Here is a 101,892-nt window from a genome sequence, read left to right as displayed (position 1 = left end):
CTGTTAAAGAAAAAAGACGTAGCTTTGCGCACGCTTGATCCTTATTATATGGGACGGGTAGGCATTTTTATGAAAGAAGTTGGTAAGCAACTGGCTCCGTTGCAAGTGGATAAAGGAGGAAACATTATCATGGTTCAGGTGGAGAACGAGTATGGCTCTTACGGAACCGATAAACCATACGTTTCTGCCGTGCGTGATTTGGTTCGTGAATCCGGTTTTACCGATGTGCCTCTGTTTCAATGTGACTGGAGCAGTAACTTTACCAATAACGCACTTGACGATTTGATTTGGACTGTAAATTTCGGAACTGGGGCTAATATCGACCAGCAGTTTAAGAAACTGAAAGAGCTTCGTCCCGAAACTCCATTGATGTGTAGTGAGTTCTGGAGCGGATGGTTCGACCATTGGGGACGGAAACACGAAACACGTCCTGCGAAAGACATGGTACAGGGCATCAAGGATATGCTCGACCGGAATATTTCTTTCAGTCTCTATATGACTCACGGAGGGACGACTTTCGGTCATTGGGGAGGTGCAAACAACCCGGCTTATTCCGCTATGTGCAGTTCGTATGATTATGACGCTCCGATCAGTGAAGCCGGATGGACCACCGAAAAGTTTTTCTTGCTTCGCGATTTATTGAAAAACTATCTTCCGGCCGGTGAATCATTGCCTGAAGTCCCCGCTGCTTTGCCTGTTATTGAGATTCCCGAAATTCATTTCAATAAAGTGGCTCCACTATTCTCGAATTTGCCGGAAGCCAAACAAACAGTGGATATTCAACCGATGGAACAATTCAATCAGGGATGGGGAACTATTCTGTATCGGACCACACTGCCTGAAGCAACCCCCGTAGGAACCGTTTTGAAGATTACGGAAGTGCACGACTGGGCGCAAATCTATGCCGACGGCAAACTTCTGGCGCGTTTGGACCGTCGCAAAGGAGAATTTACAACGACTTTGCCCGCACTGAAGAAAGGTACGCAACTGGATATTCTGGTGGAAGCAATGGGACGTGTCAACTTTGACAAATCCATCCACGACCGCAAAGGTATTACAGAAAAGGTGGAACTAGTTTCGGGTAATCAGGCTAAGGAATTGAAAAACTGGACTGTGTATAACTTCCCGGTAGATTATTCTTTTATTAAAGACAAGAAATATAACGATACAAAAATACTACCGGCTATGCCTGCTTACTACAAGAGCACCTTTAAACTGGATAAAGTAGGAGATACATTTCTGGATATGAGCACATGGGGTAAAGGTATGGTTTGGGTGAATGGTCATGCAATGGGGCGTTTCTGGGAAATCGGTCCGCAACAGACCCTCTTTATGCCGGGTTGCTGGCTCAAAGAAGGAGAGAATGAAATTCTCGTATTAGATTTGAAAGGTCCTGCCAAGGCTTCTATCAAAGGCTTGAAGAAACCTATTCTTGATGTGCTTCGTGAAAAAGCTCCCGAAACACACCGCAAGGATGGAGAAAAACTGAAACTGGCAGGTGAGAAAGTAACACACGAAGGTGCTTTCACTCCGGGCAACGGCTGGCAGGAAGTACGATTTGCTGCTCCGGCGAAAGGACGTTATTTCTGTTTGGAAGCGCTTTCTCCGCAAGCAAATGATAACATCGCAGCAGTGGCAGAGTTCGATGTCCTGGGAGCTGATGGCAAACCGGTATCTCGTGAACATTGGAAGATTCGTTATGCCGATAGTGAAGAAACACGTAGCGGCAACCGTACAGCCGACAAAATATTCGATTTGCAGGAATCTACTTTCTGGATGACCGTGGATAATGTTCCTTATCCTCATCAACTGGTGATTGACTTGAGTAAAGTGGAAATAGTGACCGGCTTCCGCTATCTGCCCCGTGCCGAAAAAGAATATCCGGGCATGATTAAAGAATATAGAATATTCATTAAAAAAGAGGATTTTTAATTTTCTAAGGTGTATATTTCTACATTTGCTTCTAGTCAAAGATTTACTAAAGGAGATTCTGACTATTGGAAAGTTTATTATAGCAGCAGAGAACTGTAAGCGATATCTTTGAACAGAAGAAGGTGGAGTTGGACGGGAAATCTGTTGAGCAGCCTAATTTCTACGGGATGGAGAAAGCATGGGCTGAAAAGAGTAAGACACAGGCATTGAAAAACTAATTAAAAGATCAATGATATAGCCCGGTATGAAACGTTACTCGGCTATCTATAAAAAGAGTATCTATAAAAATAATCGGAAGCAACAGGAAATACCCTGTTTGCTTCCGATTCTCTTTATATAATGATTTCGGATATTTATATTAATCCTGAACGAACTCTATCCTAAAAATGCTGTATATTATTTTTCCAACAACTCTTTTAAGAACTCGTCCAATTCCTTATCCAACCCTTTCAGCAATTCATCGTTCACCAGGATCGTATCATCGTCCACCAGTAACAATTCCGCTATGGTTTCTTTCTCTTCATCCACCAGAACGAAAGAGTAAGGCTTCAGGATAGTCACCTTGTCGAAGTCTCCGGCATCTTTCATTCTGCAAAGAATGTTGCGTAGAGAAGGTTCCACACTTTCAAGGAAATCATCCCCTTCATACGTAGCCCATTCTTCGACCATGATGTTCGCCAGTTCTTCATCATCATCATTGTAAATATTAAGTTGTCCCGATGTCTGGTCCGGTTGGAGATGGATATCGGTTACAACTGTTTGTTCACAGTTACATACGTATTTGGCGACTGCCTTTTGGATAGCCGATTCGATAATGGATAGTGATTGTTGGCTTAGTTTCATGGGTTCCTTCTTTTTATAAGTTCAAAGGTATAAAAAAAATAAGATTTGATACACAATTTCCTTAAAAATCATCATTAAATCGGCTCATTTGTAATTTTAACTTAGGTAATTGAGCGTTTCTCTCCTTCAATTCGGCTAAATACAAGGACGTAAGATAATAATTCGGCACATCGTCAATGCTGGCCTGAACACTATCTGTGATATTCTTTTTATCAATTTTCTTGGCTAGTTGCTGTGCCTTTTCCGCCCATTCTTCCGCTTTAGCGAGACTATCCTTCATTTCATAATAAACAGCTATGTTGAGAGCTGCCCGCATCTTCTTCTTTTGGTTCTTGGTACCTTCGAAAGCCTGGTTCCAAAGTTCGTATGCGTCGTCCCATGAATTTTCGCGTACATAGATGGCAGCATCACGCATGGGAACCGAACCTCCGGTATACAGATACCGTGTTCCTTTTTTCCACATAGGGACGAGATATTTCACCGGAACTGTCCCTGCAAATACCGCCGCTTCCTCCAGCATTTGTTTGTCGCGAATCATGCGGGTGGCAGCTTCTACGGCAGTACCTCCAAACTCTTCCCAAAAGATGCTGTCGTTAGGATGGAGTGTAGTCATCGGCCGGCTACGTTCGGGAAGATACACTTTCACCGTGGGATATACTTTAACGTCTACTGCTCCTTGAAAACAGTTGAACTCATTCAGAAAACGGACAGATTTAGTTGCTTTGAGTTGCAGATTTTCCAGTGCAATGATAAAATCCACTCCCAAACTAGAGGCTAACTGACGGACTTCCTCCTGGCTCAATGTACTTTCGCGGGCCAGTTTATCATTTGCCCGCAAAGCAGAGTCACAGATGACTACTTCTTCAAAATAATTCTGATGTGCGATTTCTTCAGCCAGTGATTCGGTGGCAATCTTAGGATCTCCGTTGGCGTATGCCGTTGCACGACTTACGAGCGGTGTACCTTCTTTGATCTTTTCAGTCGTTGTTATTAGTTTGTTATCCGGTGTGTTGCTGGTGTTATTCACGATAGCTACTTTCCGGAGTTGCGGAGGAAAGCTCAAGTCGGCAGGTTGCAGATAATCAATGGAAATCTGTTCCAAACTCTGACAGCTGCCCAGTGTCAGCAGGAAGATAGTGACGAAAGCCAGTGAATAAGATTTTGCCATAGTTTTGTTCTATTTAGTAATTTGAACAAAAGTACAATTTTGGAGGAATAAAAGAAAGTCTCAAACAGTTTTTAACCGTTTGAGACTTTCTTTTGTGTATTGAAACTTGAGATTATACCTTAATGTTAAAAATTAAATAAGGCTTTTGAGCGAAGCTGATTCAAAAATGAGCACAAAGAAATAGAAACTCCTACTTACTCAACTTTTAACTCTCAACTCTCAACTCTCCCTTCTCAACTTCTTAAAGGTTTTTACCGTGACAGTTCTTATACTTCTTGCCGCTTCCGCATGGGCAAGGATCGTTACGTCCTACAGTCTTTTCTGCACGGATGGGTTCACGTTTCTGCTGTTCACGAGTATCCTGGCTGGCAGCAGCCTGCTGATTAGGATCACTCAAGTCCTGCTTGTTTTCGCGATACTTGCTCATATCCTGACGTTGTTCAGGAGCGGCCTGACGCACTTCCACACGACGGGCAGCCTGTTCGTCCGGAGCTTCCTGTACAGGAATTTGTCCGCGCATCAAGATAGATATAGTCTGGTTGTTGATCTTGTTCACCATGGCGTCGAACAAAGTCACAGATTCCAGTTTATAAATCAACAGCGGGTCTTTCTGTTCGTAGCTTGCGTTCTGTACGGAATGTTTCAGTTCGTCCAGTTCGCGGAGGTTTTCTTTCCATGCTTCGTCGATAACGTGGAGCAGGATTGATTTCTCGAACGATTTCACCACTTCTTTAGATTCCGATTCGTAAGCCGCTTTCAGGTTACAAGAGATGTTATACATTCGTTTACCGTCTGTAATAGGAATCAGGATGTTTTCATACATGTGTCCCTGATTTTCATATACCTGTTTGATAACCGGATTAGCGATCTGTGCCAGACGTTCAGTTTTGCGTTTGAAGTTATCCATCGCAATGTTGAAAGTCTTTTCGGCCAACTTTTCTTTCTTCTCGTTACGGAATTCTTCTTCAGTGAACGGAGTTTCCATCGCCAATGTCTGAAGCAGTTCCATCTGGCAGCCTTCATAATCATTGTTTTCGATAGCATTGGCACAACGGTCCCAAATCATGTTCACGATGTCCATACCGATACGTTCCCCCATCAAAGCGTGGCGGCGTTTGGTGTAAACTACTGTACGCTGCTTGTTCATCACGTCGTCATATTCCAACAGACGTTTACGAATACCGAAGTTATTTTCTTCCACCTTCTTCTGGGCACGTTCGATAGAGTTGGAAATCATCTTGTGCTCGATCATTTCGCCTTCCTGGAAACCAAGTTTGTCCATTACGCTGGCGATACGGTCGGAGGAGAACAGACGCATCAAATCATCTTCCAGTGACACAAAGAATACAGAAGAACCCGGGTCACCCTGACGTCCTGCACGACCACGCAACTGGCGGTCTACACGACGGGATTCGTGACGTTCCGTACCGATAATTGCCAAACCTCCCGCAGCTTTCACTTCCGGACTTAACTTGATGTCGGTACCACGACCAGCCATGTTGGTAGCAATGGTTACTGTTCCGCTCAAACCGGCAGTAGCAACGATGTCCGCTTCTTTCTGGTGCAGTTTGGCGTTCAATACCTTGTGCTCAATCTTACGCATGGCAAGCATCTTGCTCAACATTTCGGAGATTTCTACCGAAGTAGTACCCACCAATACCGGACGTCCTGCCTGAACCAATTTTTCGATTTCCTCGATAACAGCTTTATACTTTTCGCGTTTCGTCTTGTAAACGCGGTCGTTCATATCCTTTCTTGCAATCGGACGGTTGGTCGGGATCACGACTACGTCCAATTTGTAGATGTCCCAAAGTTCGCCTGCTTCCGTTTCAGCAGTACCGGTCATACCGGACAGTTTGTGATACATACGGAAGTAGTTCTGCAAAGTAATCGTTGCAAAGGTCTGCGTAGCAGCTTCCACTTTCACACGTTCCTTGGCTTCGATAGCCTGGTGCAATCCGTCAGAGTAGCGGCGACCTTCCATGATACGGCCTGTCTGCTCGTCTACGATCTTCACCTGTCCGTCGATCACTACATATTCATCATCTTTCTCGAACATGGTGTAAGCCTTCAACAATTGGTTGATGGTGTGTACACGTTCCGATTTGATGGCATAGTTTGTCAGAAGCTCATCTTTCTTTTCAAGCAGTTGCTCGTTGGTCAGATGTTGGTTTTCCAGTTCCGAAAGTTGTCCGGCGATGTCCGGAAGAACGAACAATGTCGGGTCTTCAGAGTTACCGGTAATCAGGTCTACACCCTTGTCTGTCAGGTCTACACTATTCAGTTTCTCGTCGATTACGAAATACAGCGGATCAGTAACTTCATGCATACGCTTGTTGTTCTGTTCCATGTAGATTTCTTCCGTCTTGAGCATACCTGCCTTGATACCCTGTTCACTAAGGAACTTAATCAAAGCCTTGTTTTTCGGCAATGCCTTGTGGCTGCGGTATAAAGCGAGGAATCCTTCTTCCACCTCTTTCTTATCGTTGGATGCGATCAGTTTCTTAGCTTCGGAGAGATATTTGGTAGCCAATACTTTCTGTGCTTCTACCAGACGTTCTACTAACGGACGGAGTTGCTCGAACAATTGGTCGTCGCCTTTCGGTACAGGACCGGAGATAATCAACGGAGTACGGGCGTCGTCAATCAATACCGAGTCGACCTCATCGACGATGGCATAGTTGTGCTGACGTTGTACAAGGTCTTTCGGGCTGATAGCCATGTTGTCACGCAGGTAGTCGAAACCGAATTCGTTGTTCGTACCGAACGTGATGTCTGCCAGGTATGCCTGACGGCGTGCGTCGGAGTTCGGTTGATGGCGGTCGATACAATCCACGCTCAATCCGTGGAACATATAAAGAGGTCCCATCCATTCGGAGTCACGTTTGGCGAGGTAATCATTCACGGTAACCACGTGCACACCGTTTCCGGTCAGTGCGTTAAGGAATACCGGGAGGGTAGCCACCAATGTTTTACCTTCACCGGTTGCCATTTCCGCAATCTTACCTTTATGCAGAACGACACCACCAAAGAGCTGTACATCGTAGTGAACCATGTTCCATACCGTGTCGTTACCGCCGGCTATCCAGTGGTTCTGATAGATGGCCTTGTCGCCTTCGATGCGTACAAAGTCTTTTGTTGCAGCCAGGTGACGGTCAAAATCCGTAGCGGTAACAACGATTTCTTCATTTTCTGTGAAACGTTTGGCAGTAGCTTTCACGATAGAGAAAGCAACGGGCAGCACTTCGTCCAGTGCTTTTTCATATTTCTCCAGAATTTCTTTTTCTGTCTTATCGATTTGTGCGAAGACTTCTTCGCGGTCTTCCAGTTCCAGTGTCTCGATGCTTGCCTTCAACTCTTCCACTTTCGCACGTTCGGCAGTAGCCGATTCATGGATATATTTTTTGAGTTCTTCCGTTTTGGCACGGAGGGCGTCGTTGTCCAGTTTCTCAACCTCCGGGTAGGCAGCTTTGATCTTTTCCACCCAGGGCTTGATTTCTTTCATGTCTCGTGTGGATTTGTTTCCGAAAATCGAGCTTAAAAATTCATTAAATCCCATGTTATATTATTTAGTTTATTATTTATCTTTTTCTGCACCACAGATTTCACGGATTTACACAGATTTTTTCATATAGAACACGGATCTTTCTTTTTAATCAGTGTGAATCTGTGGAATTTGTGGCGAATAATCTCCGCAAAGTTACATTAAAATGCTGATTTATTTATGTTTTGCTCCCTGTTTTTGTGAGTAAATTTTTACCGTAGGTCGGTAATAGGAGCAGAAGTACAGGCATTGGGAGCCCGGATGCGCATGAAATGTGCCAGTGTGGGCGCAATATGTTCAATGGTTACAGGTGTCTGGATAATGGCCGGTTTTACGGAATGTCCCATGAAAATCAGCGGTGAAGGGATATAAGAATGACGTACCACTTTGTTTTCGCCGCCGTTCTCGTTGACGATAGTCCATCCGGGAAGGACGTCGATTACGAGGTCGCCCGAACGTTTGCGGTGGTAGCCGTTGCGTATTTTATGAATTTCCGGCGTCCATGAACCCAGCAACAGCCGGTTGGCTGAATATGCTTCGTTCACTCCGCTGAACTGCATCAGGAATTCTGCTGACTTTTGTTGGATCTCTGCCAGATTCAGTTCCTTCTTTTCCAGCAATTTATGATTCAGATAAATCTGCTGGTTGTGGTGAGCTTCCACATACTTTCCTTCGCCATACGTAGCCATCAGGTACATATTCAATAGGGCGGCACAACGGTTGAGATAAAACTCTCCGCTGGGAATCTTGTACAATCCCGAGTCAGCCGATTCGCTGTCCGTATATCCGGTGGAAGTGACGAAAATAAGCACGTTTTGTAGTCCTACTTTCTTGTCGAGCGCTTCGAGCAGGTTTTCGATACTGCGGTCGAGACGCACATAGGTGTCTTGTATTTCCATGGCACATTCCTGTACGGATTTATGTGCGTAGTTTCCTGCATAATAAGTGAGTGCCAATAAGTCAGTAATGTCATCCATGCCGATGGAGCTTTTGTTCAATGCCTCTTCGGCAAGTGCGTTCACTTCATCATTCACAAAAGGGCTGGCGATGAAGCGTCTGTACTTATTGTTACGGTCGTCGTCAAATTTATATTTGAAGAGTATATCCCGCCAATCTGGCAGAAAAGTGTACATGCCACGGGGGAATACCGGTTCCCATGTCATACCCGCAATACGGAAATCAATCGCCTGCCGGTCATTGTATTGGCTTGCCCACCACGGAAACTCTCCATAATAGGTCGTTCCACTCCATTTTCCGGTGTTGGGATTGAGCCAGAAAGCACCGTTTCCGGCATGTCCGGCTGCGAAAAGCGCGGCGTCGCAATCGGGGGCGATGGCATATACGAGTCCTTTGCCTTGGGTCGCTATTTTAAGCTCGTCGGCAATGGTGGAAGTCAGTAATTTGGTGGGTGCGGCCGTTTGGTCGGTGTAATATCCCATGAATTCGGTATCGTCCGTACTGTTGACGGGGCGAAGGGTAGAGGCGTCCATCCATCGTTGGGAGATGATTCCGTTCATGGAAGGCGTCGTGCCGCTGTAAATAGCTGCGATGGCAGAAGCACGGTCTACGCCGCAGAAGGTATATTCGGCGTTATGGAACACTCTTCCCTCTTTCCAAAGACGTTTGAAGCCTTTCTCGCCGTAGAGTGACGAAAACGCTTCCAGATAGTCCGTACGCAGTTGGTCGATAGTCAGCCCTACCACTAATTTAGGGGCGGAAGGCAGTGACTGGGCTTGTAGCCCGGTGAAAGTCAGTACGGTGATGAGGGAAGTTAGTAGTCCTTTCATTATTTCTTTTTAGATGTCACAATCAGATTGCTTGCTGAACGTATCAGCAAAACGAGTGCCAAAGGTACAACAGCAAAGTCAAATCTTTGCGGAATTGCAGGAAAAAGCACTATAAAAAGTGTTAAAACGACCAGATTCAAGGTCAAGTACCAGCATTTCTTCCCTTTTCGGACACAATATACGATGTAGGGAAGGAAAAGAAGTTGCCCCGGATGGAAAACCAATAACAGGAAATTGGAGCTGACTGCCGGGTGTTGGGAGAAGAGGGCGAGGAAGGCGAGGACGCATCCCACGATACCTGCCATGCCAAAAAGAACAAGGTCGATCCCCCATAATCCGGTTCTCCGGCGGATGCCATAGATCGTGGCGGCGGCTGTCAGTATAAATAAGAGTAACGAGCATTGGAGCGGAGTGGGCATCCAGCCGCTTTCATCCGGTTCGGGAGTGACGTCGATTACCAGTTCGTTGGCCTTGACAAGCGGACGGGAATAGGTATCTGTGGAGATCTGTGCGCCGTCGAAAGCATCCATCAGATAGAAGGGGGCAAACATCATTTGCCGTTGTGTGATGGGCTGGTCGGCTTCGCTTCCGATGCAGAGGTCGATGCCGAAACGCGCCCACGGATGTCCTTTGCAATATTGATGTACGATGTCGCGGAAAGTGCGCGAACCATCCTGCGGTTCCGTCGGATAAACCACCTTTCCTGCAATGCTTTCTTCTATCTTGTCCCGGGGACGGGTGGCGCAATTGTCGTAAAAGAAATTATAACGATACACCCGGTTTTCCGGGTGGTAATTTTCTTGTAATAACTGGATTAGTTTTGTTTTCTCTTCATCAGTCAGGTTTAGTGTTTGCTGCCACACGCTGCGTCCGTAGAATGCGTATTCAGCCGCAAAATGCTCATAATCCGTTACTCCCAGTTGGTAATCGGTTTCTCCGAGCGAGAAGCGGAAGATGAAGTTGGGAGTGTTGAAACTGAATAATCCGTAATTGAACACAACGTCAATCCCTTGTGACGGGTTTTCATAGCGGATGGCAGTGTGTCCGAACAGGGAATATATTTCTTCTCCGGGAGCGCAAGTCAACAAGCTCAAGCGAATGGAGTCGTTGCTGTTGGCAGGTGCTTGTCCGGCGGACGGAAGCAACAGGAAGAAGGAGAGGATTGTATATAAGAAAAACCGTTTCATTAGCAGGCTCGTTTTATTTTGGTGGCAAATATAGGAAGAATTGTTGGATTCGGGAAAACGGTGGTTCTGTTTTATCGGAATAGAGTCTCTATTTCATACAAACAGAGGCTCTATATGGCTTAAACAGAGGCTCTGTTTCCCTCAAATAGAGCCTCTATTTTGGGGCTAAAAAATCGAACAGCCAAACGAACACCCCCTGAAGGTGGTTCAACTGCTTGTCTGTCATGCGTTTGCAACGCTCGAAAAAAAGTAGGCGAACCACCAACCGAACATATATAAATACTAAAATATAATAATCTATATAATATAGTTCGCTCAACACACTTTTTCTGTGTTTTGTGAATGAAAAAATGAAGATGATTCAGGAAATTTGCCTTTAGATGAGATAAAACGGAGCCTCTGTTTGGGTGAAATAATGTTTCTGCTGGAACGGAAAATTGATTACAAAATAGTGGAACGCTTTGTGGAACGCTGTTTTTCTCTTGTAATCTATTGCTTATTAGTTGTTTATGATGTAATGAAAAAGGACTGCCGAACGCAAAGTGGAATACATAATAAACAATAAAAGATAATTGTTCTATTTAAAAATAGATAGTTCGATTTTTTGTTTGGGGGGATTTCTAAAATGAAAAAAGAAGATAATTCCTCTTCTATGCTTCAACTTTTCTTTTTTTACTTTACCTTTGCGCCCGCTAAAGAACCAAAAGATTTGAATTTAATAATCGACATAGGAAATACAAAGGCAAAGATTGCTTTCTTCGACGGCGGAGAAATGGTGGATGTAGTAGCTGAATCCAATCAGTCTCTAGGTTGCTTGAAAGCTCTTTGTTCTCAATATCCGGTTGAACAGGGGATTGTGGCTACTGTCATTGATCTAAACGAAAAGGTTTTAGCTGATTTGGCCGCTTTGCCGTTTCCTTTGCTCTGGCTCAATCATCAGACTCCGCTGCCGGTTGTCAACCTGTACGAAACTCCCGAAACATTAGGATATGATCGTATGGCTGCCGTAGTGGGTGCTAATGAGCAGTTTCCTCATCGGGATATATTGGTGATTGATGCGGGAACTTGCATTACTTACGAGTTTATCGACTCAAAAGGCCAGTATCATGGCGGTAATATTTCTCCCGGTATGCAGATGCGTTTCAAGGCACTGCATCAGTTTACAGGACGTTTGCCTCTGGTAGACACCAACGGGCGCAAACTCCCGATGGGACGGGATACCGAAACGGCTATACGCGCCGGAGTGATGAAAGGGATGGAATACGAAATTTCAGGTTATATTGAGTCTATGAAGCATAAATATCCTGAACTTTTGGTTTTTTTAACGGGCGGAGATGATTTTTCTTTTGATAGCAGCGTAAAAAGTATCATCTTTGCAGATAGATTTTTAGTGTTGAAAGGATTAAATAGAATTTTAAACTATAATAATGGTAGGATTTAAACACACACTTTGTGCGCTTTTGCTCACGATGGTTACCGGAATGGCAATCGCTCAAAATAATACAAACTCTCCTTATACACGATATGGCTATGGCGACTTGTCCGATCAGAGTTTCGGGAATAGCAAGGCGATGGGGGGAATTGCTTTTGGACTTCGGGATGGAGCACAGATCAATCCGCTGAATCCTGCTTCGTATACAGCCATTGACTCGTTGACGTTTATTTTTGAAGGAGGCGTTAGTCTGCAAAATATGAATATTAGTGGTGGCGGTGTGAAACTGAACGCTAAAAACTCTAGCTTTGACTATCTGGCTATGCAATTTCGTTTGCATCCGAGGATAGCGATGAGTATCGGATTGTTGCCGTTCTCCAATGTGGGATATTCTGTATCGGATACACAGACTGCAACTGATCCGGGGACTGGTGCTACGGCTGATTATGCAAGAAATTATACCGGGGATGGAGGCTTGCATCAATTATATGCCGGATTGGGTGTGAAGGTGCTCAAAAACTTTTCGGTAGGTGTGAACGCTTCTTATTTTTGGGGAGATATAAACCGTACACGTGTAGTTTATTATCCAAGTGTATCAGGTGCTTATAATTATAATCACCAGTCGATTGCATCAGTTTCGAGTTATAAACTAGATTTTGGAGCACAATATACATTGGATATTGACAAAAAGCATTCAGTAACAATTGGAGCTGTGTATTCTCCGGAATTGAAACTGGGTAATGATTATAGTGTAACGACGCAAATGGTATCAAACTCTACGGGTACAGCTGTTTCTACTACCACCTTGAACCCGGATGCTACACTTAAAGTGCCTAATACTTTTGGCGTCGGCTTTACATATAACTATGACAAACGTTTGACTGTCGGTCTGGATTATAGTTTGCAACAGTGGTCAAAAGCTAAGTTTGGCGTAAATACATCGGATGATGCTGTACGTGAAGATTTTGATGAAACATACACGTATTGCGACCGTCATAAAATATCAGTGGGTGCGGAATATATTCCCAATTTGATTGGACGTTCCTATTTATCCCACATCAAATATCGTTTGGGAGCTTATTATACGACTCCGTATTATAAGATTGGCGGTAAAGACGCAGCCCGCGAATATGGCGTAACAGCCGGTTTCGGTCTGCCTGTGCCTCGTTCCCGTTCCATCCTTAGCATCAGCGGACAGTTTGTTCGTGTAAGTGGACAGGAATCGACCTTTGTAAACGAAAATATCTTCCGCGTTAGCATCGGATTGACGTTCAACGAACGTTGGTTCTTCAAACGCAGAGTAGAGTAATTGAAATGAATGTAAGAAGAGAAAGAATAGACGACTATAATAATAACAACTAAAATTTAGATACAATGAAAATTAAAACGCTTGTGGCTATGTTGTTCCTTTCGGCAGGGGCAACCACTGTGGTAGCACAGGATGCGACTAACTGTAACTCGAACAGTAGTATCTCGCATGAAGCTGTGCGTGCAGGTAACTTTAAAGATGCGTATACTCCTTGGAAAGCTGTGTTGGAAAACTGCCCGACGCTTCGTTTCTATACTTTTACTGACGGATATAAAATTCTGAAAGGCTTGATGGGACAAATCAAGGATAGGAATAATCCGGAATATCAGAAATATTTTGATGAACTGATGAATACGCATGATTTGCGTATCAAATACACAGATGAGTTCTTGGCTAAAGGTACAAAAGTGTCTTCTGCTGATGAAGCTCTGGGTATCAAAGCAGTAGATTACATCGCTTTCGCTCCGAAAATTGATGTTAATCAGGCTTATCAATGGTTGAGCCAGTCGGTAAATGCAGTAAAAGCTGAATCTGCTGCCGCTACTATCTTCTATTTCCTGCAAATGTCTTTGGATAAACTGAAAACAGATCCTAACCATAAGGAACAATTCATTCAGGATTATCTGGCTGCTTCTGAATATGCTGATGCTGCTATTGCTGCTGAAACGAACGAAGCAAAGAAGAAAAACTTGCAAGGTATCAAAGATAATCTGGTTGCTTTGTTTGTAAACAGCGGAACAGCTGATTGCGAATCACTGCAAAACATCTATGGACCGAAAGTAGAAGCTAACCAAACAGACCTGGCTTACTTGAAGAAAGTAATTGACATCATGAAAATGATGAGATGTACGGAAAGCGAAGCTTATCAACAGGCTGCTTTCTATGTGTACAAAATAGAACCTAGTGCAGATGCCGCTACCGGATGTGCTTACCAGGCATTTAAGAAAGGTGACATCGACGGTGCTGTCAAATTCTTCGACGAAGCCATTGGATTGGAAACTGACAACGTGAAGAAAGCTGAAAAAGCATACGCTGCCGCAGCAGTATTGGCTTCTGCTAAAAAACTGTCTCAAGCAAGAGCATATTGCCAGAAAGCTATCGGGTTCAACGAAAACTATGGTGCTCCATATATCCTGATTGCCAATCTGTATGCAATGAGTCCTAACTGGAGCGACGAGTCAGCTTTGAACAAGTGTACTTACTTTGCAGTAATCGACAAACTGCAACGTGCAAAACAAGTAGATCCGAGCGTAGCTGAAGAAGCTAACAGCTTGATCGGTAGATATTCTGGTCATACTCCACAAGCTAAAGACCTGTTTATGTTAGGTTACAAGCAAGGCGACCGCATCACTATCGGCGGTTGGATAGGAGAGACTACAACGATTAGATAACCGTATGTTGCGAAAACGAAGAAACCGTTTGTTGCATAAAAGCATGAGCATAACAATCACCTTCGGGGTGGTTGTTATGCTTCTTTTATTATCTTCCTGTGGCGGAAAACAGAAAGCTATGGGAGAGGCTATCACAGAACGTGATTCTCTTCCGGTGATGACCACATTAGGAGTCACTACCCTTATTTCCGATTCCGGAGTGACACGTTATAGGGTGAACACGGAAGAGTGGATGATGTACGACCGTAAAAAGCCTTCGTATTGGGCGTTTGAAAAAGGTGTGTATATGGAGCAGTTCGACTCTATCTTTAATGTAGAAGCCAGTATTAAGGCAGATACTGCCTATTATTATGACAAAGAAAGGCTTTGGAAGCTGATAGGAAATGTGGATATACAGAACCGCAAAGGAGAGCGTTTTAATACCGAACTGCTCTACTGGAATGAGGCCACTCAAAAAGTGTATTCCGACAAGTTTATACGTATTCAGCAACCGGACAGAATTATCACAGGACACGGCTTCGACTCGAACCAGCAAATGACTATATATACCATTCGTAATATTGAAGGTATTTTCTATGTGGACGAGGAAGCGAGTAGCGGTCCGCCCCAACCGGAAACAAAAGCACTGCCGGATTCAGTGAATAAAGATGCTGCGAAATAGGCGAAGTCATATCATTGTACCGTACCTCGTAAATCGTCTGATCGTAAATCAAAACTTATGAATATTTATATCTCTCTAATTATCACCATGGTCTTTTCCGCTTTCTTTTCAGGAGTGGAGATTGCCTTTGTGTCGGTAGACAAACTGCGTTTTGAGATGGAACGCAAGGGGGGAATTACGTCCCGCATCCTTTCTATCTTCTTCAAGAACCCGAATGAATTTATCTCTACCATGTTGGTGGGGAATAATATCGCACTAGTCATCTATGGTATTCTGATGGCACAGATTATCGGCGACAATCTGCTGGCGGGATTCATTGACAATCATTTCCTGATGGTGTTGGCGCAGACCGTTATTTCTACCCTGATTATCCTGGTGACTGGAGAGTTTTTGCCGAAAACAATCTTCAAAATCAATCCCAATCTGGTCTTGAATGTTTTTGCCATTCCGCTTATTGTTTGTTATGTGGTTCTCTATCCCATCTCCAAATTAGCCTCCGGCTTGTCTTGTATCTTCCTTCGCCTCTTTGGAATGAAGGTTAATAAGGATGCGTCCGACAGAGCTTTTGGAAAAGTCGACCTCGATTACTTCGTACAAAGCAGCATTGATAATGCCGAAAATGAAGAAGAGCTGGACACGGAAGTGAAAATCTTCCAGAACGCCCTCGACTTCTCGAACATAAAAATCCGCGACTGCATCGTTCCCCGTACCGAAGTGGTGGCTGTCGATCTGACTACTTCGCTGGACGAGCTGAAAAGCCGCTTCATAGAATCCGGAATCTCCAAGATAATCGTATATGACGGGAATATCGATAACGTAGTCGGTTATATCCATTCGTCGGAAATGTTCCGTGCCCCGAAAAACTGGCATGAGAATGTGAAACAAGTGCCGATTGTGCCCGAAACCATGTCCGCCCATAAACTGATGAAACTTTTCATGCAGCAAAAGAAAACGATTGCCGTAGTGGTGGATGAATTTGGCGGTACGTCCGGCATCGTGTCTCTGGAAGACCTCGTTGAAGAAATCTTTGGAGATATAGAAGACGAACACGATAACACTTCCTATATCAGCAAGCAAATCGACGAACGCGAGTATGTGTTGTCCGCCCGCCTGGAGATAGAAAAAGTCAATGAGACGTACGGACTCGACTTGCCCGAATCGGATGATTATCTGACAGTAGGAGGGTTGATCCTGAACCAATATCAGAGCTTCCCGAAGTTGCATGAAGTGGTCCGGGTAGGACGTTATCAATTCAAGATAATTAAGGTCACAGCGACAAAAATAGAACTCGTGCGATTAAAAGTCTTGGAATAATGACGATAATCAAGAAATTTTTAGCCAATAAATAGATGCATATTAGCATTTTTTGTATCTTCGTGCGCTAAAACGACAAAAGAAAGAAATAATAATAAACATAAATCGTATTAATCAAAATGGCAACGTTACAAAACATTAGGTCGAAAGGACCTCTATTGGTGATTGTTATCGGCTTGGCGCTGTTTGCTTTCATTGCGGGTGACGCATGGAAGGTGATGCAGCCGCATCAGGCACATGACGTAGGTGAGGTGAACGGAGACGCTCTTTCCGCTCAAGAGTATCAGAATTTGGTAGAAGAATATACCGAAGTGGTGAAACTCATGCGTGGGGTGACCGCCTTGAATGACGAACAAACCAATCAGGTGCGCGATGAAGTATGGCGTTCCTACGTAAACAATAAACTGATTGAAAAAGAAGCAAAAGCATTGGGACTGACTGTTTCTGCTGCTGAAATCCAGGACATCCTGAAAGCTGGCGTTCATCCTTTGTTGAGACAAACTCCTTTCCAGAATCCGCAAACAGGAAACTTCGACAAGGATATGTTGAACAAGTTCCTCGTGGAATATGCCAAGATGAGCGAATCACAAATGCCGGCACAGTATGCTGAACAATACAATAACATGTATAAATACTGGTCTTTCATTCAGAAAACACTGATCGAGAGCCGTCTGGCAGAAAAGTATCAGGCATTGGTGTCTAAAGCTCTTCTTTCTAATCCGGTGGAAGCACAGGACGCTTTCGATGCAAGAGTGAACCAGTACAACGTGTTGATGGCTGGTATTCCTTACTCTTCTGTAGTGGACTCTACAATCGTAGTGAAAGAATCGGAACTGAAAGACTTGTATAACAAGAAGAAAGAACAATTCAAGCAATATCAGGAAACTCGTGACATCAAGTACATTGATGTACAAGTGACTGCAAGTGCTGAAGACAGAGCTGCTATCCAGAAAGAAGTGGACGAAGCTACTGAACAGTTGGCTACTACTACGGAAGATTATACTTCTTTCATCCGCTCGACTGGCTCGGAAGCTCCTTATGTAGACTTGTTCTATAACAAAACAGCTTTCCCGTCAGATGTAGTTGCCCGTTTGGACTCTGCTTCGGTAGGTACTATTTATGGTCCTTACTATAACGGTGCCGACAATACAATCAACTCTTTCAAAATTGTAGCTAAAGCTGCTGCTGCCGACTCTGTCGAATTCCGTCAGATTCAGGTATACGCAGAAGATGCTGTGAAGACAAAGACATTGGCTGACAGTATCTACAACGCGATCAAAGGTGGTGCTAACTTTGCTGACCTGGCAAAGAAATATGGTCAGACTGGTGATGCAAACTGGCTAACTTCTGCACAGTACGAAGGTGCACAGATAGACGGTGATAACCTGAAATTTATCTCTGCTATCAACAATGCAGGTGTAAACGAACTGGTGAACTTGCCGATGGGACAAGCAAACGTAATTCTTCAGGTGACTAACAAGAAATCTGTAAAAGACAAATATAAAGTAGCTGTTATCAAACGTGAAGTAGAGTTCAGCAAAGAAACTTACAACCGTGCTTATAATGATTTCAGCCAGTTTATCGCAGCTAATCCGAGTGTAGAAAAGATGGTAGCTAACGCTGAAGAAGCCGGTTACAGACTGCTCGACAGAATGGATTTGAGTAGCTCTGAACACAATATCGGTGGTGTAAGAGGCACAAAAGAAGCGTTGAGATGGGCGTTTGATAAAGCAAAACCGGGTGATGTTTCCGGCTTGTACGAATGTGGCGAAAGCGATCACATGATGGTAGTAGGTCTGGTAGGCATTAAGCCGGAAGGATATCGTCCGTTGAAAGCAGTACAGGATCAGTTGAGAGCTGAAATCGTAAAAGATAAGAAAGCTGAAAAGATTATGGCTGACATGAAAGCTGCCAATGCAACTTCATTCAACCAGTACAAAGAGATGACTAATGCAGTCAGCGACTCTTTGAAGATGGTTACTTTTGCAGCTCCTGCATACGTATCAGCATTGCGCAGCAGCGAACCGCTGGTAGGTGCTTATGCTTCTGCAGCTGAAGTAAATCAGTTGAGCGCTCCTATCAAAGGTAATGCCGGAGTATTTGTATTGCAGGTATACGGCAAGGATAAACTGAACGAAACATTCGACGCAAAAGCAGAAGAAGCTACGCTGACTAACATGCACGCACGTTTTGCCAGCCGTCTGATGAATGATTTGTATCTGAAAGCAAACGTAAAAGATACACGCTTCTTGTTCTTCTAAACAAGTAGCAAGTAATAGATATTAGGCACGGATTACACGGATTTACGCGGTTTAAACTTTTGAGGGAACCGCGAACCCCGTGTAATCCGTGCCTTTTTTGTGCTCGTTTTTTTTGTTTATGGCCTTTGTTATCTGATTAAATTTCCATATCTTGCCAATCTTTATCAATTGGCTTTGCGAAATACTTCATTAACTAATACGAATCTATATTATGACTAAACAACTAGCCCAGTATTCAGTTCCCGCTGAAAATTCACGTGTTATCCGTGTTTTCCTTTCTTCAACGTTCAGAGACATGGAGATGGAACGTTCTGCATTAGTCAAACTCTTTAAGGGTTTGCAAGTGAAGGCTGCCAGCCGTGGTGCCACCATTTCATTGGTTGATTTGCGTTGGGGAATCACAGAAGAAGATGCTAAAAGCGGCAAGGTTGTTGAAATATGCCTGAAAGAGATCGTTAACTCCCGGCCTTTCTTCATTGGTATGGTAGGCGACCGCTATGGATGGTGTCCCAGTTATGAAGATTTATCTCAAACTCTCAATGACAGCTTGGAATATCGTTGGATAGAAGATGACTTGAATCACCATTTGAGTGTGACGGAAATTGAAATGCAGTTTGGTGTACTGCGCAATCCCAATCCGTTACATGCCTATTTTTATATAAAACAGTCGGCAGATGATGAACGGTCTTGCCCTGAAGAGGAGTCTCTTAAACTGAAACGTCTGAAAGAGAGTATTTTGCAACAGGATCGTTATCCTGTGCAGGAGTATGATTCGCCCGATCAGTTGTGTAACCTTGTGGAAGCTGCTTTCACGGAATTGCTTGAACGGGAGTTTCCGGATGTACTGACCGTTGAAGATAATCAAGCATTGCAAGAACAACTGACGCGCAATGAACTTTTATTCAATTATCACCCAATACCTGAAGCAGATCAGGCGTTTGCTGATTTTTTGGCGGCGGATGAACAGCGGTGTCTGGTGGTAACGGGCGGTTGCGGTCTTGGCAAGAGTGCTTTGTTGGCTCATTGGAGCGATTTGGTGAACAATGATATGCCGATGATTCCTATCTATCATCGCTTGGATAGTACTACATTGTCTTCTTATCCGGAAACGTTGGCGAGAATGTTAGCTTCCAAATGCCAGAACGCACTCAAGCATCAATCTTTGGGTGAGGAAAATTTGTTCGCGGCGGAAGTTTCAAAAGAACTGGACTCGACCCAAAGCACTGCCAAATCCCTCATGGACGCCGTGAAAAACTCGGTTTTGATGGGAGATGCTGGCTTGAACACTTTTTCAGGGAACACACTTCGAAACCTCAAGGAGATTGAAGAAGATTTGAATTCTATCCAAAAGTTCAGTCAGTTGTGGAGTGCGCTGGGTGCATCAAGATACCCTATCATTCTGTTGATTGATGACATCAGTTATCTGAATCCGACTGAAGCATCCCTGTTTTCTTTATTTGCATCTATTCCCCCGAACGTGAAAGTCGTGTTGAGCTTTTCTGCGTCATCCACTGCCTACCTGCCCTTTGTTCAGAATGGCTACGCTCATTTCCAGTTGAATGGCTTTTCGCAGGCGGATGCCAAGTCGTTCTCAAAGCAATATTTGTCTACTTACTCCAAGGCTTTGTCCGCACAACAGGAAGATATTCTTGCTTCGTGGGTGCTGGCTAAACAACCGCGCTGTTTAAGTGTATTGCTCAACGAGCTGGTTTCGTTCGGTCAGTACGATGCTCTCAATGAATATATGAGTGGATATTGCCGGCTCAATGAGGTTGGGCAATTCTATGACAGTGTGTTACGGCGTTTGTCGGCTGATTATGGTTTCGAAGAGATTGGAAGAACGCTTCTGATGCTTTCACTTACTTTAGAAGGATTTACCGAAGATGAAGTGAAGAGCATGGCAGACATTAATCAGATACTTTGGTCGCAGTTGAGAGTGGAAATGAGCAGCTGGCTCACCAACAAAGGAGGACGATATTGCATTGGTGACACACAAATGGTAGAGGCGATCGAACGCTATTTCGCTCAAGATGACGAATGTATAGATGATAGTCGCCATGAAATTATTTCCGCTCTGCTGGATGAGGAAGAGATCCTTTCCCATCCGTTGACTTTTGCCGATTATAACTATCGCATGAAACAGTTCTGCTACCATGATTCGTATCGCTATAAAGTGGAGATTACCTATCAATGCTATAAGATGCAAGAATGGGATATATTGAAGGATTGGATTTGTGATGTGGAGATTTTCGAGATTCTGTATCGCACGAATCGTTCTCTGTTGGAAGATAGCTGGAAGGCGATCATGAACGACAATCCTGAAGTTACGCCTGAAGTCTATGCCGAATTGGACTTTGATGAGATCGATTCTTTTTTAATTCCTGTCATTGCTAATGATATGGCTACTTTCTTGAGCAGTTCTTTCCATCTGACGAAGGCGGCGGCTGCTGTGAGTGAGAAGAGTATGGAAGGTGCTGCCATGCCACTCATTGCCAAGTCGGTATTGAAGATGAATGAGGGATGCCGCTATGCCCGTAATGAAGAGTACGAAACGGCATGCGACTGTTTCCTGAAAGCATTGGTGATGCAGGAAAACATAGTACCGACTCCGGAACTGGAGATTGCCAACACCTGCCGAAATCTAGCTCTGGCATATTACTACAATGAGCAATACAATGAAGCAGTGACCTATCTGAATAGGGCGCTTGATTATCATGCGGCTTCTGCTGATGAGAAGAGTCAGGCAGAAGTCATTGAACTTTCCGAATATCTGGCTTATTGTGATTACTATAAGGATGAGGAAGAGAGTGCTGCCGAGAAATTCCGGAAAGTAGCTGAAATGCACGAGTCGTTGAATGGCAGGCTGTCCGGTGGAGTGGCTAAATGTTTGCGTATGCAGGGTAAATGTCTTTATTATATCAAACGATACGATGAAGCATGGATGCTGATGAATCAGGCGTTGGACATTGCTATACAGATAGATAGTAAAAAACAGATCGTCGCTTGTCATAAACAGTTGTATTATCTGTGCAGGGAATTCAAACGGATGATGAATGAACGTGGCGATGAGCAGGCATCTACTTTATTCTTCCGTGAGTCTCTTCTGCATGAAATGTATTTCAGCGAAAAACCGCGTCTGGCGGAACTGACTGTCCGCTACGAGGCATTGAGATGTGATATTATGCAGCAGTATTACATGAATAAAGACTATGATAACGTGATTCGTATTGCAACGTCTTTGGATTTTCACGATGATGCTGACCCTAATGCTTCCTGTCTGGTATATTATTACAAAGCACAGGCTTATGTGAAGTTGGAGAATTATCCAATGGCGAAAGAGGCTTTCTTCAGAGAGCTTGAACTGCGAAAGAAGTATTTGGGATGGGAGGAAGAAGATACGATTCTGGCTTGTCAGAACTTAGGGGTTTTGCACAGCTTTTGTAATGAACGGGAAGAGGCGCTGGCTTGTTTCCGTGAGGCGTACGGTCATGAAGTGAAAAAGAATGGCGAGGATTCTGAAATGGCGCAAAAGCTACTTCAATATATCAGCGTGGTTGAATCATAACGGAGGCATACTTCCCTTTTTTGTTAACTTTTACATTCCTGCTATACGGAAATCGACTTTATTTCCTTACATTTGCAGATATAAACTATCAACAGAAAGAAGAATGTCTAAATATCCCCTTTTAGGAATGACTCTTGTAGAGCTTCAATCATTGACAAAAAGACTGGGTATGCCCGGCTTTGCTGCCAAGCAGATTGCATCCTGGCTTTACGAAAAGAAGGTAGCCTCGATTGATGATATGACTAATTTGTCATTGAAACACCGGGAGTTGCTCAAGCAGAACTATGAGGTGGGAGCGGAAGCTCCGGTAGATGAAATGCGCTCTGTAGATGGTACGGTGAAGTATCTTTATAAAGTGGGTGAGAACCATTTTGTAGAGTCGGTTTATATACCGGATGATGACCGGGCAACGTTGTGCGTGTCGTCACAAGTAGGTTGCAAGATGAACTGTAAGTTCTGTATGACCGGCAAACAGGGGTATACGGCTAACCTGACCGCCAGCCAGATCATGAACCAGATTCATTCGCTGCCGGAACGGGACAAACTGACTAATGTCGTAATGATGGGAATGGGCGAGCCGCTCGATAACCTGGATGAGGTATTGAAGGCATTGGAACTACTGACCGCTACCTACGGTTACGCATGGAGTCCGAAGCGTATCACGCTTTCTACTGTCGGGCTACGGAAAGGATTGCAGCGTTTTATCGAAGAAAATGACTGTCACCTTGCCATCAGCCTTCACTCGCCGCTGACCGTTCAGCGTGCTGAATTAATGCCGGCGGAAAAGGCGTTTTCAATCACCGAAATGGTGGAACTGTTAAAAAACTATGATTTTAGTAAACAACGTCGACTTTCGTTTGAATATATTGTTTTTAAAGGGCTCAATGATTCGCAGGTCTATGCCAAAGAGTTGCTGAAACTTCTTCGCGGGCTGGATTGCAGGGTGAATCTGATTCGTTTTCATGCCATACCGGGGGTAGACCTCGAGGGAGCGGACATGGATACGATGACCCGTTTTCGTGATTATCTGACGTCACACGGACTTTTCACCACTATCCGTTCATCCAGAGGCGAAGATATTTTTGCCGCTTGCGGTATGCTGTCGACAGCGAAACAGGAGAAAAATAATGAAAGTTAATATATAAAACCGAACATCATGAAAAAGTACTCTTTTATTTTATGCATCGCTTTGGTAGCCTTTGTCGTTGCATCTTGTGGTCTGAAAGGAAATCACACCTCTAGTGGTCGTGCTTACGAGCTTTTGGTTGTAGTAGATCACGGTGTTTGGGATCGTGCTGCCGGAAGGGCTTTACATGATGCGCTCGATGCTGATATGCCCGGTTTGCCGCAGTCGGAACCTTCTTTCCGGATTATGTATACTTCACCGAAAGATTATGATTCTACGCTGAAGTTGATACGTAACATTATTATTGTAGATATACAGGATATATATACGAAAGCCTCGTTCAAATATGCGAAGGACGTGTATGCCAATCCGCAGATGATATTGACTATCCAGGCTCCGAACGAAGAAGAGTTTGAGAAGTTTGTGGAAGAGAACAAAAAGACGATTGTCGACTTCTTTACCCGTGCGGAAATGAACCGTCAGATTACGTTCCTGGAAGGGAAACACAGTAATTTCATTTCGCAGAAAGTGGACAGTTTGTTCGGATGCGACATCTGGGTGGATGCCGAACTGGCTAATTCAAAGACCGGGGATGATTTCTTCTGGGCTTCTACCAACACAGGTACTGCCGACCGTAACTTTGTGATGTACTCTTATCCGTACACTGACAAGGATACGTTTACCAAAGAATATTTTGTGCACAAACGTGACTCCGTGATGAAAGCCAATATCCCCGGATTCAAGGAAGGCGTTTATATGTCGACCGATAGTTTGCTGACCGATGTCCGTCCGATCAATGTACAGAACAGCTACACAATGGAAGCACGTGGCCTGTGGCGTATGAAGGGCGACTTTATGGGTGGTCCGTATGTGTCTCATACTCGTCTGGACGAGAAAAACCAACGAATTATTACAGCAGAAATATTTGTTTATTCACCTGATAAAATGAAACGCAACCTGGTACGCCAGATGGAAGCATCTCTGTATACACTGAAACTTCCGAATGAAGTTCAGCAGAATCAGATTCCATTGGGAGAGGCATCTAAGGAAGCGGAACAAACTAATAAATAAAAACATGGAAGATAACAAGATAAGGATAGGTATCACCCAAGGAGATATTAACGGGGTGGGCTATGAGGTGATTCTTAAGACATTTTCCGACCCTACGATGTTGGAACTATGTACTCCGATCATTTATGGCTCGCCGAAAGTAGCGGCTTATCATCGCAAAGCGCTGGATATACAGGCCAATTTCAGCATTGTCAACTCTGCTACCGAAGCGGGGTACAACCGTTTGAGCGTTGTGAACTGTACGGATGATGAGGTGAAAGTGGAATTTTCCAAACCCGATCCCGAAGCCGGTAAAGCTGCGTTGGGGGCTTTGGAACGTGCCATCGAAGAATATCGCGAAGGATTGATAGACGTTATCGTAACAGCTCCGATCAACAAACATACGATTCAGTCGGAAGAGTTCTCCTTCCCCGGACATACGGAATATATCGAAGAACGTCTGGGCAATGGTGATAAGTCATTGATGATTTTGATGAAGAATGACTTCCGGGTGGCTTTGGTGACGACACACATCCCTGTCAGAGAGATCGCGACTACGATTACCAAAGAATTGATTCAGGAGAAACTGATGATATTCCATCGTTGTCTGAAACAGGATTTCGGTATCGGCGCTCCGCGTATTGCGGTGCTCTCTCTCAATCCTCATGCCGGAGACGGTGGTTTGTTGGGAATGGAAGAGCAGGAAGTGATTATCCCTGCCATGAAAGAAATGGAAGAGAAAGGAATCCTTTGCTACGGTCCTTATGCGGCCGACGGCTTTATGGGTTCAGGCAATTATACTCATTTTGACGGTATCCTGGCGATGTATCACGATCAGGGGCTGGCTCCGTTCAAGGCCTTGGCTATGGAAGACGGGGTGAACTATACGGCAGGCCTGCCGGTAGTACGTACTTCTCCGGCTCATGGAACGGCATACGATATTGCAGGCAAGGGAGTGGCTTGTGAAGATTCTTTCCGTCAGGCAATCTATGTTGCCATCGACGTGTTCCGTAATCGTCAGCGGGAAAAAGTGGCTCGTGCCAATCCGTTGCGTAAACAGTATTACGAGAAACGTGACGATAGTGATAAACTGAAGCTGGATACAGTAGACGAAGATTAAAAACGAGTGATGACGAAAGCAGAGATACAACAAGTGAAACAGCGTTTCGGTATTATTGGAAATACTGAAGCATTGTCGCGCGCCATAGATGTTGCCATTCAGGTAGCTCCTACCGATTTGTCTGTGCTGATTACCGGAGAAAGTGGAGTCGGAAAAGAAAGTTTTCCGCAGATTATTCATCAATATAGTCGGAGGAAGCACGGGCAGTATATTGCTGTCAACTGTGGCGCTATTCCGGAGGGTACGATTGATTCCGAACTGTTCGGACATGAGAAAGGTGCGTTTACCGGTGCGATTGGCGAACGGAAAGGGTACTTTGGCGAAGCCGACGGCGGTACTATTTTTCTTGATGAAGTAGGGGAGTTGCCGATGTCTACCCAGGCACGTTTGCTCCGTGTACTGGAGAGTGGCGAGTTTATGAAAGTAGGTTCGTCCAAAGTACAAAAAACGGATGTGCGTGTGGTGGCGGCTACCAACGTCAATCTTACACAAGCGATTGCAGAAGGACGTTTCCGTGAAGATTTATATTACCGGTTGAATACGGTGCCTATCCAGATACCGCCTTTGCGTGAACGTGGTGACGATGTACTTTTGTTGTTTCGTAAGTTTTCCGCAGACTTTGCAGAGAAATACCGGATGCCCGCTATTCAGTTGACGGAGGATGCGAAGAAAGAGTTGTTGGCTTACCCGTGGCCCGGAAACGTGCGTCAGTTGAAGAACATCACCGAGCAAATATCTATCATTGAAACCAATAGGGAGATCTCTGCTGCTATCTTGCAGAATTATCTTCCTGCACAAAATACGCAACGTCTTCCCGCGTTGATGGGAACGCGTGAGAGTAAAGGCTTTGAGAGCGAACGGGAGATTCTTTATTCTGTTCTGTTCGATATGCGCCAGGAAGTGGCGGAGCTGAAGAAGATGGTGCACAACCTGATGGCGGAACGTGCCGGACAGGTGGGGCAGGTAGGACAAATGGGAACGGTGGTTACTACTCCGGTAGTGACGGCGCATCAACCTTCGGTACCTGCTATCATTCACACCATGCAGCCTACGGTTTGCAAGGATGATGATGACATACAAGACACGGAAGAATATGTAGAAGAATCCCCTTTGTCACTGGACGAAGTGGAGAAAGAAATGATACGCAAAGCACTTGAAAGGCATCACGGAAAGCGGAAGAGTGCGGCCAAGGACTTGAATATTTCCGAGCGTACACTTTATAGAAAAATAAAAGAATATGAATTGGATTAAGAAAATAATACGCCCTTTGCTACTGTTCGGCTTGCCGTTGGTAGTCATTGCGTGCACTGTTTCCTATAAGTTTAACGGATCGTCTATCAATTATGATAAGGTAAAGACCATTTCGATAGCCGACTTCCCGATCAAGTCGGAGTATGTATATGCTCCGTTGGCAACCAAATTCAATGAGGACCTGAAAGATATCTTCATCCGGCAGACCCGTCTGCAACTGCTCAAGCCGAGTCAAAATGCCGACTTGCAGATTGACGGAGAAATCACAGGATACAATCAGTACAACCAGGCAGTATCTGCCGACGGTTATTCTTCGGAGACGAAGTTGACTATCACCGTCAATGTGCGTTTTGTCAACAACACCAATCATGCCGAAGACTTTGAACAACAGTTTTCTGCGTTCCGTACCTACGACTCTAGCCAGTTGCTGACTGCCGTACAGGACGGATTGATTGCTGAAATGTCTAAAGAGATCACCGACCAAATTTTTAATGCAACTGTAGCAAACTGGTAATATAAATGACTTCTGTTAACTTTCAACAATGGATTCAGCATCCCGAGACGCTGAATAGGGATACTTTGTACGAACTGCGCAATCTTCTTGCGAGGTATCCGTATTTTCAGTCGCTTCGTCTGCTGTATCTGAAGAATCTGTATATTCTCCATGATATTAGTTTTGGTGGAGAACTGCGGAAAGCAGTTCTTTACATTGCAGACAGACGGCAGTTGTTCCGGTTGATTGAAGGTGACCGCTATGATGTGCAGGCACGGAAAAAGGGAGTACCTCTCACGGAGGTGTTGAAAGATGAACCGTCCGTAGACCGCACATTAGCATTGATCGACGCTTTCTTGTCCACAGTACCCGAAGAGGTGACTGCCCGCACCAGCTTCGACTATTCGATGGATTACACCTCTTATCTTTTGGAGGAGACTCCGGCCACGGAACGGCCGGCCGAAGAAACGCCCAAACTCAAAGGCTACGAACTGATTGACGACTTTATAGAAAAGAGCGAGAGCGACTCTCCCCTCTGCAAGAAACCTTTAAGAGAAGAAATGCCATCTTCGCCAACCTCTTCGGACGAACTTACCGAAGAAGAAACGATGAAGGAAGAAGAGGAAGATGACAGCTGTTTTACGGAAACTTTGGCAAAAATCTATGTTAAACAGCAACGATATTCAAAAGCTCTTGAAATAATTAAAAAATTAAGCTTGAAATATCCAAAAAAAAATGCTTACTTTGCAGACCAAATCAGATTTTTGGAGAAATTGATTATTAACGCTAATTCAAAATAACTAAAAATGTACTTATTATTCGTTATCTTAATGGTTATTGCAGCCTTGTTGATGTGTTTCATCGTGCTGATTCAGAACTCAAAAGGAGGCGGACTTGCTTCTGGTTTCTCTTCATCTAACGCCATCATGGGCGTGCGCAAGACTACAGATTTTCTGGAAAAAGCAACATGGGGCTTAGCTATCTTCATGGTGGTAATGAGCATTGCTACTGCTTATGTAGTTCCTCGCTCTGCTGTTGCTAAAGACGCAGTGTTGGAACAGGCACAGAAAGAACAACAGACTAACCCGTATAACTTACCCGCAGGTACGGCTGCGCCGCAAACTGAAGCTCCTGCTACCAATGCACCTGCTACAGAAACTCCGGCACCGGCTACTGAAACTCCTGCTCCTGCAGCAGAGTAATTCACTCCGTTGTCAGGTAAGACTTTGGGGTAAAACCATTAATGGGAAGGTGCAGACGGATGCTGCATTTCTTTGATATTTAAGTGCGGATTACGCAGATTACACGGATTTTCAATCTTCCGCGTGGTCAGTGTAATCCGCACTTAACTTTTTCTTGTAAAAACAATCTCTTTTTGATAGAAACAAACGAGATTTAACTACCTTTGTTGGTCGTATGAAGATTATTAACTACTATTTTTAAATATAACAATGACAGAACATTTGAAACAGAAATTGAATGACTCCGCCGTACTCCGATGGAGTGTTCTAGCATTGGTCGCATTTACTATGCTATGCGGCTATTTCCTCACCGACGTAATGTCTCCTCTAAAACCCATGCTTGAGAAAGAACTACTATGGGACAGTCTTGATTATGGTTTCTTCACAAGCGCTTACGGGTGGTTTAATGTATTCCTATTGATGCTGATTTTCGGTGGTATCATTTTGGATAAGATGGGAGTTCGTTTCACCGGAATGGGAGCTTGCTTATTGATGGTGTTTGGTTGTGGATTGAAATACTATGCGATTTCTACTACTTTTCCGGAAGGTGCCATGCTCTTCGGATTCAAAACACAGGTAACCCTGGCTGCATTGGGGTATGCTATCTTCGGTGTAGGTGTGGAAATTGCCGGTATCACAGTTTCCAAGATTATCGTAAAATGGTTCAAGGGTAAGGAAATGGCATTAGCTATGGGACTTGAAATGGCTACGGCACGTATCGGAACAACTCTGGCAATGGTGCTCACGGTTCCTTTGGCCGACTTTTTCGGATCTACGGATGAGAGTGGCACATTTCATACCAATATTCCTGCTCCGATTTTGTTTTGTCTGATTATGTTGTGCGTGGGTACGATTGCTTTCTTCCTTTATACTTTCTATGATAAGAAGTTGGATGCTTCTTTGGATGCAGAAGGATTGGAGCCGGAAGAGCCGTTCCGTATGAAAGATATTGTGTATATCATTACCAATAAAGGATTCTGGCTGATTGCATTACTATGTGTATTGTTCTACTCGGCTGTATTCCCCTTTATCAAGTATGCTGCCGACTTGATGGTGCAGAAGTATAACGTAGATCCGAAGTTGGCGGGAACGATTCCCGGATTGTTGCCGATTGGTGCGATTATCCTGACTCCGTTGTTCGGCTCGCTTTATGACCGTATCGGTAAGGGAGCTACGTTGATGATAATCGGATCAGTGATGCTTATTTTTGTGCATACGATGTTTGCTCTGCCTATACTGAATATATGGTGGTTTGCTACTATTATCATGATTATATTGGGATTTGCCTTCTCGTTGGTGCCTTCAGCTATGTGGCCGTCTGTTCCGAAGATTATTCCGGAAAAACAGTTGGGTACCGCATACGCATTGATTTTCTGGGTACAGAACTGGGGATTGATGGGTGTTCCTTTGTTGATCGGATGGGTGTTGAATACTTATTGCAAAGGTCCGGTAGTAGACGGTGCACAGACTTATGACTACACGTTGCCGATGGCTATTTTTGCTCTCTTTGGTGTGCTTGCTCTGATTGTGGCTTTGATGTTAAAGGCAGAGAACAAGAAGAAGGGATACGGTCTGGAAGAGGCGAATATCCAAAAGTAACTAGGAAATTCAATACCTAAAGTAACAAAGGAATTTTGTATCAAGGTGTAAACAAAAGGGTATCAGTATGAATACTCTGAAATAAAAAATAAGAAGTATGGCTGCCAAAGAGAAAATCAACCTGTTAGAGGTCATTCCCTGTCGCAGTGAACATATTACAGCAGAAAGGGAAGGGGAGACAATTGTGCTCTCCTTTCCCCGTTTTAAATATCCGTGGATGCAACGCTTCCTTGTGCCGAAAGGAATGTCGAAAGAACTTCATGTGAAATTGGAAGAACACGGTACGGCTGTATGGGAACTGATAGATGGAAAACGCAATGTTCGTGAGATTATAGAAAAACTCGCAGACCACTTTCAAAATGAAGAGGGCTACGAGTCGCGTGTATCGGCTTATCTTTCTCAAATGCAGAAAGATGGATTTATAAAACTGGTGATACCAGTCGTATAAATAGGAACTTATTATTATTTATTTGATAAATACAGCCCAAAGTATGACGGCAATTGCTATCAGGACCCCCATGATAATAAGCGTTCCCCAAACAAAATAATTGCTGTCTTTCTCTTTCTTTTTCTCCGAGTCGTGGATGATACGTTCCATTTCTTCGGGGGTGGTGTTGGGTAGTGGATAAGGTTCGTTTGCACGGTTTAAATGCTTCAACTTATCGTTAGCACGTTCACGACGTAGGCGGGAAGCTTCCCGTCCCTCTTTTATTCGGCGTATCATGTCGAATGCATGTCCTTCACCAACCATATTCTTTGTTTTTTAGAAGTTCACTTCCTCGTTTTTCTATTTCCCTTCTTCTCTGTCCACTTTGAGCAATCCTCCCGTATTCGGATCAAAATAAACTTTGATGGTAGAATTCTTGTTGAACAAAACCGGAGCCAGATATTCTATCACACCAAATTGAGTAATAGGAAGCTCACCTTCGTAAAGTTTCTTTTTACCGTCAGTCAGTGTAACCATAGCTTGTCCGGGTACGTTGTAGGCGATTCCATCCAAATCTTTCTTCTTCTTACCATCTTCCTGTGGCATCTTGACCGATTTCAGGTCTTTCAGACTGATATAAAACGGAGTTCCTGCCAAATCATTGTTGGCAACTACACCTAACTTCTTCGAGAAGCGGAAAGCAACTTCATTGTTGAATTCCTTGTCAGGGGTAAGGCGGACAGTGAATGTTCTCTCTTCTTTGTTGCAGGTGCCGGAGAACATTTGTGTCATGGCTTCTTCCTGTGCATTCAGATTGTCGAGCATAATCTTAAGCTGTGCCCCATCTGAAGGCATATTATCAGCTTGTCCGCGCAATAAGGCATTTTTGCTTTCGCGGATGTTATAGATTTCTTTAGCCACCAGCTCGGCCATCTTGGCGGTAGAACTAGCCATCAGAATCTCTTCGGTCAGGAATTCGCGAGGATTCGCTTTCTTTTGGAGGACTGCGGGGGCGGGAGCAGCTTTTTTGCCTACACTGCTATTGCTGTAAGGAACATTGATCGTTTTCACAATGCCATCCTCTGTCAGTTCCATGAGCGGTGCTACTGTCTTATCCTTCAATTTTACGAAATACATAGTTTCGCTGTTGGGCACACCTACGGATTTCACTTTTACGCTAGCCAGTTCCCAGTACTCTTCAGGGTCGGCGGAGACGTTGGTCAGTCGCAGGTAACGATCAGCATATTTGCTGAATTCTCCCGGAGTATAGTTGACTTTGTTGGCTTTTATTTCAAGTTCTATTTGGGTTTTGGGAAGACTGTAAACCACTCCATAGTCTTTTCCTCGGGTAACCCCCGTCAGTACTTCGGTTTGTGCATAGGCGGACGTTGTCATAAGTAGTCCTGCTGCTATAATCAACTTTTTCATATTCGGTTCTTTTTAACTGGTTTTGAAAACAAAGTTAATGAAGTTATTGAAAAAAGGGTAAGTTCTTAACTTTTATTCGCTTACAAGTCGCCATGCTGTCGGCAGACAGGTGATAATATCGCTTGTGATCATTCCGATCATTCCTTGCTTCTTTTGAGCGACATCGCCCGCCAGTCCGTGAATGTAAGTGCCGATTTTTGCGGCTTCCTCGGTTGGGTAACCTTGGGCAAGTAGTGCCAGGATTACTCCGGTCAGTACGTCACCGCTACCTCCGGTTGCCATTCCCGGATTTCCGGTTGGGTTGAAGAAACATTTACCTTCGGGGGTGATGATGGCGGAGTAGGCTCCTTTTAAAATAATGTGAACATGGGCGGCACGGGCCAGTTCGCAGGCCTTCATCAGACGTTCGTAAGAGTCCTGGCATTTGCCGGTCAGACGTTCCAGTTCTTTCGGATGCGGGGTGAGGATGGAACCCTTCGGCAGGTGGGTAAGGGCATGGCGGTGGTTGGCAAGGATATTAAGTGCGTCGGCATCCACCACAACAGGAGTCTGGCAGTGTTCCAGTTGTTCCAACAAGGCAGCTTCCGTTTCCTCGTTTCGTCCCAGTCCCGGACCGATGCCGACTGCTTGATAGTCGTCCGTGTCGGTAGGTACGGCAAAACAGGTTTCGTTGATGTCGGTTTCTACGATTGCTTCGGGTATGGAGGTTTGCAAGATGTCGTTGTTGCACATTGGCGCATGGACAGTCAGCAACCCTACTCCCGAACGGAGGCAGGCGCGGGCAGCGAGAATAGAGGCTCCTGCCATTCCTTTTGAACCGGCAATCAATAGTGCATGGCCGAAGTTCCCCTTGTGGGCAAACTGTTTGCGTGGCTTGATGAGTGAACGGATTTGCTCTATTTCCAACATTTCGTAGTTCGTTTCCATCTCTTCAATACCGTCTTCGCTTAATTGGATGTCCAGCACTTCCCATTCTCCGACAAATTCCGTGTTCTCTGCGAAAAGAAAGGCGAGCTTCGGCAGTTGCAGACTGAAAGTTACGTCGGCACGGATAATATTGGCTTTTACGTTGAATGTATTTTCTTCTCCCATCAGTCCGGAAGGAATGTCGATGGCTACTACCATAGCAGGGGAGGAATTGATGTATTTCACTACGGCAGCGAATCCGCCGCTCAACGGTTTGTTCAGGCCTGAACCGAATAATCCGTCGATTACCAGATGGTCGGGCGTCAGGGCGGGAGGTACGAATTGGGTACTGATCTCGTGGAATTTTACTTCTTCCATCATTTCTACCAGTTCTTTATTGGTCTGGCAGTCGGGTGAAAGTTCTCCTTTCGTGTTGAAGAGAAATACCTCGATTTTATATCCTTTTTCAGCCATCATGCGGGCTACGGCGAGAGCGTCTCCGCCATTATTCCCCGGTCCGGCAAAGATAGTGACCGGCGTTTCCGTATTCCATCTGTCTGTGATGGCTTTTGTTAATACGGTTGCTGCACGTTCCATCAGATCGATTGATGCAATAGGTTCGTTCTCAATGGTATAAGCGTCCAATTTCTTGATACTGCTGCTTGGAAATATTTTCATTGCGATGTTCTTTTAGTTTTCGGATTACAAATGTACATGATTCTTCTGACTTTTCCCGTTTGTTGTGGGAAGAAAACCATAATTGCAACTTTTAATTCATCATTAGTTCTATCTTTTGGTCAGAGAAATATCTGCTTTTGAACTATTAAGTGTTAGAATAACTCCGCCAAAAAATAATTCAATGCTGCACCATTATGAACTTACTTTTATTTCTCCTGAAAAAGATTTGGTTCTTCTTCAAATTCCGTGCTACTTATTTATGTTCAATTACCTTATTCATGGCTATTCCGGAGTACTTTAAGATGCATATAGTTTGGATAATTTATTTGCTATTTCTAATATGCCGATATCCCTTTATCCATCGGCCTTTCAATGAGCTTTACTAGCACGGAATTTGATTAAGAACCAAAGATTTCTTCATTTCATTTCTCATATTCTCATTGTTTTTCGATAAACGAAAGCTAATCAAATAGATATCTTATGAGAAACACTTTTTCGAAACGGTATTTCTCATAAGTTCTCCCATATTTTGGCTCAAAAGCCACCTTATTCTCATAGTATTTCAGGGTATTTCTCATAGTCAAAAGCCATTTGTTCTTCCTTTTTTCTTTCAGCCTGCCTTATTTTTATCAGGAAATGAAGCTACTATTTAGATAAAATAGTGGCTTTTTGCTTGAAGATGCTCATTGGTATCGATTGTCCCATATATTGTGGGAAAGTTTTCCTTCAATATACAGGAATACTTTCCCACAAAATAAGGGAATACTTTCCCAAGCCTTAGGGAATCTTTTCCCACAATATGTGGAACTAAGACACTGTGTATGGAAGCAAGCAAAAGGAATACATAGTTTTATTTATTCAATGTCAGCTTCCGGCACACTACACTATGAGAAATGAAGCAAAATCCGGGTTATTTTGCGAAGAAACTATGAGAAATGCCTGTTTTTAAATCATTTCTCATAGTCTATCTTATTAGTTTACTGCCACTTGTTTCTTATTTATGAGAATATGAGAAATGAAAAATCTTTTTCTGTAGAGGCGCGGATGGAAATTGTGTTTAGTTTATCTCCATACCTTCTTAAACAAATTTTTAATGCGGTTCCCCTGATTAAGCCTTTGATTATTTGCCGTTTCCGATAAAAATGTTATCTTTGGAGATAGATAATGTGCATCACATCATTTTCCAGTGCTCACAATGAAAATGAATTAAAATCTAAATAACGGATTGTTTAATCTTCTAAAGTTTGCATGATGGAAAAGACAAAAATTGGCTTGAATGCCGGGAAAGTATGGCGCATCTTAAATGAAAAAGGTGAACTTTCAATGTTCGATTTGTGCCGTGAATTAAGTTTGACGTTTGAAGACGTAGCTCTCGCTATTGGTTGGCTGACCCGAGAAGACAAGATCTTTTTGAGGAAAAGAGAAGGAATGCTTTTTGCCAGTATCGAAAATGTCGAATTTACTTTTGGCTAAGGTGGTAGCTAACCTACATTTAAGATGGATCTCCACTTTATTATTTACACTGCTAAAAAAGTAATGAAGTGGATCAGTAGGATTTTTTATGCTCGTTTTTACTATTCCCCCTATTATTCTGTTTGATAAGAGAAGCATCTAATCTACTTTTTCTGTACCTTTGCACCCCATAAACTACTAAACACATAAATTCATGAGTGCATTGAAAGGGCATCCGAAAGGCCTTTATCTGATTTTCGCGACAAGCACGGCAGAACGTTTCAGTTATTACGGTATGCGTGCGATCTTTATTCTTTTCCTGACGCAGGCATTATTGTTTGACAAAGAAGCGGCAGCATCCATCTACGGCAGCTATACCGGACTAGTTTATTTAACCCCGTTGATTGGCGGATACATTGCCGATAAATATTGGGGAATCCGTCGTTCCGTGTTTTGGGGAGCGGTGATGATGGCAGTCGGACAATTCCTGATGTTTATGAGTGCTTCCACTTTAGATAATACAAACCTTGCCCACTGGATGATGTATGGTGGACTAGGCTTCCTGATCTTGGGCAATGGTTGCTTCAAACCCACTGTCTCTTCTCTGGTAGGTCAGCTCTACGAACCCGGAGACAGGCGGTTGGATGCTGCATACACCATTTTTTATATGGGAGTGAATGTAGGCTCTTTTGCTGCTCCTTTGATTTGTGGTTATCTGGGTGATACCGGTGATCCGCATGACTTTAAATGGGGATTTCTTGCAGCCGGAATCATGACACTGTTCACCGTTGTTCTTTTCGAGACTCAAAAGAATAAATATCTTTTTTCTCCTTCCGGAGAACCGATTGGTATTATCCCCGATGCTAAACGTGAAAAGAAAGAAGACAAGGCCGACCATATCTCACACCCGAAGATGGACAAACATACCAAAGTACGTAACACCCTTGTAATCACAATTCTTACCATTGCTTTAATAGCCTTCTTTAACTATGCATTTGAAGGCGATTGGGTGAGTATCGGCATTTTTACCGCCTGCATTGTTTTCCCTGTTCTGATCTTGTTAGACGGTTCATTGACCAAAATAGAACGCAGCCGTATTTTCGTTATCTATATAGTAGCCTTCTTTGTCATCTTCTTCTGGGCAGCCTACGAACAGGCGGGAGCTTCTTTAACTCTCTTCGCATCCGAACAGACGAATCGTGACATATTCGGTTGGGAAATGCCGGCTTCATGGTTTCAATCCTTCAATCCACTGTTTGTAGTTGTCCTGGCATATATCATGCCGGGTGTATGGGGTTTCCTGAACAAGCGAAAGATGGAACCTGCTTCTCCTACCAAACAAGCGATTGGTCTGTTACTCCTTTCTTTAGGTTATCTTTTCATCTGTTTCGGAGTGAAAGATGCAGTTCCCGGAGTGAAAGTGAGCATGATTTGGCTGACAGGACTTTACTTTATTCATACCATGGGTGAAATAGCTTTGTCGCCTATCGGACTTTCAATGGTAAATAAATTGAGTCCGCTGCGTTTCGCTTCCCTGATGATGGGAATCTGGTATCTGTCTACTGCCACAGCCAATAAATTTGCGGGAATGTTGAGCGGGCTCTATCCGGAAGCCGGAAAAGTGAAGTCAATCTTTGGTTATCAGATTGCTACCATGTATGATTTCTTTATGGTATTCGTCGTAATGTCCGGTGTTGCTTCGTTGATTCTGTTCCTTCTCTCGAAGAAATTACAGAAGATGATGCACGGGGTAGAATAAAAAATCGTATTTTTGCAAGGTTATTTTTAAATTACCGGTTATGGATACCATTCAGATAAAAGACAAATTGTTTACCGTTTCCATTAAGGAACAAGAAATTCAGAAAGAAGTGATTCGCGTAGCGAACGAAATCAACCGCGATTTGGCAGGTAAGAATCCGCTTTTTCTTAGTGTGTTGAACGGTTCGTTTATGTTTACTGCTGATTTACTGAAGCACATCACCATCCCTTGTGAAATCTCATTTGTGAAGTTGGCGTCTTATCAGGGCATCACTTCTACCGGAGTGATTAAAGAGGTAATCGGCCTGAATGAAGACATTGCCGGACGTACCATTGTGATCGTAGAAGATATTGTAGACACAGGACTGACGATGCAGCGACTGCTCGAAACATTAGGTACACGCAATCCCGAAGCTATCCATATCGCTTCTCTGTTGGTGAAACCTGAAAAGCTCAAGGTAAACCTCAACATTGAATATGTAGCGATGGAAATTCCGAACGACTTTATCGTAGGTTACGGACTGGATTATGATGGTTTCGGACGTAATTATCCCGATATTTATACAGTAGTAGATTAATATTAAATAGGTACCAGTTTAAATGGTAAATAGTAAATCGTTAAATTGTAAATAACAAAATGTTGAACATCGTAATTTTCGGTGCTCCGGGTTCAGGAAAAGGAACACAGAGCGAACGTATCGTAGAAAAGTATGGAATCAATCACATCTCGACAGGAGATGTATTGCGTGCTGAAATCAAGAATGGCACAGAACTGGGTAAAACAGCTAAAGGTTACATCGACCAAGGTCAATTGATTCCTGATGAATTAATGATTGATATTCTGGCAAGCGTATTCGACAGCTTCAAAGATAGCAAAGGGGTAATTTTCGACGGTTTCCCAAGAACAATTGCACAAGCAGAAGCATTAAAGAAAATGTTGGCAGAAAGAGGACAGGACGTTTCTGTAATGGTTGACTTGGATGTTCCGGAAGAAGAACTGATGGTACGTCTCATTAAACGTGGCAAGGATTCCGGTCGTGCTGATGATAACGAAGAAACAATCAAGAAACGTCTGCATGTATATCATTCACAGACTGCTCCACTGATCGACTGGTACAAGAACGAAAAGAAATACCAACACATCAACGGCTTGGGTACTATGGAAGGTATCTTCGCTGAAATCTGCGAAGCAGTAGATAAATTGTAATAATACAATATTATAAATAAATAAGTCAGTAGCCGGAGTGTTCTAATTAACTGCTCTAACTACTGACTACTTTAACTTTTAAAAAAGTATGGCTGAATCGAATTTTGTTGATTACGTAAAGATATACTGTCGCTCGGGTAAGGGCGGAAGAGGCTCTACGCACATGAGGCGCGAGAAATATTGTCCTAACGGAGGTCCCGACGGGGGCGATGGTGGAAGAGGAGGTCATATCATCTTGCGCGGTAACCGTAATTACTGGACATTGCTGCACTTGAAGTATGACCGTCATGCAATGGCCGGTCATGGTGAATCGGGGAGCAAAGGACGTAGTTTCGGAAAAGACGGTGCGGATAAAATAATAGAAGTACCCTGCGGAACGGTAGTTTATAATGCCGAGACAGGGGAGTATCTTTGTGACGTAACAGAAGACGGACAGGAAGTGATTTTGCTCAAAGGCGGTCGCGGCGGTCAGGGTAACTGGCATTTCAAGACGGCCACCCGTCAGGCTCCGCGTTTTGCGCAGCCGGGAGAGCCGATGCAGGAAATGACCGTTATCATGGAGCTGAAACTGCTTGCCGATGTCGGTCTGGTAGGTTTCCCGAATGCGGGAAAGTCAACTTTGCTTTCTTCCATTTCGGCTGCTAAACCGAAAATTGCCGATTACCCGTTTACTACGCTCGAACCCAACTTGGGCATCGTTTCCTATCACGGTGGAAAATCCTTTGTGATGGCGGACATACCGGGTATTATCGAAGGTGCCAGTCAGGGAAAAGGTTTGGGACTGCGTTTCTTGCGTCATATCGAACGTAATTCATTACTGCTGTTTATGGTTCCGGCAGACAGCGACGACATTCGTAAAGAATACGAAGTCTTGCTGAACGAACTGCGTACCTTCAATCCTGAAATGTTGGACAAGCAACGTGTGTTGGCTGTTACCAAGAGTGATATGCTCGATCAGGAGTTGATGGACGAGATTGAACCTACATTGCCGGAAGGCATTCCACATGTATTCATATCTTCTGTTTCCGGTTTGGGCATCTCGGTGTTGAAAGACATCCTTTGGGAAGAACTGAACAAGGAAAGCAATAAGATAGAGGACATCGTTCACCGTCCGAAAGACGTGACCCGTCTGCAACAGGAACTCAAAGACATGGGCGAAGATGAAGACATCGTTTATGAATATGAGGAAGATGTCGACGACGACGATGATATCGATTATGAATACGAAGAAGAAGATTGGGAAGAAAAATGATTTCACTTACAAAACATAACGAGTTGAAGGGATATAAGTCACTGGAGGCATATCCCGAAGTAGCTCATTTTGTAACTACGCGTCACGAAGGTATAAGCACCGGAGCTTACGGCTCTTTCAACTGTTCGCCTTATACCAATGACTCATGCATGAACGTCAATCGCAATCAGAGCTGGTTGTTTCAGTGCATGAATCATCAGATAAAGGAATTATTTATTCCTGAACAGAATCATGGCTGTGCCAGTCTGATTATCAATGAATCATTTTTTAAAGAATCATTGGAAATGAGACGACTACTTCTGCGAGGAATGGATGCCTTGATAACTAATGTGCCGGGATATTGCGTTTGTGTCACGACAGCGGATTGTGTTCCTGTATTGCTGTACGACAAAAAACAACACGTTGTGGCTGCCGTTCATGCCGGATGGAAAGGAACAGTGAAGCATATTGTCAGTAATGTGATGGATCACTTGAATAAGATGTTCGGGACGCAAGGCGAAGATGTGATAGCTTGCATCGGGCCGAGCATTTCGCTCGAATCATTTGAAGTAGGTGATGAGGTGTATGATGCTTTTGAAGAAAGCGGCTTCGATATGTCTCTTATTTCTATGAAGAAGAAAGAAACAGGCAAATATCATATTGATTTGTGGGAAGCCAACCGGATTGAATTACTGAATCTCGGAGTGCCTGCAGAACAGATAGAAGTGGCCGGAATCTGTACCTATATTCATCATGATGAATTCTTCTCTGCACGTAGACTGGGAATAGATTCCGGTCGTACATTGTCGGGAATAATGATTAGAAAGTAATAATTAGCGTCCGTAATTGCAGGACGCTGATGATTGGTTTATGATAAGTTATGTTTGAAATAAAAGTATCTAAAGAAATAAAAGACGCATGCCCGGTTTTTGCCGGAGCCGCTGTGTATGCTGTTGTGAAAAATACAGCTTACAGCGAAGGGCTTTGGCAGGAGATCGACGCTTTTACCAGGCAACTGACTTCCACAACACAGATGGAAGACATCAAACATCAACCCGTTATCTTTGCTACCCGTGAGGCTTATAAACGTTGTGGCAAAGACCCCGGACGTTATCGTCCGTCAGCCGAAGCTCTACGCCGCCGCCTGATGCGTGGAATCCCTTTATATCAGATTGATACGTTGGTAGACCTTATCAACCTTGTGTCTCTTCGCACAGGACATTCGATCGGTGGTTTTGACGCGGATAAAATACAAGGTACGCACCTTGAACTCGGTATCGGCAAAGCAGGAGAACCGTTTGAAGGTATCGGACGCGGTGTATTGAATATCGAAGGATTACCTGTATATCGTGATTCTTTCGGCGGAATCGGAACCCCGACAAGCGACCATGAACGTACGAAGATGGACCTCGGAACTACTCATATCCTAGCCATAGTCAACGGTTATAACGGAAAAGAAGGTTTGCAAGAAGCTGTTGAAATGATACAGACCTTATTAAGAAACTATACAGAATCGGATGGAGGCGAAATCGTATTCTTCGAATAATTAGAATGAGTGCTCTAAGAAAAAAGACATGAAAAACATACTTATCTTACTGACAGTTTTATTATTGCCTCTGGCTGCCGACGGGCAGGATAAACTTTCCTTCTCTGCCCGCGAAATGGCTGATGTACGGGTAGCTACTCCCGGATTATTTGCTAAAAGCAATCATATCTATCTGCATTTGGATTCTCTGAAAGACCACGAATATGCTTTTCCATTACCCGGAGGAAAAGTAATCTCTGCCTATGGAACTCGCGGAGGACATTCGGGAACAGACATTAAGACCTGTGCAAAAGATACGATTCGTGCTGCTTTTGATGGAGTGGTGCGTATGTCGAAACCCTATTATGCCTACGGAAATATCGTTGTAATCCGCCACGCTAACGGATTGGAAACACTTTATAGCCACAATTTCAAGAATCTGGTTAAAACTGGTGATGTTGTAAAAGCCGGACAACCTATCGGGCTGACAGGACGTACCGGTCGTGCCACTACCGAACATGTACACTTCGAAACCCGTATTAACGGGCAACATTTTAATCCGAATCTCATTTTTGACTTAAAAGAGAGAACATTGCGGAAAGAATGTATCAAGTGTACCAAGAACGGGAGTAAAATCGTTGTGAAGACTCAAATTCCTGACAATCGGATTGCTCAAAATAAAAAGTAAAGGGCTATCAGTAGTTGATGAATAGCCGGGAGATTATGACAAATTATGGCACAAATTTTATACAGACCGGCTTGTCTACTTTAATATCCTGATGTACGTCTGTTAATAGTCCTGTATCTGCATCTCTTTCATAAACTTGTATCACATTGCTATCTCTGCAAGCAACCAACAAGTATTTCCCATTAGGCGTGATGATGAAATTGCGTGGATGAATCCCTGTCAGTTGATAGCCTGCTTTCGCTAACATTCCGTTATCCGGGTGAATACTGAATATGGCAATACCATCTGCTTTCAAACGGTTGCTGGCATACAGGAATTTACCATCCGGGCTGATATGAATATCAGCGCTTCCTTGTGCGTTTACCGTATCGGCAGCGATTGTTTGCATCTCTTTTAAATCTCCGTCTTTATATTCAAAAGCGATTACTGTGCCCGATAACTCATTAATCAGATAGGCGTAATGGCCGTTTGGCGAGAAAGTCAGATGGCGGGGACCCGAACCGGCTTTCACTTTAAAGGCAGCAGGCGATCCTTTTTTCAGAAATGCTTCTTTATTCTCTACATTTGCAGCTGGGTTAATGATAAACTTATGTATTTGATCTGTACCCAAGTCATCGGCAAACAAGTATTTACCATCCGGAGTGATACGGACACAATGCAGATGCGGTTTCTCTTGTCGTTCCTTGTCTACTCCCGTACCTTTGAATTGTATAATATCGGAAGCGGGTAGGAGCGAGCCATCTTTTGCGATAGGGAAAACGGAGATGCTGCCGCCACTGTAGTTGGCGGTTATCACATTATTTCCACTGGCGATGATATAACAGGGATCTTCACCTCCCGTTTGCTGTGAATTTAATAGTTGCAAAGTACCTTTTTCTTTATTGAAGGCAAATGCATTGGCGGCAGCTTGCGTATTATTGAGTTCACTGACTGCATAGACGAATTTTCCGTCGGCAGATGGAACAAGATAAGAAGGATTTTCAACTTCCGTTTCACTTAACGGAGTGGCAGTCCCGTCTTCTTCGTTGAAGCGGTAGCTATATATCCCTTTACTGGTTCCTGATGTGTAAGTACCCACCAACATGGTTAGTTCGTTTTCCGTTGTATCGGTTGTTTCCATAGGAGTCTTTTTTTTAGAAGTACAGCCACTGATACTGATTCCGAATATGCAAACAGCGGCAAATGCTTTGAATATAGATGTTTTAGATAGATATGTCTTAATCATAAGTAGCTTATTATTGGTTGATTTTTCATGATGCTTTTTCACCTTAAATATAAAATAGCTCCGTAAAGATAGTGCTTTGATATAATATTTGCTAACGTCTTCTCGTAAATTAAAAAACATTTCCTATCTTTGCACTCTTAGAAAGCGTTCTAAACAATCGCTATTCTGTACGAATAAAAATTTGGGCTTGACTGGATTTGACAGCGGGCAGAAATGGTAGGTAAGCATGCAGTGGGTCGGTAATTTCCACTTAAATATCAGTTATCAAAATTTTATCTGGCGAAACTAATTACGCTCTTGCTGCTTAATCGAATCACAGTAGATTAGCTTAATCCAGGCACTAGGTGCCAGGACGAGACATCACTCGGAAGCTGTTGCTCCGAAGCATTCCGGTTCAGTGGTGCAGTTACATCGGGGATAGTCAAAGGCGGCCTCGCACTTTTGATGAAACTTTAGAGGATAAGGCAGGAATTGATGGCTTTGGTTCTGTTCCTGCACGAAAAATTAGGCAAAGATAAGCATGTAGAAAGCTTATGATTTCCTCGTTTGGACGAGGGTTCGATTCCCTCCAGGTCCACAATAAATGCTGATTTTTAGTGTTTTATGAGATTTGCACCCCGCTTTACATACTAGTAATGTAAAGCGGGGTGTTTTTGTTTTATTTAATATTTCTATTTTCTGTGATATTCATCTGTTCGTCAATGCTCGGGGCGAATCGGTCGTTGTATAGGTGGCAGACGACTTAAATGTCAAGACTGTCACAACGGGACTGATCGGATTACTTTTCGTCTTTCTTGTTATCGAGTAGCTGTGATAATTCTTCCTCCACTTCCTCGATACTTGGCAAGGCGGATTTCAGATTTTCGGGAATGGCTTTGCTTAGCTGGTAGTCGCTTACTCCTATGGGCTGTGCATAGCCCGTCAAGGCATATTGTGCTACTACTTCATCCTTGCCTTTGCAGAGCAACAATCCTATTGTCTTGTTGTCGTTTTCACCTCTCAACTGGTCGTCTACGATGTTCATGTAGAAATTCAATTGCCCTGCATATTCTGGCTTGAATGGAGTAGCCTTTAATTCTACGACTATATAGGCGTGAAGTTTTATGGAGTATAGGATAAGGTCTGCATAAAAATCGCTGTCCCCGACTTGGAAATGTTTCTGTTTGGCTACAAAGGCGAAGCCGTTCCCCATTTCCAATAGATACCTTGTGACGTGTTCTACAAGCTGTTTTTCAATATCCCTTTCATCTGCCAGTTCTTTTGTACCTGCTACATCGAATATATACGGGTCTTTCAGCAAATAGTTGGCTAAGTCACTTTGAGGGGCGGGCAAGGTCTTTGTGAAATTGTTGACTTTCTGTGTTTCTATCTGCCGTTTGAACAGATTAGTCTCAATCTGTATCTTTAATACGTTGCTGCTCCATCCGTTTTCAACGGACTGTTTCATGTACCAATATTTGTTTCCTAAGGGTAATGAGCTATCCAATAGTATCACATGACTGGTCCAGTTTATTTTTGAAATGGGAGAACAAACAAAATCCTTTTCAATATCATCAATGGATGTTTGCAGCATTGCGGAGATTGTCTTGTCTATCTTTTGAATTTGCGCAAGAGGTTCTTGCGTAATTGGTAAACAGTTCAGTTCATCAGTCAAGGATAGCATATTGGGGATTGTTGGCGTTCTCAACACCTTGTCACAAGAAAGCATTCTTTGTAATATCTCTAGTGGGTATGTTCGGGCAAACTGACACATATAGGTAAGGCTTCTCGCTGAATATCCTTTCTTTTCGGGATAGTGCATCTTGATAGCCTTTGAAATCTGACTTATGACTTTTCCGCCCCAACCTAATCTTTTTTGGTGGTATAGAATGAAGTTCCCCAATTTCTAATAGTAGAACAGCATTTGTGCATTGGCTGCAACAATCAATTTCACTTGTGCATGTTCTATCTCAAAGCCTATTGCATGAATGAGGGCTTCAAAGTCTTTTCTTTCTATGGGATGGTTTGAACTTTCCATTTCTTTTATTTAATTGAATGATAAGGCAAAGGTAATTAAAATATCACAATTGATTGAATTTGTTCATGGCAATAGAATTTACCCCTGTTACAAAACTGTAGCAAGGGTAAGTTTTTTAGTATATGGCTTTTGGATAGCCTCTTTTATTATGGAGTCATAAATGAAGCACTCCCACTTCGCGAACCATTTATTTTTATATCCGTGTCAGGCAATAATCTTTTGATACGCTCTATTCCCTCTTTAGTGATTTTTCCATGTAAATTCAACGATCCGATTTTAATCTTTGATATTTCATCAGGTATATCAATTGTGTCGATAAACTGGATATCCAACCTTTTTATTTCTTTGAGCTCCAACAGTACAGCCGGAAATTCTTTTACTCTGATATTGATGCCGCTTCCCCAACCATCCTTTTGAGCATCAGCACTCAATTTACTTTTTAATCCCTCCTTATTAACATCTTTCTTCCTGACCATCCAACCAATTTGCGGTCGCAGAGCAAAAGTCTTGCTGTTCTGCTCTAATCCGATAAATCCTGCCCAAAATTCTAATGGAGTTTCTTTGACAGCGTCGCCATATACTTCCTGATACTTTACATCTACCTTCACTATCTCATCAGGGAGGCAATTTCTGCCTTCAAGCTGTTTCAGATTATTTCTTTTCCCTTCCTTATCGTAAGGGAAAAACTTCACGATCCATCCATCAATAATGTTTGGGGCTCCGTATCGTTTCTGTGAATGATATTTAAACATGTTGCGCCAAAAGTCCTTATTAACTTCTCCTTTGGATGCTTTGACAAATTCTTCCAAAAGAGGTTCCAGTTCTGAAATCCACCAATCGAGTTTGTATTCTTTCAAGCCTCTGGCTTTGTACAGTAGTTTTTCCCAGTCCTCCGGTGTTCCTTCGAGAGTTATTTCAGGTATTCCACAGACAATGCGTATGATTATAAACTCAAAGTAAGGTTTCACAGCTTCCATGATTGTTATTTCGGAAGCAACTTTCTCTAAAGAGGTAGTTGTTGAAAAATTGCAGGTGAGCAGCTCGGTCAGATGATTACCGGCGTATTGGGATATTTGTTCTGTAAATTGCGGGAAGATTTCCTCCCATGAAAGAGTAGGGTCCTCCAATTTTTTGTCTTCTCTTACAATTAAGGATAGTTTGCCGGAGAAATCAACAAGCTCATTTCTCATAGATTCCTGATTGGCATTGATATGGCGTGCAAATCCCTGGCTGATTAATAGCCAAATCATGTCCGGGGACAATACAAATGGCCTGTGATCCGCATAAGCCTGATACATACCGTTGAAAAAAGAATTAGGACCAAAAGAAACGAGACTGTCGGGAGATTCACTCTTTGCAATGATATGATAAGGAACCTTGATATTCTTCTCTTTTATCTCATAAGGTTCTATGTCCATATCTGATAATATAAGACTTTCGTAAATTTCATTTGGGGAGTGTAGATTGAGTAATTCTTCAGGCTTTGAAAGCTTTTCAACCTTAAAAGTGATTCCATTTTGAGCGAATGTAGAAACACTGCAAAATATGAATAAGCAAAATAATGTGTTTTTCATAATCTTAAAGAGTTGTATGGTGCCACAAACTTATTAACTACCTCTATATTTTGAATAGACGATATGCAAATATAATATTATAAGAACTGTCTTTGACGAGATATTGAATGTTTTTTTTGACTTATATCTATAAAAATCATAAGCATATTATTTCTTGAACCAATAAGCAGGATTTATTCGGGAATTTATAGTAAGTTTGCTCTGCTAATCCCAAACAATGACGCAGAGAAAGATTATACATATTGACATGGATGCCTTCTATGCCTCTGTAGAGCAGCGTGATAATCCAGAACTTCGTGGCAAGCCTTTAGCGGTAGGTCATGCAGAAGAGAGGGGAGTCGTGGCTGCTGCCAGTTATGAAGCCCGGCGTTACGGTGTCCGTTCCGCCATGGCTTCGCAAAAGGCGAAACGTCTTTGTCCCCAACTCATTTTTGTACCTGGCAGGATGGATGTTTATAAATCCGTTTCCCGTCAGATACATGAGATTTTCCACGAATATACGGATATTATCGAACCTCTGTCTTTGGATGAGGCTTTCTTGGATGTCACTGAAAATAAGAAAGATATTTCCCTGGCTGTGGATATAGCAAAGGAAATAAAGCAGAAGATTCGGGAGCAGCTCAACCTTGTTGCGTCTGCCGGAGTTTCTTATAATAAGTTTCTGGCTAAAATAGCTTCGGACTATCGCAAACCGGATGGCTTATGCACCATTCATCCGGAACAAGCCCTTGATTTTATAGCCCGTCTTCCTATCGAATCTTTTTGGGGAGTGGGTCCGGTGACTGCAAAGAAGATGCATCTACTTGGCATCCACAATGGACTTCAACTACGAAAATGTTCTCTTGAAATGCTGACAGCACATTTCGGAAAAGCCGGCGCACTATATTATGAGTGCTCACGAGGAATTGACGAACGCCCTGTCGAAGCAATTCGTATCCGTAAATCCATTGGCTGCGAACGTACATTGGAACGTGATATTTCAGCCCGTTCATCGGTCATTATCGAACTATACCATGTGGCAGTAGAGTTGATTGAACGTCTTCAGCGAAAAGACTTCAAAGGCAACACGCTTACCCTGAAAATCAAGTTTCATGATTTTAGCCAGATAACCCGAAGCCTTACTCAATCGCAGGAACTCACCACCTTAGACCGGGTACTCCCACTTGCAAAAGAATTGCTTAAAAGTGTCGAATTTGAGCAACATCCAATCCGGCTCATCGGTCTTTCCGTCTCTAATCCAAAAGAGGAAGCCGATGAACAACACGGTGTCTGGGAACAGTTGAGTTTTGAATTTAGCGATTGGGATTGAAGGCGAAGGGGAAGAAATAGAGGGATGAAGAAGAAAGAATAGAGGTGTGAAAAAGAAGAGAATTAAAGAATGAAAAAAGAAAGAGGATAGAATATCCAAACAGATACTTTGTCTGAAGTAAAACAGATACTCTATTTGAAATAAAATAGAGCCTTTATTTGACCTAAACAGAGCCTCTGTTTGGAATAAATAGAACCTCTATTTTCTCCAAAGGAAGCCTCTGTTTTCTAAAACTGCATCTTTGTTTTTCCGAAATGAAAACCCGGTTTCCGTGTGACTTAAATTGTTTTTATAGTGACTTAAATTGTTTCTACAATGACCTAATTTGTTTTTATAATGACTTAAAAGCCTAAAATATAGCAATTAAGAGTACTATTTTTGAAGTATGTACTTTTTTGTCATCAGGTTCGTATGATTTACTCACCTCATTTTTTATCAGATACGTTATCTTTGCAATACTTAAATGAATGAAAATACCATGAATCGAATGAAACATTTATTTTGTGTTCTTTTACTAGCAGCTTTAGGAAGTTTTTCTTTCAAGGCAAACGCTTACACCGAACGCAATATGCTGCAAAAAGCGGCAGACGAAACTACGTTAAAAAACGTGTTGGTAATGAAACAAGCATGGGTGCCTTATCCTGCTTATACAGATCGTGTCGCCTGGGATTCTTTGATGGGCCCCAATAAGCAACGCCTCATCGAAGCCGGCGAAAAACTCCTCGACTATAAATGGCAACTGATACCTGCCACCGCTTATCTGGAATATGAACGTAGCGGTAACCGTAAAATAATGGAAGTTCCTTATGACGCCAACCGCCAGGCACTTAACGCCTTGATGCTCGCCGAACTGGCCGAAGGGAAAGGACGTTTTATCGACCAATTACTGAACGGAGCATATATGAGCTGTGAAATGAATTCATGGGTTCTATCCGCACACTTGCCCCGCCAGAGTAGCAAACGTTCACTTCCCGACTTCCGCGAACAGATTATCGACCTCGGTTCAGGCGGATACGGAGCTTTAATGGCCTGGGTACACTATTTCTTCCGCAAACCATTCGACAAAATCAATCCTGTGGTATCTTTGCAAATGCGTAAAGCAATCAAAGAACGTATTCTCGATCCGTATATGAACGACGACGAAATGTGGTGGATGGCTTTTAACTGGAAACCGGGAGAAATCATCAACAACTGGAATCCCTGGTGTAACTCCAATGCCTTGCAATGTTTCTTACTGATGGAGAACAATAAGGATAAGTTGACAAAAGCTGTTTATCGTTCCATGCAGTCAGTCGATAAGTTTATCAACTTCGTGAAATCCGATGGTGCCTGTGAGGAGGGAACCTCTTACTGGGGACATGCCGCCGGAAAGCTCTATGACTATTTGCAGATACTCTCTGATGGCACAGGCGGTAAACTGTCTCTGTTCAACGAACCGATGATTCGCCGGATGGGAGAATATATGTCCCGCTCATACGTAGGCAATGGCTGGGTGGTGAATTTTGCTGATGCATCGGCACAAGGCGGGGGCGATCCTTTGTTAATCTATCGCTTCGGTAAAGCTGTAAACAGCGATGAAATGATGCACTTTGCCGCATACCTGTTGAATGGAAGAAAACCGTATGCTACCATGGGCAACGATGCTTTTCGTTCGCTTCAATCTCTACTTTGCTGTAATGAGCTGGCAAAAGCAACTCCGAAACATGATATGCCGGATGTAACCTGGTATCCCGAAACGGAATTCTGTTATATGAAGAATAAGAACGGTATGTTTGTTGCCGCTAAAGGCGGATTTAATAACGAAAGCCATAACCACAACGATGTAGGAACCTTTTCTTTATATGTAAATACAATTCCTGTGATAATTGATGCCGGTGTAGGTACATATACCAAACAGACGTTCGGCAAGGACCGCTATACCATCTGGACCATGCAGAGCAACTATCATAACTTGCCGATGATTAACGGAGTACCGCAGAAATTCGGGCAGGAGTATAAAGCTACCAATACCGTTTGCAATGAGAAGAAACGGATGTTCTCTACGGATATAGCTACTGCTTATCCGGCAGAAGCGAAAGTGAAAAGCTGGGTTCGCTCTTATGCTCTTGATGATAAAAAACTTATTATTGGTGATATTTATACGTTGGATGAGGCTATTGCTCCTAATCAAATGAACTTTTTAACTTGGGGCAATGTGACTTTCCCGTCAGCCGGAAAAATCCGCATCGAAGTAAAGGGACAAAAGGTAGAAATGAACTATCCGTCGCAGTTTAAAGCCGAACTGGAAACAATCAAACTGGATGATCCGCGCCTGTCTAACGTATGGGGCAAAGAGATTTACCGTATCACACTAAAGACTGAAGAAAAGAAAGTGACTGGTAAATATGGATTTGTTATTCAACAAGTGAAGTAGGGTGAAATAGATTTTTAAAGCTAGAAAAAATAAAGTATAAACAATTAAATCACAGTAAGATGAAAAAAGTATTATTTGCCGGGCTTTTGGTCCTTGCAGGAGTAAGCGTAAGTGCGCAGAACCTGATAAAAAACGAAAAATTCGCCACTGAAGTAAAGACTAAAGTGACTAATGCCAACAAAGCTACCGCAGGAGAGTGGTTTATCATGAATAATGAAGCTGACGGTGTAACTACTATTGCTTGGGAAGAAACAGGAGATGCCAAATATTCGAATGCAATGAAATTGGATAACTCCGGTGCTGAAAAGAATCTCTCTTGGTATAAAGCTTTCCTGGGACAACGTATTACCGATGGTTTGGACAAAGGTATCTATGTTCTTACTTTCTATGCAAAAGCTAAAGAAGCAGGAACTCCGGTCAGTGTATACATCAAACAGACCAATGAGGAAAAGAATGATAATGGTAAGTACAATACTACTTTCTTCATGCGTAGAGACTATGACGCAGATGCTCAACCAAATGCTTCGGGCGCACAATACAATTTTAAAATTAAAGATGCCGGTAAATGGACTAAAGTAGTGGTTTACTATGATATGGGACAAGTGGTAAATGCTATTAGCAGCAAGAAAGCAAATGCTAACTTGGAAGTGTCTGATACAGACGATGATGCTGCTATTTTGAAAGATTGTTATGTGGCTATTCTTTCCCAGAACAAAGGCGGCGTTGTAGAAATCAGCGACGTGACATTGAAAAAGAAATAAAGAGCAAAGGATTTAATATAGTAGGTTAACAAAAAAATAGGGCAGTGAAGTAGTGATACTTCTTTGCCCTATTTCTTTTGTTATATGAAGATAATGGAGAGTTCCGAATAAATAAATGTATGAAACAGTCAATCTCCCTTCGGGACTGATTTCATGCGATTTATTGAATACCGAGTTTCTTCTTCAGTTCCTTAGGCAGAGAATCTTTGTGTACCATCACACAGATTGTTTTAGCACGTACATAGCTTTCAGACATATTCAGATAACCTCCGGATTTGTTGCTTTCCGCTCCCCAGGAATTCTTGGTGATATAATATTTAGTACCATTCTGATCTTTTACAATGCCGGTGATGTGCATCAAGTGGTCGTCAGTTGTCACAAACTTCTCGTAACCATCCTGACGGATTTCCGGTGTTACGTTGATTTCCGGATAAGGATGCTCAAACTTGAACACTTCGTCCATTCGTTGATATTTTGGCATTTTCTCAAAACGGGCACGGTCGGTTGTAGAGTAATCTTTCACATCCTCCACTTGCGGATTGATGGCGATTCCGTTCTTGAAAGAGAAACCCTGTTCGCTTACGTCACCGTCCCAACATACAGTATATCCTTTGTTCAGTGCGTAGTCGATAACCCCGATCAGTTCGTCCAACGGAAGATTATACATCGGCTGGTTTTCCCAGTTGTCGGGAACTTCAGGCGAGAATGTCTCATAATAAGGCTTGTGAGTGAAACTAGTCAACTCAACGTAATCATCCATATTCAATCCCAGACTTTCTGTGAAAGATTGAGGAGTATATTCTTTTCCTTTATAAGTGAACTTTTCGGGAACCTTACCCAGATAAATATCGAACAGATTATTAATAAGCGCATCAAATTGCGGAGTACGCTTTTTAGATTCAATATTTGCGTCTACCAATGCTTTGAGGTAGCGTGACAATGCTCCGTGATTGTGGTCTTTCTTATCGCCCGGCAATCCGGTGTACACTTCTTCCGGAACGATTCCCGCTTTCTTATAAGCGTTTTTGAAAGTGTGTGCCAAACTTCCTTCACCGATACTTCCTTTACCACGACGGAGATAATTGTCCTCCATCTGATTCATGTACTTTTGGCGGACGATAAACATTTCCGAGAGATCATATTCTCCTTTTCCCATTCGGAGCAGTTCCGACTCCATGAAAGAAGCGGTGGCAAAGCACCAGCAGGTTCCTGTGGAACCCTGATCTTTAACAGGCGTTGCTTGGTGAGACACAACGGTTGTGAACTCATAACCAGGTGTTTGTGCAAAAGAGGTTACGACCAATATGAGGAGCGCAACCGACATAAATAGCTTTTTCATAATGTGTTTTATTATCTTTCTTCTGCAAATGTATAAAAAAAGCGAGGATACTCGAAAGTTCCTCGCTCTATTTATTATAATTAGTGTGTTTATTTACATGGCAACCTGCTGTGACAGCAGTTTTTGAAGTTTACCGTTTAATGTTTGGCACATGGCACCATTTCCCATTGCTTGATAGCGTTTAATACGGTACTGTAACATCATAATTTTTTCATTTGCATTCTTTTTCATAATTTGTTTCCTCTTTTTTTGCCCTCCACGTTTTGAAGAGCGGTTTTACATCTTGTTTTCTCTAATAACACTGCAAAGATACAAATTGTTTTCGAATTATATGCTGTAAAACATAAAAATCTTCTTTTTCTTTTGAATTTTCTTTTTATGAGGGTTCGAACACGGTCTATATTACAAACCTGTTACAAAATTCCCGGATTTTCCCATCAATGACAATATTATTCTTATCTATCACATTTTTATGTACTTATCTAGGTATTCAGAAAATATTCTTCTATTTTTGTCAGTCAGCAACCTTATTAATAGAATAAACCAAACACTTATATGAAAACATTCACCCATCTTTTGTGCGTCCTGATTTTGTCGATTGTACTGTTTGCTTGTAACAATGCTCACTTCCTCAAAGAAGAATCCTACCGGAATCAAGTAGTTCAAGACTTTGAGCAGAAAAAACAGGCACTTCCTCATGGAGATTTATTTGCGATCTTTGGTGATTCCGCTCTGTCAGTGTACGAGCGCGAAGCATTGATGTTTCTCTACGCTTATATGCCGATAGGGGATGTGACGGACTATCCGGGAGATTATTACTTGGAGAATGTCCGGCTGTCGAAGCAGACACGTGAAGAGATGCCTTGGGGCAAAGAGATTCCCGATGAAGTGTTCCGTCATTTTGTTCTGCCGATCCGGGTGAATAACGAGAATCTGGATGATTCCCGCCGTGTGTTTTATGATGAACTAAAAGACAGGGTGAAGGGACTGCCGATGAAAGACGCGATATTGGAGGTGAACCACTGGTGTCACGAGAAAGTAGTCTATCGTCCGAGTGACGCGCGCACCAGCTCACCATTGGCATCTGTCAAAACTGCGTATGGACGTTGTGGCGAAGAGTCTACATTTACGGTGGCTGCGCTCCGGGCAGTCGGTATTCCGGCACGGCAAGTGTATACGCCCCGCTGGGCGCATACGGATGATAACCATGCTTGGGTGGAAGCATGGGCGGATGGACATTGGTACTTCTTTGGAGCTTGTGAACCGGAACCGGTTTTGAACCTGGGATGGTTTAATTCCCCTGCCAGTCGGGGAATGTTGATGCATACTAAGGTTTTCGGGCGTTACAACGGTCCGGAAGAGATTATGCTTGAAACACCCAATTACACAGAAATTAATGTGATTGATAATTATGCCCCTACTGCCAAAGCTATCGTAACGGTGACGGATGCCGACGGCCAACCGGTAGCAGATGCCAAAGTCGAATTTAAGATATACAATTATGCGGAGTTCTATACAGTAGCCACGAAATATACAGATGCAGAGGGGAAAGCCAGCCTGACTGCCGGTAAAGGAGATATGTTGGTTTGGGCATCCCGCAACGGACAATTTGGTTATGCCAAAATCTCATTTGGAAAAGATGATGCATTGCAACTCTCTTTAAATAGAAAAGAAGGTGAAGCCTATTCCTTGCCAATGGATCTTGTACCTCCGGTGGAAGGAGCGAATATTCCCGAAGTCACTCCCGAACAACGGGCGGAAAATGATCGGCGGATGGCGCAGGAAGATTCAATCCGCAATACGTATGTAGCAACAATGATGACGGAAAAACAGGCCAAAGAGTGGATAGATAAACTATATGGAAATACCTTACAACCGGAAAAGAAAGAAAAATTAGTAAACTTCCTGGTTGCTTCGCGAGGAAACCACCAAACCTTGAAAGACTTCCTTTCAGCTATCCGAAAAGAGAAAGACGCTGTTTCATGGGAAGAAATACGGGCTATATGGATATTAGAGAGTCTTTCGGCTAAAGATCTCCGCGATGTAACTCTGGATGTATTGAATGATCATCTGCTGACTAATATCTCGGATTGGGAGAAGATAGAGACTGATTTATTTAAAAGAATGTACCTCAATCCTCCTCGTATAGCTAATGAAATGTTGACTCCTTATAAAAAGGTACTTCGTGAAGCCATTGAAAAAACAGTGTACCAGTCTGTGCCCGATAGCATGAAACGTGATCCCAAAGTATTAATAGAATGGTGCAGAAAAGAGATTAAAATCAATAATGAACTGAATTCCCAACAGATTCCTATTTCTCCGATGGGAGTATGGAAAGCACGGGTGGCTGATGAAAAGTCGCGTGACATATTCTTTGTGGCAGCTTACCGGAGCATGGGATGGGCGTCCGCTGCCTGGATTGATGAAGTGACCGGAAAGGTGCAGATTCTAAATGAAGAATTTGCAAAGGAAGATGTCAACTTCGATACGGCAGAAGCTGCACAGTCTCGAAAGGGAGTATTGCAAGCTACTTATACTCCTATCCGCTCTGTGGAAGATCCTAAATATTATTCGCATTTCACTCTTTCCAAGTTTAAAAACGGCACATTCCAGTTGCTTAATTATGACGAAGGAGAGACGGATATGGGGGATGGAACTACCTGGCGTAATTTATTAAAATATGGGAGAGAGCTTGATGAAGGCTATTATATGATGGTGACCGGAACTCGGTTGGCAAGTGGCGCGGTGCTTTCCAACAGTACATTTTTTACTATAGAACCCGGTAAGACAACCACCGTTGACCTTGTGATGCGTGAAAGCAAAGATCAGGTGCAAGTGATCGGCAATTTTAATTCGGAAGCGACCTATCGTCCGGTTGACAGCACTGAACAGCGGAGTATTCTGCAAACCTGCGGACGTGGCTATTTTGTAGTAGCTGTGCTTGGAGTGGGGCAGGAACCTACCAATCATGCGCTAAGAGATATAGCCGCTTTGGGCAATGACTTCGAACAATGGGGGCGTAAGATGGTCTTTCTTTTCCCTTCGGAAGAACAATACAAGAAATTTAATGCCGACGAATTTAAAGGACTTCCGTCTACCATCACCTACGGTATTGATGTCGATGACAGCATCCGCAAAGAAATAGTGCAGGCTATGAATTTGAACAATTCTATTCTGCCGGTATTTATCATTGCAGATACATTTAATAGGGTAGTCTTTGTTTCTCAAGGATATACAATCGGTTTGGGTGAGCAATTGATGAAAGTTGTACATGGGTTATAGAAAAGAGGAGGTATACAATAATCGTTAATTCTTGCCCTTAATGCGTTTTTTCGGAAAAGAATGATTATCATTTCTTATTATATAGTGGAGATAAACAGTCACCTATATTCTTTTGTGTAAAGTTTCGATCGTCTCTTTCACTCTTCGCACGGAAGTCACATTCCGTTCGTATTCATTGATGTGTACCGTACCTCCCATGGAGATGGCTTCATTTTTGAATATCATTTCGCTCTGAATACTTTCACGTGCCGAGAAATGAAACTCGTTGATTCCGGTTTCTGCGGCAATGCGTGCGATATTATTTTCATTTACTCCGCATCCGGCGAGTAATGTGATTCTTCCGGCAGCCTGTTTCTGTAACTCTTTTAAAAGGGGGATTCCCTGTTCAGCCGTAGGTTGCTGGCCGGAAGTCAGAATACGGTTACATCCCAGTTTGATGATCTGTTCCAATGCTCTCTGCGGGTTACGGCATACATCAAATGCCCGGTGAAAAGTCACAGATAGCCCTTGAGCAGCTTCCATTAGTTTCTGCATTGCTGGCAAGTCTACTTCACCCTCTGCTGTCAGGCAACCGAATACCACTCCGTCTGCCCCTAATTTCCGTGCAATTTCAATATCTTTCAGCATTGTCCGGATTTCGATATCCGAATACAGAAAATCTCCTCCACGAGGCCGGATAATAACGTGCAGGCGGGTATGAGTCAGTACTTCCCTTGCGATGGCGATCTCACCATAGGAGGGCGTTGTTCCACCTTCCGGTATTCCGGCACACAGTTCCACACGGTCTGCACCACCTTTCTGTGCGGCCAGGCAACTTTCCACTGAATTGGTACAAATCTCAAATTGATACTTTCCCATAGTCGTGTATTAAAAAAGGGCGAATTTCTTCGCCCTTATATGAATCTTCTTTTGAATCGTTACGTTATTTAGCGAAACTTACCGCACGTGTTTCACGGATGACGGTAATCTTCACTTGTCCCGGGTAAGTCATTTCATCCTGGATCTTCTTGGCGATTTCACCTGACAGGCTTTCTGTCTGCTTGTCGTCAATCTTATCTGCACCAACGATAACGCGGAGTTCGCGTCCTGCCTGGATAGCATACGTCTTTGTTACACCCGGATAAGCCATTGCCAGCTGTTCGAGATCGTTCAGACGCTTGATATAAGCCTCTACGATTTCGCGGCGTGCGCCCGGACGTGCACCGGAGATGGCGTCACAAACCTGTACGATAGGAGCCAGCAGACTGGTCATTTCTGTTTCGTCATGGTGAGCACCGATAGCGTTGCAGATATCCGGTTTTTCTTTGTATTTCTCGGCAAGTTTCATACCCAACAATGCGTGCGGCAATTCCGGTTCTTCATCAGGCACTTTACCAATATCATGCAGCAAACCTGCACGTTTTGCTTTCTTCGGGTTCAGTCCCAGTTCTGATGCCATCACAGCACAAAGATTGGCTGTTTCGCGTGCATGCTGCAACAAGTTCTGACCGTATGAAGAACGATATTTCATCTTACCGATGATACGGATCAATTCAGGATGCAGACCGTGGATACCCAAGTCGATGGTAGTACGTTTACCCGTTTCGATAATTTCTTCTTCCACCTGTTTGCGTACTTTAGCTACCACCTCTTCGATACGGGCCGGATGGATACGTCCGTCAGTCACAAGCTGATGCAGGGCCAAACGGGCAATTTCACGGCGAACCGGGTCGAAGGCAGAAAGAACGATTGCTTCCGGGGTATCGTCTACAACGATTTCAACACCGGTAGCAGCTTCCAGAGCACGGATATTACGTCCTTCACGTCCGATAATACGTCCCTTGATTTCATCCGATTCGATATGGAATACTGTAACAGAGTTTTCAATGGCAGTTTCCGTAGCCACCCGTTGGATAGACTGGATAACGATACGTTTGGCTTCTTTGCTGGCAGTTAATTTAGCATCATCCATAATGTCGTTGATGAATGATTGTGCCTGCGTTTTAGCTTCTTCTTTCAGTGATTCTACCAGGCGTTCTTTGGCCTCTTCGGCAGACAATCCGGAGATTGCTTCCAGTTTATCGATTTCCTGCTGTTGCAGTTTATCGAGTTCTTCTTTTTTCTTGTCAACAATCACAAGTTGCGCTTCTAGATTCTCTTTTACCGCTTCGGCTTCCATCTTTTTACGTTGGATTTCTTCCTGACGCTGGCTAAGTACCATTTCACGTTGCTTCAACTTGTTTTCCGCTTGCTGAATCTTCTGATTCCGCAATGCTACCTCCTTTTCAAGGTCCGCTTTCTTATTCAGGAATTTCTCCTTCACTTCCAGCAGCTTGTTTTTCTTAATTACTTCCGCTTCCGTCTCCGCTTCTTTCAGGACATTGTCGTATTTGGATTTCAGTACATACCGGAATAGTATATATGAAAGGACTCCTCCTACGATGAAGCAAGCAATTGCTGTTGCTATTATTGCTATCATTCTACATTTAATTTAAGTATATAAATAAAAACGCACCGCCAAATATCAAAGCAATTATTTTTGCTTGGATATTGTGCAGTGCGTGGTTGTTTTATCTCTTATCAGCGAATAGCCGGTCGGGGATTTATTCTTCCTTAAAATAATCCTCCAGCAATTCTGTCAGTTCTTTTACCTTCTCCACATAGGGGCTGGTATCATTACGTTGCATCAATTGCAGTCTCTCTAACGAGAACTGATAGGCTACCATGGCAATAATTTTTTCGGGTTCCAGATTTTTATAGACTTCCCGATACTTATTAAGCCTGATATTTACCTGCTTGGCGGCTTCCCGTACCATTTGTTCTTCCTCGCGGTTGATGGTTAACGGGTAGTTTGAGTCTGCTATCTGCAGGTTTATCTTTATTTTATCGTTCATACATCTTCTTCTTATTCATTCAACAAAGCGATGCATTTATCGACTTCACGCACTAATTTTGACAATCGCAGCTTCGTCTCTTTTACGTCGCTGCCGTTAAGGCTGATTGCCGTAGCTGTTTTTAGGTTTGTATAGCTGACTTCCAATTCATCGTATTGAGCTTGTACCTTCTCGTTTTTCAGCTTTTCATTTTCGAGAAGCTTCTTCAACTCGGCATTTTCACGCTTAAGTTCATCGTGCAAATAAATCAAATGCCGTAGTTGCGTTTCAAAGGAATTCAATAACTTTTTTTCTTCTTCTGTCATCACTACACCAAAATTGTACACAAAAATACGATTAACTCTGATATTACAAAAACTTTTCGGGAGAAAATGTTCTTTTTAGCCTAAATTAGCTATGAACGGAGGGGAAAGTAGAGTATTGCATAGGAAGCAAATACAGCCTGCTTATAATATTATGGTATATTTTAAATTAATGCGAATTAGTAATTGAAAATGAATTGTCATTCATTTTTGTACGATTCTGAATCATTACAAAATCGATTAAATTTTTCTACTGGGTATTTATTTTCAATCTTTCTATTTCTTCTTTCACCTTTTCTCTGTCTCTTCGATGAATAAGGAGTTTGCGGGTGAAGAGTAACAATTTCACCATCTCTTCACCTGTAGCGAGTAGTTTCAAAAATAGTTTCAAGGCTTGAAACAATCTGTTTCACACCGAGAAACACTTCGTTTCGCTACTTGAAACAAAGTGTTTCCCGCCTTGAAACTTTTAGTTTCAAACAAGGTTGAAACTAATTACGAAATAGCTTTACTAATTTTACTCAATGGTGGAATCTGGAGGCTGCAATTTGATTTGATTCACGATGAAGAGCAGGTGAAGGGGCGGCTATTCACCTACAAACTGCTTGTTTATCGGCCATACAGAAGAAAAGTGAAGGAGGTGGAAGAATTGGACGTATTATAGAGAAAGAGCATTGAATGATTCAAAACTGTATAAATCTGAATTCTTCTTTTTTGTTGGTATCGTAAAAAATACTATTCAGTAAACTTTTTAACTTCGGTATGTTTTTCAGGAAAGTATTAAGATATAATATCTGATAGATAAGTCATTAATATACCTCCAAACGTGGCGTCGATGCACGCATTTTGATTTCCGCATCCAACACGATTGAATGATTGGGAGATGCCGGATCTTTGATTTTCTCTAAAATAAGTTCGGCAGCTTTTTTCCCCATCTGGTACAAAGGCGGTTCTACTGTAGTCAATTTGGGATAGACTATGTTGGAAAGTTCAGTTCCTGAAAAACTGGCTACGGCGATTTCTTCGGGTATTTTTTTCCCAAGTTCCCTCAATCTGTTCATAGCTCCAATGGCCAATGTTTCCGTAAAAGCGAAAATAGCATTGAAAGGAATATTTCTTTCCACTAATATATCCGCAGCTTTTTTCCCTTCTTCAAAAGTCATACCGGTTTTTATCAGCATATTATTCTTATCAAAAGGAATCCCGAATTTAGCCAAAGCGTCTTTGTATCCTCTGACACGTTCTATGGAGTTGTAAATATCGTCCGGTCCCTGTATATGAACAATCTGTTTGCGTCCGCTTCGGATCAGACTTTCTACAAGAAAGAATGACTTCATATAATCGTCCACTATTACCTGCGGGACTTCAAGTCCATAGGGAATACGATCATAGAACACCATAGGCATTCCCGCTTGCTGTAAACGAGCATATTCCTCCTTATTCCTTTTATAACTGCAAAGACAGATGATGATGCCATCCACCATGAATCCTTCCATCAGTTGCAGGTTCTCTTTTTCTTTTTCCGGATCTCCTCCCGACTCTGCAATAATCACCTTTATATTTTTGGTGTGAAGCACTTCTTGTATTCCGTTTATTACTCGTGAAGCAAACGGCGTAACCATTTCAGGAACGATCACCCCCACGGTATTGGTATGTCCGTATTTAAGGTTGATTGCTACAGGGTTTGGTCTATATCCCAATCTTTTAGCTGCTTCTATCACCTTTTCTTTCGTTTCTTTACGGATATTCTTGTCATCCCCCAATGCACGAGATACAAGACGGATATTGACAAATGTCGAGCGATGTCTTTTATGGTTATATACTTCATGCTGAATGATTGTTTAAATCAAAGCAAAGATATTGATTTCAAACAATAAATCCTAATATTGGAGTAAAATACGAATCCCATTTGCCTTTGTGTAATGCTTTTGTAACGTTTGCAGATTTTGGGAACGTTCCCGCAATCGTTTGCAGGCAAAAGAGTTAGGAAAAAACTTTTTTTCAAGCTCTTGTTCTTTATCTTTGCTACATCAACATGATGTCGAACTAAAGAAAAAGAACTATGAAAACACACCTCTTTTCTTATAAGTGCGGTCGAAAGCACATCAAAGTTTACCATCTATTTGAATTGGTAATAATTAAAGGATAAAAAACGGTCATGGACAAGAAAGTACGAAGTATAGAAATTTCGAAACGGGTTCCAATTGTGGGCAACTACGATGTAGTTGTCTGCGGTGGCGGACCAGCTGGTTTCATTGCGGCCATTGCGGCTGCTCGCAGTGGTGCGAAAACTGCTGTTGTGGAACAATATGGTTTTTTAGGTGGAATGGCTACAATGGGGCTTGTTACTCCTTTGAGTGTTTTCACCTATAATAATGAAAAGGTGATAGGCGGTATTCCATGGGAATTTATCGAACGGCTGGAGAAGATGGGAGGCTGTATCATTGAGAAACCTCTTGGCAATGTAGCTTTTGATCCGGAGCTTTACAAACTTTTATGCCAGCAAATGATGCTGGAAGCCGGCGTGGATATGTATATGCACTCTTACTTAAGCGGTTGCCAGGCAAAAGACGGCAAAATATCCTGTATCCTCTTTGAGAATAAGAATGGGACAGAAGCCATCAGTGCCGATATGTATATCGACTGCACTGGGGATGGTGACCTTGCCGCTATGGCGGGTGTTCCGATGCAAACAGATGATTGTAAACCGCTGCAACCTCTTTCCACCTATTTTATATTAGGCGGTGTGGATACAGATTCGCCCATGATAATCGATGCCATGCACCATAATAAACAAGGGCAGAATTGTCATTGCATTGCAGTTCGTGAGAAACTTCTAGCAATGAAAGAGAAGCTTGGCATCCCCGAATTCGGAGGTCCTTGGTTTTGCACCACTCTTCGTCCGGGCGAAGTAACGGTTAATATGACCCGTACTGCAGGAAATGCCATCGATAATAGAAATTTTACCGCAGCGGAATGTCGCTTACGGGAAGACGTATTTAAAATAGCACGAATCTTTAAAGAGAACTTTGAAGAGTTTAAAAACAGTTATGTGACGACCGTCGCCGTACATGCCGGTATTCGTGAGACACGTCGTATCAAAGGTGTACATACCATTACAGCAGAAGAATATGTGAATGCTTATAAATATCCTGATAGCATATCACGCGGCGCACATCCTATAGATATCCATGTGGCAGCAGGTGCGGAACAGAGCGTAACTTTCCTTAAAAAAGCGGCGTATGTACCTTATCGTGCTCTTATAGCTGAAGATTTCCCGAATCTGCTCGTAGCGGGACGCTGTATTAGTGCTGATAAGACTTCCTTTGCGTCACTTCGCGTTCAGGCAAGTTGTATGGGGGTAGGACAAGCCGCAGGAGTAGCAGCCGCACAATGTATAAAGGCAGGTGTGACCGTACAAAAGGCTGATATTCACAATCTCATAGAGGAATTGAAGAAACTTGGAGCAATTATATAAAGAAGAACCAGAATATGGAACAGTTAGATTATATTATTATTTTACTCTACTTTCTCGGACTGATTGCCGTGAGTGTTGTGATGTCCCGGAAAATTAAAAACTCCGAAGATATGTTTATTGCCGGGCGAAATTCTTCGTGGTGGCTGTCGGGAGTCTCTTCCTACATGACTATCTTCTCGGCAAGTACCTTTGTCGTTTGGGGAGGCGTTGCTTATAAATCGGGACTTGTTGCGGTAGTTGTTGCACTTTGTCTTGGCGTAGCATCGTTTATTGTCGGTAAATGGATCTCGGGCAAATGGCGGGAGCTACGTATCAAATCGCCGGGAGAGTTCCTTACCATCCGGTTCGGACATCGCACGGTAAGTTTTTACACGATTTCAGGAATTATAGCCCGTGCGGTACATACGGCAGTGTCTCTGTATGCGGTAGCGGTTGTGATGTGTGCATTAATCAAAGTCGATGGTGGCAGTATTTTTGCAAGTACAGGTATGATGGGCGATTCACCGATGGGTTACCTAAGTATTTGGTGGGCGCTTCTTATTCTTGGTGCCATCGCTCTTGGATACACCATTGCCGGAGGATTTCTTGCGGTACTAATGACTGATGTAATTCAGTTCGGAGTACTTCTGGCCGTGGTTGTATTTATGATACCTCTTTCATTTAACGCGGTAGGAGGCGTAAGTGCATTTATCGATAAGGCCAGTGAGATACCGGGATTCTTCTCGGGCACATCTCCGACCTATACATGGGGGTGGCTTTTACTGTGGATATTTCTCAATGTGTCTATGATTGGCGGTGACTGGCCGTTTGTACAGCGATACATAAGCGTGCCTACTACAAGAGACGCAAAAAAGAGTACTTATTTAATCGGAATTCTTTATCTCGTCACTCCTCTTATTTGGTATCTTCCTACCATGATTTATCGTGTGATGGAACCCGGACTTGCGCTTGATTTGGATGCAACCACAATGACTTTCAACGGTGAACACGCTTATGTGAATATGAGCAAACTCGTGCTCATGAAAGGAATGGTCGGTATGATGTTGGCAGCGATGCTATCGGCCACATTGAGTAATGTTTCGGGCATTTTGAATGTATATGCCAATGTATATACCTATGATATTTGGGGACACAAAGAGAAAAACCGTCAGGCAGATGAGAAAAAGCGTATCAAGGTAGGACGTCTCTTCACATTTGTCTTTGGACTTGTGATTATCGCTTTGTCAATGCTCATCCCGTTTGCCGGAGGTGCCGAAAAGGTGGTAGTAACTCTTCTTACTATGGTGATGTGTCCTTTATACATTCCGTCAATATGGGGACTGTTCTCGAAGCGGCTGACAGGCAACCAACTTATTTCTGCAATGATTCTTACTTGGCTCGTTGGTATTATGGCTCGCGTCATAATTCCCGCCTCCGTTATTAGTCCAAGCCTTATAGAGTCAGTTGCCGGTTGTGTACTTCCTGTACTTATCCTTGCGATCATGGAAGTTTGGTCGGCACGTAAAAAGTATGAAGATAATGGTTATCAAGCCATTTGTGAATATACTGATCCTGAAGCCGATCGCGAACCGACATTAAAGGAGAAAAAAGCGGTATTAATCTATTCGCATTTGGCTGTTAACTGCTTCTGTATTACTATTGGTGTCGTTGCGCTCTTACTGATAGGTCTGCTTATTGCCGGCGATCCGAAGACCCTTGCGGTCAAAGGAATTGTGATAGGAAGTATCGTACTGATGATTGCCATGATACTTGCTTATGTGATATACAGAATTATATATGCAAGACGTCTGAAAATGTCTAGCTAGTCAATTATTAATAACCCTAAATACTAATCAAATGAATCTAAAGATGTTATTGTTTGCAAGTGTGTCGCTTGTGCTTTTTGCATCTTGTCATAACTCGGATGATCCGTATATGACACTCGCGACAAAGACACTTGATGTAGAAGCAGAAGGTGGACTTTTCACTGTTGACCTTTCATCTAATGTCTATTACAGAGTCAATAACGATTGCCAGACCGATGGAAGCGATAGCCATTGGGCAGTTGTTGATTCGCATGAGACACAAGGTGAGATTACTAAGTTTACAATCAAAGTCTCTGAAAATTCATCGACTAGTTCACGTGTCGGTGCCATTCGTTTCATTGGCGATGATGTAACTCCTTTAAAGCTGGTTATTACCCAAAAGATGATTGTTCCGAAAGGTATCAGTCCTACCACAGAATCGATTGACGCAACTACAACAGAATCCTCATTCAAAGTCTTTGGCGATAAGGAGTGGAAGGCTGTGTGTACAGATGCAGATGTGACCGTTTCTCCTGCAAATGGGGTAGGCGAATGTGATATTAAACTTACTTTCCCGGAGAACAAGACATTTGCCAAACGGACAATTAAAGTAACGGTAACCATCCAGGATGATACAGACTATACCTATACTCTTGTACAAGATGCTTTCTCGGGCATTTTGGCTGATTGGGACTTGAATAGTTTAACTGCCAACACAAGTGGAACATTTGCTGATGATGAGGCACAATCGGTATTCCCGGGAACCAATGGCAAGTATATTGCTCCGAGTGCCGGAAGTGGTAAGATTGAGTATTGGGCATGTGACCGGACAGGTTATGTAGAGCAGAAAGTCGTATGCAGCCGTGCCGTGGGTGCTAATGGTGACCCGTATGTATCAGGAGCTATTCCGGGTGATTATTGGTATGTCTATGGGGATATGAAAGGTACGACCATTCCTGCCGGTACCAAGATACACTTCTATTTTGTGACCAAATTAGGAACGATGTGTTCCAACTACTGGATGATCGAGTTCAAGGATGGAGAAGAATGGAAACCGGCTCTTCCGACTTCGACTCTTCAGGAAAGTGCGACAGAGACACTGTCGGGTGCACCTATCAATTATTCGGCAACTATTACCTACAACTTTGCGGGAATGTTGCTCGATGAAAAAAACAATGGCGCATATATCCCTGCCGAAGGAATATTTACCACGACTAAGGATATGGATGAGATTGTGTTAAGATTTGGACAGGCAGGCCGTCTATGTCTTAATGGCGCCAAATTCGCTGGAAAGTATATAGACTGTACACACGCAAGCGGCCAGACACGTTTTTCAGCGCAACATCCGAGTAACCCTGAAACAGGTGAGGCAATCAGAGAATATAACGAACATGTATTGCTTGAAATCGTAGAATAAATAGTATGAAAAAAAGTATATTAAGCCTGTTATTGGCATGTTTCCTGCAAATCAATCTGGCTTTTGCACAGAATGTAATGAAGGGTGTCGTTAGCGATGCCAATGGTCCTCTTGTCGGAGTGGTGATCCACGATAAAGACAATGCAAAAGGTACTACCTCCGATATGTCGGGAAAGTATGCGCTCAATGGCGCTGAATCAGGCCATACAATAGAATTCCGTTATCTTGGTTATGTGACCGAGACTGTGGTGTGGGATGGTAAGAGTGTAGTAAATATAAAACTTAAAGAGGATGCTGTACAACTTGAAGAGACAGTTGTTATCGGCTATGGATCTGTAAAAAAGAAAGATCTTACAGGTGCGGTCGGTGTAATCAACAGTTCGCTTATCGAGAAACAGAGCACGTCTCAACTTTCACAATCTTTGCAAGGACTGATTCCGGGACTGACGGTTACCCGTTCGAGCAGTATGCCGGGAGCGAGTGCTACGGTTCAGGTGCGTGGTGTGACAACAATGTCTGATTCGAGTCCGCTTATCCTTGTCGATGGTATGATGGTCAGTAGCCTCGACAATATAGCAAGCGAAGACGTACAGCAGATTACTGTACTTAAAGATGCAGCTTCTGCATCCATCTATGGTGCCCGTGCTGCTGCCGGTGTTATCTTGATAACGACTAAGGAGGCAACCGAGGGACAGCTTTCGATCGGTTATAACGGAGAGATTTCGTTGTCTTCTCCTACCGAATTTCCGAAATTCCTGACAGACCCTTATCACTACATGACAATGTACAATGAATGGTCGTGGAACGATGCCGGTAATCCTGCGGGAGGCGAATTTGCCAACTATTCACAGGACTACATCGACAACTATGCTACCAACAACAGATATGATCCCATTCAATATCCTATCTATGATTGGAAAGACGCTATTCTTTCGAATACCGCTATGCGCCATAAGCACAACTTGACCATGACGTATGGCAACAAGGTAATCAAGAGCCACACTTCCGCTACCTACGAAAATGCCGACGCTATCTATAAAGGTTCAAACCACGAAAGAATCTCTATCCGTTCGCGTAATAATCTCAAGATTAGTGATAAGCTCTCCGGTTCTATCGATTTCTCGGTACGTTATGCCACGAAAAATGACCCGACTTCCGGTAGTCCGATTCGTGCAGCTTATATGTATCCTTCCATTTATTTGGGACTTTATCCGGATGGCCGTGTTGGTCCCGGTAAAGACGGCAGTCTTAGCAATACGCTTGCCGCCTTATTGGAAGGCGGAGAGAAGAAGACCGTATCCAACACAATGACCGGTAAATTCTCGTTGAGCTATAAGCCCATAAAAGATTTGACCCTTACTGCCAATCTGACTCCTACCGTCGGAACTGTTTCGATCAAGGAGATGAAGAAAGCCATACCTGTTTACGATGCATACGAAACCGATGTTATGCTGGGATATGTTTCTGGATATACTTCCAATTCGCTAAGTGAAGAACGCCGTAACATCAAATCATTGGAGAAACAATTCATCGCTACATACGACAAGACCTTCAGCAAGGTACATAACTTCAATGCCATGGTCGGTTATGAAGATTATAGTTATACGTATGAAACGATGTCGGGATCGACCAACGATATGTCTTTGTCTTCTTTCCCTTATCTTGATTTGGCGAACAAGAATGCCCTTGCCGTAGCCGGTAATTCTTATCAGAATGCATACCGTTCATTTTTTGGCCGTGTCATGTATAATTACGACAGCCGTTACTACCTCCAGCTCAATGCTCGTGAAGACGGATCTTCACGTTTTCACAAGGATCACCGTTGGGGATTCTTCCCGTCCGCATCGGTGGGTTGGGTCATCTCTAACGAGAAGTTCATGCAAAACATAACCCCGATAAACTATCTGAAGTTCCGTGCCTCTATCGGTACGCTCGGTAACGAGCGGATTGGAAATTATCCTTATCAGACATACATTTCGTTCAATAATGCCATTATGTATGACAGTGCAGGTTCTACGCCCCAATCTTCGATGTCTGCCGCTCAACAGGATTATGCGTATGAGAATATCCATTGGGAGAAAACACAGAGCTGGGATATAGGTGTGGATGCCGCTTTCTTTAACAATCGTCTTGACTTTAGCGCAGACTATTATTATAAGAAGACAACAGATATGCTCTTGTCAGTGGCAATCCCGTCGTTTACAGGTTATTCGGCACCTGACAGGAATGTAGGTAAAATGCATACCCGTGGTTGGGAAGTGAAACTCGGCTGGTCTGACCGTATCGGAGATGTAAGTTATGCGGTAAGTTTTAATATCTCTGATTACAAGTCTATAATAGATAATCTTAATGGCAAGCAGCAGTTTAACAGCGATGGTACCATTATTACTGAAGGTGCAGAATATAACTCCTGGTACGGATATAAGACTGCAGGTTTGTTCCAGACCGCAGAGGAAGTCAGTGAAAGCGCTCTGCTTTCGGCTTCTACCAAACCGGGTGATGTGAAATATGTAGATGTCAGCGGTCCGGACGGCACTCCTGACGGAATTATCAATGAGACATACGACCGCGTAGTGCTTGGCAGCTCATTGCCACACTATCTATATGGAGGTTCTATTAGTTTGGGCTGGAAAGGTCTCTCTTTCTCCCTACTCTTCAATGGTGTCGGGAAACAACTTTCACGCCTCACCGAGAGTATGATTCGCCCCATGCAGGGACAATGGCTTCCGGCTCCGTCAGTCCTTCTGAACGACAATGGCAGCCGTAATTATTGGAGTGTATATAACACTGCAGAGCAGAACGCGGCAGCCAGCTATCCCCGTTTGAGCCATCAGGGCGGTGAATACAACAACTACAAAATGTCGGATTACTGGCTCAAGAGTAGTGCCTATATGCGTATAAAGAATATCAACGTTGGCTATACAGTTCCTAAAAAAATCGTCTCTAAAGTCGGAATCAAGGGACTTCGGGTGTACGTCAATATCGATGATCCATACTGCTTTGATAGTTATCTTTCGGGATGGGACCCTGAAGCAGGCGCTTCTACCTATATCACACGCACTTATACGTTTGGAGTGGATATCAAATTCTAATGGAGTATGAAAAAATTACATAATATGAAAAAAATACATGTATTGATTTGCATGATAGCTCTTCTATCTGTAACTTCTTGTGTGAACCTCGATCTGAATCCTCCTTCAGCCGCATCCAGTGAAAACTGGTTCTCGTCACCGGAGGAAGTTCGAATCTCGTTGAACGATTTTTATCGCAGTACTTTCTTTGTTATAGAAGAAGGTTGGACGCTGGACCGTAATACGGATGACTGGGCGCAACGAACCAACATTTATACCATTGCGGCAGGTTCACTGAATGCGTCTTCTACAAGTAATCCTAACATCAAGACTGTTTGGAGTTACACGTATAAGAACATTAGTCGTGCCAACCGGATTTTGGAGGCACTCGACAAACTTGAAGGCAAATATTCCACCACTGAACTGAATACGCTTCGTGCCGAAGCCCGTTTTTTCAGAGCGTTTGCTTATTCACGTTTGATTACTCTTTGGGGAGATGTTCCTTTCTACGTGACTTCGATTACTCCGGAGGAAGCATTTGAGATGGGGCGTACCGACAAAGCTGTCGTTCTGAAACAGATTTATGAAGATTATGACTATGCCGCAGAAAATTTGCCGGCCGCAAATAATAATAGCGGCGCCACCCGTGTGGACAAAGGAACGGCTTATGCTTACAAGGCTCGTACCGCTCTCTATCAGCACGACTATGGGACTGCCGCAAAGGCTGCGCAAGACTGTATGGATCTGGAAGTATATGACTTGGCCCCTGATTATGGAGAACTTTTCCGCGACAAGACAAGAGGAAGCAAAGAAGTTATCTTCTCTGTTGCTCACTCAAGCGATCTTGAGTTGGATGAAAACGGTAAACCTACCACACAGGCTATCGGTTCCTTTATTGCCCGTTCGGCAGGCGGTACACATAATGCACAACCTTCGTGGGAACTTCTTGCTGTCTACGAAATGACGAATGGCAAGACGATTGATGAACCGGGCAGCGGTTTTGATCCTCACGATCCATTTGCCAACCGTGATCCCCGTTGCCTGGAAACATTTGCTGCTCCCGGCAGCCGTATCTATGGTATTGAGTGGAACCCTGCGCCAAACGCACTCGAAGTAATGGACTATACACAAAATCGTATGATTACAAACAAAGATTCCAAAGGCGGTTCAGATGCTTCCAATTGCGCTTACAATGGTTGTTGCCTGCGCAAAGGCGCGCAAGAGTCATGGCGTACTACTTTGTATAACGACAACCCCGTTATTCTCATGCGTTATGCCGATGTCTTGTTGATGTATGCCGAAGCTAAGATTGAACTGGGGGAGATTGACGCTACTGTCCTTGCTTGCATCAACGATGTCCGTGCCCGTGCTTATGGCACCACCCGTACACAAACCAACGACTATCCGTCCATCACGACAACCGATCAGACAGCATTGCGCAAAGTGCTCCGCCGTGAGCGTCGTGTGGAGTTTGCATGGGAAAATCTGCGCTATTTCGATTTGCTTCGTTGGCATCAGTTTGAGAATGCTTTCGGACACAATATGTACGGATTTACCCGTACAGCCAACAGGGCAAAGGAATACTTTGCGGCAGGCAACTGGTTTTGGCCGGAGACTCCGACATTTGACAAAGACGGATTTCCTTCTTTTGAAGCGATGGCCGACGGAACCTATATCGTCCAGCATGGTGAACGTAAGTATGATGAGAAGATTTATTTATGGCCATTGCCAAGTGATGATGTATTGATAATGAATGGCAAACTTGTTCAAAATCCAGGGTACTAACTTTATTAAATAAATGATATTATGAGCATTGGAGAAATTTTATTGCGCAGTCGCTATCAACCTTTGAAAAGGGTGTTGAGCTATGATGTATTCAACACCGGCTTTAACGGTTGGATGACATTGATGCCTAACTTTACGGAATATCCCGATTTTGATGTTCCCAAGACATTGGTCAATAAAGACCAGTGGCCACCGGTCATGCTTAGTTCCGCTACTTTCAGGTATCCGGGCACTCACGGGGCTATGTCCGGCACTTACTCTCTTAAACTTTCGACAAGACCTGTTGCCGCTCCTTATACGGAGATTCCGGCGGAAGGTTGTCTGGGACATGCCATTAAGCGGCTTTCGTTCTCTCGTCCGGGTTGCAAATATTTGCAGATAGAATGTTGGTTTACATACACGGCGGAGCAGGATGTGGTGGATGGCGGTGACCGTCCGCAACCGGGTTTGCATGAGAGTTCCATCCGCGATTTTGGTATGGGATTCGATGTACAGGAGGGTGGAAAACGTTACCATGTAGGAATTCGCTATCTCAATGCAGTAGATGGCAAATTAATGCAGAAGTGGCAGTATGAACATTCCAATGAAGACATAACCGACCGCGATTGGGCTTATGGACTTGACGGAGACTGGTGTAAGAGGGGAGTCGATCCCTGGTGGTTCGGCCGCCGTTATCCTAATGGCGACCACGATGGGTTCAAGGATTTGAAAGATGGTCATCAGAAACTCATTTACAATGAGACCGACTGTAAACTCAATTGGCAATACATGCGTCTGAAACTTGACACAGAGCTTCGTGAATATGTAGAGTTCCAATGTCAGGACAAAATTTGGGATATGCGTGGCATTGCAGCCGATACCGTTGACGGATATGGACGCATCGACAATCTTATCAATCCTCTTTTCTGGGTGGGTACTGATACTAATCGTCGTGTATTCTTTTATATAGATTCTGTTGTTGTTTCACAAGAATAAAAGGAGGAATGTAATATATGAAAATGTTTAATGATTCCCATCTTGAGGTAAAGAAGTTCTTTAAAGGTACTTTCTTCACTCATCCTTACGAGGCTGGTTGGGCAGATGAGGCTATATTCTTTGTTATGGTTGAGAAAATAGAAGGAGATCCCGTATTCGAAGGTCGTGTACAACTATCGCAAGACGGTATACATTGGGCTGACGACGGTAGTGATCCTGTAATCTTCAAAGGACTTGGCCAACATATTATAAAGGTAAATTCAAATTTTGGTAATTATATTCGTCTTGCCGTCAGCATTGAAGGCGGAGAGATGTTTTTAAATCTTCATATAGCATGCAAAGGTTAATATTTATATTTAGTCTGTTCATCCTTGCGATTGTAGGATGCAGCTCCAATGAGTCTCACTCATTTTTGATTCGCCCGGATGGAGGTGGGGAAGATGCTGCCACTGAAATAGAGGTAGGTAAAACGATTCCTGCCTGGCAGGAGGGTGTGATGGATATTCATTTCATCAATACAACTACCGGTGAAAGCATGTTTGTAATATTCCCGGATGGTACGCAAATGCTTATTGATGCCGCAAGTTCGAGTGTTACGACCAACTCTAATAGTAATACGACCAACACCGGTATCCGTAGTCGTTGGGATCCGACTCTGACTTCTACCCGTGGTTCACAGATTATAACTGATTACATTCGTAAGTGTATGGTATGGACAGGTAACAGTACGATTGATTATGCCGTACTTACCCACTTCCATAATGACCACTTCGGCGGTTATACTTCTTCCTTGCCGAAATCTTCCAACTCCGACACTTATTCGTTGATAGGTTTTGCCGAGATTTTCGATAATTTCAAGATTGGTACGCTTCTCGATCGTGGCTATCCCGATTATAACTATCCGTTCAATATGGCGACAATGGCAGACAATGCTCCAAGTTGCAGCAATTATATCAATGCAGTGAAATGGCATGTCGCCAATCAAAAGTTCGATGCTGCGATATTCAAAGCAGGGGCGAATGATCAGATCGTTCAGAAGTATAATCCTGCAAAGTACCCTACTGCAAAGGTGCAAAACGTGGCAGTGAATGGAGAGATCTGGACAGGTTCGGGCACTACCACAAAGAAGACATTCCCTGAACTCTCGGAGATTTCATACGAAAACAGCAAGAACATTACCTCCAGTGACAATTGTCCGCCGGAGAATATAACCAGTTGTGTGATGAAAGTTTCGTATGGCAACTTTGATTTCTTTGCCGGTGGTGACCTTCAGTATAACGGACGTTCGAGTCATGCATGGAAAGATGCCGAACTGCCCTGTGCAAAAGCAGTGGGTCAGGTGGAACTATTGAAAGCTAACCATCACGGTGTAACCAACACCAATCAGGTGGATGCTCTGAAAGCACTCAATCCACAAACGATTGTTGTCAATTCGTGGGTAGATTGTCATCCCCGTACCGATATACTGAATTCGATGGAGACAACACTCCCTGCGTGTGACATGTTTATCACTAACTTCTGGCAAGGCGATCGCCCCAGCGGAGTAGACGACCGGGTTACGGCGGAAGAGGCTGCGAGAGTAAAGGGATATGATGGACATATTGTAGTTCGTGTGACCGACGGGGGAAACAAATATAGAGTTGTGACAATCACAGATTCTGACGGGGCAATGACTGTTAAGACTATTTCCGGTCCATATACAAGCAGATAATGAATACAAAATATTATGATGTAATAGTAGCAGGTGCAGGTCCTGCCGGGATATGTGCGGCTGTAGCCGCCGCCCGGCAAGGAGCACGTGTTGCCCTTATCGAAAGATACGGAGTCATCGGAGGTAACCTGACCGCCGGGTATGTCGGCCCTATTCTCGGTAGTGTAAGCAAGAACACGATGCGCGATGAGGTTTGTGCTATTCTTGGCGTCAAAGACAATGACTGGATTGGCGAACATGGAAATGCTCACGATTTCGAAGAGGCAAAACTTACATTGGCAGAATTTGTCGCCAGGGAAAAGAACATCGATGTCTTTTTGCAATGTTGCGTGTCGGATGTTATTCGTGACGGAAAGGTGGTAAAAGGCATTAAGTGTGCAAGTAACGAGGGGACGCTCTGTTTTGAAGCCGCGGTTACAATTGACTGTACCGGTGATGCCATAGTATCTTTTCTTGCCGGTGCAAAAATAGAAAAAGGACGTGCTGACGGACTCATGCAGCCTGTAACCCTTGAATACACCATTGATGGCGTAGACGAGTCGAAAGGAATTATCTGCATTGGAGATGTAGACAATGTTCAATTGAATGGCGAGTGTTTTCTTGATTGGTGTAAAAAGAAAGCCGATGAGGGCAAACTTCCCCGGATGCTTGCTGCCGTGCGTTTGCATCCATCGGTCAGACCGGGTTGCCGTCAGGTAAATACGACACAAGTCAATAGGGTGGATATAACTTCGGTAAGCTCTATTTTCACCGCCGATCTTGAACTTAGGCAACAGATACGCCTCCTGACTCAATTCTTGAAAGAAAATTTGCCGGGTTACGAAAACTGTAGAGTGATCGGAAGTGGTACAACAACCGGAGTGCGCGAAAGCCGCAGGGTGATGGGCGACTATGTGATCGATGCCGATGAAATGGCGGAAGGCTGCCGTTTTGCCGATGTGGTGGTACATAAAGCATTGTTCATTGTCGATATACATAATCCTGACGGAGCCGGACAGGCGGAACCAACCATCCAATATTGCAAACCATACGATTTGCCGTATCGTTGTTTTCTCCCGTTGGGCTTGGAAGGGCTTCTGGTGGCGGGACGGTGTATATCGGGTACTCACAGAGCTCACGCTTCATATCGTGTCATGAGTATTTGCATGGCGATGGGAGAGGCAGTTGGTATTGCTGCTGCTATGAGTGCGTCGCAGCACTGTACTCCGCGGGCTCTCGATGTAGGAGAGTTGCAGAAACGGCTTGAGTCGTTAGGCGTAGAGCTGTTCGATTAACGTAGAACATAATCATACTTTAAATTTATAGAGCATACTTATGAAAAAGATCTATTTGTCTGTCGTGTGCTTACTGATCTCTATTCCCCTTATCGCCCAGTTGTATGTAGAGCCGGAGAAAGAGGTGGAGTGCTCTGTCTTCCTGGCAAAGGAAGGACGGGGGCGGGCACAGCAAGGACTTGAAATATGGGATGATTACATATTCTCGTGCGAGGATGGAGGGCACGTGAATATCTATGATTTCAAAAGTGCCGATCCGAAACCTGTGGCAGGCTTTGAGTTGGCGTCCTCCCATCCGGACAACCATGTAAATAATGTATGCTTTGGCGTTGAGACAAAACGCGGAGCATCGTTTCCTCTCTTGTATATCACAAACGGGAAGGTAGGAAGCGAGTTGGAATGGTTGTGTTTTGTGGAGAGCATCACCCGTCGTGGAAAACGTTTTAGCAGCGAAATCGCACAGACAATTGAACTTGATGGCTCGAAGTGGGCGGAGAAAGGGTATGTCCCTATCTTTGGTGCGCCAAGCTGGCTGGTCGATCGGGAGCGGGGCTTTATATGGATATTCTCGGCGCGTAAACGTACTGTGGCGAAGGTGACAAAGCATGCATGGGAAAACCAGTATGTCGCCACTAAATTCCGCATACCGTCGTTGAGTGAGGGGGCAAAGGTGCGCCTCGACGAAAATGACATTCTCGATCAGGTGGTGTTCCCCTATGAGGTATGGTTCACACAAGCGGGCTGTATGCATGATGGTAAAATCTATTTCTGCTTCGGAGTTGGGAAACAGGATGACAGCCGTCCTTCCTGCATCCGGGTGTACGATACGGATAGGCGGACGATTACTGCCCGATACAATGTGCAGGAACAGGTTATTTACGAGCCGGAAGATATTGTGGTCAAAGACGGGGTTATGTATGTCAATACCAATACGAATGCGAAAAAGACGTCTGATCTTCCTTGCATATTCAAACTCTCTCTTCCGAAAGAAAAGCCGGTGGCCGAAAATCCTCTCGACGAGATACGCAGGGACCCGGAACGTGCGGGCGGCGTGTATTATGTGACCGATCTTTCACATCCGGTTACGCCGGCGCCCAAAGGATATACGCCTTTCTATATAAACGGCTATTTCCGTCACGGAGCGCGTCAGATAGACGATGAGGTGACTTATCCTGCCATATACGGCGTATTGGAGAAAGCTCATGCCACAAACAATCTTACCGATTTTGGGAAAGCCCTGTACGAACGTCTTGAACCGTTCAAGAAGAATGTGTTTTACAAAGAAGGCGATCTGACACAAATCGGTTATCGTCAGACAAGGGAGATAGGCCGGAGGATGGTACAAAACTATCCGGAAGTATTTGAAGGCCATCCCTATTTGAAGACTAACGCAACGAATGTGCTTCGGGTGGCGGCCACCATGCAATCTGTAAATTCGGGTATTTTGTCGCTGCGTCCCGGGCTTGAGTGGGCGGAGATAGACAATTCCCGTTCGTTCCTTACCACACTGAATCCATACGGTAACGTATGTCCCGACAGAAGTCCGCTTGATAAATATATACTCGGTAAAGAAAACAGTTGGTATAAAAAATATCGTTCATATATAGATGAAAAGTTGGATGTGGATGCTTTTTTTACAAGACTGTTTATAGACGTAACACAAGTAGAAAGTGAATATGACAAGTACGACCTGATCCATCGTTTCTGGTTAATGGCATCACTTATGCAATGCCTCGACCGCCAAGTGCCTATATGGGATATCTTTACAGAAGAGGAAATATTGGCTTGGGCAGAAATCGAGAACTATAAGTATTTTGCGCAGAAAGGTCCTGAACCGGTATCTCACGGGCGTAGTTGGGGACTTGCATCCCGCACGTTACGCCATTTGTTAGACGAATCTGCCGAAGATCTGGTTCGCAAGCGTCATGGTATCAATCTCAACTTCGGACACGATGGCGTTCTGATGGCCATCTTGACAAATCTGCAAGCCGGAACGTGGGCGCGGGAGGCTGGTAATTCCAAAGAAGCGTTGCGGAGTTGGAAGTACTGGGATATTCCGATGGGTGCGAATCTTCAGATGATCTTTTACCAATCAGAAGGCAATCCGGACGTTTTAGTTAAGTTTATGCTGAATGAAAAAGACCTCCGGTTGCCGTTGGAAGCGGTTGAAGCATCTTATTACAAATGGAATGAGGTTTATAAATTCTATATAGAACATTGCGACAAGGTGGAAAGATCACTTGCCGAAACATTGAAATTATCGTATGAAGACTTTTAATTATAATCGTGCTGAAATAAAGGCCGGAATAGTACATTTCGGCGTTGGAAACTTCCATCGTGCACATCTCGAAGCTTACACAAATTTATTACTTGAAGATCCGTCACAAAGATGCTGGGGGGTATTCGGAGCCATGATTATGCCTACGGACGGGGTCTTGTTCAACGCCCTCAAGAAAGACGACGGCATATATCAGTTGACGACATGCAGCCCTTCCGGCGAACAGGATAGTACGCTGATTGGTTCGCTTGTAGAACTGGCATGGGGGGAAATAGATAGTGAGCCTATCATCGCTAAAATAGCATCGGAGGAGATAAAAATCATCTCTCTCACCATTACCGAAGGGGGATATAAGGTTGATTTTAACCAATCGCGCAGTGTGTTTTGGTATGTAGCCGAAGGACTTAAACGCCGGATGGAGAAAGATTTGCCGATTACGATTCTTTCGTGTGACAACATGCAGATGAACGGCAATGCCGCTAAATGTGCGTTTATGTCATACTTCGAAGCGAAATATCCCGAGGTGGCAGCGTGGGCGAAAAAGAAAGTGACGTTCCCGAATTCGATGGTGGATCGAATCACTCCCGTAACAAAACCGGGTAAGGTTACAGATGTGTGTTGTGAAGACTTTATACAATGGGTGATTGAAGATAATTTCATTGCAGGCCGTCCTGCATGGGAGAAGGTGGGAGTTACATTCACCCATGATGTGACCCCGTATGAAATCATGAAATTAAGTCTTCTCAATGCGTCACATACTCTTCTTTCTTATCCTGCCTATATGGAAGGATTCAGGAAGGTCGATGCTGTAATGGCAGACGAGAGGTATCGTGCAATGATAAAGCTGTTTATGAACAGGGACGTTACTCCTTATGTTCCGGTTCCCGAAGGCGTTGACCTTGAAGCGTATAAAGACCAGCTTATCGAACGATTTTCAAACAAGGCGATCAGCGATCAGGTATCACGGCTTTGCGGCGATGGCATTGCTAAGTTTGCCGTTTATGTGGTACCCATACTCAAACAGATGTTGCAGGATGGGAAGGATATTTCGATAGAGGCTTTCCTGATAGCTGTTTATTGCAAATACCTGATAGGTGCGCGCACCGAGTCCGGTGAAAATATAGCTATCTCCGAACCTCACATTACCCCGGCGGACAGGAAGTTGATTTCGGGAGGATCGCCGGCCGAGTTCTTGAAGATATCACCTTTTGTGTCATTGGGACTGGACAAATACCCTGTGTTTATGGAAAAGTATGAGCAGTTTTATGCTATGCAGGTAGCAGAAGGGTTGAAGGTCTTATTACAGTAAACAACTAAAAAATACAAGGCAATGAAGAAGTTTTTCATAACGGTTGTTCTAGCGCTTTCGTGCGTATTGTCGGTTTCAGCACAAAAACAGACGGAGGCGTCAACGCTTAACCTGATAGGTAAGCCGTTTGAATCGACTCCCAATCCGTATCATAGAGTCGATACATTGGTTTATAAAGGTTTTAACAGGACGGAGAATCGACAACTCCGTTGCTCTGCCGGTATGGCTGTGTTGTTTAAAACGAACACGCGTAATATACAGATTACGACAAAGTGGGGATATGTATATTCGAGCCATTCAACCATGCCGATCTCTTATAAAGGATATGATCTTTATATCAAAAATGCAGACGGTCAATGGCAGTATGCGGCAAGCGGTTCATTGAAAGCGTATAAGGGCGAGAAAACCGAGACATTCATGCTCATTGAGAATATGGATGGTACGATGCACGAATGTATGATGTATATGCCGATGTATTCGGAGGTCATTTCTTGTAAGATAGGGATAGATGACGATGCTGTTATCGAACCGTTGAAGTCCGATTTTCGTCACAGGATAGCGGTATATGGCTCTTCGTTTACGCAGGGAGTGAGCACGGATCGATCCGGTATGAGTTATCCCATGCAATTTATGCGTAATACTGGTCTTCAAGTCGTGTCGCTCGCAACAAGCGGACGTTGCCTGATGCAGCCTTACATGCTCGATGTTCTTGCGGAAGTCAAGGCTGATGCCTTTATATTCGATACTTTTTCAAATCCTGACGCAGAACTGATAAGAGAGCGCCTGATGCCGTTTATCGATCGGCTTATAGCGGCACATCCGGCTACTCCGTTGATATTTCAGCGTACTATCTATCGTGAACGACGTTCATTCGATACAGTTCTTGATGCGAAAGAACGGGCTAAGGCGGCAACCGTAGAGGAGTTGTTTGCGAAAATCCGCACGAACCCGAAATATAAAGACGTTTATCTGATTACGCCTGATGCTTCCGATGCGCATGAGACATCGGTCGACGGAACTCATCCAAGTAGTTATGGATATGCACTTTGGGCGAAGTCAATAGAGACTCCGGTAATAGAAATTTTAAGTAAATATGGTATAAAATGAGACAAGCGGTATTAGTAGAACCAAAACATATTGAATTTCGTGAGGTTGAGGCGCCTAAGGCGTCGGACCTGAAAGAACATCAGGTGCTTCTGAATATTAAGAGAATTGGTATTTGTGGAAGTGAGATACATTCTTATCACGGATGTCATCCGGCAACTTTCTATCCGGTAGTTCAGGGGCATGAATATTCGGCAGTGGTAGTCGCTACGGGGGCGGCGGTTACGATCTGTAAGGCGGGTGACGTTGTCACCGCACGTCCGCAACTTGCGTGTGGGAAGTGCAAGCCTTGTCAGCGGGGAGAGTATAATATTTGTGAGGAGCTAAGAGTGCAAGCCTTTCAGGCAAATGGAGCTGCGCAAGACTTTTTTGTGGTTGATGATGACAGGGTTGCGGTGTTGCCTGAAGGTATGTCACTTGATTATGGGGCTATGATAGAACCGGTGGCAGTGGCTGCGCATGCAACCATGCGTGGCGGGGACTTGAAAGGTAAGAATGTGGTTGTATCGGGTGCCGGAACAATCGGTAACCTCGTGGCGCAGTTCGCTAAGGCAAGAGGAGCCAAACGGGTTCTTATTACCGATGTAAGTGATTTCAGACTTGAAATCGCTCGTAAATGTGGCATAATAGATACGCTCAATGTAGCTAAGACGCCGCTCAAAGAAGGAGCGAAGAGGCTTTTCGGGGATGAAGATTTTCAAGCTGCGTTTGAGGTTGCCGGAGTTGAGTCGAGTATTCGTTCGCTTATGGAGTGTATTGAAAAAGGGAGTACCATCGTTGTAGTGGCGGTATTTGGCAAGGATCCGTCGCTTAATATGTTCTATTTGGGAGAGCACGAACTGAAGGTGAACGGAACGATGATGTATCGCCATGAAGATTATCTTACGGCTATCGATCAGGTAAGTTCGGGAGCTATCCGTCTCGAACCGCTTATTTCGAATCATTTCCCGTTCGAGCAGTATGACGAGGCATATAAATTTATAGACGAGCATAGTGCAACATCCATGAAAATAATTATTAAACTATAAAACCATGAAAATAATAGGTATAGGAGAAGTTGTTTGGGATTGCTTCCCGGAAGGTAAGAGACTTGGCGGAGCGCCTATCAATTTCTGCTTTTTTGCGAAGGAATTGGGAGCGGAATCATATCCCGTTACGGCAATAGGTGACGATGAACTTGGCGATGAAACGTTTACAGTGCTTAAAGAGACCGGACTTGATTTAGGATATATTTCCCGTAATATTTTGCCGACAGGCAAAGTGCTTGTGTCGTTGAATGAGGCCGGTGTACCGCAATATGACATTGTTGAGAATGTTGCTTGGGATACTATCGAGTGTAGTCCTGCGACCATGAAACTTGTCGGCGATGCAGATGCTGTTTGTTGGGGCTCTTTGGCACAACGAAGTGAAAAGTCACGTGCTGCAATCTTGAGACTCATAGATGCCGTGCCGGATACCTCTTTGAAGGTGTTTGATATTAATATCAGGCAACATTTTTATTCGACAGACTTGATTGTGGAGTCCTTGCAAAAGGCAAATGTCCTCAAATTGAATGAAGACGAATTGCCGTTATTGATCTCTCTTCTTTCCCTTTCGACTGATTTTGTGGAAGCTATCGCAGAACTCATTGCTCGTTTTTCGCTCAAGTATGTTATATTCACACAAGGGGCAGTACGTAGTGGCATATATGATGCAAGTGGGGAAGTGTCATCCATAAACACACCTAAAGTCGAGGTGGCCGATACTGTAGGTGCAGGCGACTCGTTTACTGCTACCTTTGTTGTGAATATACTTAGAGGGGCGTCGGTCGCTGAATCACACCGCAAAGCGGTAGATGTATCGGCATATACTTGTACACAAAGGGGGGCTATTAATCCGTTGCCGGATAGTAAAAAGTAATCTCTTTTGATTGCATTTTATAGATAACTCCAGTTAAATAGTTATTTTTGCAGAAATAACTGATTTTTACGAAATAAAGGAACCCATGTTGAAAATATTAGTAACCTACGCCGTACAAGGCGAATTTGTAGAACTTAAATGGCCGGATATAGAACCTTACTACGTTCGTACAGGTATTGGTAAAGTAAAATCAGCTTTTCATCTGGCAGAAGCAATCCGCCAGGTACAACCGGACTTAGTACTCAATATCGGAAGTGCCGGAACAGTCAACCATCAGGTAGGAGATATCTTTGTCTGCCGCAAGTTCGTAGACCGTGATATGCAAAAAATGAAAGAGTTCGGATTGGAGTGTGAGATTGATTCATCGGCTTTGCTCGAAGAAAAAGGTTATTGCACGCATTGGACGGAACATGGAATCTGTAATACGGGAGATGGCTTCCTTACCGAGTTGACTCACGTTAGCGGAGATGTTGTAGATATGGAAGCATACGCACAGGCATTTGTTTGCCGTTCAAAAGAAATACCGTTTATTTCCGTGAAATACGTGACTGATATTATTGGTCAGAACTCCGTGAAACATTGGGAAGATAAACTTGCCGATGCACGGCAGGGACTATCACACTATTTCAATGTCTTGAAAGAAAGAATATGATAAGTGACTCCTGCGGCTATCAATCCCAGGAGAATCTTTACCCATATAAAAGGAATCAGGAAGAAAATGCAATAAAGCATCGTTCCCCACATTAATACGAGAGAAATTATTTTAGCACGGAGAGGAATTGCCTTGTTTTCGCGGAAATTGCGGATATAAGGACCGAAGTGCCGATGGTTGAGCAGCCAGTTATATAATCGGGGTGACCCTTTGAAATAAAGGGCAGCGGTGAGCAATAGAAAAGGGGTAGTGGGCAGTAGCGGCAGAAAGATGCCGAGAATGCCGAGCGCAAGGGAAATACTACCTAAAACAATATATAGAGTTTTCATGCGGCAAAGATAGTGCAAAAAAAGGGAAAAAATAACACTCTTTGCTGGATGAAAACTCTATTTTATATTACCTTTGCCGTTGCATCGAGGTGACATTAGATGCGTGTAACTATTAAAATACATACACTCATGTTTACAGTAATCAAACGCATGGAGATCTCGGCTTCTCATAAGCTGGTACTCCCGTATCGCAGTAAATGCGCCAGTTTACACGGTCACAACTGGATTATCACCGTCTATTGCCGTTCCGCGCGGCTCAACTCCGAAGGAATGGTGGTAGATTTCACCCGCATCAAAGAAGTGGTCACGGAGAAACTCGACCATCAAAATCTGAACGAAGTACTCCCATTTAATCCCACAGCGGAGAATATCGCCCGGTGGGTATGCAAACAGATTCCTCAATGCTATAAAGTAGAAGTGCAGGAATCGGAAGGAAACATTGTCATCTACGAGAAAGATCCCAGCGGCGCAGAAGGACAAGAATAGCAAACCAAACAAATTTTGATGATGAGAAAGATTAATGAAATCTTTTACAGCTTGCAGGGCGAAGGCTACCATACCGGAACTCCGGCCATCTTCGTCCGTTTTTCCGGCTGCAACCTGAAATGTGACTTTTGCGACACACAACACGAAGAAGGGAAAATGATGACCGACGATGAAATAATCGCCGAAGTGAAAAAATATCCTGCCGTCACCGTTGTCCTTACGGGCGGCGAACCTTCCTTATGGATAGACGATGAATTGATCGACCGTTTGCATCAAGCAGGCAAATATGTGACTATCGAAACCAACGGTACACGCCCCCTGCCGGCAGCTATCGACTGGGTGACCTGCTCCCCCAAACAAGGGGTGAAACTTGCCATCGACCGGATGGATGAAGTGAAAGTGGTCTATGAAGGACAAGATATAAGTATTTTTGAACTACTTCCGGCCGAACATTTTTTCCTCCAGCCTTGTTCTTGTAATAACACTGCTTCAACAGTGGACTGTGTAATGCGACATCCCAAATGGAGACTCAGCCTGCAAACACACAAATTAATCGACATCCGTTGAACAAAATAGACGGGTGATGCGGAAGAAGCTTAAATTATTACAAAATATAGTATGAAAGTAGGTTTGTTTATTCCTTGTTATATCAATGCTATTTACCCCAATGTGGGAGTGGCATCGTATAGACTATTGAAAAGTTTGGGAGTAGACGTCGATTATCCGTTGGATCAGACTTGTTGCGGACAACCGATGGCAAATGCCGGTTTTGAAGATGAATCGATGAAATTGGCACTCCGTTTTGACGATCTGTTTCGGGAATACGATTACATCGTCGGTCCTTCCGCCAGTTGTGTGGCATTTGTGAAAGAGAATCATCCGGGCATCTTGGAGAAAGAAGGACATGTCTGTCAGAGTGCGGGGAAGATTTATGATATTTGTGAGTTCATTCACGATGTCTTGAAACCTTCCAAAATTCCTGCACGCTTTCCTCATAAAGTCAGTATTCACAATAGCTGTCATGGGGTGCGCGAACTGTTGATTTCCGCTCCCACCGAACTGAACATCCCTTATTACAATAAATTGCGTGACCTGCTCAATCTGGTAGAAGGCATCGAAGTATTCGAGCCCAGCCATATTGACGAGTGTTGCGGCTTTGGCGGAATGTTTGCGGTGGAAGAGCAGGCAGTCTCCGTCTGCATGGGGCGTGATAAGGTAAAAGATCATATCGCTACCGGAGCCGAGTATATTGTCGGAGCGGACAGTTCTTGCCTGATGCACATGCAAGGTGTCATCAAACGGGAGCATCTGCCTATTCAGATTATCCATATTGTAGAAATTCTAGCGTCGCAATCATGAGTACAAAACATTCAAAGGCTGCCGAAAAGTTCTTGCAGGACAGCAAGATGGCAGCATGGCATAACGAAACCCTTTGGATGGTCCGTGCCAAAAGGGACAAGATGAGCAAGGAAGTTCCCGAATGGGAAGAGTTGCGCAACAAGGCTTGCGAGTTGAAACTATACTCCAACAGCCACCTCGAAGAACTTCTGCTGGAGTTTGAGAAGAATGCTACCGCCAACGGCGCCATCGTACATTGGGCAAAAGATGCCGATGAATACTGCGCCATCGTCTACGAAATACTGAATGAGCATAACGTCCACCATTTCATCAAGAGCAAATCCATGCTCGCCGAAGAGTGTGGCTTGAATCCTTTCCTGATGGAGCGTGGCATCGATGTCGTAGAGTCCGATTTGGGCGAACGCATCCTGCAACTGATGCATCTCGAACCGAGCCACATCGTACTGCCCGCCATTCACATCAAACGGGAACAGGTAGGCGAACTATTCGAAAAGGAGATGGGCACGGAAAAGGGAAACTTTGATCCTACCTACCTGACTCATGCCGCACGTAAGAACCTGCGCCATCTCTTCCTCAATGCCGAAGCCGCCATGACAGGCGCCAACTTTGCCGTCGCTTCAACCGGTGACATTGTGGTCTGCACCAATGAAGGAAATGCCGATATGGGTACTTCTTACCCGAAACTGAACATTGCCGCTTTTGGTATGGAAAAGATCGTCCCGGATCTGGACGCATTGGGTGTGTTCACCCGATTACTCGCCCGTTCGGCCACCGGACAACCGGTGACAACATATACCTCTCATTACCGCCGTCCCCGCGAAGGCGGTGAATATCATATTATCATCGTAGACAACGGCCGGAGTGCCTTACTGTCCAAGCCCGATCATATCAAGACACTGAACTGTATTCGTTGCGGTGCGTGCATGAACACCTGTCCGGTGTACCGCCGGAGTGGAGGCTACTCTTATACGTACTTCATCCCCGGACCTATTGGCATCAACTTGGGTATGGCTCACGCTCCGGAGAAGTATTATGATAATCTTTCAGCCTGTTCTCTGTGTATGTCCTGTTCCGATGTCTGTCCGGTGAAAGTAGATTTGGCAGAACAGATTTACAAATGGCGTCAGGATTTGGACGGACTGGGGAAAGCCAATACGGGAAAGAAGATCATGTCCGGTGGTATGAAGTTCCTGATGGAGCGTCCGGCATTGTTCAACGCAGCCTTGTGGGCAGCCCCGGTGGTAAATAGCCTGCCTCGTTTCATGAAATACAACGATCTCGACGATTGGGGAAAGGGGCGTGAACTGCCGGAATTTGCCAGCGAGTCGTTCAATGAAATGTGGAAGAAAAACAAAGTACAAGGAAAGGAGGAATCCAAATGAGCAGTAGAGAAGATATATTAGCCAGCATCCGCCAGCATACGCAGACGCGTTATGATAAACCGGATATTGCGGATATGAAACGATTGTCATATCCTGACAGGATAGAGCAGTTCTGTGCAATCAGCCGTGCAGTGGGTGGTGCGGCAGTTGTATTGGGTGAAGGGGAAGATGTGAATACAGTCATAAGACGGACTTACCCGGATGCTATGCGCATTGCTTCCGTATTGCCGGATATTTCCTGTGCTACGTTCAATCCCGATAATTTGGATGATCCGAAAGAGTTGGACGGCACAGATGTTGCCGTAGTGAAAGGAGAAATCGGAGTAGCCGAAAACGGAGCCATCTGGATACCGCAGACGGTAAAATATAAAGCGATCTATTTTATCTCGGAGAAGTTGGTCATTCTGCTCGACCGGAATAAAATTGTAGATACCATGTATGACGCCTACCGCGAACTGGACGGACAGGAATATCAGTTCGGAACGTTCATCTCCGGTCCGTCAAAGACTGCTGATATTGAGCAGGCTTTAGTGATGGGAGCGCATGGGGCACGGGACGTGTTAGTGATATTAACCTAATGTTTCCGTGTTGATTATTCTAAAATAAATTTGGTTTCAAAACAATGGAGTTTTATATTTGTTAGTACAAACGAAATGGAGACTCCGTTGACGCTTAAAAACAGAGGCTCTATTGATAAGAAATAGAGCCTTTGTTTCATATAAACAGAGCTTCCGTTTGATGTAAATAGAGGCTCTGTTTGGATAAAGTCCGGTTTCCATCGGATGTAATAGAGTCTTTGGGAGAATATAGTCGAATCTCCTTTGATGTAAATAGGATATCTGTTTCTGTTTGTCCATAGTAGATAAATGAATTTGTAGGATAAGAGTAGTAAAACGTTTAATTATAAATTATATGTATGCCAATAAAGTAAAGAAAATAGCCGCCGTCCATGACCTTTCGGGAATGGGGCGCGTATCTCTGACCGTCGTCATTCCTATTCTTTCATCCATGGGTTTTCAAGTCTGTCCGCTTCCTACGGCTGTGTTATCCAATCATACGCAATATCCCGGTTTCTCCTTCCTCGACCTGACGGACGAAATGCCGAAGATTATTGCCCAATGGAAGAGGCTGGAGGTAGAGTTCGACGCTATCTATACCGGATACTTGGGTTCTCCGAGACAAATTCAGATTGTTTCTGATTTTATCAGGGACTTTCGCCGACCGGACAGTTTGATCGTTGCCGATCCGGTGTTGGGAGATAACGGACGGTTGTACACCAACTTTGATGGAGAGATGATAAAAGAGATGCGCCACCTGATTACTAAAGCAGATGTGATTACCCCCAATCTGACGGAACTGTTTTATTTATTGGATAAACCCTATAAAGCAGATAACACGGATGAAGAGCTGAAAGAATATCTTCGTCTTTTGTCCGATAAAGGTCCGCAAGTGGTTATCATCACCAGTGTTCCTGTACATGATGAGCCTCATAAAACATCTGTCTATGCTTATAACCGTCAGGGAAACCGCTACTGGAAAGTGACTTGCCCTTATCTGCCTGCACATTATCCCGGCACGGGCGATACTTTTACAAGTGTCATCACCGGCTCTTTAATGCAGGGAGACAGTCTGCCGATGGCATTGGACCGTGCCACACAGTTTATCCTGCAAGGTATTCGTGCCACTTTCGGGTATGAATATGATAACCGCGAGGGTATTCTATTGGAGAAAGTGCTTCATAATTTGGATATGCCAATACAGATGGCTAGTTACGAACTGATTTAAGATAGGCTTTGTGTTGTTATTACTATGCCAATAGGTTGGCACAACAATGCCACCTTGTTTGCATGTCTGTGCCACTGTGTTGGCACAAATGTGCCTTCTTATTGGTATTTATTAAGTTCAGAATCGTACTGTTACTCTTGCCGGGAGTTTTCCACTTGTCCACTTAGGCCCTTCTTTGACAAGCCGGATGGCTTCTTTATCAGCGAATTCGCATAATCCATGAATAACAGTGATATTTTGTGGCTTTCCTTCTTCATCAACAAAGAAAGAAAGGACTACCTCCCCTTTAATATCTTTACAGTTATCATCCGTTGGACGAACGAGATTCTCTTTCAGGTATTTTTGATAGCTACGTTTACCGATGACAGGTTGCGGAGTAATCTCTTTCTTTGCCTGTTCCTTAACCGTCACAACATTTCCGGTAGTTGTTGACTTCTTATTTTTCTTAGCGCCGTATCCCACTACCACCACTTCATTGAGTGCCTGTTTGTTTTCGTTCATGGCAATGAGCATCGTCCGGCTGGTATCTATCCGGATTTCTACCGGATCATATCCGATATACTCCGCTGTCAATCGTTTCTTATCATCCTTTTTGACTAACGAAAATTCTCCATTCATATTTGTGATGGTTCCGATATTCGTTCCTTTATATGTCACACTGGCTCCGATAAGCGGTTCTCCTTTTTCGTCGGTCACCCTCCCTTTAATCATGTTCTTTTGAGGAAGGATAGTCGCTACCTTAGCCAACTTCATTTTCTTATCAGATTCAGATTCGAAAGTATCCATCGTTGCTACTACTTCTTGCAATGCGGCAGTCTCTTCCGACACTTCCTCCATTACCGGCACAGTTGCCACAGGCGGCGTACCTTGTTGTGGTTGGGAAGTCGCTTGGATTTTGGCAATCATATCTTTCTTATCCGCTTGTCTCGCAGTAATTTCGGAAACAGGAGTGGAATCTTCGGAAGCAGGAGTGGAATCTGTTTTTACCTTTGCGGTAGCCAATGCGATTTCCTTTTGTGGAGTTGTTGGAACTGTTGGAGTTGCAGGAATGGCCGGAGTGGGCGGAATTGCGGGTTCAGCCAACTTGGAGGAAACACTCTCTTTGGCAATGAACACTTCGTCCGTCATACTCTTTTTCAGGAACAGGAAATAACTGCTGATACCGAATCCGATAGCCAGGCAGGCAGCGATGCTCCAGGTGATAGCACGGGTGTTCTTTTTCTTTGCCGAATGAGCTGAAACCTGCATCCGCAGTTTCTCGATCCGTTGTTCGTGATTTCCCTCCACTTGGCTGTAACCATCCATAGCATCGGCCAGGAAAGGATCCTGCATCGACTCTCGTTCCAGTCGGTGTGCCTCTTTTCCTTTGCGGAGTCCTCGTATGTAGTCCAATAGTTTCATAGGGCTTGTTTCTTGATACAAATTTTTAAATTTCGCTTTCCGTTCTGGATATAGCTTTTCACATTGTTCAGAGTAAATCCGGTTTGTTCCACAATGTCGGCATACGACATCTCTTCCAGAAAGAAACGCGTAATACTGGTCCGTTGTTCTTCGGGCAACTTTTCGAGACAGTGATGTAATGCCTTCAGTTGTTCCTCCGAACTTTCCTCTTCACTTAATAGATGCAGAAATTCGTCAGATTCCATAATATTAACCGTATAATCTAACGGAATTTCTTTATTTTCCTTCCGTAAAAGTTGTAGGCAATGATTCTTCGCCACCCGGTAGAGCCATGGCTTGAAAATTTTTATCTCATAATTTCCCAGTTTAGGCAATAAATCTTCAAACAACTGCATGACTGCTTCCTGTGCCCGGTCTTCATCATGCAGGTATTTCAGGCAAAGTCCGTACAGTAACGGGATATATCGGTTATATAATTCACCGAAATATTCCGTATCGCCGGACTTCGTATAGTGTATCAGTAATTCCTCGTCCGATAGTTTCGATATGTTTCTTTTGAAAAACAACATCTATTCCTCTTCTTCGTCGATAACAACTTGATATTTTTCTTTCATTCTTTCAAAATCACCTGTTATCTGGTCTAATATTTCATGTGTATCCGCACTCTTTACCAAAGCGGGCATACCATAATAGATGGATGCTTTGTATGGCAACAGGATCATCTTTCCTTTGGGTAAAGAGCGTCCCATACCGGTCATGAATACAGGAATATATTTCACTTCAGGTCGTAGCGACAGGATACGGGCAATGCCGGATTTTATTTTTCCCATCTGCTCCGGTTTTCCTCTGGTTCCTTCCGGAAAAAGAATCAGTGAATACCCGGCATCGATGGCTTCAAGCATCTTACGGATCGGATCGTGCTCCGAATCTTTTTCCCCTTTTCTTCTGATAAGAAGCGTATTGATGAAAAAGTTGCTGATGGAAGCCTGAAAGCGGGTTTTCCCGAAATAGTCTTCTGCTGCTACGGGTTTGACTTTCCACAAAAGTTCGCCGGGCAGGGAAGCCAACAGGCTTAGGGTGTCCAGGTGGCTGTTATGGTTGGCAAGGATAATGAATTGCTTTTCTTTTTTAAGGAAGCGGCAATCGGTGAACTGAACCCCTACGATTAATTTTAGGAACCATTGGAAAACACCTTTATATATAATCTGCATCGCAGTAGCTTGCATGAATCTTTTTTCCATTCTCTCCGTTTAATATGCAATGTAATAAACTAAATGAAAAAATACAGGAGCAGTGTAGGACAGCGAATCTATCCGGTCGAATACTCCTCCATGACCGGGAATACTGTTCCCCATATCTTTAATTCCTTTATCTCTCTTGATAGCGGAGATGACCACGTCTCCCGAGAATCCGGCAATCGCAAGGAGGGCGCTAACCAGAATAACGTTGGGAGCGGAGAGGGGAGTCAGGAAACCGAGAAAGTAACCAATGACAGTGGTACTGATGACACCACCCAGGAAACCTTCCCACGTCTTGTTCGGACTTACTTTCGGAAGAATCTTATGCCGTCCGAGAAGTTTGCCCCAGATAAATTGCATGATATCATTGATTTCCGTAAGGAATACAAGGAACAACAGCAGGCCCCGTCCTCCGGAACTGAATCCCGGTAGTTCGGGAAGCGACAGGAGATAAGCGAGGTGGCTGATACCGAATACCGAAAGCATCAGAATCCATTGCAACAGTGCCATCGACTTGGTGATTCCGTGTGTGTCTCCCTTTAAAACGAGCCGTAAAGGCAATACGAGGAACATGACTACCGGAATGAAGATGATGAATGCTCCATACCAGGCAAGGTAAGCCAGATAATATTGAATGGGGATAGACAGTATGCCCCAAAACAGTGCTCCGCGATCTGCCTCTCTGAATCCCAATACAGAATAAAGTTCTCTGAAAGCAATGAAAGAGAGAAAGGCAAGGAAGAAATAAGAAATGTTATAGCTGATAAATACAGCACCGATAAACATACCCGCCATGATCCACCATGAGCGCGTGCGTGCGGCGAGTTCGCTGATATTTGTTTTCGGAGATATCTTTTTTACAAGGAAAAGAATAAGGCTTGCTGTAACAAGCAGTCCGATGATAAGCGAGATGACAATAATCAACTCATCGCTTAATGTAGGGAATATTTTATCCAGTAGATTTTTCATTTTATTTCAGTGTTTGTTGTGTGTGATATGAGGTACAGGCGATGTATCAGTGTCGCGATAAGACCGATGTTGATAATGATTAGAGCGATGAAGCATACCATTCGGTCGTATCCTGAATGGATGGTGCAGGTGGCGACTACAAAGGTTAGCGTCAGTAATGCCATGCGGTGTTGTTTGGCCATCGGACCATTAAAGAAATGCTGATGTGTTTTATAGGCTCCTATCCAGCGGAAATAAGCTGTCATAACAGCAAGAAGAGCGCCCAGCCACCCCAATTCGACTCCGAATCCACCTGCTACATACCCGACGGGAATGATGAATAACGCATCGGCAAAACGGTCGGGCATATCGTTATAAAGATCTCCGTTGGCACTTTTCTTTCCTCCTTCAATGGCGACCATCCCATCGAACAGGTTGCAGAGCAACCGCGACTGCATACAAACGATGAACAGAATATAGGCTACATATTTATTGAAGCCGGGATAAATAACTGTGCCAATCAGCAGGAGGCAACCTACCATAGCGAAGAATACACTCATCATGGAAATTTGATTGGGAGTGACACCCCAACGAGTTAGTTTGCGGGCAATGTTATTAGCCCAGGCCGTGTTTCGCGAGGCTATTTCCCGCCTTCCGTCGACTTCGTTTTTCATATTTGTGATATGTTTATGATTCGCAAATATACACATCATCTGATGAGTGGCAAAGGAATAAGGGAGAATTTTGAAAGGACTCTTTTTTTCTGCCGGATAAAAAAAGTTCAAGTCATTTATGGAATCAGTGTGAAATCTGCATCTCTATAGTAAAAGCGAACTATTAGTAACATTTTAAATAATGAAGTTATGAAAACAAATCAATTCAGAGCAATGATGCTCGTACTGCTGATGGCAGTTGTTTCTTTAGGTATGGTGAACGCGCAAGCTATTACCGTGTCGGGTACTGTGACGGATGCAAAGGATGGAACTCCGCTTGTTGGCTGTTCGGTACAGATAAAGGGTACTACGAAAGGTACAGTAACGAATATGAATGGCCGGTACACGATACAGGCTAAGAAAGGGGAAACGTTGTTGTTCCAGTATATCGGGTATAAGCAAGAGAGAAGGGTGGTAAAATCGGCCACGCTGGATGTGAAGATGAAAGCTGACGAACTGGTATTGGAAGAATGTGTGGTGGTAGGATACGGCCATGAGACAAGAGCTGCAAAAGTGATGTCTACTGCTTACAGGGCAGTATGTCCGACTCCGGGAATCATGTATGATGCTGCAAATGCGGAAGAATACGGGGAGTTTCAGGAGAATGGTTTCAAGAGTGTGTCGGATGCTCCGCTTTCTACTTTCTCTATTGATGTAGACGCCGCTTCTTATAGTAATATGCGTCGTTTTATCAATAAAGGTGAACTGCCTCCGGTTGATGCTATCCGTACAGAAGAATTAGTGAACTACTTTTCTTATGATTATCCGAAGCCGACAGGAAGTGATCCTGTGAAAATTACGATGGAATCCGGAGCCTGTCCCTGGAATACTAATCATCGTCTTGTACGTATCGGCCTGAAAGCAAAAGAAATCCCGACGGATAATCTGCCTGCATCTAATCTGGTATTCCTGATTGATGTCTCCGGTTCTATGTGGGGAGCCAACCGGTTGGATTTGGTGAAGTCATCTCTCAAATTATTGGTAAATAACTTACGTGATAAAGATAAAGTAGCGATTGTGACTTATTCAGGCAGTGCCGGTGTGAAACTGGAAGCAACTCCGGGTAGCGACAAACAGAAGATTCGCGAAGCGATAGATGAATTAACGGCGGGTGGCTCTACGGCAGGAGGTGCAGGTATCTTGTTGGCGTATAAAATAGCCAAGAAGAATCTGATCTCTAACGGCAATAACCGTATCATACTTTGCTCCGATGGTGATTTTAATGTGGGCGTTTCTTCCGCTGAAGGATTGGAACAATTGATTGAAAAAGAACGCAAGAGTGGAGTATTCCTTACCGTACTGGGTTATGGTATGGGTAATTATAAAGATAAGAAGATTCAGGTGTTGGCTGAAAAGGGAAATGGCAATCATGCTTATATAGATAATTTGCAGGAAGCCAACCGTGTTTTGGTAGGCGAATTCGGTGCTACGCTGCATACAGTGGCAAAAGACGTTAAACTGCAAGTCGAATTTAATCCTTCCCAAGTGCAGGCATATCGTCTGGTTGGTTACGAAAGTCGTCTGTTGAAAGACGAGGACTTTAATAATGATGCTAAAGATGCTGGAGATATGGGTGCGGGACATACAGTGACAGCCTTTTACGAAGTGATTCCTACAGGAGTAAAGAATGAATATGTAGGTAAAATAGACGACTTGAAATATCAGAAGAAAGAGAAAGTATCCGTAAAGCCGACAGGCTCTAATGAACTCCTGACTGTGAAGCTGCGTTATAAAGCCCCGGATAAAGATGTCAGCAAGAAAATGGAACTTCCTTTCGTAGATAATAAAGGAAATAATGTTTCTTCCGATTTCCGCTTTGCTTCTGCAGTGGCTATGTTCGGACAGTTACTCCGGGAGTCTGACTTTAAAGGAAATGCCAGTTACGACAAAGTGATTGATCTGGCCAAACAGGGACTGAATAACGATGATAAAGGATATAGAAGAGAATTCATTCGTTTGGTTGAGGCTGCTAAAGGATTGGAAAGAACAAATAAGAACTAGGAAAGCAAACAGGAGTCATTGGAAATGTACATTATATTATTATGCGTAATATTCACTGATATGAATAAACGTACAATTCCAGATAGATAATCCTAGAAAATAATAGTGACGGTATATGCTCGGGATAGTGACGCTATCACTGTTGTATACCGTCACTATCTTTGCCGGATACCGTCACTATAATTAATTTCGTCCGAAATTTGTCTGACCTAAAACGAAAAATAGCCATAAACTTATCGTTTACAGCTATTTAACTCTGCACGGGAGGAGAGGCTCGAACTCCCGACACCCGGTTTTGGAGACCGGTGCTCTACCAACTGAGCTACTCCCGTGTTTGCGGCTGCAAAGGTAGTAGAAACTTCTGAATCTCCAAACATTCGGGTAAATAAGTTTTGAATTATTTTAATTTTTCCCACTCATCGGGCTTGAAACCGACCAGAACGAAGCTGTCTGTCACTACCAATGGGCGTTTCACCAATTTACCGTTCGTAGCCAAGAGTACTATCTGTTCTTCCTCACTCATAGCAGGCAGCTTCTCGCTTAGTTTCAGCTCTTTATATACTAATCCGCTCGTGTTGAAGAATTTCTTCAGCGGTAAACCGCTGCGCGGAATCCATGCTTTTAATTCTTCAACCGTAGGATTTTCTTCTACAATTAATCGGTTTGTAAACTCAATGTTATTTTCTGTTAACCATTTCTTGGCTTTCTGGCATGTGCTACATGCCGGGTACTGCAAAAATAATGTTGCCATATTCATTTATAATTTAATTCATACTATATAATACTTAACACTTAATACCTAATACTTAACACTTAATACCTAATACTTAACACTTAATACCTAATACTTAACACTTAATACCTAATACTTAATACTTAAACCTCACCTCAATATCTGCAAATCCTGAAACATAATCCGGTAAGCGGCTGCTTTCTTATCCAATGCTAGTGGATATGCTCTTGATGATGAAGGCATCCGGTAAAGCCGCATGGCGCGTCCTTCAAAAACGAACTCGGAGTAATCGCCTACTTTCGGCTCTTCTATTTCGAATTGCTGTCGGAGAGTGTCCGTTGCTTTTTGCCCGGTAGTGACGATGGCTTTGCATTCGGGAAGTTGTCGCAGCAATGCTGCTACATCGGTAGCCTTCACTACTTCGAGAAACTTATCCGATGCGTTATCCTGCAACCGGCGGATGGATGAAGCGGTATCAAACAGGGCAATTCCTTTTTCGTTCAAAAAATCTATGATTTGCTCACGACAAAACGATTTTAGTGTTGAATTCAGAAAGTGATTCTTATCATTAAAGAATAAGATTCCATATATACGCCACATGTCATTGTTTAGGTTTGGATAATAAAAATCCATCGACCATCTTTTTTTCTGTGGCGGGAAACTGCCCAGCATAAGCAATTTTGATTTCGCTGGGAGAAATGGTTCTAGCGGATGTGTTTCGATTTCCATGTTATCGTTCATTTTAATTTCGTACAAAAATAGTGATAATGTTTATTTCCCTCAAAATCAATGAGAAAAAATGCTAGATTTAAAATATTTAGTTATTTTTGCGGTGTGATGAACAAACAGTATCTTATTATATCATTGAAAAAAGAAATTTTAGTAAGTTGTTTCTTAATGAGCTTATTTTTCCTAGAGGGTGGGAATTGTTATGCTTCGGAGCAACAACTGTTAAGAGGGACGATAGAAACTCCTTCTGACAATTATACCGTGAGAGGGCGTGTTATTGATGTCTATGGTGAACCACTAATCGGTGCTACAATACGAGAAAAAGGGGGAGCCAATGGTACTGTGACCGATATTGATGGACGATTCTTTTTATCTGTTCCGGATAGTGCTGTCTTGCAGGTTTCTTTTGTAGGTTACAAGACTTTAGAAGTCAATGTGACAGGTCGGACTATGCTTGAAATACGCCTTCAGGAAGACGCGGTGATGCTTGACCATGTCATCGTAACAGCCTTGGGAATTGAAAAGGATGAAGCTACACTGGCTTATTCTGCGCAGAAAATCAAAGGTGAGGAACTGAATCGTATAAAAGAAATAAATATGATTACTGCCCTGGCGGGAAAAGCGGCCGGTGTACAAATCAATAAAAACTCTTCCGGTATGGGAGGGTCTGCCAAAGTCAGTCTCCGGGGAATCCGTTCGGTGTCCGGTGATAATCAACCGCTTTATGTGATAGACGGAGTGCCGATGTCGAATACCTCTTCCGAGCAGGCTTATTCGGCTATTGGAGGTACGGCGAATGCCGGCAACCGTGATGGAGGAGATGGGATTTCTAACCTGAACCCGGAAGATGTGGAAAGCATCAGTATCTTGAAAGGTGCTCCAGCAGCAGCTTTATATGGTAGCATGGCTGCTAACGGGGTCATTCTTATCACTACTAAAAAAGGAAATTCTGTCGGGCAAAGGAATATTAATTTCTCTACAGGACTAACTTTCGAGAAAGCATTCAGCCTGCCTAAAATGCAAAATCGTTACGGTGTCAGTGATGTGGTAGACAGCTGGGGTGAGAAAGAGAATCTGACAGCTCATGATAACCTGAATGATTTTTTCCGTACCGGATTGACCTCAATGACTTCTGTGTCCGTCAGCTATGGAAATGAAACTCTACAAACTTATTTCTCCTATGCCAACACCACCGGAAAGGGGATTATGGATAAAAACAAGCTGAAGAAGCATAATATAAACCTACGCGAAACGGCTACCATGTTCAACAAACGTTTGAAGCTGGATGGTAATGTGAATGTAATGAAACAGACTGTTGAGAATAAGCCGGTATCGGGAGGCTTTTATATGAATCCGTTGGTAGGGCTTTATCGTTTTCCTCGTGGTGAGAATCTGTCTTATTATAAAGACCATTTTGAAACCTATGACGAAGAACGGAATTTGAATGTGCAAAACTGGCATACATTTACCGAAGACTTCGAACAGAATCCATATTGGATAGTGAACCGTATACAAAGTAAAGAAACGCGTACGCGCATTATCCTTTCCCTTTCGGCAAACTTTAGGATAAATGATTGGTTGACGATTCAAGCTCGTGGCAACATGGATTACTGGGCTGACAAGTTGCGTCAGAAATTCTATGCGTCTACCGCTACTGCCCTGTGTGGAGCGAACGGTCGATATATTGAAATGGATTATCAGGAAACGCAGATGTATGGTGATGTCATGGCGATGTTTAAGAAAACCTGGGGAGATTTTACACTGGATGCGGCTATTGGCGGTAGTATAAATGACCGAATCAGAAACTCGACTCGTTATGATTCCAAGAATGCTTCTTTGAAGTTTGCTAATGTATTTAATATTGCCAATATCATCATGAACAGTTCTGCCAGTATTGACCAGAAAATAGATGAGCATCGTCAGCTTCAATCTATTTTCGGTACAGCACAGATTGGCTACAAGGAAAAATTATTTCTTGATTTGACAGCTCGTAATGACTGGGCATCAACCTTGGCTTATACTGAACATGAGAAAGCGGGATTTGCTTATCCTTCCGTCGGTCTTTCCATATTGCTTGATAAATGGGTAAAGCTGCCCGAATGGATTTCTTTTGCGAAACTGCGTGGTGCCTATAGTAAAGTGGGGAACGATATTCCTGTATTTGTCACTAATTCCACTTCTCATATCGGTGCCGGTGGCGAGATACAGGCAAATGATGCAGCTCCTTTCAAAGATATGGAGCCGGAAATGACTCATGCCATGGAATTCGGAACGGAATGGAGATTCTTCCAACATCGGTTAGGAATCAATCTGACCTATTATCGTACCAATACTTATAACCAGTTCTTCAAACTTCCTGCTCTTGCAGGTGATAAGTTTGCTTTCCGATATGTAAATGCCGGAAATATCCAAAACCAGGGATGGGAAGTGACACTGAACGGAACTCCGATACTGACTTCTGATTTCACTTGGAAAACTTCCATCAATTTTTCTGCTAACAAGAATAAGATCGTGAAGCTGCACGACGAATTGAAAGAATTAGTCTACGGGCCTACGAGCTTTTCTTCCAGTTATGCAATGAAACTGGTGAAAGGTGGTTCTATCGGTGATATCTACGGTAAAGCCTTTGTACGTGATGCCGCAGGAAACATTGTTTATGAAACAGAAGGAGATTACAAAGGACTTCCATTGGTGGAAGGTGACGGAAATACGGTGAAAGTAGGAAATGCCAACCCTGTCTTTATGATGGGATGGGATCACACATTCTCTTACAAAGGATTCAGCCTTTATTTCCTGCTTGACTGGCGTTACGGAGGAAAAGTCCTTTCGCAGACACAAGCGGAAATGGATCTCTATGGCGTATCGGAAATTACGGCTGATGCACGCGACAGAGGATATGTGATGCTTGAAGGTCAGCAGATCGATAATGTGAAAGGATTCTATAAAAATGTAGTGGGCGGGCGTGCCGGAGTGACAGAGTATTATATGTATGATGCCACTAATTTACGGTTGCGCGAAGTATCGTTGAGCTACAATTTCTCAAAGAAGTGGATACAAAAAACGAAGGTTCTGAAAGATGTACAGCTTTCGTTTGTGGCACGCAATCTATGTTTCTTATATAAGAAAGCTCCTTTTGATCCGGATTTGGTACTTTCCACTGGGAATGATAACCAAGGGATTGAAGTATTCGGAATGCCTACAACCCGTAGTTTGGGCTTTACTCTGAAATGTGAATTTTAAAGGTAGGAGAGAGAAATGAAGAGAAAATATGTATATCTATACTTGCTGGGCTTACTGCTCTTTTCTGTAGCATGTACCGGTAATTTCTGTGATTACAATACCGACTTGTCCGGTATCACGGATGATGACCTGATTATTGACGACAATGGTTATGGAATCCGTTTGGGCATTATTCAGCAGGGTATTTATTTTAATTATGATTTCGGAAAAGGGAAGAACTGGCCTTTCCAACTGATACAGAATCTGAACGCAGATATGTTCGGTGGATATATGCATGACGGCAAACCCTTGAACGGAGGTTCGCATAATTCCGACTATAATATGCAGGATGGTTGGAACAGCGCCATGTGGACGCATATGTATTCTTATATTTTCCCGCAGATATACCAATCGGAGAATGCTACCCGGAATACACATCCTGCTTTGTTCGGGATCACGAAAATATTAAAGGTGGAAGCAATGCATCGTGTGACGGATTATTATGGTCCCATCATTTATAAGAATTTTGCGAATGCGGAAAAACACTACCGTCCTGATAAACAAAAAGATGTTTATTATGAGTTTTTCAATGAACTCGATTCTGCCGTGGTTGCCCTCACCGGTTATATAGAGGAGAAACCGGAATTCAATGGATTTGCACGTTTTGATATTTTGTTGGATGGTAAATACCCTTCCTGGGTAAAGTTTGCCAATTCGTTGCGTTTGCGGCTAGCTATGCGTATTGCCTCTGTTGCCCCCGATAAGGCACGTGCTGAAATACAGAAAATAAAAGAAAACGATTACGGCTTCTTTGAAGCGGAAACAGGCGGAGCTGTTGTTTCTACCAAATCCGGATATACCAATCCATTGGGAGAACTTAATCGTGTGTGGAATGAAACTTACATGAGTGCGAATATGGAATCAATCTTGGTGGGATATAATGATCCCCGTCTTGGAATTTATTTCGAACTCTGTACGGATGAAACCCTGAAAGGACAATATCGTGGAATTCGTCAGGGGACATGTTTTGCTCATAGTCATTATTCCGGATTGTCGAAGCTGTTTGTCAAGCAAAGCACCGATGCGCCTCTGATGACTGCTTCGGAAGTTTGGTTTCTGCGTGCCGAAGCTGCATTGCGCGGGTGGACGGATGAAGATGAAGAAACCTGTTATCAGAACGGTGTAACTACTTCTTTCCATCAATGGGGAATCTATGGCGTAGAAGATTATCTGCAAAGCGAACGGAAAGCCTCTGACTTTATAGACACGTATGATGAAGAAAATAATATAGAGGCCCGTTGTAAAGTCTCTCCCAAATGGAATCGCCTGGATGATAAGGAAACGAAACTGGAGAAGATCATTACGCAGAAGTGGATTGCTATGTTCCCGGAAGGTTGTGGAGCCTGGGCAGAACAAAGACGAACAGGGTATCCCCGTTTATTTCCCGTACGATTCAACCATAGCAGAAACGGTTCTATCGACACGGAGATTATGGTGCGCCGTCTAAACTTCCCCGGTACCTTGCAGACGGAAGACCCGGAACAATATTCCGCGCTTGTGGAAGCTTTAGGAGGAAACGATCATGGAGGTACAAGGCTTTGGTGGGACACGGGAAATAATAACCTGGAATAAAAAAAGATAAAAGTAGTGTGTTTATATGTGTAGCTTTAACTATTTTTGCATCTTCATTTAAACACATTTACTTATGAAACAGATTATCTCTGCTCTTTTCCTTTGTATGTTGCTCTCTGCCGTACCGGGATTGCAGGCGCAAAACATCCAGTTACATTATGATTTTGGACGTTCTTTGTATGATAAAGATTTGCAAGGTCGTCCGCTGTTAACTTCCACAGTAGAGAAGTTTCATCCTGATACTTGGGGAAGTACTTATTTCTTTGTCGATATGGATTATACCTCCGAAGGTGTCGCTGCCGCTTATTGGGAAATAGCCCGTGAAGTGAAATTCTGGAAAGGTCCTTTCTCTGCGCATCTTGAATATAACGGTGGATTATCCAAAGGTATGTCTTATAAAAATGCTTATCTGGCAGGAGCCACGTATACCTTTAATAATGCCTCCTTCTCCAAAGGCTTCACACTGACCGCCATGTATAAGTATATTCAGAAACATTCATCACCCAACAACTTCCAGTTGACAGGTACATGGTACGTAAACTTCTGCCGCAACCTGCTCACTTTCTCCGGCTTTGCCGACTGGTGGCGTGAAGAAACGAACTACGGAAAGACTATCTTCCTCTCCGAACCACAATTTTGGGTAAACCTGAATCAAATCAAGGGAGTAAATAAAAATTTCAATCTAAGTGTTGGCTCCGAAGTCGAATTGAGTAATAACTTCGGTGGTCGCGATGGCTTTTATGTGATCCCGACGCTTGCTCTGAAATGGCCGCTGAACTAAAAAAACGAACCAAAAAACGAACCAAAAAACGGATTAAAAAGCGAGTTAAAAGAAATAGACTAAAAAGAAGTCAGACTAAAAGAATCCGAACTTCAGAGGAATCTCCGTTTATCCCTCTGTCGAACTTACAAAATATATAGAACAACCTATTAAATGAAAACTGATTTAATCTACGGCGTAGAAGACCGTCCCCCTTTTAAAGACGCCCTGTTTGCGGCTTTACAACATCTCTTGGCTATTTTCGTAGCAATTATCACACCGCCGCTTATCATAGCAAGTGCCTTGAAACTGGATGTAGAAAAGACAAGCTTTCTAGTTTCCATGTCCCTTTTTGCTTCGGGAGTATCTACCTTTATACAATGCCGTCGTTTCGGTCCGATAGGAGCAAAGCTGCTCTGCATCCAGGGAACCAGTTTTTCTTTTATCGGTCCTATCATCGCCACAGGAATGGTAGGCGGATTGCCGTTGATTTTCGGTTCCTGTGTGGCTGCCGCACCTATCGAAATGATTGTCAGCCGCACATTCAAATATTTGCGTAATATCATCACTCCGCTGGTTTCCGGTATTGTCGTACTGCTTATCGGATTGAGCCTGATAAAAGTAGGTATCGTATCTTGCGGAGGTGGATATGCAGCTATGGATAACGGTACGTTTGCTACCTGGGAAAACCTGTCTATTGCAGCACTGGTACTTCTTAGCGTCTTATTTTTCAACCGTTGCGGGAACAAATACCTGCGTATGAGTTCCATTGTACTCGGACTTTGCCTGGGTTATGGTTTGGCATTTGTTTTGGGAAAAGTGGATATGAGTGCATTGAATGTAGAAATGCTGATGAGCTTTAATATTCCCCAACCTTTTAAATATGGTGTTGATTTCAATGTGTCTTCTTTCATAGCCATTGGTCTGGTCTACCTGATAACTGCCATCGAAGCAACAGGTGACGTGACTGCCAACTCTATGATTTCCGGACTTCCCATTGAAGGAGATTCCTATTTGAAACGAGTTTCCGGTGGAGTAATGGCAGATGGATTCAACTCCTTCCTCGCCGGTATATTCAACTCTTTCCCCAACTCCATCTTTGCACAGAATAACGGTATTATCCAACTGACCGGAGTAGCCAGCCGCTATGTCGGTTATTATATCGCAGCAATGCTCGTTCTTTTGGGATTATTCCCTATCGTAGGTGCCGTATTCTCCTTAATGCCCGATCCTGTATTGGGTGGTGCAACCTTACTAATGTTCGGTACAGTAGCAGCGGCAGGAATCCGTATTATCTCCTCACAAGAAATAGGCCGTAAAGAAACTCTGGTATTAGCAGTCAGCCTCTCCTTAGGCCTAGGAGTAGAATTAATGCCGGACGTATTACAACAAGCCCCGGAAGCAATTCGAAGTATCTTCTCTTCAGGGATCACCACCGGAGGCCTAACTGCAATTATTGCAAATATAGTAATACGTGTAAAAGAATGATGAATAAGTAGGGATATTCAGTAAATGTTCCTCTTTCTAAAAAATCAAGAGAAAAGCTTTGCTTTACGTGAGCTTTTCTCTTGATTTTTTCGTTCAACTCTCCCAGTCTTCTATCTTTTTTGTAGAATATTGTTTACATATTCTTATTTTTTCCTTCCCACCCATGCATTATGTACATGTCTTTTTTAGGGGAAGTTAAAACCTCTCCTGTTTTTCCTGTTATTTTAGTTAGATTATGCTGCCTTTCTTTTTTTCTTTTCGACCTTTTCTATCATACATACCG

80 protein-coding genes, 1 tRNA gene, 1 other RNA gene and 2 pseudogenes are annotated in these 101,892 nt (G+C 43.5%); 57 read left to right on the top strand and 27 right to left on the bottom strand.

Annotated elements, in window-relative coordinates; genetic code table 11:
• Positions 1-1,932: beta-galactosidase (locus tag BSAG_RS05485; protein ID WP_157465815.1), on the top strand; the 1,932-nt coding region annotated here is incomplete at its 5' end.
• A gap of 396 nt (positions 1,933-2,328) precedes the next feature.
• Here the strand turns inward: BSAG_RS05485 and BSAG_RS05490 are convergent.
• The 5 genes from BSAG_RS05490 to BSAG_RS05510 all read right to left on the bottom strand — a co-directional run bounded on the left by BSAG_RS05490 (position 2,329) and on the right by BSAG_RS05510 (position 10,461).
• Entirely contained in the window at positions 2,329-2,775 is a 447-nt protein-coding gene (locus tag BSAG_RS05490) for a hypothetical protein (RefSeq protein WP_004314053.1), read from the bottom strand.
• A gap of 61 nt (positions 2,776-2,836) precedes the next feature.
• Positions 2,837-3,943: a DUF6340 family protein gene (locus BSAG_RS05495; RefSeq protein ID WP_004314052.1), complete on the bottom strand. Its 1,107-nt coding sequence runs from the start codon at positions 3,941-3,943 to the stop codon at positions 2,837-2,839.
• 241 nt (positions 3,944-4,184) lie between these two features.
• The gene (gene secA, locus BSAG_RS05500; protein ID WP_004314051.1) at positions 4,185-7,502 is read right to left on the bottom strand and encodes a preprotein translocase subunit SecA; all 3,318 of its coding nucleotides are present in this window, start codon (positions 7,500-7,502) and stop codon (positions 4,185-4,187) included.
• Between the two features lie 197 nt (positions 7,503-7,699).
• Positions 7,700-9,274: an alkaline phosphatase family protein gene (locus BSAG_RS05505; protein ID WP_004314050.1), complete on the bottom strand. Its 1,575-nt coding sequence runs from the start codon at positions 9,272-9,274 to the stop codon at positions 7,700-7,702.
• Entirely contained in the window at positions 9,274-10,461 is a 1,188-nt protein-coding gene (locus BSAG_RS05510; RefSeq protein WP_004314049.1) for a DUF4105 domain-containing protein, read from the bottom strand. The genes BSAG_RS05505 and BSAG_RS05510 overlap by 1 nt, the downstream gene beginning before the upstream one ends.
• A 652-nt stretch (positions 10,462-11,113) precedes the next feature.
• Between BSAG_RS05510 and BSAG_RS05515 the strand changes: the two genes are divergently transcribed.
• The 16 genes from BSAG_RS05515 to BSAG_RS05590 all read left to right on the top strand — a co-directional run bounded on the left by BSAG_RS05515 (position 11,114) and on the right by BSAG_RS05590 (position 30,722).
• Positions 11,114-11,902 (top strand): type III pantothenate kinase, encoded by a 789-nt coding sequence (locus tag BSAG_RS05515; protein WP_008020984.1) that lies wholly within the window; start codon positions 11,114-11,116, stop codon positions 11,900-11,902.
• Positions 11,889-13,202 (top strand): outer membrane protein transport protein, encoded by a 1,314-nt coding sequence (locus BSAG_RS05520; protein WP_008771161.1) that lies wholly within the window; start codon positions 11,889-11,891, stop codon positions 13,200-13,202. Before BSAG_RS05515 ends, BSAG_RS05520 begins: the two co-directional genes overlap by 14 nt.
• A gap of 65 nt (positions 13,203-13,267) precedes the next feature.
• Positions 13,268-14,593 (top strand): hypothetical protein, encoded by a 1,326-nt coding sequence (locus BSAG_RS05525; protein WP_008017009.1) that lies wholly within the window; start codon positions 13,268-13,270, stop codon positions 14,591-14,593.
• Positions 14,594-14,636: 43 nt separating this feature from the next.
• Positions 14,637-15,254 carry an LPS export ABC transporter periplasmic protein LptC gene (gene lptC, locus BSAG_RS05530; RefSeq protein WP_008771162.1) on the top strand — a complete coding sequence of 206 codons (618 nt, stop codon included), beginning with the start codon at positions 14,637-14,639 and terminating at the stop codon, positions 15,252-15,254.
• A gap of 57 nt (positions 15,255-15,311) precedes the next feature.
• Positions 15,312-16,568: a hemolysin family protein gene (locus BSAG_RS05535; RefSeq protein WP_004314044.1), complete on the top strand. Its 1,257-nt coding sequence runs from the start codon at positions 15,312-15,314 to the stop codon at positions 16,566-16,568.
• A gap of 119 nt (positions 16,569-16,687) precedes the next feature.
• Positions 16,688-18,829 carry a peptidylprolyl isomerase gene (locus BSAG_RS05540; RefSeq protein WP_008017005.1) on the top strand — a complete coding sequence of 714 codons (2,142 nt, stop codon included), beginning with the start codon at positions 16,688-16,690 and terminating at the stop codon, positions 18,827-18,829.
• Positions 18,830-19,040: 211 nt separating this feature from the next.
• Positions 19,041-22,394, top strand: a complete 3,354-nt coding sequence (locus BSAG_RS05545; protein ID WP_008017002.1) for a DUF4062 domain-containing protein — start codon at positions 19,041-19,043, stop codon at positions 22,392-22,394.
• A gap of 103 nt (positions 22,395-22,497) precedes the next feature.
• Positions 22,498-23,532 (top strand): 23S rRNA (adenine(2503)-C(2))-methyltransferase RlmN, encoded by a 1,035-nt coding sequence (gene rlmN, locus BSAG_RS05550; protein ID WP_008017001.1) that lies wholly within the window; start codon positions 22,498-22,500, stop codon positions 23,530-23,532.
• Between the two features lie 18 nt (positions 23,533-23,550).
• Complete coding sequence (locus tag BSAG_RS05555) at positions 23,551-24,591, top strand: DUF4837 family protein (RefSeq protein ID WP_004315823.1); 1,041 nt, start codon at positions 23,551-23,553, stop codon at positions 24,589-24,591.
• A 4-nt stretch (positions 24,592-24,595) separates the two neighbouring features.
• Entirely contained in the window at positions 24,596-25,690 is a 1,095-nt protein-coding gene (gene pdxA / locus BSAG_RS05560) for a 4-hydroxythreonine-4-phosphate dehydrogenase PdxA (RefSeq protein WP_004315824.1), read from the top strand.
• 9 nt (positions 25,691-25,699) lie between these two features.
• Positions 25,700-26,941, top strand: a complete 1,242-nt coding sequence (locus BSAG_RS05565) for a sigma-54 interaction domain-containing protein (protein ID WP_004309800.1) — start codon at positions 25,700-25,702, stop codon at positions 26,939-26,941.
• Entirely contained in the window at positions 26,928-27,455 is a 528-nt protein-coding gene (lptE, locus tag BSAG_RS05570) for an LptE family protein (RefSeq protein WP_004315825.1), read from the top strand. Before BSAG_RS05565 ends, lptE begins: the two co-directional genes overlap by 14 nt.
• Positions 27,456-27,460: 5 nt before the next feature.
• A complete protein-coding gene (locus BSAG_RS05575; RefSeq protein WP_004315826.1) occupies positions 27,461-28,234 on the top strand; it encodes a hypothetical protein in 774 nt (257 codons plus the stop codon).
• A 6-nt stretch (positions 28,235-28,240) separates the two neighbouring features.
• The gene (secG, locus tag BSAG_RS05580; RefSeq protein ID WP_004301890.1) at positions 28,241-28,636 is read left to right on the top strand and encodes a preprotein translocase subunit SecG; all 396 of its coding nucleotides are present in this window, start codon (positions 28,241-28,243) and stop codon (positions 28,634-28,636) included.
• 249 nt (positions 28,637-28,885) lie between these two features.
• Positions 28,886-30,274, top strand: coding sequence for an MFS transporter (locus BSAG_RS05585; RefSeq protein ID WP_004309797.1), 1,389 nt, complete (start codon positions 28,886-28,888; stop codon positions 30,272-30,274).
• Positions 30,275-30,371: 97 nt separating this feature from the next.
• The gene (locus BSAG_RS05590) at positions 30,372-30,722 is read left to right on the top strand and encodes a PqqD family protein (RefSeq protein WP_004315827.1); all 351 of its coding nucleotides are present in this window, start codon (positions 30,372-30,374) and stop codon (positions 30,720-30,722) included.
• A gap of 18 nt (positions 30,723-30,740) precedes the next feature.
• On the opposite strand, the gene BSAG_RS05595 is transcribed toward BSAG_RS05590, so the two are convergent.
• From BSAG_RS05595 to BSAG_RS05605, 3 genes are all read right to left on the bottom strand, one after another.
• Positions 30,741-31,025, bottom strand: coding sequence for a hypothetical protein (locus tag BSAG_RS05595; protein ID WP_004301893.1), 285 nt, complete (start codon positions 31,023-31,025; stop codon positions 30,741-30,743).
• 36 nt (positions 31,026-31,061) lie between these two features.
• Positions 31,062-32,129 carry a DUF4831 family protein gene (locus BSAG_RS05600; RefSeq protein WP_004315828.1) on the bottom strand — a complete coding sequence of 356 codons (1,068 nt, stop codon included), beginning with the start codon at positions 32,127-32,129 and terminating at the stop codon, positions 31,062-31,064.
• 72 nt (positions 32,130-32,201) lie between these two features.
• Complete coding sequence (locus BSAG_RS05605) at positions 32,202-33,713, bottom strand: bifunctional ADP-dependent NAD(P)H-hydrate dehydratase/NAD(P)H-hydrate epimerase (protein ID WP_004315829.1); 1,512 nt, start codon at positions 33,711-33,713, stop codon at positions 32,202-32,204.
• A 1,248-nt stretch (positions 33,714-34,961) separates the two neighbouring features.
• On the opposite strand from BSAG_RS05605, the gene BSAG_RS05610 reads away from it, so the two are divergent.
• From BSAG_RS05610 to BSAG_RS05635, 8 genes are all read left to right on the top strand, one after another.
• The gene (locus BSAG_RS05610) at positions 34,962-35,186 is read left to right on the top strand and encodes a winged helix-turn-helix domain-containing protein (RefSeq protein ID WP_004315275.1); all 225 of its coding nucleotides are present in this window, start codon (positions 34,962-34,964) and stop codon (positions 35,184-35,186) included.
• A 193-nt stretch (positions 35,187-35,379) separates the two neighbouring features.
• On the top strand, positions 35,380-36,924 hold the full coding sequence (locus BSAG_RS05615; RefSeq protein ID WP_004315274.1) for a peptide MFS transporter: 1,545 nt from the start codon (positions 35,380-35,382) through the stop codon (positions 36,922-36,924).
• 40 nt (positions 36,925-36,964) lie between these two features.
• A complete protein-coding gene (hpt, locus tag BSAG_RS0223425; RefSeq protein ID WP_004308350.1) occupies positions 36,965-37,501 on the top strand; it encodes a hypoxanthine phosphoribosyltransferase in 537 nt (178 codons plus the stop codon).
• A gap of 59 nt (positions 37,502-37,560) precedes the next feature.
• Positions 37,561-38,130 carry an adenylate kinase gene (locus tag BSAG_RS0223420; RefSeq protein WP_004301902.1) on the top strand — a complete coding sequence of 190 codons (570 nt, stop codon included), beginning with the start codon at positions 37,561-37,563 and terminating at the stop codon, positions 38,128-38,130.
• A gap of 88 nt (positions 38,131-38,218) precedes the next feature.
• Complete coding sequence (gene obgE, locus BSAG_RS05620) at positions 38,219-39,382, top strand: GTPase ObgE (RefSeq protein ID WP_004315272.1); 1,164 nt, start codon at positions 38,219-38,221, stop codon at positions 39,380-39,382.
• Positions 39,379-40,191 (top strand): peptidoglycan editing factor PgeF, encoded by an 813-nt coding sequence (pgeF, locus tag BSAG_RS05625; protein WP_004308345.1) that lies wholly within the window; start codon positions 39,379-39,381, stop codon positions 40,189-40,191. The genes obgE and pgeF overlap by 4 nt, the downstream gene beginning before the upstream one ends.
• Positions 40,192-40,241: 50 nt before the next feature.
• Positions 40,242-40,907 carry a B3/4 domain-containing protein gene (locus BSAG_RS05630; RefSeq protein WP_008016983.1) on the top strand — a complete coding sequence of 222 codons (666 nt, stop codon included), beginning with the start codon at positions 40,242-40,244 and terminating at the stop codon, positions 40,905-40,907.
• A 28-nt stretch (positions 40,908-40,935) separates the two neighbouring features.
• Positions 40,936-41,574, top strand: a complete 639-nt coding sequence (locus BSAG_RS05635) for a M23 family metallopeptidase (protein WP_004313421.1) — start codon at positions 40,936-40,938, stop codon at positions 41,572-41,574.
• Positions 41,575-41,617: 43 nt separating this feature from the next.
• On the opposite strand, the gene BSAG_RS05640 is transcribed toward BSAG_RS05635, so the two are convergent.
• Positions 41,618-42,799, bottom strand: coding sequence for a lactonase family protein (locus BSAG_RS05640; protein WP_004313420.1), 1,182 nt, complete (start codon positions 42,797-42,799; stop codon positions 41,618-41,620).
• A gap of 183 nt (positions 42,800-42,982) precedes the next feature.
• Here BSAG_RS05640 and ssrA point away from each other — a divergent pair.
• Positions 42,983-43,379, top strand: a transfer-messenger RNA (tmRNA) gene (gene ssrA / locus BSAG_RS24540).
• A 198-nt stretch (positions 43,380-43,577) separates the two neighbouring features.
• On the opposite strand, the pseudogene BSAG_RS0223415 reads toward ssrA, so the two are convergent.
• Positions 43,578-44,816, bottom strand: a pseudogene (locus tag BSAG_RS0223415) (PDDEXK nuclease domain-containing protein).
• A 146-nt stretch (positions 44,817-44,962) separates the two neighbouring features.
• Positions 44,963-46,390 (bottom strand): DUF4419 domain-containing protein, encoded by a 1,428-nt coding sequence (locus BSAG_RS05645; RefSeq protein ID WP_008771165.1) that lies wholly within the window; start codon positions 46,388-46,390, stop codon positions 44,963-44,965.
• A 217-nt stretch (positions 46,391-46,607) separates the two neighbouring features.
• Between BSAG_RS05645 and dinB the strand changes: the two genes are divergently transcribed.
• The 3 genes from dinB (at position 46,608) to BSAG_RS05660 (ending at position 50,873) form a co-directional block, all read left to right on the top strand.
• On the top strand, positions 46,608-47,699 hold the full coding sequence (gene dinB / locus BSAG_RS05650; protein WP_004301910.1) for a DNA polymerase IV: 1,092 nt from the start codon (positions 46,608-46,610) through the stop codon (positions 47,697-47,699).
• 478 nt (positions 47,700-48,177) lie between these two features.
• A complete protein-coding gene (locus BSAG_RS05655) occupies positions 48,178-50,112 on the top strand; it encodes a heparinase II/III family protein (RefSeq protein WP_004313417.1) in 1,935 nt (644 codons plus the stop codon).
• Between the two features lie 59 nt (positions 50,113-50,171).
• Entirely contained in the window at positions 50,172-50,873 is a 702-nt protein-coding gene (locus BSAG_RS05660; RefSeq protein WP_004313416.1) for a DUF4627 domain-containing protein, read from the top strand.
• Positions 50,874-51,033: 160 nt separating this feature from the next.
• Here BSAG_RS05660 and BSAG_RS05665 read toward each other — a convergent pair whose 3' ends face one another.
• Together BSAG_RS05665 and BSAG_RS25345 are read right to left on the bottom strand one after the other, a co-directional pair.
• The gene (locus BSAG_RS05665; RefSeq protein ID WP_004313415.1) at positions 51,034-52,212 is read right to left on the bottom strand and encodes a C1 family peptidase; all 1,179 of its coding nucleotides are present in this window, start codon (positions 52,210-52,212) and stop codon (positions 51,034-51,036) included.
• A gap of 93 nt (positions 52,213-52,305) precedes the next feature.
• On the bottom strand, positions 52,306-52,443 hold the full coding sequence (locus tag BSAG_RS25345; protein ID WP_004301914.1) for a hypothetical protein: 138 nt from the start codon (positions 52,441-52,443) through the stop codon (positions 52,306-52,308).
• A 324-nt stretch (positions 52,444-52,767) separates the two neighbouring features.
• Here BSAG_RS25345 and BSAG_RS05670 point away from each other — a divergent pair, with 324 nt between their 5' ends.
• Entirely contained in the window at positions 52,768-55,494 is a 2,727-nt protein-coding gene (locus BSAG_RS05670) for a transglutaminase domain-containing protein (protein ID WP_004313414.1), read from the top strand.
• 102 nt (positions 55,495-55,596) lie between these two features.
• Here the strand turns inward: BSAG_RS05670 and BSAG_RS05675 are convergent, their stop codons facing one another.
• From BSAG_RS05675 to BSAG_RS05690, 4 genes are all read right to left on the bottom strand, one after another.
• Positions 55,597-56,352, bottom strand: a complete 756-nt coding sequence (locus tag BSAG_RS05675) for a copper homeostasis protein CutC (RefSeq protein WP_004313413.1) — start codon at positions 56,350-56,352, stop codon at positions 55,597-55,599.
• Between the two features lie 64 nt (positions 56,353-56,416).
• On the bottom strand, positions 56,417-57,952 hold the full coding sequence (rny, locus tag BSAG_RS05680) for a ribonuclease Y (RefSeq protein ID WP_004313412.1): 1,536 nt from the start codon (positions 57,950-57,952) through the stop codon (positions 56,417-56,419).
• A gap of 124 nt (positions 57,953-58,076) precedes the next feature.
• Positions 58,077-58,367 (bottom strand): cell division protein ZapA, encoded by a 291-nt coding sequence (locus BSAG_RS05685; protein ID WP_004304741.1) that lies wholly within the window; start codon positions 58,365-58,367, stop codon positions 58,077-58,079.
• An 11-nt stretch (positions 58,368-58,378) separates the two neighbouring features.
• On the bottom strand, positions 58,379-58,693 hold the full coding sequence (locus BSAG_RS05690; protein WP_004304743.1) for a hypothetical protein: 315 nt from the start codon (positions 58,691-58,693) through the stop codon (positions 58,379-58,381).
• A gap of 436 nt (positions 58,694-59,129) precedes the next feature.
• Here BSAG_RS05690 and BSAG_RS0223410 point away from each other — a divergent pair, with 436 nt between their 5' ends.
• Complete coding sequence (locus BSAG_RS0223410) at positions 59,130-59,333, top strand: hypothetical protein (RefSeq protein WP_004313410.1); 204 nt, start codon at positions 59,130-59,132, stop codon at positions 59,331-59,333.
• A 145-nt stretch (positions 59,334-59,478) separates the two neighbouring features.
• On the opposite strand, the pseudogene BSAG_RS05695 reads toward BSAG_RS0223410, so the two are convergent.
• Positions 59,479-60,497, bottom strand: a pseudogene (locus tag BSAG_RS05695) (LacI family DNA-binding transcriptional regulator).
• A 330-nt stretch (positions 60,498-60,827) separates the two neighbouring features.
• On the opposite strand from BSAG_RS05695, the gene BSAG_RS05700 reads away from it, so the two are divergent.
• From BSAG_RS05700 to BSAG_RS05770, 15 genes are all read left to right on the top strand, one after another.
• Positions 60,828-62,147 carry an FAD-dependent oxidoreductase gene (locus tag BSAG_RS05700; RefSeq protein ID WP_004313408.1) on the top strand — a complete coding sequence of 440 codons (1,320 nt, stop codon included), beginning with the start codon at positions 60,828-60,830 and terminating at the stop codon, positions 62,145-62,147.
• A 14-nt stretch (positions 62,148-62,161) separates the two neighbouring features.
• Complete coding sequence (locus BSAG_RS05705; protein WP_004313407.1) at positions 62,162-63,952, top strand: sodium:solute symporter family protein; 1,791 nt, start codon at positions 62,162-62,164, stop codon at positions 63,950-63,952.
• Between the two features lie 31 nt (positions 63,953-63,983).
• Positions 63,984-65,348, top strand: coding sequence for a BACON domain-containing protein (locus tag BSAG_RS05710; protein WP_008651144.1), 1,365 nt, complete (start codon positions 63,984-63,986; stop codon positions 65,346-65,348).
• A 5-nt stretch (positions 65,349-65,353) separates the two neighbouring features.
• Positions 65,354-68,440, top strand: coding sequence for a SusC/RagA family TonB-linked outer membrane protein (locus BSAG_RS05715; protein ID WP_004313405.1), 3,087 nt, complete (start codon positions 65,354-65,356; stop codon positions 68,438-68,440).
• Positions 68,441-68,464: 24 nt separating this feature from the next.
• The gene (locus BSAG_RS05720) at positions 68,465-70,204 is read left to right on the top strand and encodes a RagB/SusD family nutrient uptake outer membrane protein (RefSeq protein WP_004313404.1); all 1,740 of its coding nucleotides are present in this window, start codon (positions 68,465-68,467) and stop codon (positions 70,202-70,204) included.
• 21 nt (positions 70,205-70,225) lie between these two features.
• Positions 70,226-71,179: a DUF6772 family protein gene (locus BSAG_RS05725; protein WP_004304775.1), complete on the top strand. Its 954-nt coding sequence runs from the start codon at positions 70,226-70,228 to the stop codon at positions 71,177-71,179.
• A gap of 17 nt (positions 71,180-71,196) precedes the next feature.
• Positions 71,197-71,526 (top strand): hypothetical protein, encoded by a 330-nt coding sequence (locus BSAG_RS05730; protein ID WP_004313403.1) that lies wholly within the window; start codon positions 71,197-71,199, stop codon positions 71,524-71,526.
• Positions 71,514-72,890 (top strand): ComEC/Rec2 family competence protein, encoded by a 1,377-nt coding sequence (locus BSAG_RS05735; protein ID WP_008644257.1) that lies wholly within the window; start codon positions 71,514-71,516, stop codon positions 72,888-72,890. The genes BSAG_RS05730 and BSAG_RS05735 overlap by 13 nt, the downstream gene beginning before the upstream one ends.
• Complete coding sequence (locus tag BSAG_RS05740) at positions 72,890-74,164, top strand: FAD-dependent oxidoreductase (RefSeq protein WP_004313401.1); 1,275 nt, start codon at positions 72,890-72,892, stop codon at positions 74,162-74,164. Before BSAG_RS05735 ends, BSAG_RS05740 begins: the two co-directional genes overlap by 1 nt.
• Before the next feature lie 40 nt (positions 74,165-74,204).
• The gene (locus BSAG_RS05745) at positions 74,205-76,442 is read left to right on the top strand and encodes a histidine phosphatase family protein (RefSeq protein ID WP_008997684.1); all 2,238 of its coding nucleotides are present in this window, start codon (positions 74,205-74,207) and stop codon (positions 76,440-76,442) included.
• Positions 76,429-77,751 carry a mannitol dehydrogenase family protein gene (locus tag BSAG_RS05750; RefSeq protein WP_004313398.1) on the top strand — a complete coding sequence of 441 codons (1,323 nt, stop codon included), beginning with the start codon at positions 76,429-76,431 and terminating at the stop codon, positions 77,749-77,751. Before BSAG_RS05745 ends, BSAG_RS05750 begins: the two co-directional genes overlap by 14 nt.
• A 21-nt stretch (positions 77,752-77,772) precedes the next feature.
• Positions 77,773-78,858: an SGNH/GDSL hydrolase family protein gene (locus BSAG_RS05755; protein WP_008016968.1), complete on the top strand. Its 1,086-nt coding sequence runs from the start codon at positions 77,773-77,775 to the stop codon at positions 78,856-78,858.
• Positions 78,855-79,883, top strand: a complete 1,029-nt coding sequence (locus BSAG_RS05760) for a zinc-dependent alcohol dehydrogenase (protein WP_008016966.1) — start codon at positions 78,855-78,857, stop codon at positions 79,881-79,883. The genes BSAG_RS05755 and BSAG_RS05760 overlap by 4 nt, the downstream gene beginning before the upstream one ends.
• Positions 79,884-79,887: 4 nt before the next feature.
• Positions 79,888-80,754, top strand: a complete 867-nt coding sequence (locus BSAG_RS05765; protein WP_008016965.1) for a carbohydrate kinase family protein — start codon at positions 79,888-79,890, stop codon at positions 80,752-80,754.
• 85 nt (positions 80,755-80,839) lie between these two features.
• Positions 80,840-81,406, top strand: a complete 567-nt coding sequence (locus BSAG_RS05770; protein WP_004316179.1) for an MTA/SAH nucleosidase — start codon at positions 80,840-80,842, stop codon at positions 81,404-81,406.
• Here the strand turns inward: BSAG_RS05770 and BSAG_RS05775 are convergent.
• Positions 81,376-81,735, bottom strand: coding sequence for a YbaN family protein (locus BSAG_RS05775; RefSeq protein ID WP_004304786.1), 360 nt, complete (start codon positions 81,733-81,735; stop codon positions 81,376-81,378). The two genes, BSAG_RS05770 and BSAG_RS05775, sit on opposite strands and share 31 nt — an antisense overlap.
• Before the next feature lie 129 nt (positions 81,736-81,864).
• Here BSAG_RS05775 and BSAG_RS05780 point away from each other — a divergent pair, with 129 nt between their 5' ends.
• The 6 genes from BSAG_RS05780 (at position 81,865) to BSAG_RS05805 (ending at position 86,747) form a co-directional block, all read left to right on the top strand.
• A complete protein-coding gene (locus BSAG_RS05780; RefSeq protein ID WP_004308297.1) occupies positions 81,865-82,221 on the top strand; it encodes a 6-pyruvoyl trahydropterin synthase family protein in 357 nt (118 codons plus the stop codon).
• 21 nt (positions 82,222-82,242) lie between these two features.
• Positions 82,243-82,788: a 7-carboxy-7-deazaguanine synthase QueE gene (locus tag BSAG_RS05785; RefSeq protein ID WP_004304788.1), complete on the top strand. Its 546-nt coding sequence runs from the start codon at positions 82,243-82,245 to the stop codon at positions 82,786-82,788.
• Between the two features lie 51 nt (positions 82,789-82,839).
• Positions 82,840-83,580, top strand: coding sequence for a (Fe-S)-binding protein (locus tag BSAG_RS05790; protein ID WP_004304789.1), 741 nt, complete (start codon positions 82,840-82,842; stop codon positions 83,578-83,580).
• The gene (locus tag BSAG_RS05795) at positions 83,577-84,962 is read left to right on the top strand and encodes a lactate utilization protein B (protein WP_004316181.1); all 1,386 of its coding nucleotides are present in this window, start codon (positions 83,577-83,579) and stop codon (positions 84,960-84,962) included. Before BSAG_RS05790 ends, BSAG_RS05795 begins: the two co-directional genes overlap by 4 nt.
• Entirely contained in the window at positions 84,959-85,540 is a 582-nt protein-coding gene (locus BSAG_RS05800; RefSeq protein ID WP_004316182.1) for a lactate utilization protein C, read from the top strand. The genes BSAG_RS05795 and BSAG_RS05800 overlap by 4 nt, the downstream gene beginning before the upstream one ends.
• Before the next feature lie 334 nt (positions 85,541-85,874).
• Positions 85,875-86,747, top strand: coding sequence for a pyridoxamine kinase (locus BSAG_RS05805; RefSeq protein ID WP_004308293.1), 873 nt, complete (start codon positions 85,875-85,877; stop codon positions 86,745-86,747).
• 117 nt (positions 86,748-86,864) lie between these two features.
• On the opposite strand, the gene BSAG_RS05810 is transcribed toward BSAG_RS05805, so the two are convergent.
• Genes BSAG_RS05810 through BSAG_RS05830 form a run of 5 tightly spaced genes read right to left on the bottom strand, consistent with a single transcriptional unit; the run spans position 86,865 to position 91,008 of the window.
• A complete protein-coding gene (locus BSAG_RS05810; RefSeq protein WP_004316183.1) occupies positions 86,865-88,148 on the bottom strand; it encodes an energy transducer TonB in 1,284 nt (427 codons plus the stop codon).
• The gene (locus BSAG_RS05815) at positions 88,145-88,717 is read right to left on the bottom strand and encodes an RNA polymerase sigma factor (RefSeq protein ID WP_004316184.1); all 573 of its coding nucleotides are present in this window, start codon (positions 88,715-88,717) and stop codon (positions 88,145-88,147) included. The genes BSAG_RS05810 and BSAG_RS05815 overlap by 4 nt, the downstream gene beginning before the upstream one ends.
• Positions 88,718-89,374, bottom strand: a complete 657-nt coding sequence (locus BSAG_RS05820) for a lysophospholipid acyltransferase family protein (protein ID WP_032811097.1) — start codon at positions 89,372-89,374, stop codon at positions 88,718-88,720.
• A gap of 24 nt (positions 89,375-89,398) precedes the next feature.
• Positions 89,399-90,355 (bottom strand): phosphatidate cytidylyltransferase, encoded by a 957-nt coding sequence (locus tag BSAG_RS05825; protein WP_008016953.1) that lies wholly within the window; start codon positions 90,353-90,355, stop codon positions 89,399-89,401.
• Positions 90,352-91,008 carry a CDP-alcohol phosphatidyltransferase family protein gene (locus BSAG_RS05830; protein ID WP_004313643.1) on the bottom strand — a complete coding sequence of 219 codons (657 nt, stop codon included), beginning with the start codon at positions 91,006-91,008 and terminating at the stop codon, positions 90,352-90,354. The genes BSAG_RS05825 and BSAG_RS05830 overlap by 4 nt, the downstream gene beginning before the upstream one ends.
• Before the next feature lie 189 nt (positions 91,009-91,197).
• Between BSAG_RS05830 and BSAG_RS05835 the strand changes: the two genes are divergently transcribed.
• Positions 91,198-93,048 (top strand): vWA domain-containing protein, encoded by a 1,851-nt coding sequence (locus BSAG_RS05835; RefSeq protein WP_008771170.1) that lies wholly within the window; start codon positions 91,198-91,200, stop codon positions 93,046-93,048.
• Positions 93,049-93,307: 259 nt separating this feature from the next.
• Here BSAG_RS05835 and BSAG_RS05840 read toward each other — a convergent pair.
• From BSAG_RS05840 to BSAG_RS05850, 3 genes are all read right to left on the bottom strand, one after another.
• A tRNA-Trp gene (locus tag BSAG_RS05840) sits at positions 93,308-93,380 on the bottom strand.
• Positions 93,381-93,445: 65 nt separating this feature from the next.
• Complete coding sequence (locus tag BSAG_RS05845; protein WP_008997683.1) at positions 93,446-93,799, bottom strand: arsenate reductase family protein; 354 nt, start codon at positions 93,797-93,799, stop codon at positions 93,446-93,448.
• Between the two features lie 132 nt (positions 93,800-93,931).
• On the bottom strand, positions 93,932-94,510 hold the full coding sequence (locus BSAG_RS05850; protein ID WP_008771171.1) for a uracil-DNA glycosylase family protein: 579 nt from the start codon (positions 94,508-94,510) through the stop codon (positions 93,932-93,934).
• 108 nt (positions 94,511-94,618) lie between these two features.
• Between BSAG_RS05850 and BSAG_RS05855 the strand changes: the two genes are divergently transcribed.
• From BSAG_RS05855 to BSAG_RS05870, 4 genes are all read left to right on the top strand, one after another.
• Complete coding sequence (locus tag BSAG_RS05855) at positions 94,619-97,750, top strand: SusC/RagA family TonB-linked outer membrane protein (protein WP_008018425.1); 3,132 nt, start codon at positions 94,619-94,621, stop codon at positions 97,748-97,750.
• A 15-nt stretch (positions 97,751-97,765) separates the two neighbouring features.
• Positions 97,766-99,361 (top strand): SusD/RagB family nutrient-binding outer membrane lipoprotein, encoded by a 1,596-nt coding sequence (locus BSAG_RS05860; protein ID WP_008771173.1) that lies wholly within the window; start codon positions 97,766-97,768, stop codon positions 99,359-99,361.
• A gap of 73 nt (positions 99,362-99,434) precedes the next feature.
• Complete coding sequence (locus tag BSAG_RS05865; protein WP_004314556.1) at positions 99,435-100,142, top strand: DUF5020 family protein; 708 nt, start codon at positions 99,435-99,437, stop codon at positions 100,140-100,142.
• Between the two features lie 153 nt (positions 100,143-100,295).
• Positions 100,296-101,609, top strand: coding sequence for a nucleobase:cation symporter-2 family protein (locus BSAG_RS05870; RefSeq protein WP_004314557.1), 1,314 nt, complete (start codon positions 100,296-100,298; stop codon positions 101,607-101,609).
• Positions 101,610-101,892: the final 283 nt, after the last annotated feature.

Source organism: Bacteroides sp. D1, from assembly GCF_000157095.2.
Taxonomy (GTDB): domain Bacteria; phylum Bacteroidota; class Bacteroidia; order Bacteroidales; family Bacteroidaceae; genus Bacteroides; species Bacteroides xylanisolvens.
Note: the sequence above shows the minus strand (reverse complement) of the source record. Positions and strands in the feature narration are given on the sequence as shown.

Coding starts and splice junctions, on each gene's coding strand:
- BSAG_RS05490 (WP_004314053.1), bottom strand. CDS start 2,775: ATGAAACTAAGCCAACAATCACTATCCATTATCGAATCGGCTATCCAA.
- BSAG_RS05495 (WP_004314052.1), bottom strand. CDS start 3,943: ATGGCAAAATCTTATTCACTGGCTTTCGTCACTATCTTCCTGCTGACA.
- secA (WP_004314051.1), bottom strand. CDS start 7,502: ATGGGATTTAATGAATTTTTAAGCTCGATTTTCGGAAACAAATCCACA.
- BSAG_RS05505 (WP_004314050.1), bottom strand. CDS start 9,274: ATGAAAGGACTACTAACTTCCCTCATCACCGTACTGACTTTCACCGGG.
- BSAG_RS05510 (WP_004314049.1), bottom strand. CDS start 10,461: ATGAAACGGTTTTTCTTATATACAATCCTCTCCTTCTTCCTGTTGCTT.
- BSAG_RS05515 (WP_008020984.1), top strand. CDS start 11,114: ATGCTTCAACTTTTCTTTTTTTACTTTACCTTTGCGCCCGCTAAAGAA.
- BSAG_RS05520 (WP_008771161.1), top strand. CDS start 11,889: ATGGTAGGATTTAAACACACACTTTGTGCGCTTTTGCTCACGATGGTT.
- BSAG_RS05525 (WP_008017009.1), top strand. CDS start 13,268: ATGAAAATTAAAACGCTTGTGGCTATGTTGTTCCTTTCGGCAGGGGCA.
- lptC (WP_008771162.1), top strand. CDS start 14,637: ATGAGCATAACAATCACCTTCGGGGTGGTTGTTATGCTTCTTTTATTA.
- BSAG_RS05535 (WP_004314044.1), top strand. CDS start 15,312: ATGAATATTTATATCTCTCTAATTATCACCATGGTCTTTTCCGCTTTC.
- BSAG_RS05540 (WP_008017005.1), top strand. CDS start 16,688: ATGGCAACGTTACAAAACATTAGGTCGAAAGGACCTCTATTGGTGATT.
- BSAG_RS05545 (WP_008017002.1), top strand. CDS start 19,041: ATGACTAAACAACTAGCCCAGTATTCAGTTCCCGCTGAAAATTCACGT.
- rlmN (WP_008017001.1), top strand. CDS start 22,498: ATGTCTAAATATCCCCTTTTAGGAATGACTCTTGTAGAGCTTCAATCA.
- BSAG_RS05555 (WP_004315823.1), top strand. CDS start 23,551: ATGAAAAAGTACTCTTTTATTTTATGCATCGCTTTGGTAGCCTTTGTC.
- pdxA (WP_004315824.1), top strand. CDS start 24,596: ATGGAAGATAACAAGATAAGGATAGGTATCACCCAAGGAGATATTAAC.
- BSAG_RS05565 (WP_004309800.1), top strand. CDS start 25,700: ATGACGAAAGCAGAGATACAACAAGTGAAACAGCGTTTCGGTATTATT.
- lptE (WP_004315825.1), top strand. CDS start 26,928: ATGAATTGGATTAAGAAAATAATACGCCCTTTGCTACTGTTCGGCTTG.
- BSAG_RS05575 (WP_004315826.1), top strand. CDS start 27,461: ATGACTTCTGTTAACTTTCAACAATGGATTCAGCATCCCGAGACGCTG.
- secG (WP_004301890.1), top strand. CDS start 28,241: ATGTACTTATTATTCGTTATCTTAATGGTTATTGCAGCCTTGTTGATG.
- BSAG_RS05585 (WP_004309797.1), top strand. CDS start 28,886: ATGACAGAACATTTGAAACAGAAATTGAATGACTCCGCCGTACTCCGA.
- BSAG_RS05590 (WP_004315827.1), top strand. CDS start 30,372: ATGGCTGCCAAAGAGAAAATCAACCTGTTAGAGGTCATTCCCTGTCGC.
- BSAG_RS05595 (WP_004301893.1), bottom strand. CDS start 31,025: ATGGTTGGTGAAGGACATGCATTCGACATGATACGCCGAATAAAAGAG.
- BSAG_RS05600 (WP_004315828.1), bottom strand. CDS start 32,129: ATGAAAAAGTTGATTATAGCAGCAGGACTACTTATGACAACGTCCGCC.
- BSAG_RS05605 (WP_004315829.1), bottom strand. CDS start 33,713: ATGAAAATATTTCCAAGCAGCAGTATCAAGAAATTGGACGCTTATACC.
- BSAG_RS05610 (WP_004315275.1), top strand. CDS start 34,962: ATGATGGAAAAGACAAAAATTGGCTTGAATGCCGGGAAAGTATGGCGC.
- BSAG_RS05615 (WP_004315274.1), top strand. CDS start 35,380: ATGAGTGCATTGAAAGGGCATCCGAAAGGCCTTTATCTGATTTTCGCG.
- hpt (WP_004308350.1), top strand. CDS start 36,965: ATGGATACCATTCAGATAAAAGACAAATTGTTTACCGTTTCCATTAAG.
- BSAG_RS0223420 (WP_004301902.1), top strand. CDS start 37,561: ATGTTGAACATCGTAATTTTCGGTGCTCCGGGTTCAGGAAAAGGAACA.
- obgE (WP_004315272.1), top strand. CDS start 38,219: ATGGCTGAATCGAATTTTGTTGATTACGTAAAGATATACTGTCGCTCG.
- pgeF (WP_004308345.1), top strand. CDS start 39,379: ATGATTTCACTTACAAAACATAACGAGTTGAAGGGATATAAGTCACTG.
- BSAG_RS05630 (WP_008016983.1), top strand. CDS start 40,242: ATGTTTGAAATAAAAGTATCTAAAGAAATAAAAGACGCATGCCCGGTT.
- BSAG_RS05635 (WP_004313421.1), top strand. CDS start 40,936: ATGAAAAACATACTTATCTTACTGACAGTTTTATTATTGCCTCTGGCT.
- BSAG_RS05640 (WP_004313420.1), bottom strand. CDS start 42,799: ATGATTAAGACATATCTATCTAAAACATCTATATTCAAAGCATTTGCC.
- BSAG_RS05645 (WP_008771165.1), bottom strand. CDS start 46,390: ATGAAAAACACATTATTTTGCTTATTCATATTTTGCAGTGTTTCTACA.
- dinB (WP_004301910.1), top strand. CDS start 46,608: ATGACGCAGAGAAAGATTATACATATTGACATGGATGCCTTCTATGCC.
- BSAG_RS05655 (WP_004313417.1), top strand. CDS start 48,178: ATGAATCGAATGAAACATTTATTTTGTGTTCTTTTACTAGCAGCTTTA.
- BSAG_RS05660 (WP_004313416.1), top strand. CDS start 50,172: ATGAAAAAAGTATTATTTGCCGGGCTTTTGGTCCTTGCAGGAGTAAGC.
- BSAG_RS05665 (WP_004313415.1), bottom strand. CDS start 52,212: ATGAAAAAGCTATTTATGTCGGTTGCGCTCCTCATATTGGTCGTAACC.
- BSAG_RS25345 (WP_004301914.1), bottom strand. CDS start 52,443: ATGAAAAAGAATGCAAATGAAAAAATTATGATGTTACAGTACCGTATT.
- BSAG_RS05670 (WP_004313414.1), top strand. CDS start 52,768: ATGAAAACATTCACCCATCTTTTGTGCGTCCTGATTTTGTCGATTGTA.
- BSAG_RS05675 (WP_004313413.1), bottom strand. CDS start 56,352: ATGGGAAAGTATCAATTTGAGATTTGTACCAATTCAGTGGAAAGTTGC.
- rny (WP_004313412.1), bottom strand. CDS start 57,952: ATGATAGCAATAATAGCAACAGCAATTGCTTGCTTCATCGTAGGAGGA.
- BSAG_RS05685 (WP_004304741.1), bottom strand. CDS start 58,367: ATGAACGATAAAATAAAGATAAACCTGCAGATAGCAGACTCAAACTAC.
- BSAG_RS05700 (WP_004313408.1), top strand. CDS start 60,828: ATGGACAAGAAAGTACGAAGTATAGAAATTTCGAAACGGGTTCCAATT.
- BSAG_RS05705 (WP_004313407.1), top strand. CDS start 62,162: ATGGAACAGTTAGATTATATTATTATTTTACTCTACTTTCTCGGACTG.
- BSAG_RS05710 (WP_008651144.1), top strand. CDS start 63,984: ATGAATCTAAAGATGTTATTGTTTGCAAGTGTGTCGCTTGTGCTTTTT.
- BSAG_RS05715 (WP_004313405.1), top strand. CDS start 65,354: ATGAAAAAAAGTATATTAAGCCTGTTATTGGCATGTTTCCTGCAAATC.
- BSAG_RS05720 (WP_004313404.1), top strand. CDS start 68,465: ATGAAAAAAATACATGTATTGATTTGCATGATAGCTCTTCTATCTGTA.
- BSAG_RS05725 (WP_004304775.1), top strand. CDS start 70,226: ATGAGCATTGGAGAAATTTTATTGCGCAGTCGCTATCAACCTTTGAAA.
- BSAG_RS05730 (WP_004313403.1), top strand. CDS start 71,197: ATGAAAATGTTTAATGATTCCCATCTTGAGGTAAAGAAGTTCTTTAAA.
- BSAG_RS05735 (WP_008644257.1), top strand. CDS start 71,514: ATGCAAAGGTTAATATTTATATTTAGTCTGTTCATCCTTGCGATTGTA.
- BSAG_RS05740 (WP_004313401.1), top strand. CDS start 72,890: ATGAATACAAAATATTATGATGTAATAGTAGCAGGTGCAGGTCCTGCC.
- BSAG_RS05745 (WP_008997684.1), top strand. CDS start 74,205: ATGAAAAAGATCTATTTGTCTGTCGTGTGCTTACTGATCTCTATTCCC.
- BSAG_RS05750 (WP_004313398.1), top strand. CDS start 76,429: ATGAAGACTTTTAATTATAATCGTGCTGAAATAAAGGCCGGAATAGTA.
- BSAG_RS05755 (WP_008016968.1), top strand. CDS start 77,773: ATGAAGAAGTTTTTCATAACGGTTGTTCTAGCGCTTTCGTGCGTATTG.
- BSAG_RS05760 (WP_008016966.1), top strand. CDS start 78,855: ATGAGACAAGCGGTATTAGTAGAACCAAAACATATTGAATTTCGTGAG.
- BSAG_RS05765 (WP_008016965.1), top strand. CDS start 79,888: ATGAAAATAATAGGTATAGGAGAAGTTGTTTGGGATTGCTTCCCGGAA.
- BSAG_RS05770 (WP_004316179.1), top strand. CDS start 80,840: ATGTTGAAAATATTAGTAACCTACGCCGTACAAGGCGAATTTGTAGAA.
- BSAG_RS05775 (WP_004304786.1), bottom strand. CDS start 81,735: ATGAAAACTCTATATATTGTTTTAGGTAGTATTTCCCTTGCGCTCGGC.
- BSAG_RS05780 (WP_004308297.1), top strand. CDS start 81,865: ATGTTTACAGTAATCAAACGCATGGAGATCTCGGCTTCTCATAAGCTG.
- BSAG_RS05785 (WP_004304788.1), top strand. CDS start 82,243: ATGAGAAAGATTAATGAAATCTTTTACAGCTTGCAGGGCGAAGGCTAC.
- BSAG_RS05790 (WP_004304789.1), top strand. CDS start 82,840: ATGAAAGTAGGTTTGTTTATTCCTTGTTATATCAATGCTATTTACCCC.
- BSAG_RS05795 (WP_004316181.1), top strand. CDS start 83,577: ATGAGTACAAAACATTCAAAGGCTGCCGAAAAGTTCTTGCAGGACAGC.
- BSAG_RS05800 (WP_004316182.1), top strand. CDS start 84,959: ATGAGCAGTAGAGAAGATATATTAGCCAGCATCCGCCAGCATACGCAG.
- BSAG_RS05805 (WP_004308293.1), top strand. CDS start 85,875: ATGTATGCCAATAAAGTAAAGAAAATAGCCGCCGTCCATGACCTTTCG.
- BSAG_RS05810 (WP_004316183.1), bottom strand. CDS start 88,148: ATGAAACTATTGGACTACATACGAGGACTCCGCAAAGGAAAAGAGGCA.
- BSAG_RS05815 (WP_004316184.1), bottom strand. CDS start 88,717: ATGTTGTTTTTCAAAAGAAACATATCGAAACTATCGGACGAGGAATTA.
- BSAG_RS05820 (WP_032811097.1), bottom strand. CDS start 89,374: ATGCAAGCTACTGCGATGCAGATTATATATAAAGGTGTTTTCCAATGG.
- BSAG_RS05825 (WP_008016953.1), bottom strand. CDS start 90,355: ATGAAAAATCTACTGGATAAAATATTCCCTACATTAAGCGATGAGTTG.
- BSAG_RS05830 (WP_004313643.1), bottom strand. CDS start 91,008: ATGAAAAACGAAGTCGACGGAAGGCGGGAAATAGCCTCGCGAAACACG.
- BSAG_RS05835 (WP_008771170.1), top strand. CDS start 91,198: ATGAAAACAAATCAATTCAGAGCAATGATGCTCGTACTGCTGATGGCA.
- BSAG_RS05845 (WP_008997683.1), bottom strand. CDS start 93,799: ATGGCAACATTATTTTTGCAGTACCCGGCATGTAGCACATGCCAGAAA.
- BSAG_RS05850 (WP_008771171.1), bottom strand. CDS start 94,510: ATGGAAATCGAAACACATCCGCTAGAACCATTTCTCCCAGCGAAATCA.
- BSAG_RS05855 (WP_008018425.1), top strand. CDS start 94,619: ATGAACAAACAGTATCTTATTATATCATTGAAAAAAGAAATTTTAGTA.
- BSAG_RS05860 (WP_008771173.1), top strand. CDS start 97,766: ATGAAGAGAAAATATGTATATCTATACTTGCTGGGCTTACTGCTCTTT.
- BSAG_RS05865 (WP_004314556.1), top strand. CDS start 99,435: ATGAAACAGATTATCTCTGCTCTTTTCCTTTGTATGTTGCTCTCTGCC.
- BSAG_RS05870 (WP_004314557.1), top strand. CDS start 100,296: ATGAAAACTGATTTAATCTACGGCGTAGAAGACCGTCCCCCTTTTAAA.